This window comes from Campylobacter parajejuni (genome assembly GCF_046764905.1).
Classification (GTDB): Bacteria; Campylobacterota; Campylobacteria; order Campylobacterales; family Campylobacteraceae; genus Campylobacter_D.
Genome location: NZ_JBKORB010000004.1, coordinates 1 through 113274 on the forward strand (window position 1 = coordinate 1; position 113274 = coordinate 113274).

At 34.0% G+C, this 113274-nt stretch carries 118 protein-coding genes, 9 tRNA genes and 1 pseudogene (1 of these 128 only partly in view); 66 read left to right on the forward strand and 62 right to left on the reverse strand.

What is annotated here, in order from left to right; genetic code table 11:
• Positions 1-187 (forward strand): annotated as a pseudogene (locus tag ACLL8X_RS04470) (methyl-accepting chemotaxis protein); the annotation flags it as partial.
• A 41-nt stretch (positions 188-228) separates the two neighbouring features.
• Here the strand turns inward: ACLL8X_RS04470 and ACLL8X_RS04475 are convergent.
• From ACLL8X_RS04475 to ACLL8X_RS04570, 20 genes are all read right to left on the reverse strand, one after another.
• A complete protein-coding gene (locus ACLL8X_RS04475) occupies positions 229-2595 on the reverse strand; it encodes a DUF7494 domain-containing protein (RefSeq protein WP_411989744.1) in 2367 nt (788 codons plus the stop codon).
• Between the two features lie 22 nt (positions 2596-2617).
• Complete coding sequence (locus ACLL8X_RS04480; protein WP_411989745.1) at positions 2618-4009, reverse strand: NADH-quinone oxidoreductase subunit N; 1392 nt, start codon at positions 4007-4009, stop codon at positions 2618-2620.
• Entirely contained in the window at positions 3999-5486 is a 1488-nt protein-coding gene (locus tag ACLL8X_RS04485; RefSeq protein ID WP_411989746.1) for an NADH-quinone oxidoreductase subunit M, read from the reverse strand. The genes ACLL8X_RS04480 and ACLL8X_RS04485 overlap by 11 nt, the downstream gene beginning before the upstream one ends.
• A gap of 1 nt (position 5487) precedes the next feature.
• Positions 5488-7278 carry an NADH-quinone oxidoreductase subunit L gene (gene nuoL, locus ACLL8X_RS04490; protein WP_411989747.1) on the reverse strand — a complete coding sequence of 597 codons (1791 nt, stop codon included), beginning with the start codon at positions 7276-7278 and terminating at the stop codon, positions 5488-5490.
• A 1-nt stretch (position 7279) separates the two neighbouring features.
• A complete protein-coding gene (nuoK, locus tag ACLL8X_RS04495) occupies positions 7280-7576 on the reverse strand; it encodes an NADH-quinone oxidoreductase subunit NuoK (protein ID WP_411989748.1) in 297 nt (98 codons plus the stop codon).
• Positions 7573-8091: an NADH-quinone oxidoreductase subunit J gene (locus ACLL8X_RS04500; protein WP_411989749.1), complete on the reverse strand. Its 519-nt coding sequence runs from the start codon at positions 8089-8091 to the stop codon at positions 7573-7575. The genes nuoK and ACLL8X_RS04500 overlap by 4 nt, the downstream gene beginning before the upstream one ends.
• Positions 8088-8753, reverse strand: a complete 666-nt coding sequence (nuoI, locus tag ACLL8X_RS04505) for an NADH-quinone oxidoreductase subunit NuoI (RefSeq protein ID WP_411989750.1) — start codon at positions 8751-8753, stop codon at positions 8088-8090. Before nuoI ends, ACLL8X_RS04500 begins: the two co-directional genes overlap by 4 nt.
• 8 nt (positions 8754-8761) lie before the next feature.
• A complete protein-coding gene (gene nuoH, locus ACLL8X_RS04510) occupies positions 8762-9760 on the reverse strand; it encodes an NADH-quinone oxidoreductase subunit NuoH (protein WP_411989751.1) in 999 nt (332 codons plus the stop codon).
• Positions 9753-12215: an NADH-quinone oxidoreductase subunit G gene (locus ACLL8X_RS04515; protein WP_411989752.1), complete on the reverse strand. Its 2463-nt coding sequence runs from the start codon at positions 12213-12215 to the stop codon at positions 9753-9755. The genes nuoH and ACLL8X_RS04515 overlap by 8 nt, the downstream gene beginning before the upstream one ends.
• Positions 12212-12904, reverse strand: coding sequence for a hypothetical protein (locus tag ACLL8X_RS04520; protein ID WP_411989753.1), 693 nt, complete (start codon positions 12902-12904; stop codon positions 12212-12214). The genes ACLL8X_RS04515 and ACLL8X_RS04520 overlap by 4 nt, the downstream gene beginning before the upstream one ends.
• Entirely contained in the window at positions 12901-13128 is a 228-nt protein-coding gene (locus ACLL8X_RS04525; RefSeq protein ID WP_411989754.1) for an NADH-ubiquinone oxidoreductase subunit E family protein, read from the reverse strand. The genes ACLL8X_RS04520 and ACLL8X_RS04525 overlap by 4 nt, the downstream gene beginning before the upstream one ends.
• Positions 13125-14351 (reverse strand): NADH dehydrogenase (quinone) subunit D, encoded by a 1227-nt coding sequence (gene nuoD, locus ACLL8X_RS04530; RefSeq protein WP_411989755.1) that lies wholly within the window; start codon positions 14349-14351, stop codon positions 13125-13127. Before nuoD ends, ACLL8X_RS04525 begins: the two co-directional genes overlap by 4 nt.
• Before the next feature lies 1 nt (position 14352).
• Complete coding sequence (locus ACLL8X_RS04535) at positions 14353-15144, reverse strand: NADH-quinone oxidoreductase subunit C (RefSeq protein ID WP_411989756.1); 792 nt, start codon at positions 15142-15144, stop codon at positions 14353-14355.
• Positions 15144-15647 carry a NuoB/complex I 20 kDa subunit family protein gene (locus tag ACLL8X_RS04540; RefSeq protein ID WP_411989757.1) on the reverse strand — a complete coding sequence of 168 codons (504 nt, stop codon included), beginning with the start codon at positions 15645-15647 and terminating at the stop codon, positions 15144-15146. The genes ACLL8X_RS04535 and ACLL8X_RS04540 overlap by 1 nt, the downstream gene beginning before the upstream one ends.
• Positions 15629-16018, reverse strand: a complete 390-nt coding sequence (locus ACLL8X_RS04545; RefSeq protein WP_411989758.1) for an NAD(P)H-quinone oxidoreductase subunit 3 — start codon at positions 16016-16018, stop codon at positions 15629-15631. Before ACLL8X_RS04545 ends, ACLL8X_RS04540 begins: the two co-directional genes overlap by 19 nt.
• Before the next feature lie 102 nt (positions 16019-16120).
• Positions 16121-16786 carry an ATP-binding cassette domain-containing protein gene (locus ACLL8X_RS04550; RefSeq protein WP_411989759.1) on the reverse strand — a complete coding sequence of 222 codons (666 nt, stop codon included), beginning with the start codon at positions 16784-16786 and terminating at the stop codon, positions 16121-16123.
• A complete protein-coding gene (locus ACLL8X_RS04555; RefSeq protein WP_411989760.1) occupies positions 16779-17489 on the reverse strand; it encodes an ATP-binding cassette domain-containing protein in 711 nt (236 codons plus the stop codon). Before ACLL8X_RS04555 ends, ACLL8X_RS04550 begins: the two co-directional genes overlap by 8 nt.
• Positions 17486-18280 (reverse strand): ABC transporter permease, encoded by a 795-nt coding sequence (locus tag ACLL8X_RS04560; RefSeq protein ID WP_411989761.1) that lies wholly within the window; start codon positions 18278-18280, stop codon positions 17486-17488. The genes ACLL8X_RS04555 and ACLL8X_RS04560 overlap by 4 nt, the downstream gene beginning before the upstream one ends.
• Positions 18267-19211, reverse strand: coding sequence for an ABC transporter permease (locus ACLL8X_RS04565; RefSeq protein WP_411989762.1), 945 nt, complete (start codon positions 19209-19211; stop codon positions 18267-18269). The genes ACLL8X_RS04560 and ACLL8X_RS04565 overlap by 14 nt, the downstream gene beginning before the upstream one ends.
• A 3-nt stretch (positions 19212-19214) precedes the next feature.
• Positions 19215-20750 (reverse strand): ABC transporter substrate-binding protein, encoded by a 1536-nt coding sequence (locus ACLL8X_RS04570; protein WP_411989763.1) that lies wholly within the window; start codon positions 20748-20750, stop codon positions 19215-19217.
• Positions 20751-20875: 125 nt separating this feature from the next.
• Between ACLL8X_RS04570 and ACLL8X_RS04575 the strand changes: the two genes are divergently transcribed.
• Entirely contained in the window at positions 20876-22531 is a 1656-nt protein-coding gene (locus ACLL8X_RS04575) for a DUF262 domain-containing protein (RefSeq protein ID WP_411989764.1), read from the forward strand.
• A gap of 114 nt (positions 22532-22645) precedes the next feature.
• Here the strand turns inward: ACLL8X_RS04575 and ACLL8X_RS04580 are convergent, their stop codons facing one another.
• Entirely contained in the window at positions 22646-24277 is a 1632-nt protein-coding gene (locus tag ACLL8X_RS04580; protein WP_411989765.1) for a multidrug ABC transporter permease/ATP-binding protein, read from the reverse strand.
• 210 nt (positions 24278-24487) lie between these two features.
• Here ACLL8X_RS04580 and infA point away from each other — a divergent pair, with 210 nt between their 5' ends.
• The 18 genes from infA (at position 24488) to hisIE (ending at position 37045) form a co-directional block, all read left to right on the forward strand.
• Positions 24488-24706 (forward strand): translation initiation factor IF-1, encoded by a 219-nt coding sequence (gene infA, locus ACLL8X_RS04585; protein WP_002781436.1) that lies wholly within the window; start codon positions 24488-24490, stop codon positions 24704-24706.
• 172 nt (positions 24707-24878) lie between these two features.
• Positions 24879-24992: a 50S ribosomal protein L36 gene (rpmJ, locus tag ACLL8X_RS04590; protein ID WP_002781429.1), complete on the forward strand. Its 114-nt coding sequence runs from the start codon at positions 24879-24881 to the stop codon at positions 24990-24992.
• A 2-nt stretch (positions 24993-24994) separates the two neighbouring features.
• Entirely contained in the window at positions 24995-25360 is a 366-nt protein-coding gene (gene rpsM, locus ACLL8X_RS04595) for a 30S ribosomal protein S13 (RefSeq protein ID WP_411989766.1), read from the forward strand.
• A gap of 9 nt (positions 25361-25369) precedes the next feature.
• Positions 25370-25762 carry a 30S ribosomal protein S11 gene (rpsK, locus tag ACLL8X_RS04600; protein ID WP_002779544.1) on the forward strand — a complete coding sequence of 131 codons (393 nt, stop codon included), beginning with the start codon at positions 25370-25372 and terminating at the stop codon, positions 25760-25762.
• A 23-nt stretch (positions 25763-25785) separates the two neighbouring features.
• Positions 25786-26412 carry a 30S ribosomal protein S4 gene (rpsD, locus tag ACLL8X_RS04605; RefSeq protein WP_411989767.1) on the forward strand — a complete coding sequence of 209 codons (627 nt, stop codon included), beginning with the start codon at positions 25786-25788 and terminating at the stop codon, positions 26410-26412.
• Positions 26413-26424: 12 nt separating this feature from the next.
• Entirely contained in the window at positions 26425-27438 is a 1014-nt protein-coding gene (locus ACLL8X_RS04610; protein WP_411989768.1) for a DNA-directed RNA polymerase subunit alpha, read from the forward strand.
• 3 nt (positions 27439-27441) lie between these two features.
• The gene (rplQ, locus tag ACLL8X_RS04615) at positions 27442-27795 is read left to right on the forward strand and encodes a 50S ribosomal protein L17 (RefSeq protein WP_411989769.1); all 354 of its coding nucleotides are present in this window, start codon (positions 27442-27444) and stop codon (positions 27793-27795) included.
• A 165-nt stretch (positions 27796-27960) separates the two neighbouring features.
• Entirely contained in the window at positions 27961-28860 is a 900-nt protein-coding gene (gene hisG / locus ACLL8X_RS04620) for an ATP phosphoribosyltransferase (RefSeq protein WP_411989770.1), read from the forward strand.
• Positions 28861-28866: 6 nt separating this feature from the next.
• Positions 28867-30153 (forward strand): histidinol dehydrogenase, encoded by a 1287-nt coding sequence (gene hisD / locus ACLL8X_RS04625; protein ID WP_411989771.1) that lies wholly within the window; start codon positions 28867-28869, stop codon positions 30151-30153.
• Positions 30150-31208 (forward strand): bifunctional histidinol-phosphatase/imidazoleglycerol-phosphate dehydratase HisB, encoded by a 1059-nt coding sequence (gene hisB, locus ACLL8X_RS04630; protein WP_411989772.1) that lies wholly within the window; start codon positions 30150-30152, stop codon positions 31206-31208. Before hisD ends, hisB begins: the two co-directional genes overlap by 4 nt.
• A complete protein-coding gene (locus ACLL8X_RS04635; protein ID WP_411989773.1) occupies positions 31205-32008 on the forward strand; it encodes an HpyAIV family type II restriction enzyme in 804 nt (267 codons plus the stop codon). Before hisB ends, ACLL8X_RS04635 begins: the two co-directional genes overlap by 4 nt.
• Entirely contained in the window at positions 32008-33078 is a 1071-nt protein-coding gene (locus ACLL8X_RS04640; protein ID WP_411989774.1) for a DNA-methyltransferase, read from the forward strand. Before ACLL8X_RS04635 ends, ACLL8X_RS04640 begins: the two co-directional genes overlap by 1 nt.
• Positions 33075-33656, forward strand: coding sequence for an imidazole glycerol phosphate synthase subunit HisH (hisH, locus tag ACLL8X_RS04645; RefSeq protein ID WP_411989775.1), 582 nt, complete (start codon positions 33075-33077; stop codon positions 33654-33656). The genes ACLL8X_RS04640 and hisH overlap by 4 nt, the downstream gene beginning before the upstream one ends.
• An 8-nt stretch (positions 33657-33664) precedes the next feature.
• On the forward strand, positions 33665-34399 hold the full coding sequence (hisA, locus tag ACLL8X_RS04650; protein WP_411989776.1) for a 1-(5-phosphoribosyl)-5-[(5-phosphoribosylamino)methylideneamino]imidazole-4-carboxamide isomerase: 735 nt from the start codon (positions 33665-33667) through the stop codon (positions 34397-34399).
• The gene (locus ACLL8X_RS04655) at positions 34384-35343 is read left to right on the forward strand and encodes an HTH domain-containing protein (protein ID WP_411989777.1); all 960 of its coding nucleotides are present in this window, start codon (positions 34384-34386) and stop codon (positions 35341-35343) included. Before hisA ends, ACLL8X_RS04655 begins: the two co-directional genes overlap by 16 nt.
• Positions 35344-36111, forward strand: coding sequence for an imidazole glycerol phosphate synthase subunit HisF (gene hisF / locus ACLL8X_RS04660; protein ID WP_411989778.1), 768 nt, complete (start codon positions 35344-35346; stop codon positions 36109-36111).
• Positions 36111-36410, forward strand: a complete 300-nt coding sequence (locus ACLL8X_RS04665; protein ID WP_411989779.1) for a competence protein TfoX — start codon at positions 36111-36113, stop codon at positions 36408-36410. Before hisF ends, ACLL8X_RS04665 begins: the two co-directional genes overlap by 1 nt.
• Before the next feature lie 11 nt (positions 36411-36421).
• On the forward strand, positions 36422-37045 hold the full coding sequence (gene hisIE / locus ACLL8X_RS04670; protein ID WP_411989780.1) for a bifunctional phosphoribosyl-AMP cyclohydrolase/phosphoribosyl-ATP diphosphatase HisIE: 624 nt from the start codon (positions 36422-36424) through the stop codon (positions 37043-37045).
• Positions 37046-37064: 19 nt separating this feature from the next.
• Here the strand turns inward: hisIE and ACLL8X_RS04675 are convergent, their stop codons facing one another.
• Both ACLL8X_RS04675 and ACLL8X_RS04680 read right to left on the reverse strand, forming a co-directional pair.
• On the reverse strand, positions 37065-38225 hold the full coding sequence (locus tag ACLL8X_RS04675) for a tetrahydrodipicolinate N-succinyltransferase N-terminal domain-containing protein (protein WP_411989781.1): 1161 nt from the start codon (positions 38223-38225) through the stop codon (positions 37065-37067).
• 25 nt (positions 38226-38250) lie between these two features.
• Positions 38251-39357, reverse strand: a complete 1107-nt coding sequence (locus ACLL8X_RS04680; protein WP_411989782.1) for a P-loop NTPase — start codon at positions 39355-39357, stop codon at positions 38251-38253.
• A gap of 117 nt (positions 39358-39474) precedes the next feature.
• Between ACLL8X_RS04680 and ACLL8X_RS04685 the strand changes: the two genes are divergently transcribed.
• The 6 genes from ACLL8X_RS04685 (at position 39475) to prfA (ending at position 44534) form a co-directional block, all read left to right on the forward strand.
• Entirely contained in the window at positions 39475-40590 is a 1116-nt protein-coding gene (locus tag ACLL8X_RS04685) for a bifunctional 2-C-methyl-D-erythritol 4-phosphate cytidylyltransferase/2-C-methyl-D-erythritol 2,4-cyclodiphosphate synthase (protein WP_411989946.1), read from the forward strand.
• Positions 40587-41474, forward strand: a complete 888-nt coding sequence (locus ACLL8X_RS04690) for a DNA-binding transcriptional response regulator (protein ID WP_411989783.1) — start codon at positions 40587-40589, stop codon at positions 41472-41474. The genes ACLL8X_RS04685 and ACLL8X_RS04690 overlap by 4 nt, the downstream gene beginning before the upstream one ends.
• Entirely contained in the window at positions 41452-42606 is a 1155-nt protein-coding gene (locus ACLL8X_RS04695) for a sulfate adenylyltransferase (protein ID WP_411989784.1), read from the forward strand. Before ACLL8X_RS04690 ends, ACLL8X_RS04695 begins: the two co-directional genes overlap by 23 nt.
• Before the next feature lie 3 nt (positions 42607-42609).
• A complete protein-coding gene (locus ACLL8X_RS04700) occupies positions 42610-43110 on the forward strand; it encodes a phosphatidylglycerophosphatase A family protein (protein ID WP_411989785.1) in 501 nt (166 codons plus the stop codon).
• A gap of 78 nt (positions 43111-43188) precedes the next feature.
• Positions 43189-43452, forward strand: a complete 264-nt coding sequence (rpsT, locus tag ACLL8X_RS04705; RefSeq protein WP_411989786.1) for a 30S ribosomal protein S20 — start codon at positions 43189-43191, stop codon at positions 43450-43452.
• A gap of 14 nt (positions 43453-43466) precedes the next feature.
• Positions 43467-44534 (forward strand): peptide chain release factor 1, encoded by a 1068-nt coding sequence (prfA, locus tag ACLL8X_RS04710; RefSeq protein WP_411989787.1) that lies wholly within the window; start codon positions 43467-43469, stop codon positions 44532-44534.
• A 14-nt stretch (positions 44535-44548) separates the two neighbouring features.
• On the opposite strand, the gene ACLL8X_RS04715 is transcribed toward prfA, so the two are convergent.
• Entirely contained in the window at positions 44549-45304 is a 756-nt protein-coding gene (locus tag ACLL8X_RS04715; RefSeq protein WP_411989788.1) for a HugZ family heme oxygenase, read from the reverse strand.
• A gap of 184 nt (positions 45305-45488) precedes the next feature.
• On the opposite strand from ACLL8X_RS04715, the gene ACLL8X_RS04720 reads away from it, so the two are divergent.
• The 4 genes from ACLL8X_RS04720 to ACLL8X_RS04735 are packed head-to-tail and all read left to right on the forward strand — an operon-like array spanning position 45489 to position 50128.
• Complete coding sequence (locus ACLL8X_RS04720; RefSeq protein ID WP_411989789.1) at positions 45489-47594, forward strand: TonB-dependent receptor; 2106 nt, start codon at positions 45489-45491, stop codon at positions 47592-47594.
• Entirely contained in the window at positions 47584-48549 is a 966-nt protein-coding gene (locus ACLL8X_RS04725; protein ID WP_411989790.1) for a FecCD family ABC transporter permease, read from the forward strand. The genes ACLL8X_RS04720 and ACLL8X_RS04725 overlap by 11 nt, the downstream gene beginning before the upstream one ends.
• The gene (locus tag ACLL8X_RS04730; protein ID WP_411989791.1) at positions 48549-49325 is read left to right on the forward strand and encodes an ABC transporter ATP-binding protein; all 777 of its coding nucleotides are present in this window, start codon (positions 48549-48551) and stop codon (positions 49323-49325) included. The genes ACLL8X_RS04725 and ACLL8X_RS04730 overlap by 1 nt, the downstream gene beginning before the upstream one ends.
• Complete coding sequence (locus ACLL8X_RS04735) at positions 49322-50128, forward strand: ABC transporter substrate-binding protein (protein ID WP_411989792.1); 807 nt, start codon at positions 49322-49324, stop codon at positions 50126-50128. The genes ACLL8X_RS04730 and ACLL8X_RS04735 overlap by 4 nt, the downstream gene beginning before the upstream one ends.
• On the opposite strand, the gene ACLL8X_RS04740 is transcribed toward ACLL8X_RS04735, so the two are convergent.
• Together ACLL8X_RS04740 and mutY are read right to left on the reverse strand one after the other, a co-directional pair.
• Positions 50125-50982, reverse strand: coding sequence for a radical SAM/SPASM domain-containing protein (locus tag ACLL8X_RS04740; protein ID WP_411989793.1), 858 nt, complete (start codon positions 50980-50982; stop codon positions 50125-50127). The two genes, ACLL8X_RS04735 and ACLL8X_RS04740, sit on opposite strands and share 4 nt — an antisense overlap.
• A complete protein-coding gene (gene mutY, locus ACLL8X_RS04745; RefSeq protein WP_411989794.1) occupies positions 50972-51997 on the reverse strand; it encodes an A/G-specific adenine glycosylase in 1026 nt (341 codons plus the stop codon). The genes ACLL8X_RS04740 and mutY overlap by 11 nt, the downstream gene beginning before the upstream one ends.
• A 73-nt stretch (positions 51998-52070) precedes the next feature.
• On the opposite strand from mutY, the gene ACLL8X_RS04750 reads away from it, so the two are divergent.
• From ACLL8X_RS04750 to ACLL8X_RS04780, 7 genes are all read left to right on the forward strand, one after another.
• Entirely contained in the window at positions 52071-52832 is a 762-nt protein-coding gene (locus ACLL8X_RS04750; protein ID WP_411989795.1) for a hypothetical protein, read from the forward strand.
• Positions 52833-52905: 73 nt separating this feature from the next.
• Positions 52906-52980 (forward strand) — tRNA-Gly (locus ACLL8X_RS04755).
• A gap of 6 nt (positions 52981-52986) precedes the next feature.
• Positions 52987-53075 (forward strand) — tRNA-Leu (locus tag ACLL8X_RS04760).
• Between the two features lie 18 nt (positions 53076-53093).
• Positions 53094-53167, forward strand: a tRNA-Cys gene (locus tag ACLL8X_RS04765).
• Between the two features lie 15 nt (positions 53168-53182).
• Positions 53183-53270, forward strand: a tRNA-Ser gene (locus tag ACLL8X_RS04770).
• A 165-nt stretch (positions 53271-53435) separates the two neighbouring features.
• Complete coding sequence (ribD, locus tag ACLL8X_RS04775; protein ID WP_411989796.1) at positions 53436-54416, forward strand: bifunctional diaminohydroxyphosphoribosylaminopyrimidine deaminase/5-amino-6-(5-phosphoribosylamino)uracil reductase RibD; 981 nt, start codon at positions 53436-53438, stop codon at positions 54414-54416.
• On the forward strand, positions 54397-54918 hold the full coding sequence (locus ACLL8X_RS04780; RefSeq protein ID WP_411989797.1) for a hypothetical protein: 522 nt from the start codon (positions 54397-54399) through the stop codon (positions 54916-54918). Before ribD ends, ACLL8X_RS04780 begins: the two co-directional genes overlap by 20 nt.
• A 7-nt stretch (positions 54919-54925) precedes the next feature.
• On the opposite strand, the gene ACLL8X_RS04785 is transcribed toward ACLL8X_RS04780, so the two are convergent.
• The 4 genes from ACLL8X_RS04785 to ACLL8X_RS04800 all read right to left on the reverse strand — a co-directional run bounded on the left by ACLL8X_RS04785 (position 54926) and on the right by ACLL8X_RS04800 (position 59020).
• Positions 54926-56290, reverse strand: a complete 1365-nt coding sequence (locus ACLL8X_RS04785) for an L-serine ammonia-lyase (RefSeq protein WP_411989798.1) — start codon at positions 56288-56290, stop codon at positions 54926-54928.
• A gap of 14 nt (positions 56291-56304) precedes the next feature.
• On the reverse strand, positions 56305-57555 hold the full coding sequence (locus ACLL8X_RS04790; protein ID WP_411989799.1) for an SLC5/6 family protein: 1251 nt from the start codon (positions 57553-57555) through the stop codon (positions 56305-56307).
• A 239-nt stretch (positions 57556-57794) separates the two neighbouring features.
• On the reverse strand, positions 57795-58214 hold the full coding sequence (locus ACLL8X_RS04795; RefSeq protein WP_411989800.1) for a PepSY-like domain-containing protein: 420 nt from the start codon (positions 58212-58214) through the stop codon (positions 57795-57797).
• A 62-nt stretch (positions 58215-58276) separates the two neighbouring features.
• On the reverse strand, positions 58277-59020 hold the full coding sequence (locus ACLL8X_RS04800; RefSeq protein WP_411989801.1) for a DUF4261 domain-containing protein: 744 nt from the start codon (positions 59018-59020) through the stop codon (positions 58277-58279).
• A gap of 170 nt (positions 59021-59190) precedes the next feature.
• On the opposite strand from ACLL8X_RS04800, the gene exbB reads away from it, so the two are divergent.
• Genes exbB through ACLL8X_RS04815 form a run of 3 tightly spaced genes read left to right on the forward strand, consistent with a single transcriptional unit; the run spans position 59191 to position 60684 of the window.
• Positions 59191-59616: a TonB-system energizer ExbB gene (gene exbB / locus ACLL8X_RS04805; protein WP_411989802.1), complete on the forward strand. Its 426-nt coding sequence runs from the start codon at positions 59191-59193 to the stop codon at positions 59614-59616.
• Positions 59609-59998 carry a TonB system transport protein ExbD gene (gene exbD, locus ACLL8X_RS04810; protein WP_411989803.1) on the forward strand — a complete coding sequence of 130 codons (390 nt, stop codon included), beginning with the start codon at positions 59609-59611 and terminating at the stop codon, positions 59996-59998. The genes exbB and exbD overlap by 8 nt, the downstream gene beginning before the upstream one ends.
• Positions 59995-60684: an energy transducer TonB gene (locus ACLL8X_RS04815; protein ID WP_411989804.1), complete on the forward strand. Its 690-nt coding sequence runs from the start codon at positions 59995-59997 to the stop codon at positions 60682-60684. The genes exbD and ACLL8X_RS04815 overlap by 4 nt, the downstream gene beginning before the upstream one ends.
• Here the strand turns inward: ACLL8X_RS04815 and ACLL8X_RS04820 are convergent.
• Both ACLL8X_RS04820 and ACLL8X_RS04825 read right to left on the reverse strand, forming a co-directional pair.
• Entirely contained in the window at positions 60676-61626 is a 951-nt protein-coding gene (locus ACLL8X_RS04820) for a hypothetical protein (protein ID WP_411989805.1), read from the reverse strand. The two genes, ACLL8X_RS04815 and ACLL8X_RS04820, sit on opposite strands and share 9 nt — an antisense overlap.
• A gap of 4 nt (positions 61627-61630) precedes the next feature.
• The gene (locus tag ACLL8X_RS04825; protein WP_411989806.1) at positions 61631-62488 is read right to left on the reverse strand and encodes a hypothetical protein; all 858 of its coding nucleotides are present in this window, start codon (positions 62486-62488) and stop codon (positions 61631-61633) included.
• Between the two features lie 114 nt (positions 62489-62602).
• Between ACLL8X_RS04825 and ACLL8X_RS04830 the strand changes: the two genes are divergently transcribed.
• Entirely contained in the window at positions 62603-63586 is a 984-nt protein-coding gene (locus ACLL8X_RS04830) for a 7-cyano-7-deazaguanine synthase (protein ID WP_411989807.1), read from the forward strand.
• A 79-nt stretch (positions 63587-63665) separates the two neighbouring features.
• On the opposite strand, the gene aroC is transcribed toward ACLL8X_RS04830, so the two are convergent.
• Genes aroC through ACLL8X_RS04850 form a run of 4 tightly spaced genes read right to left on the reverse strand, consistent with a single transcriptional unit; the run spans position 63666 to position 66822 of the window.
• Entirely contained in the window at positions 63666-64754 is a 1089-nt protein-coding gene (gene aroC, locus ACLL8X_RS04835; RefSeq protein WP_411989808.1) for a chorismate synthase, read from the reverse strand.
• Positions 64751-65428, reverse strand: a complete 678-nt coding sequence (gene rnc / locus ACLL8X_RS04840; RefSeq protein WP_411989809.1) for a ribonuclease III — start codon at positions 65426-65428, stop codon at positions 64751-64753. Before rnc ends, aroC begins: the two co-directional genes overlap by 4 nt.
• A complete protein-coding gene (rnhA, locus tag ACLL8X_RS04845) occupies positions 65415-65855 on the reverse strand; it encodes a ribonuclease HI (RefSeq protein WP_411989810.1) in 441 nt (146 codons plus the stop codon). Before rnhA ends, rnc begins: the two co-directional genes overlap by 14 nt.
• Entirely contained in the window at positions 65842-66822 is a 981-nt protein-coding gene (locus ACLL8X_RS04850) for a tetratricopeptide repeat protein (RefSeq protein ID WP_411989811.1), read from the reverse strand. Before ACLL8X_RS04850 ends, rnhA begins: the two co-directional genes overlap by 14 nt.
• A 69-nt stretch (positions 66823-66891) precedes the next feature.
• Here ACLL8X_RS04850 and dnaG point away from each other — a divergent pair, with 69 nt between their 5' ends.
• The 13 genes from dnaG to ACLL8X_RS04915 all read left to right on the forward strand — a co-directional run bounded on the left by dnaG (position 66892) and on the right by ACLL8X_RS04915 (position 78901).
• Positions 66892-68703, forward strand: coding sequence for a DNA primase (gene dnaG / locus ACLL8X_RS04855; protein WP_411989812.1), 1812 nt, complete (start codon positions 66892-66894; stop codon positions 68701-68703).
• A gap of 81 nt (positions 68704-68784) precedes the next feature.
• Positions 68785-69057 carry a NifU family protein gene (locus tag ACLL8X_RS04860; protein ID WP_411989813.1) on the forward strand — a complete coding sequence of 91 codons (273 nt, stop codon included), beginning with the start codon at positions 68785-68787 and terminating at the stop codon, positions 69055-69057.
• Positions 69044-69595 carry a histidine kinase gene (locus ACLL8X_RS04865; RefSeq protein WP_411989814.1) on the forward strand — a complete coding sequence of 184 codons (552 nt, stop codon included), beginning with the start codon at positions 69044-69046 and terminating at the stop codon, positions 69593-69595. The genes ACLL8X_RS04860 and ACLL8X_RS04865 overlap by 14 nt, the downstream gene beginning before the upstream one ends.
• Positions 69579-70865, forward strand: coding sequence for a UDP-N-acetylmuramoyl-L-alanyl-D-glutamate--2,6-diaminopimelate ligase (locus ACLL8X_RS04870; RefSeq protein ID WP_411989815.1), 1287 nt, complete (start codon positions 69579-69581; stop codon positions 70863-70865). The genes ACLL8X_RS04865 and ACLL8X_RS04870 overlap by 17 nt, the downstream gene beginning before the upstream one ends.
• Positions 70865-71173: a YbaB/EbfC family nucleoid-associated protein gene (locus tag ACLL8X_RS04875; protein ID WP_411989816.1), complete on the forward strand. Its 309-nt coding sequence runs from the start codon at positions 70865-70867 to the stop codon at positions 71171-71173. The genes ACLL8X_RS04870 and ACLL8X_RS04875 overlap by 1 nt, the downstream gene beginning before the upstream one ends.
• Before the next feature lie 11 nt (positions 71174-71184).
• Complete coding sequence (locus ACLL8X_RS04880; protein WP_411989947.1) at positions 71185-72279, forward strand: PDZ domain-containing protein; 1095 nt, start codon at positions 71185-71187, stop codon at positions 72277-72279.
• Positions 72276-73121, forward strand: a complete 846-nt coding sequence (locus tag ACLL8X_RS04885; protein ID WP_411989817.1) for a polyprenyl synthetase family protein — start codon at positions 72276-72278, stop codon at positions 73119-73121. The genes ACLL8X_RS04880 and ACLL8X_RS04885 overlap by 4 nt, the downstream gene beginning before the upstream one ends.
• Positions 73122-73130: 9 nt before the next feature.
• Entirely contained in the window at positions 73131-75029 is a 1899-nt protein-coding gene (gene tkt / locus ACLL8X_RS04890; RefSeq protein WP_411989818.1) for a transketolase, read from the forward strand.
• Complete coding sequence (locus ACLL8X_RS04895; RefSeq protein ID WP_411989819.1) at positions 75026-76135, forward strand: ABC transporter permease; 1110 nt, start codon at positions 75026-75028, stop codon at positions 76133-76135. The genes tkt and ACLL8X_RS04895 overlap by 4 nt, the downstream gene beginning before the upstream one ends.
• Complete coding sequence (locus ACLL8X_RS04900; RefSeq protein ID WP_411989820.1) at positions 76136-76858, forward strand: ABC transporter ATP-binding protein; 723 nt, start codon at positions 76136-76138, stop codon at positions 76856-76858. It begins immediately after the preceding gene.
• Between the two features lie 2 nt (positions 76859-76860).
• Positions 76861-77754: an MlaD family protein gene (locus ACLL8X_RS04905; protein ID WP_411989821.1), complete on the forward strand. Its 894-nt coding sequence runs from the start codon at positions 76861-76863 to the stop codon at positions 77752-77754.
• Entirely contained in the window at positions 77751-78344 is a 594-nt protein-coding gene (locus tag ACLL8X_RS04910) for an ABC-type transport auxiliary lipoprotein family protein (protein WP_411989822.1), read from the forward strand. The genes ACLL8X_RS04905 and ACLL8X_RS04910 overlap by 4 nt, the downstream gene beginning before the upstream one ends.
• A 56-nt stretch (positions 78345-78400) precedes the next feature.
• Positions 78401-78901, forward strand: coding sequence for a flagellar FLiS export co-chaperone (locus ACLL8X_RS04915; RefSeq protein ID WP_411989823.1), 501 nt, complete (start codon positions 78401-78403; stop codon positions 78899-78901).
• A gap of 346 nt (positions 78902-79247) precedes the next feature.
• On the opposite strand, the gene map is transcribed toward ACLL8X_RS04915, so the two are convergent.
• The 6 genes from map to ACLL8X_RS04945 form a co-directional block, all read right to left on the reverse strand.
• Positions 79248-80006 carry a type I methionyl aminopeptidase gene (gene map, locus ACLL8X_RS04920; RefSeq protein WP_411989824.1) on the reverse strand — a complete coding sequence of 253 codons (759 nt, stop codon included), beginning with the start codon at positions 80004-80006 and terminating at the stop codon, positions 79248-79250.
• 9 nt (positions 80007-80015) lie between these two features.
• On the reverse strand, positions 80016-80759 hold the full coding sequence (murI, locus tag ACLL8X_RS04925; RefSeq protein ID WP_411989825.1) for a glutamate racemase: 744 nt from the start codon (positions 80757-80759) through the stop codon (positions 80016-80018).
• A complete protein-coding gene (locus tag ACLL8X_RS04930) occupies positions 80756-81223 on the reverse strand; it encodes a C40 family peptidase (protein ID WP_411989826.1) in 468 nt (155 codons plus the stop codon). The genes murI and ACLL8X_RS04930 overlap by 4 nt, the downstream gene beginning before the upstream one ends.
• 5 nt (positions 81224-81228) lie before the next feature.
• Positions 81229-82398, reverse strand: coding sequence for a Na+/H+ antiporter NhaA (gene nhaA, locus ACLL8X_RS04935; RefSeq protein ID WP_411989827.1), 1170 nt, complete (start codon positions 82396-82398; stop codon positions 81229-81231).
• A complete protein-coding gene (nhaA, locus tag ACLL8X_RS04940) occupies positions 82395-83576 on the reverse strand; it encodes a Na+/H+ antiporter NhaA (RefSeq protein ID WP_411989828.1) in 1182 nt (393 codons plus the stop codon). Before nhaA (ACLL8X_RS04940) ends, nhaA (ACLL8X_RS04935) begins: the two co-directional genes overlap by 4 nt.
• Before the next feature lie 101 nt (positions 83577-83677).
• Positions 83678-83860, reverse strand: coding sequence for a YjfB family protein (locus ACLL8X_RS04945; protein WP_411989829.1), 183 nt, complete (start codon positions 83858-83860; stop codon positions 83678-83680).
• Positions 83861-84203: 343 nt separating this feature from the next.
• On the opposite strand from ACLL8X_RS04945, the gene ACLL8X_RS04950 reads away from it, so the two are divergent.
• The 8 genes from ACLL8X_RS04950 (at position 84204) to ACLL8X_RS04985 (ending at position 92297) form a co-directional block, all read left to right on the forward strand.
• Positions 84204-86282, forward strand: a complete 2079-nt coding sequence (locus ACLL8X_RS04950; RefSeq protein WP_411989830.1) for an FTR1 family iron permease — start codon at positions 84204-84206, stop codon at positions 86280-86282.
• The gene (locus ACLL8X_RS04955; RefSeq protein WP_411989831.1) at positions 86279-86818 is read left to right on the forward strand and encodes an iron transporter; all 540 of its coding nucleotides are present in this window, start codon (positions 86279-86281) and stop codon (positions 86816-86818) included. The genes ACLL8X_RS04950 and ACLL8X_RS04955 overlap by 4 nt, the downstream gene beginning before the upstream one ends.
• An 83-nt stretch (positions 86819-86901) precedes the next feature.
• Complete coding sequence (locus tag ACLL8X_RS04960) at positions 86902-88305, forward strand: Fe-S-containing protein (RefSeq protein ID WP_411989832.1); 1404 nt, start codon at positions 86902-86904, stop codon at positions 88303-88305.
• Positions 88292-89587: an ABC transporter permease gene (locus tag ACLL8X_RS04965; RefSeq protein WP_411989833.1), complete on the forward strand. Its 1296-nt coding sequence runs from the start codon at positions 88292-88294 to the stop codon at positions 89585-89587. Before ACLL8X_RS04960 ends, ACLL8X_RS04965 begins: the two co-directional genes overlap by 14 nt.
• Positions 89577-90698, forward strand: coding sequence for an ABC transporter permease (locus tag ACLL8X_RS04970; RefSeq protein ID WP_411989834.1), 1122 nt, complete (start codon positions 89577-89579; stop codon positions 90696-90698). The genes ACLL8X_RS04965 and ACLL8X_RS04970 overlap by 11 nt, the downstream gene beginning before the upstream one ends.
• The gene (locus ACLL8X_RS04975) at positions 90695-91348 is read left to right on the forward strand and encodes an ABC transporter ATP-binding protein (RefSeq protein WP_411989948.1); all 654 of its coding nucleotides are present in this window, start codon (positions 90695-90697) and stop codon (positions 91346-91348) included. Before ACLL8X_RS04970 ends, ACLL8X_RS04975 begins: the two co-directional genes overlap by 4 nt.
• Positions 91345-91833, forward strand: coding sequence for a TlpA family protein disulfide reductase (locus tag ACLL8X_RS04980; protein WP_411989835.1), 489 nt, complete (start codon positions 91345-91347; stop codon positions 91831-91833). The genes ACLL8X_RS04975 and ACLL8X_RS04980 overlap by 4 nt, the downstream gene beginning before the upstream one ends.
• Positions 91794-92297: a TlpA family protein disulfide reductase gene (locus ACLL8X_RS04985; protein ID WP_411989836.1), complete on the forward strand. Its 504-nt coding sequence runs from the start codon at positions 91794-91796 to the stop codon at positions 92295-92297. Before ACLL8X_RS04980 ends, ACLL8X_RS04985 begins: the two co-directional genes overlap by 40 nt.
• A 19-nt stretch (positions 92298-92316) precedes the next feature.
• On the opposite strand, the gene ACLL8X_RS04990 is transcribed toward ACLL8X_RS04985, so the two are convergent.
• Complete coding sequence (locus tag ACLL8X_RS04990) at positions 92317-92730, reverse strand: DUF411 domain-containing protein (RefSeq protein ID WP_411989949.1); 414 nt, start codon at positions 92728-92730, stop codon at positions 92317-92319.
• 403 nt (positions 92731-93133) lie between these two features.
• Between ACLL8X_RS04990 and ACLL8X_RS04995 the strand changes: the two genes are divergently transcribed.
• A complete protein-coding gene (locus ACLL8X_RS04995) occupies positions 93134-95491 on the forward strand; it encodes a hypothetical protein (protein WP_411989837.1) in 2358 nt (785 codons plus the stop codon).
• 410 nt (positions 95492-95901) lie between these two features.
• Here ACLL8X_RS04995 and ACLL8X_RS05000 read toward each other — a convergent pair whose 3' ends face one another.
• The 11 genes from ACLL8X_RS05000 to recA form a co-directional block, all read right to left on the reverse strand.
• Complete coding sequence (locus ACLL8X_RS05000) at positions 95902-96051, reverse strand: hypothetical protein (RefSeq protein WP_411989838.1); 150 nt, start codon at positions 96049-96051, stop codon at positions 95902-95904.
• A gap of 460 nt (positions 96052-96511) precedes the next feature.
• Positions 96512-96596, reverse strand: a tRNA-Leu gene (locus tag ACLL8X_RS05005).
• Positions 96597-96601: 5 nt separating this feature from the next.
• A tRNA-Arg gene (locus tag ACLL8X_RS05010) sits at positions 96602-96678 on the reverse strand.
• Between the two features lie 11 nt (positions 96679-96689).
• Positions 96690-96766 (reverse strand) — tRNA-Arg (locus tag ACLL8X_RS05015).
• A gap of 6 nt (positions 96767-96772) precedes the next feature.
• A tRNA-His gene (locus ACLL8X_RS05020) sits at positions 96773-96849 on the reverse strand.
• 24 nt (positions 96850-96873) lie between these two features.
• Positions 96874-96951, reverse strand: a tRNA-Pro gene (locus ACLL8X_RS05025).
• A 42-nt stretch (positions 96952-96993) separates the two neighbouring features.
• Complete coding sequence (locus ACLL8X_RS05030; RefSeq protein ID WP_411989839.1) at positions 96994-97842, reverse strand: DNA ligase; 849 nt, start codon at positions 97840-97842, stop codon at positions 96994-96996.
• Positions 97842-98504, reverse strand: a complete 663-nt coding sequence (gene cgpA / locus ACLL8X_RS05035; RefSeq protein ID WP_411989840.1) for a glycoprotein CgpA — start codon at positions 98502-98504, stop codon at positions 97842-97844. Before cgpA ends, ACLL8X_RS05030 begins: the two co-directional genes overlap by 1 nt.
• Positions 98494-98697: a hypothetical protein gene (locus ACLL8X_RS05040; protein ID WP_411989841.1), complete on the reverse strand. Its 204-nt coding sequence runs from the start codon at positions 98695-98697 to the stop codon at positions 98494-98496. The genes cgpA and ACLL8X_RS05040 overlap by 11 nt, the downstream gene beginning before the upstream one ends.
• A gap of 65 nt (positions 98698-98762) precedes the next feature.
• The gene (eno, locus tag ACLL8X_RS05045; RefSeq protein ID WP_411989842.1) at positions 98763-100007 is read right to left on the reverse strand and encodes a phosphopyruvate hydratase; all 1245 of its coding nucleotides are present in this window, start codon (positions 100005-100007) and stop codon (positions 98763-98765) included.
• Positions 100007-101038 (reverse strand): recombinase RecA, encoded by a 1032-nt coding sequence (recA, locus tag ACLL8X_RS05050; RefSeq protein WP_411989843.1) that lies wholly within the window; start codon positions 101036-101038, stop codon positions 100007-100009. The genes eno and recA overlap by 1 nt, the downstream gene beginning before the upstream one ends.
• A gap of 106 nt (positions 101039-101144) precedes the next feature.
• On the opposite strand from recA, the gene ACLL8X_RS05055 reads away from it, so the two are divergent.
• From ACLL8X_RS05055 to ACLL8X_RS05065, 3 genes are read left to right on the forward strand one after another with little or no spacing between them, the layout of a single operon-like run.
• On the forward strand, positions 101145-102005 hold the full coding sequence (locus tag ACLL8X_RS05055; RefSeq protein ID WP_411989844.1) for a menaquinone biosynthesis family protein: 861 nt from the start codon (positions 101145-101147) through the stop codon (positions 102003-102005).
• A gap of 12 nt (positions 102006-102017) precedes the next feature.
• Positions 102018-102287, forward strand: coding sequence for a flagellar biosynthesis protein FliQ (gene fliQ / locus ACLL8X_RS05060; RefSeq protein ID WP_411989845.1), 270 nt, complete (start codon positions 102018-102020; stop codon positions 102285-102287).
• Entirely contained in the window at positions 102284-103060 is a 777-nt protein-coding gene (locus ACLL8X_RS05065) for a UDP-N-acetylmuramate dehydrogenase (RefSeq protein ID WP_411989846.1), read from the forward strand. Before fliQ ends, ACLL8X_RS05065 begins: the two co-directional genes overlap by 4 nt.
• Before the next feature lie 50 nt (positions 103061-103110).
• Here the strand turns inward: ACLL8X_RS05065 and ACLL8X_RS05070 are convergent, their stop codons facing one another.
• From ACLL8X_RS05070 to ACLL8X_RS05105, 8 genes are all read right to left on the reverse strand, one after another.
• A complete protein-coding gene (locus tag ACLL8X_RS05070; RefSeq protein ID WP_411989950.1) occupies positions 103111-103866 on the reverse strand; it encodes a hypothetical protein in 756 nt (251 codons plus the stop codon).
• A 10-nt stretch (positions 103867-103876) separates the two neighbouring features.
• Complete coding sequence (locus ACLL8X_RS05075) at positions 103877-104641, reverse strand: 3'(2'),5'-bisphosphate nucleotidase CysQ (RefSeq protein ID WP_411989847.1); 765 nt, start codon at positions 104639-104641, stop codon at positions 103877-103879.
• A gap of 57 nt (positions 104642-104698) precedes the next feature.
• A complete protein-coding gene (locus ACLL8X_RS05080; RefSeq protein WP_411989848.1) occupies positions 104699-105967 on the reverse strand; it encodes a citrate synthase in 1269 nt (422 codons plus the stop codon).
• Positions 105968-106070: 103 nt separating this feature from the next.
• Positions 106071-107246 (reverse strand): cation:proton antiporter, encoded by a 1176-nt coding sequence (locus ACLL8X_RS05085; protein ID WP_411989849.1) that lies wholly within the window; start codon positions 107244-107246, stop codon positions 106071-106073.
• Complete coding sequence (locus tag ACLL8X_RS05090; RefSeq protein WP_411989850.1) at positions 107227-108063, reverse strand: biotin synthase; 837 nt, start codon at positions 108061-108063, stop codon at positions 107227-107229. Before ACLL8X_RS05090 ends, ACLL8X_RS05085 begins: the two co-directional genes overlap by 20 nt.
• 1 nt (position 108064) lies before the next feature.
• Entirely contained in the window at positions 108065-110167 is a 2103-nt protein-coding gene (gene topA, locus ACLL8X_RS05095; protein ID WP_411989851.1) for a type I DNA topoisomerase, read from the reverse strand.
• A 171-nt stretch (positions 110168-110338) separates the two neighbouring features.
• Entirely contained in the window at positions 110339-112351 is a 2013-nt protein-coding gene (locus ACLL8X_RS05100) for a CocE/NonD family hydrolase (protein WP_411989852.1), read from the reverse strand.
• Positions 112348-113274, reverse strand: partial view of an MFS transporter gene (locus tag ACLL8X_RS05105; RefSeq protein ID WP_411989853.1) — the 3' portion only. 321 nt of this gene lie beyond the right edge of the window; 927 of the gene's 1248 nt are visible here — the last part of the coding sequence; its start codon lies beyond the right edge, outside the window; it ends in the stop codon at positions 112348-112350. Before ACLL8X_RS05105 ends, ACLL8X_RS05100 begins: the two co-directional genes overlap by 4 nt.

Genomic DNA, 113274 nt, shown 5'->3' on the forward strand with positions numbered 1-113274 from the left:
CAATGATATGGCAGAAAGTATTAAAGAACAAACAGCAGGTATTACTCAAATCAATGAAAGTGTAGCTCAAATAGACCAAACCACTAAGGATAATGTTGAAATTGCTAATGAGAGTGCTGTTATTTCTAATACAGTTAGTGATATAGCAAGTAATATACTTGAAGATGTGAAGAAGAAGAAGTTTTAATAATACTAGCCTAAAAGGCTAGTATTATTGTTTGAAAAATTTCATTGATTTAAAATTTGATTTTTGCTCTCGCATAAATTTTTCCAATTTGAACTCCCTTTGATTTCAAGGCATTGTTTTAAAGTTTCTTTTAGGGCTTGGGTATTTTCCATTCTTTCATAAGTTAAAGCTTGGATATATAAGGCTCTTGCCCTATCGTCGTCTGAGAGCTTAAGTTTTAGCAAATCAGTTAAAACAGCCAAACTTTCTTCATTTTTATCAAGTTTAGCCAAAGTATCCAAATACATAAATTCTAAATTCGGGCTGAAAAGATTGATACCCTTAAAATTTTGATAATCAATAGCCTTAGGGGCGTAAGTGAGTATCGTCGTTTGCATATTATGGTCATTAGCATAAGAAAGCAAGGTATCATAAGCTTCAACCATAGTGAAATTCATAGGAAAACTTTCTAAAATTTGTAAAATTTTGATAGCTTCATTGTATTCATTTAAACGTAATAAAGACAAGAATTGCAAATAATAAGCCCTAAAATTCTCATCTTCGTTTTTTAAAATCCTAGAATTTGCTATTGCTTTAGAAATGTTAATCACTTGGGAGTATTGTTTATTGTCAAAAAGTATGGAAGCTTTTTGAAGACCATAGAATATAGAATCTTCATCATAATTTTTATCTATGTAAGCTAGGGCTTGTTCGACATTCGAAGTTCGCACAAGACAAGCTAACATTTGTTTTTTATTGTCAATTTTTTGACCTATATCATAGGCGTTAAAACGCATAAAAACATTTGCAGCTTCTATGCAATTATCGCTTTTTATGGCATTTTTTAAATCATCTATCGCTGCTTTTTCTAAAAATTGCGTAGCCTTTGGAAGTTTTTTACTCTCTATGCTATCCTTATAGGCTAAAACGGCTGAGAAATTTCCTTCTTTATAATAAAGTGCCACATCCTCTTCTAATGCCCTATTTGCAATGTTTTCATCCTTATTTTCATACTCTTGCATTAAGCTTTTATAGCGTTGATGTAAAAAGCTAGCATTATTATCGCCCACAGCAAAAAAGACCTCATCACTTGCCTTTTTGATTTCATCTAAATATTTACCATCTAAATAATCATCCATATACAAATCCAAATATTTCTTAGCTTCATTAGCCCTTGCAGTATGTGATAAAGTCAAGGCTAAATTTTTCAAAGCTTCTTCGTAATTAGGGTCTAGTTTGGACATTTTGACGAAAGCATCTTCATAAATGCTCGCACTTAGGTTGAATTGTCCTTTTTGTTTAAACAAATTAGCTAACTCCAAAGACCTTGAAATATCTTTTCCAAAATACTCAGGATTAGCCTTTAAGATGATATTAACATATTCTATGGCTTTATCGCTTTGTCCGTTTAAGAGCGAATTTTTTGCTAAACTCATAGCCGCCCTTGCCGCTAGGTCTAAATTTTTGGTATTGAAATAAATATTTTCATAAATATTTACAGCTTTTTCTTTTTCATTTAAATTATAAATATAATCGGCATAATCAAGCTTTGATAATTGAGTAAAATAACTATTTGGCTGTTCATTATCTAAAATCGACATCGCATATTCCACATCCGCACGCTGAGCTAGGGCAATATAAGTTCTTAACATAATATGTAAAACTTCAGCGAAATTTTTATCACTAGTAAAAGTGCGTGTCCAATTCTTCGCATCATCAATCATCTTTTCTAAAATTTGTTGGTTACGCATACTTGGGTCTTGTGTATAGAGTTTATTTTGCGCTCTTAATTTATAGAGTATAAACTCACTAGCAAAAATACTGCCACGATATCTATTGATGGCATTTTGTGCATCGATGGCAACTTGCTCGTAATTAGCCTTATCATACTCTTTTTTAATGCGTAAATAGGTGTTAATATCAGCACTTTGGGGGATAATCACAGGATTGGAATTTAAATCCAAAGCCCCCACATAAGGCAAACTTTCGTGAGGAAAATTAATGTTAAAATCAAGCCCATCATAGTCCCTAACACTTGCTAATTCAGGTGTAAAAATAAAAGTAAAAACCTTGCTTTTATGCGAGCTTGATGAGCTAAGTTCTTTATCGATATAGATATTTTGAGAAGTGTCAAACATTCTAGCTTGCATTTTAGGTAAAATAATCATTTTAATTTTTTGAGCTTCTTGCATAAATTTTAAATCAAAAGCGGCAAAACTTTGGTCTTTTAGCTTGTTATCGACCCTGCCTGCAATATCACATTCAAAATGAACTTTTGCTTCCGTAATAAATTTTTGACATGTAAATTCCAAATCATTGCTTACATGTAAAACCGCAAAAGCTTGATTATTTTCGCGACCCGTATTCAAAACAAGTTCAAAAGCAAAAACCTGCAAAAAGCTTAATAAAACTAAAAATAATATTCTCATAAAAATAATTATAGCAAAACTCTTACAACATTAACAAAACAGCAAAGGTGCTTACACAAACACAAAAAACTAAAATAAAATTTTGCATAAAACTAAATTGGATATTATGATGTATCCTGTCGTTTTTCATAAATAAAGCATGAATGAGAATTTTTAAATAGGCATAAAGCATTATTAGCGAAGCTAAAGCCACAAAAAGGGCTAAATACCAATAGCCGTTAAAAATCGCCGCACTCAAAACCATAAATTTAGCCCAAAAACCACCAAAAGGCGGAATACCCGCTAAAGAAAGCACACTTATAGCCAAACAAAAAGTAAGCAAAGGTTTTTTAAGTAAAAGCCCATTTAAACTTTTATAAGAATGATTTTCATAAGAACTTAAAATCATAAATACCGCATAATTTGCAAAGGCAAACAAAATCCAATATCCAAAAATCCCAAGTAAAATTCCATCAAAATTTTGTTCTTTTAACAAAGGAAGGCAAGCCACTAAAACAAAAGAAGAATGCACAACAGAGCTATAAGCTAACATTTTTTTGATATTGCTTTGAGATAAAGCGGCAAAAGCAGCGGCTAACATAGAAAAAAGGGTTAAAGCTATGATGATAGTTTCAAAACCTGTATGGCTTAAAAAATCAAACAGACGAATAATCACGACTAAAATAGCAACCTTTGGCACTATGGAGATAAAAGCCACTAAATTCGTATGTGCACCGTAATACACATCCTTAAGCCAAAAATGAAAAGGCACTAAAGAAAGCTTAATCGCACAAAGCACAAAAATCATCACTCCCCCACCTAAAAGCAAGGGGTCTTTTTGAAATTCATTTTTCAATGCCAAAGTTGAGCCTAAGTCTAAAGTCCCTGTTTTTAAATAAATCAAAGCCACGCCCACAGCAAAAAATCCAGCCCCCACAGCCGCAACGCTAAAATACTTTATCGCACTAGAAATGGCATTAGCACTGCCACGCATAGCTATTAAAGTATAAAGTGCCAAAGAAGAGCTTTCAAGTCCTATAAAAATAAGCACCAAATTCGAACTTGAAACCATCAAAAGCAAAGAGGCTATCATAAACAAAAATAAGGCATAAAATTCACCCTGCTTTTCTTCTTTTTGCATTAAAAGATACAAAAATGAAAAACACAAAATCACTAAAGAAGCATAAAAAGAGATAATATCATTGTTTAAAGTAGCTAAAAAAGCCTTTGCTTCCAAGCCTTGAGCGTTTGCATTATTTAAAATCAAAAAAGCACTTACGATTAAAGACAAAGAGCTTATACCCACATAAAAAGAAGGGTGAAATTTCCAAAAACCAGAACAAAGCAAAAGAACTATGGCAGCAAGGATTAAAAACAAAAAGGGATAAGATAAGCTTATATTTAAAAGTTCTAAATTTAAAAAATTATTTAACATTTGCTTCTCCTATTTTAGATAAAAAATCCAAAGTATTTTGCTCAACAGCCCTGATATTCATCGTTTTTATAAGATTTTCCACATCTTTTTGAATGGGTTTTAAGAGTATATTGGGTGCAAGTCCTAGATAAAAAATCACAAAGCTTATACACACAAGTGCTACTATTTCTCTTACGCGTAAAGAAAAGCCTTCTATAAGGCTTTGTTTTTGCATAAAAAATATTTTTCTAAATACTGCTAGCATATAAATGGCACTTAAAATAATCACAAGTCCCGCTAAAAGAGCGTAAAATAAATTCATCTTTGCTATACCTAAAAGCACTAAAAACTCGCCCACAAAAGAAAGGGTTAAAGGCAAGGACACACTAGCCAGTAAAAGTATCATAAAAAAAATAGAAAATAAAGGTGCTTTTTTTGCCAAAGAATGATAAAAAACTATATCATAAGTTTGGTATCTTTGATATAGAAGTTCAGCCATTAAAAATAAAGCCCCTGTAACCACGCCGTGTGCGAACATATAAAAAACCGCACCGCTAATACCCAAAGTATTTAAAGAAAAAATTCCCAAAATCATCACACCCAAATGTGAAATGGAACTATAAGCGATTAGTTCTTTGATATTTTCTGCCCTATAAGCAATTAAAGCATTATAGACAATGCTAACTATACACAAAGCTATGATTAAAGGCATAAAATACACACTCGCATCAGGAAAAAGCGGTAAGCAAAAAAGCAAAAAGCCAAAAGGAGCCATTTTAAAAACCACAAGCATCACTGAAACTAACACGGGTGAATTAGCATAAACCTTAGGCGCCCAAGTGTGAAATGGAAAAAGCGGGGCTTTGATAGCAAAGGCTAAGAAAAAAGCTCCAAAAAGCAAAAGCTGCTCTGTGAAATTCACAGCTGATGCATTATTTTTCCAAATTTCTAAGTCAAAGGTAAAGATATTTAAAAGCTGGAAATTTAAATAAGCTTGATAAATAAGAGCCACAAGCATTAAAATCGAACCCGCAAAGGCATAAATGAAAAATTTAATCCCCGCTTTAAAATCCTTACCATAAACCCCCATAATATAAAGCAAAGGCAAAAGAGAAAATTCCCAAAAAACATAAAACAATAAGCCATCTTTAGCACTAAAAAGCCCCATAATAGCAAATTCCAAAAAGAATATACAAGATACAAGAGCCTTTTGCTCCAGCTTTAAAAATAAAAAGCTCAAAAATATCATCAAAGAGCTTAAAAGCATTAAAACAAGGGCTATGCTATCAAGCCCTATATGAAAACTAAAAAATTTCAAAAATTCAAAAGAGAGTTTATAATCAAAGCTTGAGCCTTGTAAAAAATCCGCAAAAATATGCAAATTCAAAGCCAAAATCATAAAACTTACAACAACGCTAAAAACCTTAACGCCTCCACGATTTAAAAGCAAAACCACAAAGGCTCCAACCAAAGGAAAAAATATCAAATAATTTAGCATTTTACACCATCCATACCAAAATAAGCAAAATCACAAAGGCTCCAAGTAAAAATCTAAGCATTAAATTTAAGCCATTTGGCATAATGATTTTTTGCGAAAGGCTTTGAGAATAAAAAGCAATTTTTTCAAGCACTCTATCAAAAATATATCTATCACAATGCTTTAAAACCGCACATAAACTTTCATATTTTGAAAGTATAAAATGATGATAAAAGCTAGGGATAAAATAATCATGGCTTAAAAGTTTGTGAATTTTATTTTCTTCAATGCTCTCTTTAAACCAAGCATTCTTATAAGCTAAAATAGCCAAAACCACACCCAAAACAGCTGCTACGCTTGCACAAATCATTACAAGGCGATTTTGTGCATCGATAAAGACTAATTTTGTGCTTAAATATTCAAAAAAGCTGTGTTCAAAAAAGCCTGCAATTATCGCTAAAATTATCAAAGGACTCATAGCTAAGAGTGCTATTTTGCTCGCTTCGTGTGGATGCTCATTGTGTCTTTTGGGAGTGAAAAACACTAACATTAAAAGCCTAAAGCTGTAAAAGGCTGTTAAAAAAGCTGAAATTAAAAGCACTAAAAAAATTCCGTGATGAAAAGATATAAAAGCATAGCCTAAAATCAAATCCTTAGAGAAAAATCCTGCAAAAGGATAAATTCCTGCCAAAGCCAAAGAGCCTATACACATAAAAATAGCGGTAAATTTCAAGGGTTTAAAAAGTCCGCCCATTTTTTTGATGTCTAAGTTATCATTCATAGCGTGCATTACATTTCCAGCACCTAAGAAAAGCAAGGATTTAAAAAAAGCGTGGGTGGCTAAATGAAATAAGGCTATACTATAAGCTCCAAGCCCAGCAGCTACAAACATATAACCTAGTTGCGATAGGGTAGAATAAGCAATAATGCGTTTTAAATCCCTAGCCACTAAAGCCATAGAAGCGGCAAAAATAGCCACAAAAGCACCCAGCAAGGCTATAAGATAAGAAACTTCAGGCACCAAATCATAAAGTGTGCTAGCACGAATGACTAAATAAACCCCAGCCGTTACCATAGTAGCAGCGTGAATGAGAGCTGATACAGGAGTAGGTCCTGCCATAGCATCGGCTAACCAAGTGTGGAAAGGAAACTGAGCGGATTTTCCCATAGCTCCTATAAATAAACAGCTTGCAATCAAAACCAAAGCATTATGGTCTAAGCTTTGAGCCATAGAAAATACCTCATCATACTTCAAGGTCCCCGCTTGCAAATAAAGCCAAAAAATCCCCAAAAGCATACCTAAATCGGCTATTCTATTCATAATAAAAGCTTCATTGGCTGCAAAAGAATAGCTATTGTTTTTATACCAAAAACCTATAAGTAGCCAAGAACAAAGCCCAACGCCTTCCCAGCCCACAAAAAGACCTAAGAAATTATCACTCATCACCAAAAAGAGCATAGAAAAAACAAAAAGACCTAAATAGGCAAAAAATTTATTAAAACCTTCATCATTTGCCATATAAAAAATACTATAAAAATGCACACAAGTTGCCACAATGCCTACAACACTCATCATAGTAAGTGAAATCGCATCGATATTAAAAGCAAAATTTACTCCAACAAACCATTCAAACAAACTCACATTAAAAGCTTCATTGCAAAAGAGCAAATACAAAGAGCAAAAAGCACTCAAGCCAATAAGCAAAGAACATACAAAGCCCACAAAAAGCTTTTTAGAACTAAGAGCAAAACAAGAAGCAAATAAAAAAGCTACAAAGGGACTAAAAAGCGAAATCAAAGCTAAATTTTGCATACTAAGCCTCCACTTCTTTTAGGCTTTTTAATTCTAAAGTGCCTTTTGCCCTATACCAAAGCACACACAAAGCTATACCAACAGCCACTTCACAAGCTGCCACGCCCATAATAAAAAGGGCAAAAACTTGACCATTTAAGTCATTATGAAGCTTAGAAGCTGCTACTAGAGCTAAATTCGCGCTATTGAGTAAAATTTCACTGGAAATAAAAAGCATAATGAGATTTTGTCTTTTTAAAATTCCCACAAGCCCTATAATAAACATTAAAATAGCTATGAAAAAATACTTTTCTATCATTGTTTTTCCTTTGTAAGCTCTTTGTGTGTAAGCACTATGGCACAAACTAGGGCTATTAAAAGCAAGATGGCTATAAATTCAAAAGCTAAAAGGTATTTTGAAAAAATGGCTAAAGCTAATTGCTTGTTAAAATCAAACAAAGCAGGGTCGCTTAAAGCCAAATCCGTGCTTACGCTTTGATATTTAAAGCCCATAAGCATAGCCAAAAGCAAAATTGCACTTAAAAGCACTAAAGTAAAAAAACTTTTTTTGGCTTTAAGCTTTTCTTTAAATTCCTTAGAGGTATCAAAAAACATCATAGCAAAGCTATAAAGTCCAAGCACAGCCCCGCTATAAACTATGATTTGTATCACGCCCAAAAACTCAGCATCAAGCAAGAAATAAAAGCCTGATAAAAATACCATTCCCCCCGCTAAAGCCGAAAGGGCATAGAGCATATTTTTACTCAAAACCGCAATGCTAAAAAAGCCTAAAACCACCACGCTAAAAAACACAAAGGCTAAATTTTCTATCATTTATCTTCTCCTTGAGAAGTAGAATTTGGCAATGCACATTCTTCTTTAGTGCATAAATTTTTCTCTCTTTCTTGCATAACTTCATAATAATTTGGAGTTTTTTTAACCAGCAAATCCGCATCTTTTCTAAGGCTTCCCGCTCCTTCAAATTCCACTTGATTTTTAAGCTTATCAATAGGGGTTAAAAAATCTTGCTTATAACCAAAATAAGAGCGTTGCTCGGCTGCATTTTCGTATTCATTCCCATGCACGATGGCAAGCTCAGGACAAACCTCAGCACAAAAACCACAATAAATACAACGCCCTAAATTAATACTATAATTGCCTACTTTTTTGCGTCCGTTTTCATCTAAAGAAGTTTCCATTCTAATACAATTGCTAATGCAAATTTTTTCACAAAGCCCACAACCTATACATCTTTCATTTTCACTCTCTATAAAACGCATAAGTCTATGCACGGCACGGTAGCGATTATCAAGCTTAACCTTTTCAAAAGGATATTTAATCGTTGCGCTATTATTCCTCTTAAGCAATTCTCTCATCATCACAAAAAGCCCCACAAAAAGCTCTAGCTTCACACTTCTACGCAAGGCTTGTGAAATTTTTTCCCAAGTGCTAATAGGGGTTTTTCTCTTCTCATCTACTAAATAATAATTTTTCATACCCTCTCCTATAAAAGCACTGCTAAAGCAGTGATTAAAAGATTTAAAACCGCCAAAGGAATTAAAATCAAATAACACATTCTCATCACTTGGTCAGGACGCAACTGCGGAAAAGCCGCCCTAGCCCAAAAATACCAAAAGAAAATAAAACTTGATTTTACTATCATCATAATCCAACCCGGAATAATCCAAAAACTATTAAATCCCCCTAAAAACAAAAGAGTTAGCAAAATAGCCCCCGCTATCATAGAAGCGTATTCGCCTATAAAAAACATACCCCATCTTAAACCTGAATATTCTGTTCCATAACCTGCAACTATCTCAGCGTCATTTTCTGTTAGACAAAGCGGGGTGCGATTGGTCTCTATAAAAAGAGCGATGACAAAAAGCACAAAGGCTAAGGGTTGCTTAAAAATAAGCCAAGAAAAAAGTCCATCGCTTTGGTAATTGTTAATATCCACCAAAGAAAAAGAACCCACAAGCATTACAATAGCAATCAAAGCCAAAGCCCCCACGCTTTCATAAGAAATAATCGCCACTAATCCCCTTGCAGCACCTAAAATAGACCATTTATTATTGCTAGCAAGTCCGCCTAAAAACACCGCATAAAAGCAAAGCCCTGAAGTGCCAATGACAAAGAGCAAGGCTACATTAATGTCCGCCACTATGGGTTGAATAACCCTACCAAATAGAGTAAATTCGGGCAACATCGGTATGGCAGCTAGGGAAACAAAAGCACAAATAGCAGAAATCAAAGGAGCTATGGCGAAAATAAATTTTTGCGAATTGGAAGGGATAATATCTTCTTTAGTAAAAAGCTTTATCATATCAGCCACAAGCTGAATAAGTCCAAAAGGTCCTACCATATCAGGTCCTATGCGTCTTTGAAAATAGGCTAAAACCTTTCTTTCTGCATAGGTTGCAAGACCCGCTAAAGACGCAAATATGGCAATGACAAGGATACATTTAATCAAAGTTTCTAAAACAAAAAAAGCAAAATCACTCATTGTTTGCTCCTATTTTTTCTAATCTTGCTGGGATAAATCTTTCATCAAATAAGCTTAAAGTGTCAAGTTTTTCATCAAAATATGGCAGGAAAGCTCCGTTTTTAATATCCTTATCCACACGCACACTAAGATTTAATTCCTTATCCTTGATATAAATTTTTACCAAGTCCTTATCTTGCAAATTTTTCTCTTTGGCTAAATTTTCACTTACACCTAAAAAAATCGCTTCATTAATGGCACTGGCACGATTAGAAAATCTGCCAAATTGATAGCTAGGATTGGCACTATAAAGCAAAATTTCATTCTCTTTTAAAGCCATAGAATCTAAATTAGGAGCTATGAATTCTTTTCTAGGCTCTTGCTTAAAGCATTCTAAATTCAGCTCATAACCCCTTTTACACTCGCCCCCATTGGTATAAAAATTTTCCAAATTATCAAAGTGCAAAGGAGAAAAGCCTTTATTTATAGGAAGTCTTTTGGTGTAATTTATAGTGTATTCTTCATCAAAGCCCAAAGCATTGGCTAAATCATTTAAAAAATACCCGCCAAATTCTAAAGCCGCATTCGTTGGCACCACTCTTTTATCATAATTTAAAAAAGTGCCTTCTTGCTGATTTAAACTCGCACTAGCTAAATGACTATGCTCTTCATAAGAAAAGCTAAAATCGCCCTTTTCATTATAGCCTAAAGTTTTGCCTTCTTTCATAGCACTAGCTAAATCACAAATCATCACAACGCCTAAGGTATTGGTATGTGTAGGATTTAAAAAGACTTTAAAAGACGTTGTTGTTTGGATTAAAGCAAGTAATTTGGCTAATTTTTTAGCCTTTTTAGAAAAATAAAAATCACTTCCTATAACAAGAGTAAAATTAGTTTTTTTCAGCAATAAATCCTCTAATTTATCTTCATCCACGCCCAAATTTTTGGCAAAAACGGAGCGTTTTACTTCTATGGTTTTTTTCACTTTTTTAGGCACAATTTTTTTCACTTCTTTTTGAATTTCATTGCCTTCTTCGTCTTTTTCTATGACTTGTTCTACAATTTCTTCGTTGATACTTTCTTCTATTTCTTTATTTTCACTCACAAAAAACTCCGCCAAATGGGTTTTAATACCTTCATCTTGGCTGAATTTTTGAAGTAAAAAATATAAAATTTGCTCTTCATCTCCACTTTTATGGCTGTGTGAAATGAAATTTTTAGAATACTTTAAAACCCCGCTATCTTCAATAGGATGAAAATAAAGTCCTGAGCCTTTATTCATAACTAAGGCATTATTGATTTTATAGCTAAGTGTTGGAGCATCGTATCTTAAAAGCGTTCCAGCAACTACCAAAAAATCGCTTTTGATTATATCTTGAGTGTTTGCATTATAAAATTCGCCTGAATTAGTGATAAATTCTTCTAAAAATTCTTTAAATTTCAAAGCTTCTTCGTTAATTAAATGTAAATCAAATTTCTTTTTTAAATTCTGTAAAATCAAAGCTTCTTCGTTGGTAATAAAGCTATTGAATTTAATATTTTTGATTTCATTTTTTTCAAAGAGTTTTACAAGCTCTTCAAAGGCTTTTTCATCCTTTTGTGTTTCATTTTGCGTATCAAAACCAAAGCGTGCGGCTTTATTTAAACTCGCAAAGGCAAAGTCATTACTCACACGATAAATTTTTTCCTTTTGATTGGCGATACCACTTTGTTTAATGTCATAATACATCAGCTCACAATCGCTTGAATGCGGATTTGAAGCGGGAATTCTTTTAAGCTCCCAAATATTTGAAGTGTATTGGAATTTTGAGCCTATTAAAGCTCCTGTTGGACACACACTCGTGCATTCTCCACAAAAAGAGCAATCAAGCGTAGCTCCATTTGCAGGAGCGATTAAGCTTTTTTGAAATTTAGTCCAAATCGCATAAGCGTCTTTTCCCATACTCTCTTTAAAGCTATTATCAACACTATCGCCTCCTCTGGGCGTGGTTTTTAAGGCACTCTCGCCTATTTTATCCTTACACACCGTAATGCAACGCTCACACACTATGCAAAGCGCAGGGTCGTAATTAATCGCTCCCCAATGTTGATGGGGTTTATGCGTATCTTTAATCCAATGCTTTTGGATATTCACACGGCTTTTATGGGTGAAATTTTGCAATTCACATTCGCCTGATTTATCACAAACTCCACATTCTAAGGGATGATTGATACAATAAGCTTGCATAATCTCATTTCTTTCATCCCAAAGATTTTGCAAATCACTCTCTACGACCATACCTTCCTTTGCCTTAGTATTACAGGCATAAACCTTCTTCCCATCAGCCTCAACCATACACATACGGCAAGCCAAAGTCGGGCTACAACCTGAAAGATAACAAATGGCTGGGATAAAAATATCATTTCTTCTTGCTATATTTAAAATATATTCGCCTTCTTCAAAGGCGCAAGTTATACCATTGATTTTAATCGTCATTTTGCTTCCTTTATGCGAATTGGGCTAAAATCAAAGCCCGTATTTTCATAGGCTAAAAATCCTATCGTGCCTTGCAAATGCTCATCTAAACAAAGCTTGGTTGTAAGAGTAAAATCTCTAGCCCAAATTTGCACCTGGCTTTGGTCTTTGCATTTTGCAATTTGCAAAAATTGTTTAGAACAATGCAAATTCTTATCCTGTAATTTTGCCCTAAAAAGCACCAAACCATCATAATTATCAAGCTCTTTTAGGGCATTTAATCTCGCCTTTTTAAAATCACATTCTAATTCATTGCTATCTAAAATTTTAAGCCCGTATTTCAAACTTAAGAAATATAAAAAATATTGGATATTCTCGCTGTCTTTATGAAAAGAGGCGTTTTCATCTATGATTAAATATTGTGCTTCTTTTAAAAAGTCCAAAACCTCCCTTGCTTCTTCTTCGCCAAAGCAAGATTCAGCACTCAAATACCCTTCATCTAAGCTCTCAAAACTCTTCTCATCACTTAACTTACAAAGCAAGGCTAAAACAAAGCTCAAACTCGCAATTTCACATTTATAAAATTGAGCTTTTAAATTTTTATCTTCCAAACAAGAAATATTAATGCTGTTTGCACCTATTTTTTCACATAAATTTTTGTTTTTAAGGCTTGGCATATCCAAAAAGCAAAGAGCCTTGTCATAAATCACACTCTCTCCTTTTTTATCACAATAGTCCAATCGACTTGATTGAATTTCAAAGAATTTAAAAGCTCACAGCCTTGCTCTTTTACAAAAGAAAAACTTTTTTCAACAGGAGAAAAATCGCCAATTTCAAAAAGCACCACCAAAACCTCGCCCACATCGGCTTCTTTAATGATTTGTGCCAAATCTTCAAAAAGCTCCTTGCTCTTTCTTAAATCCACTCTTCTCATCTATCTATCTCGCCTAAGACTATATTGACATTACCCATAATGGCTACAACATCGGCTAAATAAGTGCCTACAAGCATTTCTTCAAAAAAAGCACAATGCCAGTAACTAGGCGTTCTAGCCTTTAAGCGATAGGGTCTTCCTGTGCCATCGCTATGAATAAAAAAGCCAAGCTCGCCTTTTGGGCTTTCCGTTGGCACATAAACTTCGCCTTTAGGGGGTTTTAAACCCTGAGTAATCAAAACAAAATGCTGCATTAAAGAATAATTTTGCGTTAAAATTTGCTCCTTAGAAGCACTGACATACTCAGGATGTGTGGCTAAAATTTCAGGTGGGGTGTCTTTATAGAGCGTGGCACATTGTCTAAGGATTTTTAAGCTTTCACGAAATTCTTGCATATAGACCTTATACCTTGCATAAGAATCCCCTTGTGTCGCATAAGGCACACCAAAATCCACTTCATTATAAAGCAAATAAGGCTCTTCCTTGCGTATATCATACCTTACTCCACTTCCTCTTAACATCACACCCGAACAACCCCAACTCAAAGCTTGTTCCTTGCTTACTACGCCTATATTTTCAGTCCTTAAACGCCAAATTCTATTATCATCTAAAAGGTCTTCATAATCTTTTAAATCGCTTGGAAATTTATCACAAAACGCTAAAACTTCTTTTAAATAATTCTCAGGCAAATCAAGCATCACCCCACCTATTCGCATAGAAGAATGAGTAAGCCTTGCCCCACAATACTTTTCTATCAAGTCCAAAACATACTCTCGTTCTCTAAAGCAGTATAAAAACACGCTCATAGCCCCTATATCTAGGGCGTGAGTAGCAAGCCAAAGCAAATGCGATGCGATGCGATTAAGCTCTAAAAGTATCATACGAATCACAGCAGCACGGCGTGGAATTTCAAGCCCACAAAGTTTTTCAACCGCAGCACAATAAGCATAATTATTCGCCGAGGCAGCGATATAATCCATCCTATCAGTAGTGGGAATAAATTCTTGATAAATCATATTTTCAGCCATTTTTTCCATACCCCTGTGCATATAGCCTATGCAAGGGCGTGCTTTTGTAACTTGCTCTCCATCAAGCTCTAAAACAAGGCGTAAATTCCCGTGAGCGGAAGGGTGCTGAGGACCTAAATTGACAATCATTTTTGAGTCTTCTTGCTCAAAAGCTATATTTTCATAATAAGGTTTTAACTTGCTAGGAATTTGCATTTTAACGCCTTTTGTCTAAAATTTTTGCTTCATCGCGTCTAACCTTTTTCACAAAAGCCACGCCTTCATCTTCTTGGTATTCTTGTTTAAAAGAAAGTTCTTTCTTTTCTCCACCTTTTGGCACTTCGTGATAAAGCCTTGCAAAATTAAGCGTGTCTTTATCATTGGCAAAGCCCGGGTCTCTTTGCTCTTCTTTAACCACTTGCCGATATTCTTTACCAAAAATTTTATCAATCTCATACCATTTAGCAAATTCATCGCCCTTTAAAGGATAAGTTTTTAAAAGCGGGTGTCCAAACCAATCATCAGGCATTAAAATACGCTTTAAATTAGGATGTCCTACTATAAAAATTCCAAACATGTCATAAATTTCTCTCTCGCTCCAATTCGCACCCTTAAAAATATGAGCCACACTTTGCAAACGCTCCTTTACACCCACAAAGCTCTTCACTCTTACCCTAAGCTTTTTTTCTAAATTTAAAAGTTGATAAAACACTTCAAAACCATTTTTATCTGCTACAAAATCAATAGCACTTGCTTCTGTAAAGCTTAAATACCCTAAGGTTTTAAGCATTTGCAAGGTCTTAACATTATCTTCTTTTTTAATTTCTATTACCCAAAAATCAAGCTCTACAAAAGAATTTAAAAGTTCTATTTCAGTTTTTAAAACTTCAAAATCTTCTTTAAATGCACTTTGTTCTACGCCAATTCTTGCTGTATGAGGGGCGTGATAAAATCTATCTTTGTAGTAATTTTGAAGTTGGGCGTTTTTCTTATCGCTATATTTTCTCATTACACCAACCTTTTTGGAGCGATTTTACGACTGGCTTTTTCTTTGCGAATCTTTTTTTGTAAAATCATCAAAGCAAATTGAAAGCTCTCAGGGCGGGGCGCACAGCCGGGCACATAAATATCCACAGGTATGATTCTATCCACACCCTGCACGGTGGAATAGGTATTAAACATACCCCCTGTATTAGCACAGCTTCCCATAGAAATCACCCATTTAGGGTCAGGCATCATATCATAAAGACGGCGCGTAAATTCAGCGTGCTTTTTACATAAAGTTCCTGCGATAATCATCACTTCACTATGACGCGGAGAAGCCCTAAAAATCGTTCCAAATCTATCAAAATCATACCTTGAACCCCCCGCTGCCATCATCTCAATCGCACAGCAAGCCAGTCCATACGATAAAGCCCACAAAGAATTGCTTCTGCCCCATTGAACAAGCTTATCAACACTTGTTAAAACTACGGGCAAACCACTAGCGTAATTTACTTGATGCTCTGCCATACAAACGCTCCTTTTTTATAAGCATATAAAAATCCCACTCCTAAAAGCAAGATAAAAATAAAAACTTCCAAAAGACCAAACCAACCCAAATCTTTAAAAATCAAAGCCCAAGGAAATAAAAACACCACTTCTATGTCTAAAAGTATGAAAATGAGAGCTACGATGAAAAACTGGGAATTGATTTTATTGGCTTGTTTAACAGGGATAGGACCGCATTCATAAATTCCAAGTCCTAGTTTTTTGCGATTTTTTGCAGCAAAATTATTGCCTATTTTTGAAGCTAAAAAGACCAGCCCAAAAAAAATAACACTAGCTAGCACTAGCATTAAAAAAATACCAAAATAAGGATGCGAAGCATCTATATGAGACATTTATTCTCCTTTTTTTAAAGCACTTTAATCACTCCACAACAAAATCAAAATTTACACTTTTATTTATTTTACTCTAAACTTTCTATATTGAAACTTATATTTTTAAAGTTTTATTTTTTTATAATCAAATTTACAAAAAATATCATTTTGATGGCTTATGAAAATATAAGAAATACCGCTTTTTTGTTGATAATCATACAAAAAATTTAAAAGTTCTTTGGAATTTTTTGTATCAAGAGCAGAAGTAATTTCATCTAAAATAAGCAATTTAGGCTTTAAAATCAAAGCACGGATAAGCCCTACACGAGCCGCTTCACCTCCGCTTAATTCATAGGGTTTTTGTTCTAAAATTTGTTTTTTTAAATTAAAAAAATCAAAAAATTCCAAAATGAGCTTCTCATCTTTTTGCAAGGCAAAATTTTCTAAGCCATCTTGTATGAGATTTTTGATTTTTTTATAAGGATTTAAAGCCATTTTTTGGTCTTGAAAACAATACTGAATTTCCCTTCTTAATAGTCTTTGTTTGTTTTTATCAAGCTTGTGCAAGTTAAGATTTTTATACCAAACTTCGCCCTTACTGGGCTTTTCTAAAAAGCAAAGAACTCTAGCTAAAGTGCTTTTACCCGCACCGCTTTTGCCTAAAATCATCAAATTCTCATTTTCTTTCAAAGAAAAATTGACCTTATCAAAAATAATACGCCTTTCTTTTTTCAAATACCAATGCTTTTTAAACTCATAACATTGGGCGAGCTTACAAACCCTAAGCATTGAAATGCCTTAAAAACTCATCTAAGCTATACAAATTTGAACCCTTTTTTTCTAGCATTAAAATTTCATCGCCCAAAGAATGCACTAAATTTAAATCGTGAGTGATACAAACTAAGGCTGTGTTTTTTTTTAATTCTTCTAAAATAGCTATAATCTTAGCCCTATTTTCCTCATCTAAAGAAGCTGTGATTTCATCACAAATTAAAATTTCAGGCTTATTTAGCAAGGCTAAAGCCAAACTCACCCTTCTTGCCATACCCAAACTAAGCTCATTAGCATAAGAATGCCACAAATTATCCCTATCTTCAAAACCTAATTTTTCAAAATAAGAAAAAGCATAGTCTTTTCTTTCTTTTTTATTCAATTTTGTATGGGTTTTTAAAACAAGATGGCATAAATTTCCCACATCTAAATAAGGATAAAGACTAAGCTCGGCATCTTGTAAAACAAGTGCTACTTTAGAGCGAAATTCTCTTAAGGCATCTTTGTCAAAATCAAAAATACAAGTTTTATGAAAACTTAGCTCTTCAAAACTCATTTTAAAGCCAGAATCCAAAAGCCCCACTAAAGCCTTTCCCAACAGGCTTTTTCCTATTCCACTTTCGCCCAGTATCATCAAAGCCTTGCCTGTTTTTATATCTAGATTGATATTTTTAAGCAGGGTATTATTTTTCACACTGATATTTAAATTTCTCACTCTCAAGTTCTTACGCTCCAAATTTTTTGCAAAAAATTACCCAGCCACAAAAGGGGCAAAAAAAGCAAAAGCAAGGTTAAAAGCGGAAAAAATATCATCCACCAAGCTCCTATAAAAACAGCTTTTGAAGAGTCATTAAGCAAAGTTCCTAAGCTTGGAATTTCAAAACCCAGCCCCAGTCCAAAAAAACTTAAAGTCGCCTCTGTGGCGATTGCGTGGATTATATTAAATATAAAAAGTGTAAAAATGAGTGTTTTTAAAGCGGGCAAAAGGTCCTTAAAAAAGGCTCTAAACTCAGTTCTTCCAAGCACGATATTTGCCTTATAAAAGTCTAAATTTTCAAGTCTTTTTAATTCACTTTCCATAATCCTTGCTATAAAACACCAATGAATAATGGCGATTAAAAAAATCATCAAAAAGATATTTGAAGCCACAAAACTTTGGAAAAACATCATAAGTAAAAAAGCGGGCAAGGCTAAAAAAAACTCTAAAATTCGCATCCAAAAAGCATAAAAAAAACACCTAGCCAAAAGCAAATAACAAAGAGCAAAAATTATAGCCAATAAAGAGCTTGAAATGCCTATTATCAAAGAAGTTCTCAAGGCAAAAAGCAAACGCGAAAACAAATCCCTGCCTAAAAAATCCGTTCCTAAAATATAAGTAAAATTAGGAGTTTGGTGCAAACTCTCTAAATGAGTGCTTAAAATATCAAAAGGGGCTAAAAAAGGTGCAAACAAGGCACAAAAAAACAAAATCCCTAAAGGCACAAGGCACAAAATGATTTTAAACAAAATCAAGCCTTCTTAATCTAGGATTTAAAACTCTTGCTAAAATATCGCTTAAAAAGGTAAAAAACGCCGCAAGTAAAACGCTAAAAAATATAAGCGCTAACACAACAGGATAATCCTTAAAAATAATACTTTTAAAAAGCAAACTCCCAAGTCCTTCATAGACAAAAACACTTTCTACCACATAAGTTCCCATCATAAAGCTCAAAGCTGCCCCACCAAAATAAGCTATAATAGGACTTAAAGAATATTTCAAAACCAAAAAATAAATATCCTTATCCCTTAAAGCTCTAGCGTATAAATTTTGGATAAAAATTTGCGAAAAGCTTTCATTGATAGAAGTTCTAGCAATCCTTAAAAATAAAGCCAAATGCGATAAAACAAGCACTAAAACAGGCAAGATTAAATGCTTAAAGCGGTTTAGAATATCTTCTTCAAAACCTATATCGCTTGTCCCCATCACAGGCAAAACCTGCCAAAAAATTCCAAAAAGCAAAACAAAAAATAAAGCCAAAGCAAAAGGCGGCAGGGCAAAAAAATTGAAGGCTAAAAAAGTGATGATTTTGTCTATAAAACTTTCTTTATAATAATGCCCCAAAAGTGCCAAAAAAACGCTGAGTAAAAACAAAAGCATTAAGGCACTCAAACCTAAGATTAAGGTATTAAAAAGCCTTTCTTTAATGAGCTTTGCCACGCTTTCTCCGCTTAAAAAAGAAAGTCCTAAATCGCCTTTTACAGCCTTAAAAAGCCAGAGTTTATACTGCTCTAGCAAGGGTTTATCAAGCCCTAAATTCTGCTCTATTCTTTGGATAAATTCCTTACTTTGCGAATTTACCCCGCTCGCATAAGCTACGCCCCCCTTGCTAAAATGCAATAAAACAAAGCACAAAAAAGTGCTAAAAAACGCTATAAAAATACTAAAAATAAAGCGTTTTAACACAACTTATTTACTCCATTCATAAACATTCCAAGTAAAGCCCACTCCGTGATGTCCTAAATTCCTTGCTTTAACACCCTTAAGCTCTTTATCATAAACCAAAGCAAAATCCAAATAAGCTAGAAAAATAAAAGGCGGATTTTCATATAAGGCGGAGATAAATTCTTTATAATGCTTTTTTCTCTCTTCTAAATTTAGGGTATTTCTTGCCTTTTGCAAGGCAGTATCCACAGCCTTATCGCTATAATGTCCAAAATTCCAGCCTTCATTATTTAAAGCACTATCTTGTGAGCTTTCAAATACTCTAAAGGTATGAAAATCGGGGTCTAAAGGACTTCCCCAGCCTATTAAAAAGCTATCAACCTTAGAATAATCAAAGCTTCCAGAAGGTTTAGCCATCACCTTAGTTTGCACGCCGATTTTTTTAAATTCACTCTGTAAAATCCCTGCTAAACTCACTCTTAAAGGGTCATTACTCATAGCCCAAATTTCAAATTCCAACACCTTGCCATCTTTTTCAAAATTCCCTTCTTTATTTTTTTTAAAGCCCAAACTTAAAAGCAAATCTTGTGCTTTTTTAGGATTATACTCATAGCTTTTAAAATCACTAGGATTTGCCCAAGAATTTTGCAAAGGATGCTGGGCGATAAAACCATAACCATGCAAGAGCTTTTCTACTATACTCTTTCTATCCACAGCGTAATTTAAAGCCTGTCTTACCTTCACATCCTTTAAAAATTCATTATTAAGATTAAACATCAAGGCTCTATAATCAGCCGATTTTTCACGCAAAATCTTAAAATTCGTATCATTTTTAAAAATATTTAGCAAAGAAACATCAATCAAAGCCGCATCAATTTTGCCATTTTTAAGCTCCACACTCGCAATAGAAGGATCAGGAATGTGCTTGATGATAAGCTTTGGGGTTTTAACCTGAGTAAGATAAAAATTCTCATTCGCTTTAAATTCAACATATTCGCCTTTTTTCCATTTTACGAATTTATAAGCACCTGTGCCTATGGGGTTTTGATTAAAAGCAGTGGTGTTTAAATTTTCATTTTCAAGCAAATGCTTAGGCAGCATTCCTATGCTTAAAGCGTCCAATAAGGCAGGAAAAGGCTTAAAAAGCGTGATTTTAAGATGATAAGGATTTAAAATTTCCACACTTTTAATAGCTTCAAAATTCACATAAACTGAAGAATTATTTTTAGGATTTTTAAAGGCTTCAAGGCTAAATTTCACATCTTCAGCACTGAATTTTACCCCATCTTGCCACAAAACATCGTCCCTTAAAAAAATATCATAAACAAGCCCATCCTTGCTAATATCCCAAGATTTTGCTAAATCGGGCTTTAAATTCATATTTTCATCAAAACGCGTAAGCCCTGAAAAAACGAGATTAATCACGGCATCGTGGTCTTCGCTATAAGCGGGATTGATACGCGTAATTTCATTTTCAACTGCGATAATTAAAGTATCTTTAGGGGTTTTAGCCTGTAAATTGATAAACAATAACAAAACAAAAAGTAAAAATCTAAACATAAAAAGCCTTTCTTAAATTTAAAATGAATGAAGATTATAAGATAAAAAAAATCAAGGCACAAGCCTATGGGGGGGGGGGGTATGTTTTTTTTTGATATAATCATTCTTTATTAAAAGGAGAAAATATGAAAATAGAAGCCAGTATAAGCACCTTAGAATACATCTTAGCTGATAATAAAAAATTCTATCAAATACCTGATTATCAAAGACCTTATTCTTGGGATAAAGAAAATTTATCAAATTTGATGGATGATTTATTCAATGCCTTTACGCAAAATAAAGAAGAAGATTATTTTTGCGGTTCTTTGGTTTTAGTGATGAATGAAAAAGATAAAAGATTTGACATCATAGACGGACAACAAAGAATGACCACTTTTATTATTTTAGCTCGTGTTTTAAAGGCTTTATATATAGAAGAAATAGGGCAAAAAGCTAAAGATTTTATCGAAGCTTCCATACAAGATAGATACGAAGAAACAAAGAGAAAATTAAGATTTTTAACTAGTGAGCAAAATCAACTTAGCTTTGAGCAAGATGTTTTAAAAGAATTAAAATTTAAAAAACTAAATGAAAATAAAATAGAAGATGAATTTAAAGATAATAAATATCTTCAAAACGCTCATTATTTTAAAAATATTTTATCAAGTGCAGAATGGGCTGAGATAAATAAGAATGATTTTATAGTTTGGATGTATGAAAAAATAGTGCTAACGCTTGTTATTTGCCCATCACAAGATAGTGCTATAAAAATATTTGGCGTTTTAAACGATAGGGGTATGCCTTTAAATGCGGTTGATATTTTAAAAGCATCTCTCATGCGTGATTTAAGCGATGAGGATAAAAAAGCTTTCATAGCCACTTGGAATGAGCTTGATAAAAGAATGCAAGATAATCATTTAAGCCTGTATTCGCTATTTGAAGCGTATTTGTATTTTAGTATCGCCGAAAATCCCAAACAAAGACTGGATAAGGAGTTATTAAATTATTTTAAAGAGCATAATAAAAAAGCCTTAGAAATCATCCACGAAATAGCTAATTTTTCAAAATCCTATATTGAAGTGCTAAAAATGAAAGATAAGTATATCTACTGCTTAAAATACCTAAAACACAGCATTTATTACACTAGCATACTCACAGCGGCTAAATTTATAAAATATAAGCATTTTGATGGACTTAAACAAATGCTTTTGTCTTATTATTATAAAAATTGGATTGCTGGAAATACTGCTGCAACCATAAAATCAACCAGTTTTAAAATTTTAAAAAAGGTAAAAAATCACTCAGAATTGGGCGAAATAAAACAAATCATACAAGAAAATATGTACAAAAAGAATGTAGAAGAATATTTTATATCAAATTTAGAATATAGTTTTGTTTATGGCAAACACTGGCTTAAGCCTATTTTGCTTATGCTTGAATATTTTGCAAGTGATGATAAACACCACGCTTTTATACCTCTAAACGATGATACGCAAATTGAGCATATACTGCCTAAGGAATATAAAGCTTACAAATGGGATGAAATTTTTACAGAAGAGCAAAGAAAAGAATGGACTAATTCTTTAGCCAATTTAACCCTATTGCGTCAAAGAAAAAATGCGCAAAGCTTAAACTATGATTTTAAGAAAAAGAAAGAAATTTACACGAATAAAGAAGAGCTTAAAACTTGCTATCATATCACTATGGACCTTGCTTATAATTATGATGAGTGGAATGTGGCTGCTCTTGAAAAAAGAAAAGAATGGCTAAGGGATAAAATTTCAAAGATTTTAAGTATTTAACTGGGCTTTAAATTTCCTTGCTTTTGCCTAAAAATACATAAATCATTAAATAAAATTTTTAATGCTTTTTATCAAAAAATCATAGAACAAGAAAAAGCAAAATGATGGCGAATTTTAATCGAATTTTTCTACCAAATTTTTTGCTTTTTCCTTGATGTTTTCACCCTTTAATTCGCTGATATTGCCATTTTGAGCTAAGAAAATTCTATCCGCACTATCAAAATAAGCATCATCGTGAGTTATAGCAAAAATCGTTTTGCCCTGCTCTTTTAACAAAGGTAAAAGTTTTTTATAAAAAAACCTTCGAAAAACAGGGTCTTGGTCAGCCGCCCACTCATCAAGCACCAAAACATCCCTTTCTTCAAGCAAGGCTATAAGCATAGCCAAACGCTTTTTTTGTCCGGTAGAAAGCTCGGTTAAGCTAAGTTCATTATCCCTAACGCTAGTCTTATCTTTAAGTTCTAAAAATTCAAGCCAAAAGGCGATTTTTTCTTCACTTGCAAAATTTTCCTTGCTTAAGGTTTGAGTAAAAAGATGAAAATCACTAAACACAGCTGAAATCAGTGAGCGATATTCATTTAAATTCTTATCATCTATAAGCTTATCATCGACATAAATTCCGCCTCCACTTGGCTTAAAAAGCCCCGTTAAAAGCATACAAAAGGTAGATTTTCCACTCCCATTTTTGCCGATTAAAAAAACAAGCTCACCCTTTTTAAGCTCTATATTTACAGGGTTTAAATGAAAATTTTCTTCATAAGCAAATTCTGTATCCTTAAAAGAAATTTTCTCCCATTTGCTTATATAGCGTTCATTTTCAAAGCCTTGTATATAGGCGTCTAATTCTAATTTTGCGATTTTATCTAGGGCAATTTTTGCCAAAAGCAAGGTAGGAAATGAGCCTATCATCGATACCAAAGGCGTGCGTAAAAATAAAATAGAAAGAGCTATGGTCGTAGCATCAGCCACACTAGCCCATTTAAATTCCAAGGCTAAATAAAACTCCACTCCCACTAAGGCTAGAAGGCTTACATTAGTCCAGTTGTTTGAAAGGTTGTTAAAAAGATTGCCTAGGGTGCTATTTTTCTTTTTCAATCTTGCATTACTCTCAAATTCACTCTCATAATAAAGCTTGGCTCTAGTTCGGTTAATCAAAAGCTCCTTGTGTCCATCAAGTATATTTTGGTAATTATTTTGCAAAGCATCATCATTCTCCCTTGCCTTGCGAAAATACCGATATACCTTCATCATCAAAAAATTATTACTAAGAAAAACCACTATAATCCACAGCGAACAAAGTGTGAAAATAGGAGGGGAAAGATAGCACAAATAAGCACTGGTGCAAAGGATAAGAATGCTTGATTGTAAAAAATCAGGCAGTCTTAAAAGCCCAAAAGATATATTTCTTACATCACTTCCTAAAGAAGCTAAAATCCTTGCCTTGCCTACCTTAGCCACTCTTAACAAGGGCGTATCTAAAATTTGCTTTACCACACGCCTTTGCATAGCAAAAATAAAATTTTGCCCAAAAATACTTAGGGCTAATTCCACCATAGTCGAGCTTATAAAAAACAACACAAGCAAGGCTAGGAAGTAAAAAATAGGGATATTTTGGGCATTTTTAAGCAAATAATCGTTAATAAAAACAAGGATTAAAACCCCAAAAATACTTGTTATAAAAGAAAAAAGTAAAAAAGAAATGAATTTAAATTTATTTTGCTTAAGCAATTCTACTATAAAAGACATTTATAAACTCCAAAAAAATAATAAAGACAAAATTATAACCTTAAATGAATGATTTTCAGCCAAAAAAATTTTTTCCCATCTTGTAAATGCCTCTAGGCTAAAATAAATCATTCTTGCTTGAATTTAGAATGGCAAAAAGCTTAATTAAGTAAAAATTTCAATAATTTTTGCTAAAATACCCGCTTTTAAATTCAGTGAAAGGAGAGAATTTTGGCAAAAGATGATGTGATTGAAATTGACGGCACAGTGCTTGAAGCCTTACCTAATGCAAATTTCAAGGTCGAACTTGATAATAAGCATGTGATTTTATGTCATATTGCAGGAAAAATGCGTATGCACTATATAAGGATTATGCCCGGAGATAAGGTCAAAGTAGAGCTAACGCCTTATAGCCTTGATAAGGGGCGTATAACTTTTAGATATAAATAATCTAAGTTATTTAAAAGCTAATTTTAGATAAAATTAGAGTTTTTGCGACAAATTACATCGAACTAGTATGAAGAAGTATTTTTAAAATCCACCACTTATTTTGAAAATAGTTGGTTATTCATAAAACCTGATGTAGTCGTAAATCAAGTGGAATTTACTCAAGGAGACGCTCATGAAAGTGAGACCATCGGTTAAAAAGATGTGCGACAAGTGCAAAGTAGTTCGCCGCAAAGGCGTGGTTCGCATTATTTGCGAAAACCCAAAACATAAACAAAGACAAGGATAAATATGGCTCGTATTGCAGGTGTGGATTTACCAAAGAAAAAAAGAGTTGAGTATGGACTTACCTATATCTATGGCATAGGGCTTTTTACTTCAAGAAAAATTCTAGATAAAGTAAGAATTTCTTATGATAAAAGAGTTCATGAGTTAAGCGAAGATGAAGCAGCAGCTATCCGCAAAGAAATTCAAGAAAATTATAGGGTTGAAGGGGATTTGAGAAAACAAGTTGCTATGGATATTAAAGCACTTATGGATTTAGGAAGCTTTAGGGGCTTAAGACACAGAAAAGGCTTACCTGTTCGCGGACAAAAAACAAAAACAAATGCAAGAACTAGAAAAGGTAAGAGAAAAACTGTGGGTGCAAAATCATAAGGATAAATCATGGCAAAAAGAAAAATTGTAAAGAAAAAAGTAGTTAAAAAAAATATAGCAAAAGGTATTGTTTATATCAGTGCAACTTTTAACAATACTATGGTTACAGTAACAGATGAAATGGGAAATGCGATTGCTTGGAGTAGTGCAGGGGGATTGGGATTTAAAGGTTCTAAAAAATCAACTCCTTATGCAGCACAACAAGCAGTAGAAGACGCTTTAAATAAAGCAAAAGAACACGGAATCAAAGAAGTAGGCATTAAAGTGCAAGGACCAGGAAGCGGTAGAGAAACTGCTGTTAAGAGTGTAGGTGCTATGGAAGGAATTAAAGTAACTTTCTTAAAAGATATTACTCCCTTAGCCCACAATGGTTGCAGACCGCCTAAGCGTCGTCGTGTCTAAGATAAAAAATTTAGGAGAATATTATGGCAAGATATAGAGGACCAGTAGAAAAATTAGAAAGACGCTTTGGTGTTAGCTTAGCCTTAAAAGGAGAAAGAAGACTAAGCGGCAAAAGCGCACTAGATAAACGCCCTTATGCACCCGGACAGCACGGAGCAAGAAAGGGTAAAATCAGCGAATATGGACTTCAATTAAGAGAAAAACAAAAAGCTAAATTTATGTATGGAGTAAGTGAAAAGCAATTCCGCCGTTTATTTGCTGAAGCAGCAAGAAGGGAAGGCAATACGGGGGTATTACTTATCCAACTTTTAGAGCAAAGATTAGACAATGTAGTATATAGAATGGGTTTTGCCTCAACACGCCGTTTTGCAAGACAGCTTGTAACTCACGGGCATATTTTGGTAAATGGTAAAAGAGTGGATATTCCTAGCTTTAGAGTAGAAGCGGGTGCTAAAATCGAAATCATCGAAAAAAGCAAAAACAATCCACAAATAACAAGAGCTATCGAACTTACAGCACAAACTGGAATCGTTGCTTGGGTTGATGTTGAAAAAGACAAGAGATTTGGAATTTTCACAAGAAAACCTGAAAGAGAAGAAGTTGTCATTCCGGTTGAGGAAAGATTTATCGTTGAGCTTTACTCTAAGTAATAGGGGCTAAATATGAGAAATATCACAACATCTGCTTATACGCCAACAGAATTTACCATAGAAAATATTAGTGATACTGTGGCTAAAATCAGTGCTTGGCCTTTTGAGATTGGCTATGGGATTACCCTAGCCCATCCTTTACGCCGTTTGCTTTATACTAGCACCATAGGCTACGCTCCAACTGCTATTCATATTGATGGAGTCGCTCACGAATTTGATAGTATGCATGGTATGCTTGAAGATATAGCCCTTTTTATCATCCATCTTAAAAAATTGCGTTTTAGACTCAAAGGGGATTCTAATAAAGAAGTCGTGGAATTTAGCTTTAAAGGCTCAAAAGAAATTTACGGCAAAGATTTAAATAATGAGCTTGTAGAAGTGGTTAATAAAGACGCCTATTTAGCAACCATTAACGAAGATGCTGAACTCAAATTTACCCTAATCGTTGAAAAAGGTATAGGCTATGTTCCAAGCGAGGAAATTAAAGAACTTTTAAACGACTCTAAATTTATAGCCTTAGATGCTTTCTTTACGCCTGTAAGAGAAGCGACCTATGATATAGAAAAGGTTTTATTTGAAGATAATCCTGATTATGAAAAAGTGGTTTTAACCATAACAACTGATGGACAAATCACCCCAAATGAAGCTTTTCAAAATGCTTTAGAAGCTATGTATAAACAATTATCAGTCTTTGATAAAATTACCAATGTTAGAAGCGTGATTAAAAGCCAAGCAACAAGCAATGAATTAGAAAATACTAAATTATTGCAAAACATTACAGATTTAAATTTAAGTGCTAGAAGCTACAATTGTCTTGAAAAAGCAGGAGTGGTTTATATAGGTGAGCTTGCTTTAATGAGTGTAAATGAACTTGCAGGACTTAAAAATTTAGGTAAAAAATCCCTTGATGAAATTAAAAGCATCATGGAAAGCATAGGTTTTCCAGTAGGAACTTCTAAGCTTAGCGATAATAAAGAAATACTCAAAAATAAAATCGCAGAATTAAAAGCACAAAACGAAGGATAAAAAATGAGACATAAACACGGATATAGAAAACTTGGCAGAACTTCATCACATCGTGCTGCCCTACTTAAAAATTTAACTATAGCTTTAGTCAATAGTGGAAAAATCGAAACCACCCTACCCAAAGCCAAAGAATTAAGAGGCTATGTAGAAAGATTGATTACTAGAGCAAGACTTGGAGATTTTAACGCTCATAGAGCTGTTTTTGCTTCCTTGCAAGATAAAAATGCTACGAATAAATTAGTAACACAAATTGCTCCAAAATTCAAAGAACGCAGTGGGGGCTATACTAGAATCATCAAGACAAGAATCCGCCGTGGCGATGCGGCTGAAATGGCTTTCATCGAATTTGTAGCCTAATCAAATCCTAGCTTTTGCTAGGATTAATACTTCAATATTCTAAAAATAAAAAAATTTTAAATAATTATTTTAAATAAAATTAAATTCATTTTTCAAAACCCTTGCTAAAAATTCAAGTTCTTTATGCTAGTATAAGCTTTTAATTTTTAATTTCAAGGATCTCTTATGCAAGAAAACACTCGCTTACGCATTGCGATACAAAAATCAGGCAGACTTTCAAAAGAATCCCTAGAGCTTCTTTTAAGATGCGGTGTTAAAATGCATATCCATGAACAAAGTCTCATCGCCTTTTCTACAAATTTACCCTTAGATATTTTACGCGTTAGAGATGATGATATTCCCGGGCTTATTTTTGATGGAGTTGTGGATTTGGGTATAGTAGGCAAAAATGTCTTAGAAGAAAACGAGCTTGAAAGAAAATCCTTAGGAGAAAAGCCCGATTTTAAGCTTTTGAAAGAACTTGATTTTGGATATTGTAGGCTCTCACTTGCCCTGCCTCAAGATAGAGAATTTAAAGATTTAAAAGATTTTGAAGGCTTAAGAATAGCCACTTCTTACCCCCAACTTTTAAAACGATTTATGAAAGAAAAGGGTATTAATTATAAAAATTGCATGCTTACAGGTTCTGTTGAAGTAGCACCAAGAGCGAATTTAGCCGATGCGATTTGCGACCTTGTTTCAAGCGGAGCAACCTTACAAGCTAATGCCCTTAAAGAAGTAAAAACCGTCTATCAATCCCACGCTTGTTTGATTCAAAAAACTGCCCCTTTAAATCAGCAAAATCAAGCCTTGATAGATAAAATCTTGCTTCGTATCATAGGAGTGATGCAAGCAAGAGAATCCAAATACATTATGCTCCACGCCCCAAAAGAAAAACTTGATAAAATAAAATCCTTGCTTCCGGGTGTTGAAAAACCGACTATTTTACCTTTAGCACACGATGAAAAAAATGTAGCCTTACATATGGTAAGCAAGGAAAATCTTTTTTGGGAGACTATGGAGGCTTTAAAAGAACAAGGTGCAAGCTCGATTTTGGTCTTGCCTATTGAAAAAATGTTAAAGTGAGTAAAAATGCAAATTTTAATTTATGATAATTTAAATGAAAATGAAAAAAAAGAAGTTTTAAAAAGACCGGCTATAAAGGCAAAAGACGAAATCGCAAAAATAGTAAGCTCCATCATCAAAGAAGTGCAAGAAAAAGGCGATGAAGCTTTGATAGAACAGGCTTTGAAATTTGACAAGAGTGAAATTTCACATATTAAAATCACTCAAGAAGAAATCACTAGGGCAAGCAATCGTTTAACCAAAGATTTGCAAGAAGCCATTTTAGTCGCTTATGAAAATATCAAAAAATTCCACCAAGCCCAAATTCCTAAGACAATCGCACTTGAAACCACAAAGGGAGTTAAATGTGAAGTTTTAACCCGCCCCATAGAAAGGGTTGGACTTTATATCCCGGGGGGATTAGCCCCCTTATTTTCAACAAGCCTGATGTTAGCTATCCCAGCAAAAATTGCAGGTTGTGAAAAAATAGTCCTTGCAAGTCCAGCAAAAATCCACGATGCCGTGCTTTTTTGTGCTAGGCTTTGTGGGGTAGATGAAGTCTATCAAATGGGCGGTGCAGGTGCTGTGGCGGCTTTTGCCTATGGCACACAAAGCGTTTTAAAGGTGGATAAAATTTTTGGACCCGGAAATGCTTTTGTAACCGAAGCAAAACGCCAAGTAAGTGCCGATATAAACGGAGCTGCCATTGATATGCAAGCAGGTCCTAGTGAAGTTTTAGTGATAGCTGATGATTTAGCTGATGAAGAATTTGTAGCCAGCGATTTGCTTTCTCAAGCAGAACACGGAGCGGATTCTCAAGTGATTTTGGTGTGTTTGAGTGAAAATTTTGCTAAAAAAGTAAGCGAGGCTGTGCAAAAACAGCTTGAACTTTTGCCACGCAAAGAGCTTGCAAGTAAAAGCCTTAGCCATTCGCGTATTATCATAGCTAAAGATTTAAATCAAGCCTTAGAAATTTCAAATGCTTATGCCCCTGAGCATTTAATCATACAAACTCAAAATCCAAGAGCCTTATTAGAAGGAGTAAAACACGCAGGTTCTGTGTTTTTAGGAGAATACTCGCCTGAATCTATGGGCGATTATGCAAGTGGGACTAACCATGTTTTACCTACTTATGGGCTTACAAAAACTCATTCGAGCTTGGGTTTGGCAGATTTTAGTAAAAGAATGAGTGTGCAAGAACTAAGCAAAGAAGGCTTTCTAGCTTTAGGCAAAAGCGTTGAAATTCTAGCCGCAGCAGAGTGCTTAGACGCACACAAAAACGCTGTAAGTTTGCGTCTAAAGAGTTTAAAATGAGTCAAAAAATACTTTTTATAGATAGAGATGGAACGCTTATAGAAGAACCAAAAAGCGATTTTCAAATCGATAGCCTTGAAAAATTGCGTTTTGAAAAAGGTGCCATTCCTGCTCTTTTAAGGCTTAAAAATTTCGGTTTTAGCTTTGTGATGGTGAGTAATCAAGATGGTCTTGGAACCCAAAGTTTTCCAAAAGAAAGCTTTGAAATCGCTCATAAAAAAATGCTTGATATTTTAAATAGCTGCCAAATTGAATTTAAAGATATTTTTATTTGTCCGCATTTTGAAAACGAAAATTGTGCTTGTAGAAAGCCAAAAACCGCTATGCTAGAAGAATACATCAAACACGAACTTTACGATAAAGAGCAAAGTTTTGTCATAGGCGATAGATTTAGCGATATGGCTTTGGCTGCAAATTTAGGCGTGCGGGGTTTAAAATACGGCGAACTTACTTGGAAAGAAATAGAAAATGAAATTTTAAGCTCTTTTAGAAGTGCGAGTTATCAAAGAACGACCAAAGAAACAGATATAAAAATAAAAGTATGCTTAAATGGGGGCAAAATAGACCTTGACACAGGCATTGAATTTTTCAATCATATGCTAGAGCAAATCGCCGTGCATGCAGGTATAGGACTTGAAATTTCTTGCAAAGGGGATTTAGAAATCGATGAGCATCATAGCGTTGAAGATGTAGCCTTGGCACTTGGAGCTTGTATCAAAAAAGCCTTAGGGGATAAAATCGGCATTGCTAGATATGGCTTTAGTTTGCCTATGGATGAGTGTTTGGCAAGTTGTGCGATGGACTTTTGCAACCGCCCCCACTTGGTCTATAAAGCTAAATTTAAAAAAGCTCATCTAGGGACCTTAAGCACGGAAATGATTGAGCATTTTTTTTACTCCTTAAGCTATGCTATGGGCGTGAGTTTGCATTTAAAGGTTAAGGGTAAAAACGACCATCATAAAGCCGAAGGGCTTTTTAAAGCTTTCGCAAGGGCTTTAAAAATGGCAGTGAAAATAGAAAGTGAAAATTTAGCCAGTTCTAAGGGCGTGATATGACTTATGATAAATTTAAAAATAGGCTTAATGAAAGGATTTTTGGAGAAGATTTAAATTATGAAATTTTACTTACCGTGCTTAAAAATCCTAAACGCTATATAGGTTTATTTAGAATCACTAATGCCAAAACAAAACTCATACAAAATCTAACTCAAAGCTGTGAGATTAAATTTGGTGATTTTATAGAAGATATTTTAAGCGAATATATTGATGAAATGGGATATGAAGCCCTAGATAAAAACATAGGATTTGATGAAGAAAATAATAAACTTAATGCAGACCAAATTTTTAAAGATAAGCACACTCTTTATCTTATAGAACAAAAAATTAGAGATGACCACGATAGCACAAAAAAACGAGGACAATATGCCAATTTAATCAAAAAAATCAAAATTTTAAAGCAAAATTTTCCGAACTTTTCCATTATAGCTTGTATGTGGTTTAGCGATGATAGTCTAAAGAAAAATAAAAAATTCTATGAAGAGCAAAGTTATAATAATACAGACGATAGGGTTGATATTTTTGTCTTCTATGGGAAAGAATTATTTGAAAAGCTTTTTAATAGAAGGGATATATTTGATGAGCTAATTTCTCACTTGCGTAAAAATAAAGAAGAAAGAAGTAAAGATATTTTAAGTGTTCCTGATTTTGATACGAGTGAGGAAATAAAAAATACGCTTTTAAAAATCAAAAAAAATTATCCAAAATTGATAAAAAATTTACTTTCTAACAAAAACGAATTTATCGAACTTAGAAAAGAACTTTTCCCTACGGGTGAAAATTTAAAGGATTTATCCTAGTGAAAAAAGATGTGATTTTGCGGGGGAATTGTTTGGAACTTTTGAAAACTATCCCTGATAGAAGTGTGGATTTAATCTTTGCAGACCCACCTTATTTTATGCAAACAGATGGGGAGCTTTTAAGGGCAAATGGGGAAATTTTTAGCGGTGTAAATGACGCGTGGGATAAATTTGAATCTCTGCAAGCATATGATGAGTTTTGTAAAATTTGGCTTAGTGAATGTAAGAGAATCTTAAAAGATGATGCGAGTATTTGGGTCATAGGTTCTTTTCAAAATATTTTTAGATTGGGCTATATAATGCAAGATTTAGGCTTTTGGATTTTAAACGATGTGATTTGGAGTAAGCCAAATCCTGTTCCAAATTTCAAAGGGACAAGATTTTGCAATGCACACGAAACTTTGATTTGGTGTTCTAAAAACAAAAATGCAAAATTTACTTTTAATTACAAAACGATGAAATTTTTAAATGATAACAAGCAAGAAAAATCAGTGTGGAACATAGGCATTTGCATAGGCAATGAAAGATTAAAAGGAGTAGATGGAAAAAAAGCTCATTCGACCCAAAAACCCGAAGCTTTACTTGAAAAAATTATTCTTTCAAGCACAAAAAAAGGATATTTAATCTTAGACCCCTTTTTTGGCACGGGAACAACTGGGGCTGTGGCTAAAAGGCTAGGAAGACATTATTTGGGCATAGAACAAAACGAAAACTATGTCCAAATAGCCAAAGAAAGAATTGCTAAGGTAAAAGTAGTGGATAATGAGTTAAGCCGAAATGAATTCGAAATTAAACCCCCAAAAGTAAGCTTAGAAGAGCTTTTAAACGCTGGATTTTTGAATCAAAATGAGAAATTTTATGATAAAAATGAAAATTATATTTGCCAACTTGACAAAAGCAATAAAGTAAGCGATGGGGTTGAAATTTTAAGCATACATAAAATGGCTGCTAAATATCTGGGTAAAGCAAATCACAATGGCTGGAGCTATTTTTATATTTTGAAAGATGAAAAGTTAATTAGCATTGATGCGTTAAGATATGAGTATGAAAACAACAAAGGCACATTATGAAACTAGTCATCATTGATACAGCTTGTGCGAATTTAGCTTCTTTGAAATTTAGCCTTGAAAGATTGGGCTATAAAGCAGAGCTTTCAAGAGATTTAAAAGTGCTTGAAAGTGCGGATAAGCTTTTTTTGCCCGGTGTTGGCACAGCAGCAAAAGCTATGAAGAATTTAGAGCATTTTAAGCTGATAGAATTTATCCAAAGGACTAAAAAACCGCTTTTAGGAATTTGTTTGGGGATGCAAATTTTAGGCACATTTAGCGAGGAGCTGTCTCAAAAAACGCTTGGTATTATGCCTTTTAAGACCCTGAAATTTGAAGAGAATGAAAACTTTACTTTGCCTCATATGGGTTGGAATAATGTCAAAAGCGAAGATGAGCTTTTTAAGGGTTTAAATGGGGCGTATTTTTACTTCGTGCATAGTTATTGTGTGGGGTTAAATGACTATACTATCGCTACTTGTGAGTATTGCAAGAGCTTTAGTGCGGCTGTAAAAAAGGATAATTTTTACGGGGTGCAATTTCATCCTGAAAGAAGTAGCGAAGCGGGGGAGCTTTTGCTTAGGAATTTTATTTTATTATAGGAGAGAGAATGAAAAGTGAGCTTATACCCGCACTTGATTTGATTGATGGACAAGTGGTGCGTCTTGTAAAGGGCGATTATGAGCAAAAAAAGCTTTATAAATACGAGCCTTTGGCTAAATTTAAAGAATACGAAAAAGCGGGGGCTTCTTGGCTTCATTTGGTGGATTTAACAGGAGCAAAAGAACCTAGCAAAAGACAACTTATTTTGATAGAAAAACTGGCTAAAGAACTCAATGTAAATTTACAAGTAGGAGGAGGCATACGCACTAAAGATGAAATTAAAGCCTTGCTAGATTGTGGAGTAAAACGCGTAATCATAGGCTCCATAGCCATTAAAAACCCTGAGCTTTGCTTAGAAATCTTAAAGGAATTTGGCAATGAAAATATAGTTTTAGCCCTAGATACGATTTTAAAAGAAGATTATGTCGTAGCTCTTAATGCTTGGCAGGAGACAAGCGATAAAAAGCTTATGGAAGTTTTGGACTTTTATAGTCTTAGAGGTCTAAAACACATACTTTGCACGGATATTTCAAAGGATGGTACCCTGCAAGGAGTAAATATAAAGCTTTATAAGCTTATCCATGAAATTTTTCCTCATATTTGCATACAAGCTAGTGGTGGGGTAGCGAGTTTAAAAGACCTTGAAAACTTAAAAGGAATTTGCAGTGGGGTTATCATAGGAAAAGCTTTACTTGATGGGGTTTTTAGCGTAGAAGAAGGGATAAGATGTCTAGCAAATTAACTTATAAAGAATTAATTATAGAAATTTTAAAACAAACTAAAAAGCCTTTAAGCGGGGGTGAAATTTGGCAAAAAGCTTGTGAAATGGGCTTGGATAAAAGGTTGCGTAGTGTAGGACAAACTCCTATTGCCTCTTTAGTGTCTTTTATCAGTGTGAATATCAAAGAAAAGCGTGAGCATTCTATATTTATCAGGGTTTCTCAAAAACCCACGACCTTTTGGCTAAGAGCAAGAGAAAAAGAACTTTTAAAGCTTGAGAATAAAAATGAAATTATCAACGAAAAACAAGAAAAAACTAAATTCAGCGAAAGAGATTTACACCCCTTACTTGTGAAATTTCTTTATGAAAATCCTGATTTTCGTTTAAACTGCAAGAGCATTTATCACGAAAAAAGCAAAAAAAGTGAGAGCGGTAAGGATAAGTGGAATTATCCTGATATTGTGGGAGTTTATTTTCCTTATGAAGATTATGAAAAAGAAACTTTAGGACTTTTAGAAAGCCTTAAACTCAATAGCTATAAAATCTTTTCCTTTGAGCTTAAAATTAGCATTAATTTTTCAAATTTAAAAGAATATTATTTTCAAGCCGTAAGCAATTCTAGCTGGGCAAATGAAGGCTATTTGGTCGTTTTAAAAGAACTTGATAGCGAAATTTTAAGTGAGCTAAGACGCTTAAATCAAAGCTTTGGCATAGGAGTGATACAGCTTAATGGCAGTGAAATTTCAAATTCTAAAATCATTTTAAGTGCGAAAGAAAAAGCTTTAGATATGCAAACTATCGATATGCTAGTTAGTAAAAATGTAAATTTTAAAGAATTTATTGAAGATATTAACAAACAAATTAAAATCGGCGAAGAAGCAAAAATTCAAGCCAATTTTGATAGGGTCAAAAACGGTGATGAAATGCAAAAATATCTTAAAGAAAAATGTATTTTGGAGAAATAAATGCTTACAAAACGCATAATTGCTTGTTTAGATGTCAAAGATGGCAGGGTGGTAAAAGGAACGCAGTTTAAAAACCATAAAGATATGGGAGATATTATAGAACTTGCTAGGTATTATTCTCAAAATGGCATTGATGAGCTTGTTTTTTACGATATTGCTGCAAGTGCTAGAAAAGAACGCATTTGCAGGAAATGGGTAAGTGAAGTAGCAAAACATATCAATATTCCTTTTTGCGTAGCAGGGGGCATTAAAAGCGAAGAAGATGCGGCTGAACTTTTGGCTAACGGGGCGGATAAAATTTCAATCAACTCCCCTGCTTTAAATAATCCGGTCCTAATCACACGCCTTGCTAAAAGCTTTGGCGTGCAATGTGTGGTAGTGGGGATTGATAGTTTCAAAGATGAAAAGGGGAATTTAAAAGTATTTCAATACACAGGCGATGAAAAAACAAGCAAACATAGTGGAAAAAACACGCTTGAATGGGTTAAAGAAGTGCAGGATTTGGGTGCGGGTGAAGTGGTGCTAAATATGATGAATCAAGACGGCGTTAAAAAGGGTTATGACTTAAGACAGTTACAAAGGGTAAAAGAGCTTTGCAAAATACCTCTAATCGCTAGTGGGGGAGCGGGAAAAATGGAGCATTTTTTAGAAGCTTTTAAACTGGGCATAGATGGGGCTTTAGCCGCTTCTGTTTTTCATCAAAAACTTATAGATATTAAAGATTTAAAAAATTTTTTAAAAGAAAATGGTGTGAGTGTGAGACTATAATGGCAACAAGCGAAGATTTTAAAAATTTTGTTTTAGAATGTCTTAACAACACGAATTTGGGGTTTAAATTTAGTGCAAGAAAAATGTTTGGAGATTACTGCATTTATGTGCATTTGGGTGCGGAAAAGAAGCCTTTGTTTTTGTTATGCGATGAAAGACTTTTCATAAAATGCCACGATACGCTTAATACAATTTTAAGTCAAAAGGATAAGCCATATGAAAAGGCAAAAGAATGGTATATTGTGGATTTTGAAAATTTATCTTTACTAGAAGAAATTTTGAAAAAAGTGCTAAGATAAAAGGATAGAAAATGAAAAAATTTGAAGATTTAACAAAAAAGCTTGACTGGGAAAAGGTAGATGGCTTAGTGCCTGTCATCATTCAAGATGCAAAAACTTGCGAAGTTTTAATGCTGGGCTTTATGAATGAAAAAGCTTTAGAAAAAAGCTTAGAAAGTGGCAAAGTGGTCTTTTTTTCACGCACTAAAAATAGACTTTGGATGAAGGGCGAAGAAAGTGGGAATTTCTTAAATATCGTGGATTTAAGCTTAGATTGCGATAAGGACACGCTTTTGATTTTGGTTAATCCTGTGGGAGCTACTTGCCATACAGGCGATATTTCCTGCTTTGAAGAACTTTCTAAAAATGCGGATTTTGTTTTTCTAGCCAGACTTGAAAAACTTATCCATTCACGCAAAAATGCCGATGAAAACACTTCTTATACAGCAAAACTTTTCAAAAGTGGCACTAAACGCATAGCACAAAAAGTCGGCGAAGAAGGTGTAGAAACGGCTTTAGCAGCGACAGCAAAAGATAAAGAAGAGCTTATTTGTGAAGCAGCGGATTTAATGTATCATTTGGGTGTTTTACTTGCAGATGCAAATCTTAGTTTTTCGGCTGTGATTTCTAAATTAAAAGAAAGACATAAAGCTTAAAGCTTTATGTTGGTAACTTTCAATGTAAAGCTTCGTTAAGTTTGATTGCTTTTTTATTTAAAGCCACTATCATCGCGCCGCTAATGGAGTCTTGGCGGAAATGAAGTCCATTTAGACCTTTGAGCTCTAAACCTTTATAAATTTCTTTGCTAAAATCAAAATTTGGATTAAGCTTGGCAAGTTTTTGGGCATCTTTTAGTAAAAATTTCGTTCCTTCTAGCACCGCAATTCCTGCATCAACTATACAATTATCCCCCAAAGGAATGCCTGTAACCGAATTGGCTCCTAAAAGACAAGCCTTGCCTACACTAATAGCATTGCCACTTGTTCCACTTAAAACACCCAAAATCGAAGCCCCACCACCTATATCAGAGCCTTCGCCCACAATAGCACTTGAACTAATACGCCCTTCAACCATACAAGCTCCTGTCGTGCCTGCATTAAAATTCACATAGGAGGCTCCGGGCATTATAGTCGTCCCAGCGGCTAATACCGCACCCATACGAACCTTTGAGCTTTCTAAAATTCGCGTATTGTCTTCAGGAATGATGTGAGCCAAAAATCTTGGGAATTTATCGACAAAATCAATCTTTGGATATTGTCCGCTCATTTTTAAACGCATTTCATTTGCCCTTAAATAATCAAGCTCAATAGGCTTATCATCACTCCAAGCCACATTATGCAAAAGCCCAAAAGCTCCGTTTAGATTAAGACTTCTTAAAGGCACTTTTTTAGAAGAGAGCAAATAAAGCTTTAGATAAACACTCTCCACACTCGAAGGCTCTTTATCTTCAAAAAGACAAACAAAAGCAAATTCATCATCCTTAAATTTATCCTTGATAAGCTTTATAAGCTCGATATTTTGATGTCCTTCTTCTTCCAAAAAGGGTTTAAAACAAGAAAGCGCAAAATCAATATCTTCTAATTTCACGCTTTGCACAAATTCACTCGCATCAAAATCAAGCTCCACACCCCTTCGCATAAAGGCTTCAAGCATTATGGCTGCTGAAGCATAATTTTGCTCATAATTAATCAAAGCAAAACTGGCTTGTAAAATTTTATTTTTATTGAGCTGACCCCTATCAAGCCTTGCTATGCCAAAAGCCTTAGGTTTTTTATAGCCACTTTTTTGCTCGATTTGTTTGATTAAAAGCAAAAAATCTTCTTTGGTATTAATCATTTTCTTTTCCTTATCCACTTCATTTTTAATGCGAACACGCACTTTTTCCATTCATCACAGGTTGTATGGCTGAATTATCCGCTCCGCCTTCATTATTGATTTTCTCTATGAAATCCCAAATTTTTTCAGCCGCCATTAAATAACGCTTCGCACTCACGCTATCAGGATGATAAAAGCTCACAGGCTTACCCTCATCACCACCTTCTCTTATTGTCATTTCAATAGGAATTTGTGCTAAAACTTCACTTTTGTAAATCTTAGCCATCTCTAAAGCCGTGCCTTTGCCAAAAATATCGTATTCTTTGCCATTATCAGGGCATAAAAATCCACTCATATTTTCAATCACACCGGCTATGGGAATATGAAGTTTATTAAACATATCCAAAGCTCTTTTGCTATCGTCTAAAGATACGATTTGAGGGGTGCTAACGCAAACTCCTGCGGTAATAGGAATGCTTTGGGCTGAAGTAATTTGTGCATCGCCTGTTCCGGGAGGCATATCTAAAAATAACACATCAAGTTCAGGCCAAATCACATCGGCAAGTAATTGCTCAATCGCTTTCATAATCATAGCCCCACGCCACATTAAACCCTGCCCTTCTTCGATTAAAACCCCCATACTCATCATATAAATTCCATGACTTAAAATAGGCTTTAATCTCTGTCCTACAACTTCAGGCTGGGTTTTGGTTTCGCCTAACATTCTTGGGATATTAGGTCCATAAATGTCCGCATCTAAAATCCCTACTCTTTTTCCCATCTTAGCCATAGAAATTGCTAAATTTACAGCTGTGGTGCTTTTGCCTACTCCACCCTTTCCGCTTGAAACCATAATGAAATTTTTCACTTGCGGGGCGATATTTTTACCGCTTTTTGAATTGCTTTTTTCTTCAGGGATTTTTGGAGTGATGATATTTAGCTCTATATTTTTTAGCTTTAAAGCCGCTAAGAGCTTTTGGGAATTTTGGCGAAGTTCATCGGCTATTTGGGGGTTAGATGAAGGAATTTCTATGTCAATTCTTACGCTATCATCTTGGATTTTAATATCTTTGACAAAATTAAAACTCACTATATCCTTTTCAAAACCGGGATATTTGACCCCTTTTAATTGCTCTAAAATTTGTTCTTTCATAATTTTTCCTTAGCTTTAAAAAAGCAATTTTACTAATAAAATAATAAAATTTAGCTTTTTATAAGTGTATAATATGGTAACATTATGAAATCAACAATACAAACAAGAGAGATAAAAGTGAATGAGATTAGCCTTATAATGCTAGCAGCTGGGAATTCTACTCGTTTTAATATGGGTGTAAAAAAGCAATTTTTACGACTTGGAAACGACCCTCTTTGGCTTTATGCGACAAAAAATTTAAGCTCTTTTTATCCTTTTAAAAAAATAATTGTTACTTCCAGTAATATTTCTTATATGAAAAAATTCGCTAAAAATTATGAATTTGTTGAGGGTGGTAACACTAGGGCAGAATCTTTAAAAAAAGCCTTAGAATTAGTAGAGAGTGAATTTGTAATGGTAAGTGATGTCGCAAGGGTGTTGGTGAGCAAAAATTTATTTGAGCGTTTGATTGAAAATTTGGCTAAGGCAGATTGCATCACTCCTGCTTTAAAGGTTGCCGATACAACACTTTTTGACAATGAAGCCTTACAAAGAGAAAAAATCAAACTCATTCAAACCCCCCAACTCTCACGCACAGCTTTACTTAAAAAAGCCTTGAGTCAAAATTTAGAATTTAGCGATGATAGCACAGCCATTGCTTCTTTGGGTGGGAAAATTTGTTTTGTAGAAGGTGAAGAAAATGCAAGAAAACTTACCTTCAAAGAAGACCTTAAAAAACTTGATTTGCCTAAACCTAGCTCTGAAATTTTTTGTGGAAATGGCTTTGATGTGCATGAATTTGGAGAGTGTCGTCCTTTGCTTTTAGCAGGAGTGCCAATTCATCATACTATGGGACTTAAAGCCCATAGCGATGGGGATGTTTTAGCCCACTCTTTAACCGATGCGATTTTAGGAGCTGCTGGGCTTGGCGATATAGGTGAGCTTTATCCTGATACGGATATGAAATTTAAAAATGCTGATTCTATGGAGCTTTTAAAACAAGCTTATGAAAGGGTTAAGGAAGTGGGCTTTGAACTTATCAATATAGACCTTTGCGTCATAGCTCAAACTCCTAAATTACAAGGCTTTAAAGAAGCTATTGCTTTAAATATTGCCCGTGTTTTAGATATAGATGAATTTAGAGTTAATGTCAAAGCCACCACCACAGAAAAACTAGGATTTATCGGAAGAAAAGAGGGTATGGCTGTGCTTAGTAGCGTGAATTTAAAATATTTTGATTGGACAAGATTATGAAGGTTTTAATTATCGAAAATGAAATTTATTTAGCCCAAAGTATAAGCATTAAACTCAGCGATGTGGGGTATAATTGCGAGATTATCAATTCTTTTGATGAATATAATGATAAAAAATACTATGATATAGTCCTACTCTCTACAAATACGAGTAATTTTTTAAAGGCTGTGGCGGAATTTAAGCACAGCATTATTATTTTACTCATCTCTTATATCAGCACAGATACCATCTCAAATCCTTTAAAACTAGGAGCGAGTGATTATATACAAAAGCCTTTTATGATAGAAGAGCTGATTAGAAAAATCAAGCATTATCAAGACTTTAGAAAGCTTTCCATACTTAACAAAGCCTATCAAAATTATATCAAATCAAGGCTTGAAACCATTCAAATTCCTGAGTATAATTACAAAAAACTCAAACTCCCCCTTGTTCTAAAATCCAACAAGCAAAGCAGTGCGGATGCCTTTGTATTTAACTATATCCATGAACGGGATATAACCCTTTCTTTTATCGATTTAACAACGACAAATGCGGTTGAAAGAGCGATGAAACTTCCCACAGAAAATAATCTTTTATTTTTAAGCAATTTTCAAGCCTTAAAAACAGCCGAAAAGGAAAAGCTTTTAGAATTTATACAAAATAAAATGGTTATTTTACACAGCAATTCAAGCACTGATGATTTAAAACTAAACTGCATTAATCTAAATGATAATGAAAAAAACATCAATAGCAATGAAATTTTAACCATAGATGAGTATGTAAAATATGTCATCATCAATTATCAAAATATTTTCCCCGACACTGACCTTTCAAAGAAACTAGGCATTTCACGCAAGTCTTTATGGGAAAAAAGGAAAAAATATGAAATCAGCAAGAAAAGATAAAAGCATTATCATAGATCAAAATGAACTGGGAATTTTATCCCTTATCAAAGAAGGTTTGCTCGGCACTTGTACGCATTTAATGAATGAAAAAGAAAGCAATGAAATCATCAAAACAGGCAAATTTAAAGGCGAAAGCTTTCCTTACCCTTTAAGTTTCGCGCCCAAAAATGCGAATTTAACAGGTATTCAAAATGGGGAAAAAATCGAACTCATACTAGATGAGAAAATAGTAGGACACATAGACTTTAAAAGCCAATTTAAAAACAATAAAAATTTTTCTGATATTTTCAGTCCCAATACTTGCTCCTTAGAAGATATGGGAACAACTTGCATAAGTGGAAAAATAGAAATTTATGACTCTCAAATCAAAAAAATAAAAGAAAATTTTCATCAAATCAAATCCAAGCTCAACGCTCAAAAAATCACAGCCATAGTTTCAAGCTTTGACCCCTTACACAGAGCACACGAAAGAATGTTCCGCTGGACCATAGACAAAGCCGATTTGGTTGTAGCTTTTCTTGTGGAATCCTTTGATAGTAAGGGTTTTGAGTTTGAACTTAAAGAAGCTTATTTAAAAAAATTTATCCAAAATTATTTACCGCCTGAACGCATTTTTATTTTTCCCTTAAAAAATATTGATATTTTTCACGCTCATTTAAATCCTGCACTCGAAAGCATTATTGCTAAAAGCTTAGGCTGCACTAAGCTTGTGGTGTGGCAAAACCACGCAGGACTTGGGATGTTTTACGATGCTAATCAGCCTAAAACCATACTAGATGATTTTTCTAAGGATTATGGTATAGAAGTCATTGTTTTGCCTGAATTTGTATTTTGCGATAAATGTCGTATGATAGTTAGCACCCGCTCTTGTCCGCACGGCAACCATCATCATTTGCATTATGATTCGCACTCACTCAAAGATTTATTAAGAGCAGGCATTATCCCACCAGCAATTTTTATGCGTAAGGAAGTCTCAAGTATGATTTTAACTTCTCTCTTTCCAAATCGTTTAAAAAACCTGCAAAAAATTTATAACGAGCTTTTTCCAACAGATGGAATTTTAGAATACAAAAATGATGAAGAGTTCTATCAAAAACTCTTAGAAATTCATCAAATTTCTTATATGGTGTGAATAATGCAAAAATTATTTTTAACTTTTTTTTATTCAGGTTCTATAAAAAAAGCAAGTGGAACCTTTGGTACTATGGCTGCTTTAATCCCTGCTTTTTTTATACTCAAATATCTTGAAATTAGCACTTTGTTTTTACTGAGTATTTTGATTTTTGTTGCAAGTATTCGTGTAATAGATGATTATGAGAAAAAAACAGGAATTCACGATGATAAACACATAGTCATTGATGAAGTTGCAGGGGTTTTTCTTGCGCTTGCTATCGCAGCAAGTGCGGCAAATTCATTATTTAATTTTTTCCTAGCCTTTGTGTTTTTTAGAATTTTTGACATCACAAAGCCTTCCATCATAGGCAAGATAGATAAAAAAGTCAAAGGCGGCTTAGGCGTAATGCTTGATGATATGCTAGCAGGATTGTTTGCTGGACTTTTAAGTGTTGTGATTTATGGATTTTTGCTTCAATTTAACCTAGTTTTTTGGGACATAAATTTAAAAGATTTATTTTGAAATTTTGCTTAAATTAATTAAATTTTAAATTTTCTTCTTATATAATTTAGTCTTTAATTTCAAAAAAGGAAAATATAAATGGCAAACCATAAATCTGCTGAAAAAAGAGCAAGACAAACCATAAAAAAAACAGAAAGAAATAGATTTTACAGAACAAGACTTAAAAACATCACAAAAGCTGTAAGAGAAGCTGCGGCAAATGGAGATAAAAATGCGGCAAATGAAGCTTTGAAAATAGCTAATAAAAGCATTCACGCTATGGTAAGTCGTGGTTTTATTAAAAAACAAAGTGCTTCTCGCCGTGTAAGCCGCCTAGCCCTTTTAGTCAATAAAATCGCATAAGCTAATAAATCTTAATGTTAGCTGATAAACTCCAACCCTTTTTAAAACGCTTTGAAGAGTTAAATTCTCTTCTTAGCAATGCTGATATTGTAAGTGATATTGGCAAAATGACTACACTCTCTAAAGAACAAAAAAATTTAGAACCTATAATTTTAAAAGCTAAAGAGTATTTAAAAACTTTAGAAAATATAGAAGAAAACAAGGCTTTACTCAATGACTGCGAACTTGGAGAACTTGCAAAAGAAGAACTAAAAAGCCTTGAAGAGTTAAAACCCAAGCTTGAAGAAGAGATTAAAATTTTACTCCTTCCAAAAGACCCCAATGATGAAAGGAATATTTTTCTTGAAATTCGTGCAGGCACAGGTGGTGATGAGGCGTCTTTATTTGTAGGAGACCTTGTAAAAGCTTACGCAAGATATGCTGAAAATCGTGGCTATAAGCTTGAAATTGTAAGCTCTAGCGAAGGAAGCGTGGGGGGATTTAAAGAAATCATTATGCTTGTTAAAGGCGTAGGGGCTTACTCAAGACTGAAATATGAAGGTGGAACCCATCGCGTCCAACGCGTCCCCCAAACAGAATCCCAAGGCAGAGTGCATACCTCAGCCATTACCCTAGCTGTAATGCCAGAAGTAGATGATATAGAAATACAAATCAATCCCAATGACCTTAAAATCGATGTGATGCGTTCTTCCGGACACGGAGGACAAAGTGTCAATACCACAGATTCAGCCGTTCGTATCACTCATATCCCTACAGGTATAGTCGTGGTAAATCAAGATGGAAAAAGTCAGCATAAAAACAAAGAAAGCGCTATGAAGGTTTTAAAAGCAAGGCTTTATGAAATGCAAGAAAGTAGGAGACTTGCAAAAGAAAGCGAAGCAAGAAAATCACAAGTGGGAAGTGGAGATAGAAGCGAACGCATTCGCACTTATAATTTTCCGCAAAATCGCATTAGCGACCACCGCATCAACCTTACCTTATACCGCTTAGATGCCATTATGCAAGATGGACTTTTTGACGAGCTTATAGAACCTTTAATCACCCATCATCAAGCCCAAGCCTTGCAAGAGCAAAATTTATAAAATTTTTCTATAAATTAATGCTTATGTGGGAATTTATGTGGATTTGAACTAGCACCTACTTGCGTGATATTTCCATTTTCTATATCATAAGCTTGACCAAAACCCTTGACAAAGCGACCCTTACCAAAATCAAGTTTTACTAGATGAAAATCAAGCATTTTGCGTATGGTTTTAATGCCCCCTTCGCCCCCCGTTTGTTTTTCAAATTCATCATAAACAAGCTCAAATTGCTCGCCACGCTCTAAAAAACTAGCCTTAACTCTATAACGCAATCTTTTACGAAGTATCACTGAAGCTGCCTTGCTTTCATCTTCTAAAAACATAATTTCTATATTATTAGGATTTTCTTTGATATTGGCAAAATGCTCACTTACTTCACTGATATAAATATAATTTCCCCACTGCGTGCTTACAAAAGGAGCGTATGAGCAAACCACTTCGCCCTTAGCACTTAAACTTGCTAAAGACACGGAGTTAAAACTTAGCATAAAGTCTTTTAATTCTTTTTCCACGCCACTTAAATTTTGCTCACTCTTAGCACCCATGCAAAGTGCTATTATAGTGTCTTTTATAGTGCTTTCATCAGCTTTTTTAGGAAATTCTACGCGTAAATTTTCATTCTCATTATAAACAATATCCAAACCATTAAAATCAACGCTTTTTAAAAAAGCATCCCCTACTTCTTGCACTCCGCCAAATTTTTTACACAAATCGACTAAATTAGCCTTGTGATGGTCATTCATATGAGAAATTATACTTTCAAAATTCATTTTTATCCTTTATTTAAAATAAGATAAAAAATGGTAGCAATTATCAAATTAAAAAGGACTTAAAAATATATAACTTAGCTATTTTTACAAAAATTTATACTAAATTAAGTGAATAAAGGATAAATTTCCTTCTTAATTTTTATGATATACATTATCATTATTTATTTTAATTAAGGAGTAAAATTTGCACTCAAAGCTTTTAAATTTATCTTTACTCATCTTAACCTTAACCCAATTAAAGGCACAAGATGAGCGTATCAACTTAGAAAAAGTTATCGTCAGTGCGACAGGTTTTAAGCAAGATGCGGACTCAAATTTACGCAATGTCATCAGCATAGAAGGCAAGGATTTGCAAGATAAAGGCTACACTTCCTTAGAACAAGCTTTAGAGAGAATTTCAGGCATTAGTTTTGTAAATTTTGGACTAGGACGCAATATAGACATGCGAGGACAAGGAAACAAAGCTAATATAGCCGTAAAAGTTATGATAGATGGGCGTGCTATCAATGTGCTGGATAATTCTCACGGCGTAACCCCGCTAGAAAGTATCAATTTAGACAATATAGAACGCATAGAAATCATACCCGGTGGAGGCTCTGTGCTTTATGGCAATGGCACGCGTGGGGGTGTGATTAACATCATCACTAAGGAGCAAAAATCAGACTCTTTTGCCCTAAATTTAAAAGGCGGAGCCTATGACTTGGGAAGAACGGGTGGAAATTTAGGAGTAAGCGGTGCGAAAAAAATCAATGAAAATTTAGCCTTTAGCTTCGATATACAGGGCTTTAATCGCTATGGTTATCAAAAAGGCTATAACGAAAAGGGTTATTTTATCAACACAAAAAGCTATGTGGATATAGATGATGATAGTAACTTAATTTTGGCTTATAATTATTATAAAAGCAAGGATACCAGCAGTGGCTATCTTAGCAAGGCACAAATAGAAGCTAATCCCACCCAAAAAGGCAGCGGCGAAAACATCACTTCCATCAATCGCCCCGAAATTACTTTGGATTATCATCATTATTTAAACGATGTGTGGGAATTAAGCCTAAGCACTTTTTGGCAAAATCAAAAGCTAAGGTATTTAAAAGATATTTCTACAATGACTACAAGGGGTATGACCCTTCCTGTTTATCAGGATGGAAGCGGCTTTGAAGATACCTTTGCTGGACTGAATTTAAAAAACAAGCTAAACTACGCCCATAATTCTTATTTCATTTTTGGTTATGAATTTTCAAAGCACGATGCAAAAAGAACCAACATAGTCCATTATGATGTTAATTCTAATAATTTTCAAATGAGCCACACTATGACTACCCTTATGGATATGAATAAACAAAGCCACTCCATCTTTGCCCTAGACTCACACGAATTTAACGATATTTTCTCTATTTCAGGGGGTGCAAGATACGAATATAGCCTTTATGATACAAACCGCAATTACACTAGCAATATGATAATGGGAGCAAATCCAATTAACAAAACCGAGCTTTTTTCCACCGATGATACCAGTAAAAATTTAGCCTTTGAAATCACTCCAAATTTCAAATACTCAGACACAGGAAAGCTCTATATCAAATACGAAAGGGGCTTTGTTTCTCCAAGTCCAGCACAATTTGTCAATAAAGACCAAGCGACTCAAAAATACTATAATGCGAATTTAGACCCCGAAATTTTTGATACCTTTGAACTAGGAATGAATGATTTTTGGTGGGATTTTTATGGTTTTAATTTAAGCTTATTTTATACTCTAAGCAAGGATGAAATTTCTTATCTTGGAGACCCTCACTCAAGCAGCGGAGCCTTTTGGCAATACTACAACATAGACCAAACCCGCCGCTTAGGAGCGGAGCTTAGTTTAAATCAGACTTTTTTAAATGATGATTTGATTTTGAAAGAAAGCTTAAGCTATCTGGATGCTAAAATTTCCAAAGGGGTTAATGATGGAATGAGAATTCCTTATGTCTCTAAAATCAAAGCCACAGCAGGAGTAGAATACGCCCTAAATAAAAAATTCTCAAGCTTTATAGATTTAACTTATTTTTCCAGAGCAAAAGATGGTGGAGTTATTAACGCAGCAAGTGGAAAAATGTCTAAGAATGCTTGGATAAAAGATTATTTTTTAACTGACATCGGTATGAATTATCATCATAAAAACTTGCAAATTTTAGCAGGCATTCGCAATCTTTTTGACAAAAAATACTACGCGTATCAAGATAGCGTAAATGATAAATACATGCTTGCAAATGGCAGAAATTACTATGTAGAGTTTAAATATGCTTTCTAAAAATTTGACATTTATAAGCCTAGCTTATATAGTCTTTGCTTTCATAGCGCTTTGTTTGGGCGATGAGTTTTTAAGCCCTAGCAAGCTTTATGATTATCTCTTTGGCACAGATGAAATCACGCGTCAAATCATACTTGATGGGCGTTTGCCACGCATTATAATGGCGATTTTAATCGGTATGCTTTTAGCCAGTAGCGGGGCTATCACTCAAAATGTATTTTCAAACCCCATAGCCGACCCTTATATCATAGGTATAGCTTCTGCGGCAACCTTTGGGGCGGTTTTGGCGTATTTGCTAAAACTAGATGATTATTATTATGGAATTTTAGGCTTTGTTTGCTCTGCTTTTTTTGCCTTAGGGGTTTTTAAAATTTCTTCTAAGGCTTCCATAGCCACCTTACTCATCATAGGTATAGCCGCTTCATCTTTTTTAGGTGCTTTTACTTCTTTTTTTACCTATCTTATAGGCGAAGATTCTTTTAAAATAGTCGCTTGGCTTATGGGAAATATAGGCTCAGCTTCTTGGTTTCGTGTGGGAATTTTGCTTTTGCCTTTGATTTTTTGCTTGTTTTATTTTTATGCTCATAAAAATGAGCTTAATATACTTTTAAGCGGGGATGATGAAGCTAGAAATCTAGGGGTCAATGCTCAAAAATTAAAGATAAATTTACTGATTGTCTCATCCTTAGCCGTATCTTTTGCGGTTGCTTTTACGGGGCTTATAGCCTTTGTAGGACTTATAGTGCCACATACCACAAGGCTTTTGCTAAAAAATTACGATAATGCCTTAGTTATTCCCTTATGCACGGCACTTGGGGGATTATTTTTACTCATTTGCGATACCCTAGCAAGAACTCTTTTAGCCCCTGTGCAAATTCCCATAGGGATTTTAACAGCCTTTTTTGGAGCGCCTATTTTTTTATATCTAGCCTTAAATGCTAGAAGGTTTTTATAATGCTAAAAATACAAAATTTAAGCTTTTCCTATCACAAAAAAGAGCTTTTAAAAAATATCAATCTAGAGCTTGAAAACCAAGCTTTCATAGGCATTTTAGGTCCAAATGGCTCGGGCAAAAGCACCCTTTTAAAACTTATACTCAAAAATTTAGAGCAAAATGAAGGGGAAATAAGCCTTTTTGACACAAATATCAAGGAATTTTCTCTTAAAGAATTTGCCAAAATTTGTGGCTTTGTCCCCCAAAATTCAGGCTTAAACACAGCTTTAAAAGTCATCGATGTGCTTTTGATGAGTAAATATGCGAATTTAAAGAACACTTTTAGTTCTTATTCTAAGGAAGATATTTTAGAAGTTAAAGAATTGGCTAAGGATTTAAGGCTTGAAAATTTTTTAGAAAGAAGTGTGCTTTCTTTGAGCGGGGGAGAATTCCAAAGAGTGCTTTTGGCAAGAGCCTTGCTTAAAAGGGCTAAAATTCTTTTTTTAGATGAGCCTACTTCAGCCCTTGATTTAAACTATGCCATAGAGCTTTTAAGCCTTTGTGAGTGGCTGATTGAGAAACAAAAAATAAGCGTAGTTGCCGTGCTTCACGATTTAAATTTAGCTTCTTTATTCTGTCAAAAAATCGTTTTCTTAAAAGAAGGGGAGCTAAGGTATTTTGGCACAAGCAAAGAGCTTTTTACAAAAGAAATTTTAAAAGAAATTTATGATTTAAACTGCGAAATTATTTATAAAAATTCTAAACCTTACATCTTAGCTTTAAAGGAGAAAAAATGAAAAAAATTCTAATGATTATGGCTTTATTTTTAATAAGCCTAAATGCAAAAGAACGCCTTGTAGTGCTTGACCCTGCTAGTATTGAGACGCTTTTTATGTTAAATGCTGAAGAGCAAATTGTAGGGATTGCCAGCTTACAACACTCTCAAATTTACCCTGAAGATAAAACTTCAAAACTTACAAGTGTAGGCACTTTTTCAAATCCTTCACTTGAAAAAATCGTAGCATTAAGACCCACTTTAGTGATTTTAAGTTCTTATTCTTTAAATTTGGAAGAGGGGCTTAAAAATTTTGGTATCAAAAGCATTTATTTAAAAGCCGAGCGTTTAGAAGATATAACAAAAAATATCACAAGCTTAGGTCAAATTACCCAAAAAGAAAAAGAAGCAGAACTTTTAAAGCAAGAATTAAGGCAAAATTTAAAAAAACTAAGCGATAAGCCCCTAAATAAAAGTGCGATTTATCTTTATTCTAGCAATCCTTTAATGGCATTTAATGATAATTCTTTAATAGCTGATATTTTAAGACTTATAGGACTTAAAAATTTAAGCCCACAAAGTCCCGTTTCAAGACCTGTTATATCAGCAGAATACATACTTAAACAAAATCCTGATTTTTTGATACTAGGCATTAATGCAGGAGAAAATTTACTCAGCACAAACACTCTATTAAAAAACACTAAGGCTGCTAAAACAGGTCAAATTTATATCAACAAAGACACGCACACACTCTTACGCCTTAGCCCTAAGATAGTAGATAGAATTGAAGAATTTAAATCAAAGCTAGAGAAAAACAATTTTTAATCACTCAATCTTGCTTTGAAAAATTCGCAAGTTTGACAAAGTTTTTCTATGCGTTTATCTTCTTCAAAAGCCTTTTGCATAGCTTTTAGACGGGGTGCTTCTAAGAGCTTTTGGAACTTATTTTCAAAAACATTTCCTAAATTCACAGCCCCTTTAGCATCCAAACAACAAGGAACTAAACTCCCATCACTTAAAATTCCCATTTGTTCTTTTAAAGCGTGGCATTTGCCCTTTTTATAAAGGGCTTTTTGCTCTAAAGAAGGCCATTTAAAAAGCTTGTTTTGATGGAGTAAAATATGTCTTGCAAGGCGGTTTTTGGCTAAAGTTATATCAATTTTAATCTCAAATTCCCTTGCTAAAAGCGTGTAAAATTGAAAATTTTCTCTAGGGGCTTTAAAATTGGAGTTTAAATTCCAAAGTCTAAGATTGATAAAAGAAAGGCTTTTTTGCTCTAAATGCCTTTTACAAAGCTCTAAAATAGGCTTAAAATACTGCTCTAAAGAAAGTTTGTTTTGGCTTAAAAAAGACATTAAAGAAATATTGATTTGATGGATATTGTCATATTCTAATAACAATTGGCGGTTTTTGGGACTAAGATAAAAGCCACTTGTAGTGATTTCAAGCTTCATAGCCTGATTTTTTGCGATTTTTAGATAATTCTCTAAATTAGGTAAAAGCAAAGGGTCGCCTAAAAGATGAAAGGTGAAAAGCTCAGCCACTTTGCAAATTTGCGGAGCTAGTTTTGCAAATTTTTCTTCGCTCATCACCCCACGCACACCCTTTTGCGAAGGACAAAAATCACATTTTAATCCGCAAGTATCGCTTAATTCTACATAAAGTTTTTTAAATTTCATTTTTAAATATCTTTAAAGCCTTTAAAGAAAGGGCTGAAATAGCGGTATTTTCTAATTCTTTTAGGCTTTTAAATTCATAATTTTTATTCTCATTTGTAAGAAGCTGATGATAAACCTTAATGCTTAGTTTATATTTGGTATAGCTGTGTTTAAACGCCCCTAAAAATTGCATATCTTTAGAAAGTTTATATTCGCCTTCTTTAAAAAAAGGAAAATTATACATACCCTTATAAAGCTTGTTTTGGCTCTTTTGTAGGGCAAATTTTTTATTAAATTCAAGCAAAAAAAGCTTTAAATTCACACTCTCATAAAGCGTCTTTTTAGCTCTTGGATAAAGCTCTGTGTTAAATTTACCTTGACAAAAATCATACAAGGGACAAACCCCGCATTTTGCATTTTTACTCACACAAACCAAAGCTCCTATATCAAGCAGGGCTTGATTATGGTCAAAAGCATTTTTGAAATTTAAAATTTGCTCCGCCTTTTTCTCAAGCTCTTTTATGTTTGGATTTTCTAAAGCAAAAAGACGGCAAAGCACACGGCGTATATTGCCATCTATAAAAGAAACGCTTTTATCATAAGCAAAACAAGCAATAGCCCCGGCTGTATAAGCTCCTATGCCGCTTAATTTTTTTAAGTTCTCAACTTCTTTGGGTAATTTAGCTTCAAATTTATCCACACATTCTAAGGCTGCCTTTTTTAAATTTCTAGCACGAGTATAGTATCCAAGCCCTTGCCAAGCCTTTAAAAGCTCATCTTCATTAGCATAAGCCAAGCTTTGCAAAGTGGGAAATTTTTGCAAAAATGGGAAATAAAAGCTTTGTAAAACGGATTTAACTTGAGTTTGCTGGAGCATAATTTCACTGATATAAACCCCATAAGCTCTATCAATATGCCTTAAATTCTTAGGGCAGTTTTTGCTTTGTAAATTCCGCCAAGGTAAATCTTTGCGTCCATTTTTTTCATACCAAAGAAGTAAATTTTCTTGCAGTTTTTCAAGCTCTTTTTTTTGCATAAACTAGAGTATAGCAAAAAATTTTAAAATTTTTTTGCTAAAATTAGCTCAAATTAAATTATTAAGGATAAAAATGTTAGCTTTTTTTAAAGGTTTAGGTATAGGTTTTTTGTGTTTGTTACTTTTTGTTGCGGGTGTGGTTTTTAATGTGGAATTTTTAAACAAAAAAGAGCTTAAGCACGATTTATATTTTTCAAGGGATATAGAAGTAAGCAACACGCTAAAACCTGATATTTTATATGCAAATATTAATTTTTGGGCAAATGAAAATTTAAGTTCAAAAATAACGCTAGATAATGAAGAGAAGGTCCAAATCGCAAATACTTTCAATCAAATTTTAGAACGCTCTAAAAAAGAAAATTTTTGCAGTGGTGGAAGCTTTTCTTTAGAACCTAATTTTTCCTATAAAGACGGCGTACAAACCCCAAAAGGTCAAAGGCTTAATGCAAATTTAGAATGCGAATTTAAAGAAAATGAGCTTGCAGCTTTTAATGGGCTTTTAAATGATATTAATGCCATCATAGCCAAAAACAACTTCATCAGCGTTTCAACACCAGCCCTACAAGCAAGATTTTCAAAAGACATACTTAGCGACAATAAAGAAAAACTCTATAACAAACTTCTACAAACATCTTATCAGTATGAAAAAACCTATTCTTCGGATTTTAACAGAACTTGTATATTAAAAAATTTAGAAACAAGCTCTATGCCTAGCACCCCTAGAATGCTAAGTGTAAAAGCCACAAAAGTAGGTAATGACATAGAACTTTCATCTCCACTCATCAATAAAAAAGAACAAAGCTTGAATGCAAAAGCTTTGTTCATTTGCAAATAGCTTAAAGCAAAATAAACTCCTTTTAAGTTTATTTTGCTACAATTTTACCTTTAATTCTTTATAGACAATTTATGCGGGAATAGCTCAGGGGTAGAGCACAACCTTGCCAAGGTTGGGGTCGCGAGTTCGAATCTCGTTTCCCGCTCCAACACCTGCCCGGGTGGTGGAATTGGTAGACACAAGGGACTTAAAATCCCTCGGAATTTTTCTTCCGTGCCGGTTCAAGTCCGGCCTCGGGCACCACTTTTTTAATATTATCAGGGCGACATAGCCAAGCGGTAAGGCATGGGCCTGCAAAGCCTTGATCTCCGGTTCGAATCCGGATGTCGCCTCCAAAAGGCAAAATTTATCGGGAGATGGCTGAGTGGTCGAAAGCGGCGGTCTTGAAAACCGTTGAGGGTAACACCTCCAGGGGTTCGAATCCCTTTCTCCCGGCCACAAAAAGCTTTCTTTAAAAACTTCCATTATAATTTTATCAAGGATAAGGCGGAGAATAGTAGGTGTAAAACTATAAAAACAAGGGCAAAATTTTTAGCTATTTTAAAACTAAGTCTTATGCTTGATATAAAAATTTAAAAATACACACTATTTTAAAGGCGAAAAATGAAAGAATTTTATATGAATTTAGCCTTAAACGAGGCTTGGAAATATCAATTTTTAAGCTATCCAAATCCTGCTGTGGGCTGTGTAATCTTGGATAAAAATGGTAAAATTTTAGCCATCAAAGCTCACGAAAAGGCTGGTTTTGCTCATGCAGAACTCAATGCCCTAGCTCAGGCTTTTAAAGAGCTTAAACCTGAAATTACTTTACCTAAAGAAGCCAATGCTTTGCACGAATTTATTTGTAAAAATCACAGAAATATTTTTAAAGATAGCATAGCCTTTGTTACGCTTGAGCCTTGTTTTCATCAAGGCAAAACCCCACCTTGTGCGAGACTTTTTGGTGAGCTTGGTTTTAAAAAAATTTTTATCAGTGTCAAAGATGAAAATAAAATCGCAAGGGGCGGGGCTGAATTTTTAAAAAAACAAGGCATAGAAGTGGAATTTGGAGTGCTTGAAAAAGAAGGTAAAAAGCTCTTAAAGCCTTTTTTAAAATGGCAAAAAGGACAATTTAAGCTTTTTAAATTAGCCCTTTCTATGAATGGTTCGCCCTTTGGTAAAATCGTAAGCTGTGAGCTAAGTCGCACCTATGCACATAAAATCAGAGCGGTCATTGACTTGCTTGTAGTAGGTGGAGAAACCATAAGAAAAGACCGCCCCATACTTGATGCTAGGCTTTGTAAGGCAAAAGCCCCTAATCTTTGCATTTTAAGCCGTCAAAATTTAGAAAATTTTGATAAAAATATCCCCTTATTTAAAGTGTCAAATCGCCAAATTTACACTCAAATTCCAAGTGAGACTAAATTTTTAATGTATGAAGGTGGGGAGAAATTTCTTAAAATTTTTAAAGGTGAAATGGATATGTTTTTGATTTTCCAAAGTTCAAGTTTAAATGATGAAAAAAATGTTACAATGCCTTTAAATTTCAAGCCACTTTACAGGAATTTTTTAGGGAGTGATACTTATGGCATTTATGAACTTTAGTGGATTTTTTTATGCAAGAAATGATTTAAGATTATTTAAAATAGAAAAGCAGAAGGAATTAAAATCCTTTTTTTATAAAGACTACACCCTAGCAAGCCACAAAGATGATTTAAATTTAAACAATGAAATCTTTTTTTATCAAAGTTTGAAAGAAGGTTTATTTAAAGAAAATGATGAACTTTTAGTTTCAAATTTAGGTAAAAAAATCATACTTTTTAGAAATTTCACTCAAAATTGCGATAATTTTAACGAAGCTAAACTCAAGCAAATATTGCTTTTGCTTTTTTTATTATTAGCGAGTGTATTTTTTGCGAGTTTAGCTACAATCAACGAGTTTGGTGCTATAGACCTTGTTTTTTTGATGATTTGTTTATTGCTTTTAGTGATGGGCATTATCAATCTTGGTTTGCTTTTTAAGCAAATTCGCATTCTTAAAAGCTTTTCTAAAGAAGAAATGAAAGAATTTTTAAGCCAAAGAATGAAAAAATACACTAAAGTGTAAAAACACTTTAGCATACTGTTTTTAAATTTGTAGCAAGACCCCCTAAAGAAGTTTCTTTGTATTTATAGTTCATATCCTTGCCTGTTTCATACATAGTTTCTATGACCTCGTCAAGACTTACCCTAGGAGTAGATTTACGCGTCATAGCCATTCTAGCGGCACTTATGGCTTTAATAGCCCCAAAGGCATTTCTTTCTATGCAAGGAATTTGAACAAGCCCACCCACAGGATCACAAGTTAGACCTAAGTGATGTTCCATTGCCATTTCAGCGGCATTGCACGCCTTAAAAGCATTGGCTCCTAAAACTGTTGCCATAGCCGCAGCCGCCATAGAACTCGCACTGCCAATTTCAGCTTGACAACCCGCTTCTGCTCCGCTAATACTTGCATTTTTCTTATAGAAAGAGCCTATGAGCATAGCCACGAGCAAAAACTCCACTGCCTTATCGTCATTAAAGCCTATGGTATGGTTTTTAAGATAAAGCATTACAGCAGGTATGACCGCACAAGCACCATTAGTTGGAGCTGTTACGACCTTAGCCCCACTAGCATTTTCTTCAGCAATGGCAATAGCATATAAAGAAATAAAATCGATAATACCCATAGGATCAGCCGTCATCGCTACTCTTTCTTTGAGTCCTTTGGCTCTACGCTTTAAATGAAGCTTTCCGGGCAAATACTCTTCATTTGAATGAGTGCCATTATAATACACTTCTTGCATCACTTCCCAAATTTCAAGACAATAAGCACGAATTTCATCTTTGGTATGAAATTGTAATTCATAATGATAAGAAAGCTCTGCTAAATCCCAAGCTCTTTTATCGCAAAGCTCTAGGGCAACTTTAGCATTATTAAGCTCTATATCTAGTTTTTTCTTTTTGTTTTGCTTGGAATTTTTACCCTTTTTTTCTAACTCAGCAGCACTCAAAACAAAACCCCCACCCACAGAATAATAAGTTTCTTCATCCACCAAAGCACCCTTAGCGTCATAAGCCTTAATTTTCATACCATTTTCATGCAAAGGTAAAAATTCTTTAGAAAATATCAAATCTTTTTCATAATCAAAACTAAGTTTTTTCTCGCCACAAAAATTAATTTGAGCATTTTCAATAGCATTTTTATTTATTTCATCTTGTATTGGTGTGCTTAAATTTTTAGCTTCTAAACCATTTAGCCCCCAAATTACAGCCTTATCACTCAAGTGTCCCTTACCTGTCAGTGACAAAGAACCATAAAGAGTAACTTCAACCCTATTAATTTCATCAAGCTTTTTAGCGACTTTTTTACAAAATAACTTTCCAGCAAGTAAGGGTCCTAAAGTATGAGAAGAAGAAGGACCAACACCTATTTTAAAAATGCTTAAATTGCTCATTTTTTATCCTTAATTTATAAAAGATTATGAATTGCAGCAGAAATTGCAACTATCCCCATTACCAAAATAAAAAAATCTAAAAATTTATTACGAAATCTCGCCAAAATATCAAAACGATAAATACAATAAAGTGGCATTAAGAAAAGTAAAATAGCCAAAACAGGACCACCAATAGCCTCAACAATCCCTATAACACTTGGATTTTTATATGCAACAAACCAAGCAATAGCAAAAGTAATAATTGCTGTTAGGGTTTGAGCTAATTTACCTTGAATTTTACCATTACTTGCTTTATATAAAATACCATTTAAGCCTTCTTGAGAACCAAGATAATGGCCTAAGAAACTTTTACTAATAGCCACAAGTGCAACAATAGGTCCAACATAAGCCAGTAAAGAAACTTCAGGAAATTTATTTGCTATAAAAGTAAGAATATTGATATTTTGTTCTTTTGCTAATGCAAAATCTTCTGGTGTAAAAGTTAAAGCACAAGAAAAAACAAAAAACATTACAACAAAAACCATAAGAACGATTGCTAAAGAAATAATTTTTCTAGCACGAGATTCAGCATAATCACCATATTCTTTTTTACAATAACAAGCAAGCGAAGAAATAATAGGAGAATGATTAAAGCTAAAAACCATCACAGGAATAACAAGCCATAAAGTAACCCAAAAATTACTTGTTGAGATTACGGAAAAATCGACATTTGTAAATAATGATGAATTCCATTGCGGAATTAAAAGCAATGAAAAAATAAATAAAAATATAATGAAAGGAAAAACAAGAAAACTCATTGCTTTTGTTACAACATTTTCACCAAGAATAGAAATCAAAACTAAAATTCCAACAATTAAAAAACTCACCCACCAACGAGCAGCATGAGTAAGTTCTGCATTAAAATGGAATTGATTGATTAAGAACTCAAGCAAAGTTGTTGTAAGATTAGCACTATATACTAGTAAAATAGGCAAAATAGCAAAAAAATACAAAAGTGTAATTAAAAATCCCCCCCCCCTGCCGAAATAACTTTCTGCAACAAAGGTAATATCATCTTTTGGATTAGAACTTGAAAGCACAAAGCGACACAAATTTCTATGAGCCAAATAAGTCATAGGAAAAGCTAAAACAAGTATAACCAGCAAAGGTATTAATCCACCAAGCCCAGCACTAATAGGTAGCAAAAGCACACCAGCTCCAATAGCTGTTCCAAAAAGAGATAAAACCCACCTTGTATCGTGGCTCGTCCATTTAGGAGTATTCATTATTCTTCCTTAAATTTAAGATTACGTCTCTTTCATTTTAGCAAAATATTTATAAATAATTATTTATTTAAAAAAATATTTTAAATTTTATGTAATATTTTGTAAATTTAATTTTTATAAAAAAATAATATTTTGTATTAATAAGGTAGTATTTTAAGGATAAATATATTTTAAATTTATAAATCAAAGATAGAATTTGGAAGTGTTTTAACTCCCAAATTCATATTTGTTTTTCAAGATTAATCATCTAACTTTTGACCTAGCACATTACCCTGCATATCGGTATAAACTTGCATATTATTGTTAAATTTAAATTTATAACCATTTATTTCTTTGCTGACTTCAAGAATTTGAGCATTAGCTTGAGTCATACTTGCTTTTTTCATAATATCAGGCAAAATGCTATCTGGCAAAGCTTTATACTTCCCATCAATCTCTTTCCACTCTCCATTAATCATAAAATCAATTTCAGTTCCATCATTTAAGGTTACATCATAAGAATCCACATCTTTTTTTACCAAACCAATTTGGGCGGCTTTGAAATTCTTAGAAATAAACTCTTTAGCATTATTTGGAAGTTCGTTAGCAGGAACTACCATATCCTTAGCCAAAAGCACCGTAGCACTCAACAAAGTAAGCAAGCTTAATTTTGCTTTCATATTTTCTCCTTTTATCTTGGTTAGCGAAAGTTTAACTTAAAATTGTGAAGCGAATGTGAATACTAAAAAATAATCTTTAAACTTTCATTTTCAATGCTTACGCCCTGACTTTTTATAAATTTCAACTCCTTCCCATCTTCAAACTTTAAAACATCTTTATCTTTTAAGGTTATATCATAAGTTAAAATATGTAAGATAATATCATAAATACAAAAGAAAAGCTCTTTTTCCCTTACATTTGCATTGCAAACTTCAAGCTCCAATTTATCGAAATTTCTAAGTCCGTAAGTATAAGCACTCACCCCATTTTCGCTAGGATAAACACTCACATATACCCAGTTGTAAATAGGCAAGCGATTATCATCTAACATTTTTGCATTTTCTATATAAAAACGGGGTTCTAAAACAACTGCACCTGTGTAAAAACCTAGTGCGTGTTCATTTTCCAAACACAAAGCGGCAATTTTTGTAAAAAATTTAGCTTGTTCTATCTTACTCTCATTTTGACTTAATACCGCTACAAGAAGATGGGCTTTATGTTTTTTGGTTTGTTCTAGGGCATCTTTCCACATAAAATTAAATTTTGCATAATACTCTGCTTCGTGATTGGGTATGGGATTTGTAATCAAATTTAAGGTAATCAAGCGATTTTCATAAGAAAAAATCCCACCTTCTTCAGTGAAATTTTCATCGGCTATTTTTATACCAAGCTCATCTTCTAAAATATTTTTTAACTTTAAAAAATCAAAATCAACTTCGTCAAGAAGGACAAAAGAAGTAAGATTGTGATTTAAATCTATGGTCATTTCACTGCCTTTCAATAATTTTTTCAAAAATATCTTAAAATTATAACCTAATCTAAAGAAATAAAAACCACAAACAAAAATTAGCTAAATTATGATAATTGATATTAATTATAAATTTATTTTCATTATTATATAATCGCCATTAAATTTTAGAATTTTGGAGCTAATTTATGGAATTTTTAAAAAATTATATTGATTTAATTATTTTTATAATTCTTGGAATTATGGCATTCATAGCCTTTTGGTGCGTGGTGGAGAGGATGCTATTTTTTAGAAAAATCGATTTTAGAAATTATGAGAATCAAGAGCAATTTGATGACGCAATCAGCGAGAATTTAACTACTATTTATATTATTTATTCCAATGCTCCTTATATAGGGCTTTTAGGCACGGTAGTAGGCATTATGATAACCTTTTATGAAATGGGTTTAGCAGGCAATATCGATGTAAAATCCATAGTAGTGGGCTTGTCTTTAGCACTCAAAGCCACAGCTTTGGGGCTTTTAGTTGCCATTCCTGCCTTAATGGCGTATAATGCCTTGCTCCGTAAGGTTTCACTTCTAAGCAATGCTTATAAGGTTAGTAAAAATGCTTAAACTCCCTAAAAATGAAGGTTTAAACATAGTCCCTTTTATTGACATTATGCTAGTATTATTAGCCATTATACTTAGCATTTCAACCTTCATAGCCCACGGCAAAATCAAGGTCAATCTCCCCCCAAGTCAAAACGCACTTAGCATAGACGATAAAGAAAAAAAGCTACTCATTACCATAGATGAAAACAATGTCTTTTATGTGGATGATAAGGTAGCGGATTTAAACGCACTTAGCCAAGCTATTTCCTTGCTGGATAAAAAAACCATAGTGGAGCTAAAAAGCGATAAAAACGCTAAATTCGAAAGTTTCGTGCAAGTTATTGATTTGCTTAAAGCTAAAGAGCATGAAAATTTCCAAATCACAACGGAGAAAAATAGATGAAAAGTTTGCTTTTAAACCACAAATCCCAAGCTTCTTATATATCGTTTTTAGCCTTTTTGCCTGTGTTTTTTTTGATTTTTTCTTCGGCTAATTTTTTTAAAATAGAATTTAAAAGCGAGGATAGCTTTACTTTGGCTATGAAACAGTTTACCCAAACAAGCCCACAAAGCACCCCTCCAGCTTTTCAAACCCCACAACCCATAGAAGAGGTTCTACAAGAGCCACAAATTCCACCTAAAATAGTAAAAAAAATGAAGAAAAAAGGCGAAAGAAAGGATAAAATAAGAGCAAAAAATCCGCCTTTACAAGAGCCTATGCAAGTTATAAAAGAGCCTATGCAAACTAATCCCACTTTAACCCCAGCCAAATCAGCCAACACTCAAGCAGTTACGAGATTGGTTCAGGGTAAGGATGAGCATCCTTTTTTAAAAGAAATCGCAAGGGCTATCAAAGAAGCACAAATCTATCCTAGACAGGCAAGAAAAATGCGTATGCAAGGCGTGGTTAGGGTGGAATTTTTATGGAGAGAAAATAAAACTTTAGCAGATTTAAACATCATAGAAAGCTCAGGGCATCATCTGCTTGATAATAGTGCCTTAGAAAGCATTCGCAAGGCAGCACTACATTTTCCTCATTATCCTAATGATTTAAGGATAGTTTTACCCATAGCCTACAATCTAAACTAATTTATCTATGATTTTTAGGCTTTGGTATTGGCTTAACAAATCTTGGCTTAAATTTTGACTTAGATTTTGCAAATCCTTTTGCTTTAAATTTTCGTATTCATCAGGGTATTTTTCCTTAAGCTTTAAAAGCTCTTGCATATTTAAAGCACTTAGACCCTGCTCTAAAGCTTTTTCTTTGATATTAACGCTATCATTTTCGCTTTGGGCTTCATCATTAGCGTTCTCTACTTCTTTAGCCCTTCTTTTTAATTTTTCTAAAATTTCTTGACTTATAGAACTTGAAGTGTCAAACAAAAGCTCAGCCTTAGCTAGAATTTGCTCCTTAGAACCTTCAAGCTCTAAAATGCTTATCCTGCCATCGGTATTTTTGTCAAAACTAAGCACAGCATTTAAGGCGGATTCTAAGTCCCTTTCTTGCTCATCATCCACTGGACTTTTGCTTCCGCCGCCCCTTAGATAAATTTGTCTTACAAGCTCATTAGGACCGCCTTTAGAATTATCAGGGGTATAGCTTATATCATCATAAAGATACAGCTTTTCATTTTCCTTTCCTTGTATGAGACCATTTTTATCCGCATCGGCTTTGAGATAATTTAAATCATAAGCTATATTTTTAAACCACCCTGCTACGAAATTTTGCGCCTGTGCGTTTAATCTAATAGTCCCATCTTCTCTTAAAAAATAATTATCCACTTGATTAAAATGCTTTAAAATCCTTGTGAAATTAGTCTTTGATAAATTTAAGCTCACAAAATTAGAGCTTTGCTCGTCTTGGAAAATCACCCTAATGCCTTCATTAGAACTTAAAATATTTAAAAAATCTTCAGCTTTAAGTTGCTCTTCTTTTAAGCTTTGCAAATCCTTAGAAGCTATGTTAGCCCTTTTAGAATAAAGAAAAGTATCATTTAAGCCTATAAGCTGGGCATCTTTGGCAATTTTCATAGCTTCACACTCTTTTATCCACAAATAAAGCCTCGCCCGCTTCAAGCTGGGTTTGTAAATCCTTGCTTAAATTTTGACTTAAATCTTCTAAAGATTTATCTTGCAATTTCTCAAATTCCTGTGGATTACTCGCTTCTAGTCTTGCCCTTTCATCTGCACTTAAGGCACTTAGACCCTTTTCTTTAGCTTTTTTAAGCAAATCTTCATCTTCTTCAGTTTTCATCAACTCTTCATAGACATTCCCCACGCTTACATCAGTTTCATTCTCATCCGTATCATCTTCACTTAAAGAACGTAAAAGCTCTTCCATAGTAGGCTCTTTAACATCTTTTTTATCGACATCTCCGTCTTGATTAATATCTTTATCTAAGGCGAAATTCAGTTTTTCTTGCAAATTCGCATTCTCTTCTAAGCCACTCTTCTCACTTTTTACGCCCTGCATAAGTTTTAAATTTTCCAAGCCTTTAGTGTTACCAAATTTCACACTTATAGTTTTGCTTTCTTCATTATCGCTAAGGGTGTTAAAATTTAAAAAGCCATTGCTTGCCTTTTCAAACCAATTAGCGATAAATTCATTAGCTTCGCCATTAAGCCTTATACTTTTATCATTCCTAGCGATGTAATTTGTATAAGAACCAAAATGTTCTTGTAAATTTTTATAGTTTTCATCACTGATTCTAAGAGCCATCAATTCGCCTTTTTTATTTTCAAAAACCACTTTAATGCCTGAAATTCTGTCATTTGAAACATCATTGACCTTGACCTTATTTTTCTCTTCAGCCTTTAATTCTAAGATTTCTTTACGATTTGTAACACCGCTTGAACTGGCTAAAGGGACAGTTGTCGTTATGAGTTTATCCATAATTACTCCTTATTTAAAACACTCAACTTAAAAATTTTTGATACAATTACAAATTCATAATCGGCAAAAAATCTTATTTCTTTATAGTTAAAAAAATTTTAAAAAGGAAAATAAATGAAAGCATTAGCTCTTTTTAGTGGTGGGCTTGATAGTATGCTTGCGATGAAACTCATCACAAGTCAAGGCATAGAAGTAAAAGCTCTTAATATCAATATAGGCTTTGGAAGCACAAGCGATAAAAGCGAAATTATGAAAAAGCGTGCAGCTAGTGTAGGGGCGGATTTTGAGATGGTGGATGTAAGAAATTCCTATCTTCAAAAAGTGCTTTTTAATCCCCTATATGGCTATGGAAAGCATTTTAATCCCTGCATAGACTGCCACGCTTTTATGTTTAAAACCGCTCTAGCTATGCTAGAAAAGGAAAAAGCCCACTTCATCATCACAGGAGAAGTTTTAGGGCAAAGACCTATGAGTCAAAGAAGCGATGCTATGGCAAAGGTCAAAAAACTTGCTCTTGATGAAGAGGATTTGATATTGCGTCCTATGTGTGCGAAAAATTTACCTCTAACCAAGCCTGAAAGAGAAGGCTGGGTCGATAGAGAGAAGCTTGAAGGCATTAGTGGAAGAAGTCGAAAAAGACAGCTTGAACTGGCTGAAATTTTTGGCTTAGAAGATTTTGAAAGTCCGGGTGGGGGCTGTTTGCTAACCCTTGATAGCTTTGCTAAAAAAATCCGTGATTTTATAGAATTTGATAAGGATATGCAAGTTAATGACGCCCAACTTTTAAAATACGGACGGCATTTAAGATTGCCAGAGGGTGCAAAGATGATTATAGGACGCAATGAATTAGAAAATACACTCTTAAAGGGTTTAAAAACCCCAAAATACGAAAGCATAGAATTAGGGGATTTAATAGGGGCGTATTCTTTAGTGGATGAAAAAATTTCAGCCAAAGACCTAGAACTTGCCCTAAAAATCGCTCTTAGCTACACTAAGCACGAAGAAGGCAAAAGCTATGAGCTTGGCTTTAAGGACAAGAGCTACACTAGCACAGCCTTTGAAGATAAAACAAAAATCAGTGAATTTTTTATAAGCTAAAGTATTTTAAAAAAGAGACGATATAGCATTTGAATCTTTTCAAAATATTGCAAGTAAAGCCCATGAAAATGGGCTTTTTTTATTTTAATCCATAAGCCTTTTTTAAATTATCCAACTTCGCACTCGCATTTAAAAGCAAACAATCAGCCAAAACCAAACGTACCATAGCAGTTGCCACCACACTTCCTCTAATGCCCACACAAGGATCGTGTCTGCCCCTAAGCTCAAATTCCACATTCTTGCCTGATTTATCCATACTTTTTTGTCTGGCAAATATAGAAGGAGTAGGTTTGAAATAAGTTTTTAAAAGCAAATTTTCCCCATTTGAAATCCCGCCTAAAATACCCCCGCTATGATTGCTTAAAAATTTACCATCGCTTAAAGCGTCATTGTATTCTAAACCACGCATTTGACTGGAATTTATACCTTCGCCTATTTCAACTGCTTTTACAGCATTTATCCCCATCAATGCACTGGCTAATTTAGAATCTAATTTATCATAAAGCACTTCTCCAAGCCCCACAAGCATACCACTAACCCTAGTAAAAACAGCAGCACCTACGCTATCCTTAGCATTTCTAGCCTTTAAAATTTCATTTTTAAAATCATCTTCTAAAGCCTTATCAAGACAAAAAATTTCACTTTGCTTAGCCCACTCAAAATCTAGCTCCTGCTCTTTAAGCTGAGAAACAAAGCCACCCACTCCAAAAACCCCACTCTCAACACTCATGCCAAATTCACGCAAAAGCATAGCCCCAACCGCACCACCGGCTACCCTAGCCACGCTTTCACGCGCACTTGCCCTACCCCCACCTCTATAATCTCTTATGCCAAATTTATGAAAATAAGTAAAATCCGCGTGCGATGGACGAAACAAGTCCTTTACATTATCATAATCCTTAGAATGAGCATTTTCATTAGGCACAAGCAAGGCTATGGGATGACCTGTGGTATAGCCTTCAAAAACTCCGCTTAAAATTTGAACCCTATCGCTTTCCTTTCTTGCAGTGGCAAATTTACCTCCGCCCCTGCGTTTATCAAGTTCGCTTTGCAAAAACTCTTCATCAAATTTAAGCCCTGCTGGCATTCCATCTATAACACACCCCACCGCTACGCCGTGAGATTCGCCAAAACTTGTAAATTTTAATCTTGTGCCAAAAGTATTCATTCTAAAGCTCCTAATTTTTCAAGTGCAATCTTTGCCGCCATTTGCTGTGCTTCTTTTTTACTCCCCCCAATAGCACGGGCAAGTTCTTTTCCTTCCAAATTTAAAGCAATTTCAAATTGCTTTAAATGGTCAGGTCCAAAGGCACGCAAGGTTTCGTATTGTGGGGTTTGACCCTTATTTGCTTGAGTGAGTTCTTGTAATTTTGTTTTATAATCCTTGATGAGAATTTTCGCATCAATTTGAGGGAAATTTTTTTCTACAAGTCTTAAGGCAATAGTCTTTGCAAACTCAAATCCAGCTTCTAAATGTATAGCACCTATAATGGCTTCTAGGGCATCAGAGAGTATAGAAGGCTTTTGTTTGCCCCCATTATTTTCTTCAGCTACGCTCATAAAGATAAAAGCTCCTAAATTTAAACTATTTGCGATTTTTGCAAAGGATTTTTCATTAACCAAAGCGGCTCTGAGCTTGGATAAATCGCCTTCAGCGTCTTTGGAAAATTTATGAAAAAGATACTCACCCACGACTAAATCCAGCACCGCATCGCCTAGAAATTCCAAGCGTTCGTTATTATAAGATTTTTTACAACTTTTATGGGTTAAAGCCTGAATGAGTAGGCTTTTGTCTTTAAATTCATAGGCTAAATCCTTTTGTAATTTTTCAAGATTTTTCATCATTTTCCTTTGCGATTTTTAAAGCTGCCTTGCGTGCTAGGGTATCACATCTTTCATTTTGGGGGTGGTTATTGTGAGCTTTTATCCAAAAAGCCTTAATCTTATGAGTCTTTGCCACTTCAATATACTCCTTCCATAAATCCACATTTTTTTTACCCTTAAAATCCTTTTTCACCCAGCCTTCTAGCCACTCATTAATGCTTTTAACCATTAGATTTGAATCCGTAAAAAGAGAAATTTCACAAGGCTCTTTAAGAACTTTTAAAGCTTCGATGATTGCCATTAATTCCATTCTATTATTGGTAGTATGTGCCTTAGCCCCAAAGCCTTCTTTTTCATACTCTTTATAACGCACAATATAAGCCCAACCCCCAAAGCCCGGGTTATTAAGACAAGAACCATCGGTGTAAATTTCAATGCGTTTCATTATTTTTCACTTCGTAAATAATTTTACAGGTATTAAACTCATAACAAACAGGACAATGGTAAAAAAATAAAGGCATCACACTTTTACACTCACAACAACGATAAGAAAATTCAAGCCCTGCATTAAAAGAATTATCCTTTAAAATTTTTAACATTTTAAAATGGGAATTTTTAAAAACAAAATCAGCCTTTTGCTTTGAAATTCTACCTAAGGCATAAAAAAATTCTAAAAAATCTTGATTTTCTAAGTTAAATCCTTCATTTTCTTTATAAAGCAAATCACAAATATCCCAAAAATCCTGCCCCAAAAACAAATGATATTTTTCAAAAATCAAACGCCCTAGCATTGCATTGCCAGCTATTTTTAATTCCAAAAGTTTTTGCTTTTTTTCTTCATCGTCTATATTCAAAGCACAAAGCTCTAAAGCCTTGATAAAATCATATTCGTTTTGCACTTCTTCATTGAGCTCAAAAAGACATTCTAAGAGTTCTAAATTTTCTTTATAAGAGCGAAGCTTTAAATAGATGATTTTTAAAAGTTTTAAAGCCTGTATGTTTCTTGGACGCAGTTTTAAGGCTTGTAATAACACTTCTTTTGCCCGTTCTAAAAATCCCGCCTTGAAATAAACCTTAGCCAAAGAAATAAAAATAAATTCTCTCTCTTGCTTGTCTTTGCATTTTTCAAGAGCGATTAAATAAATTTGCGTTGCCTTTTCAAATTCTCCGCTTTTAGTGAAAATTTCAGCTAAAAAGCTCAAATTTCCAAAGCTTAGAGTGCTATTTCTTAATAATTCTTTATGAGCACTATCCATTTCAAATTTTTTTATAAATTTTTCAAGCTTTTGTTCTTCGTCCTTGTTAGCAAATATTTTCCAAATATAATTAGCCACAGCCACAACAAAAACTAAAATAGTTAAAATGATAAGCCCCACTAAAGGGTCTCTGTATTCTACAAAGAAAAAATCCATAGTCTCGCTCTAAAAATTTTATGCCAAATTATAGCCAAATCTTTGTATAATTTTGACAAGGTTTATAAAATGATAACTAAAGAAAGTATTGAGAGTTTATCGGCACGGCTTAATATTGTTGATATTATAGAAAATTATATTGAAGTAAGGAAACAAGGCTCTAGCTTTGTTTGTATCTGTCCTTTTCACGCGGATAAAAATCCTTCTATGCACATCAATGCTACTAAGGGCTTTTATCATTGTTTTGCGTGTAAAGCCGGTGGGGATGCTTTTAAATTCGTAATGGACTATGAAAAACTAAGCTTTGGCGAAGCGGTCGAAAAGGTCGCAAGTCTTAGCAATTTTGCCCTAAGCTACACAAAAGAAAAACAAGAAAACAAAAAAGAACTCAAATCCATACTCCCCGCTCTTAATGCGTATTTTAAAGACAAACTCAAACACCACAAAGAAGCTTTAAGCTATCTTTATCAAAGAGCTTTAAATGATAAAGATATTGCTAAATTTGAACTGGGTTTTGCAGGAGCAAGTGAAGATAGTATAAGATTGCTACAAAATGAAAAAATCTCTTTAGAAGATGCCTTAAGCGTTGGGGCTTTAAAAAAAGATGAAAATAATGAATTTTATGCCAGTTTTATATGGCGTATTACCTTTCCTATTTATAACCACAAAGATTTGCTAGTAGGCTTTGGAGGACGCACCTTAAATCCTAATGTGGCGGCAAAATATGTCAATTCTCCCCAAAATGTGCTTTTTGATAAGAGCAGAATCTTTTATGCTTTTAATATCGCTAAAGAAAATATAGCCAAAAAAAAAGAAATGATAATATGCGAAGGCTATATGGATGCCATAGCCTTTCATAAAGCCGGATTTAACAATGCCGTAGCCGTGCTTGGAACAGCATTGACCGAGCACCACCTGCCTTTAATCCGCCGTTATGAAGCAAAAGTGATTTTATGTTTTGATAATGATGAAGCCGGCTTAAAAGCTGCTACGCGTTCAGCCTTTTTGTTAAGCACAAATAAAATCGATGGCAAAGTAGCTCTTTTGCAGGACGGAAAAGACCCTGCCGAACTTGTAGCAAGGAATGAAAGTGCAAAACTTCACGGTATTTTAAGCAAGGGTATGGAGCTTGGCGAATTTTATATCAGACGCTTATTATCAACTTATGCTTTAAATTCCGCTCTTGACAAACAAAAAGCCTTAGAAAGCATACAAAAATACACCTTTAACCTTGATTCTTTGGTGGCAAATTCTTATACCGCTCTAGTTTCAAATTTATTAAAAGTAGATGAAAAATTTATCATTCTATCACGCAATTTGAAAAAAGCCGCCCCGCTTCCTTCAAATTCTCAAAACAATTTGTATAAAGAAAAAATTCACATCGCAGAATTAGAACTTATAGCTTTTTTAAAGCAAAACCCTAATGCTTGTGATATTTTTAAACAAATTAGCGATAGCCTTTGTTTTAAGCATAAAATTTTACTCACAAAAATTTTAGAAAAAAAAGGCTATGAAGATAGCGATATTAGAGAATTTGAAAGCAAAAATATTCGTTCAAATTTAACTTATAGCGACTTTTTGCTAGGAATTTGTAAGGTCAATTTAGCCTTTTTAAACCATATCAAAATCCCTAATCCCGCTTTGGGTTTAAAAAAACAACTTTTTACACTGATTGATAAAAATTTAAACTCCTTAACTAAAAATTTAAATACCGAAGAATTAAATCATTTTTTAAAAGAATATTTAAGCTTCTTAAAACGGGAAAAAAACGAAGAACTTTTACAACAATCATTTAAAAATTTAAGTGGAATTTTTAATAAAAAAATTTTTACAGCTTGTGATTTAGGATTTGATATACAAGATAATGACGAACCTTTTTAATTTATTTAAGTTTCAAGCCTTAATTTACCTTTTTTTAAACACAAACTCGCTAAAGTATATAAAAATTTTTAAGGATAAATTATGATGCCTTTTAGCGATGAAGAGCTTATAAATCCTGTAAAAGCGAGTTTGGAAAAAAGTATGCCTATGCTTGAACGCGATGGGGGTGGGCTTGAATTTTTGGGGATTAAAAAAGGCGTGGTTTATGTGCATTTAATAGGAGCTTGCAAGGGCTGTGCATCAAGTGGAACAACACTAAAATATGGACTTGAAAGACAACTTAAAATCGACATTCATCCAGAAATTACCATAATCAATTTAAACGGCGGAGCGGAAGAATTTGCAAAATTATAAAAAACTAGGCATTGAACATTTTTATAAACAAGATTTTAAAACTGCAAAAATGTATTTTTCTATGGCTTATGAAAAGCGTAAAAATAAAAGGTTGCTAAATTTCATCTGCCTTTGTGAGCTTGCCTTAAGCTCTCCAAAAGAAGCTATTTTGCTGTTTGATTTTTATATGGAGCATTATAAAATTTCTAATATTGACAAGGATTTAGAAGAGCTTTTAAACGCTATTGAATTTAAAAAGCAAGATAACAAGCAAGAAAATGAATTTGAAGATGGCTATGCCTTAAATTATCAAGATTTTTTAAAGAGCGAAGAAGAATTGGGCTTTCAAAAAAGCTTTGAAAATGTCATTCATAGCACGAAATTAGTCATTGATAAACGAGATGATTTTTTGGATTTTTTGGAAAAATTGTTAGCTAATGGCTATAAGGACATCACTCTTAATTACATAGAAAACGCTATGCCTTATTTTTGGGCTAATGAAAGATTTATCAAACTTCAAGAAAAACTCATAGGATTTAAAAGTGAAATTAAAACTTGAAAATTCCTTTATTACAGACAGTAGCCTAGAATGTGAAAAAGAATGCTTTTTCTTACAAACCACGCAAAATGCTAAATTTCACACTCAAGCCTTAGAAAAAGGTGCAAAAATCATTGGCGTAAGGGAATGTAAAAAACTTTTAAAAATCGATGAAAAAATTAAAATCATAGGAATCACAGGAACCAATGGCAAAACCACAACCGCAGCAGCGATTTACTCTATCTTGCTTGATTTAGGTTATAAGTGCGGACTTTGCGGAACTAGAGGAGCCTTTATCAACGATGAGCAAATCGATGAAAAATCCCTAACCACTTCACCCCTTCTTAAAACCCTAGAATATTTACAAAGTGCCACTGACAAAAAATGTGATTTTTTCATTATGGAAGTAAGCTCACACGCTCTTGTTCAAAATCGTATCGAAGGCTTAGAATTCGCCGCTAAAATTTTTACCAATATCACTCAAGATCATTTAGATTTTCACGGAAATTTTGAAAATTATAAAGAAGCCAAAGAGCTTTTTTTTACCGATGAGAGTTTAAAATTCATAAACAAAGACGCCTTAGCTATTGAGTTTAATGTCCGTAATGCCTTTAGCTATGGTATTGAAAATCCTGCTTTGTATCAAATCAAGGCTTATTCTTTAGAAGATGGCATTAATGCTATTGTGATGAAAAAAGACCAAAGTTTTCATATAGACTCGCCCTTACTAGGACTTTTTAATCTTTATAATCTTCTAGCCGCTAGTGCTTGTGTGAATGAACTTGTAAAGCCTGATTTAAAGAATTTAGAAAAAGCTATCAGTGGATTTGGCGGGGTTTGTGGTAGGGTAGAACAAGTTGCAAAAGGCGTGATTGTGGATTTTGCCCATACGCCTGATGGCATTGAAAAGGTGCTTAATTCCCTTAAAAATAAAAAACTCATTGTTGTTTTTGGAGCAGGTGGAGATAGGGACAAAACCAAACGCCCCTTAATGGGAAAAATTGCCGAGCATTTTGCAAAAATTGCTATCATTACAAGCGATAATCCACGCAGCGAAGAGCCTAAAAGCATAATGGAAGAAATTTTATCAGGCTTTAAAAAGCCAAGCAAAGCTTTGATGATAGAAGATAGAAAAGAAGCTATAAAAAGGGCTTTAGAACTCAAAGAAAAAGACGATTTAGTGGTTATTTTAGGCAAGGGCGATGAAACGACTCAAGAAATCAAAGGAGTAAAATACCCTTTTAATGACAAAATTGTCGTTAATGAACTTTTAAAAATCAAGGATGAGTAATGTTTGAAAATATGGATTTTTCCAAAATGGGCGAACTTTTAAATCAGGTTCAAGAAAAAGCGAAAAATATAGAGTTAGAGTTGGCAAACCTTGAATTTAGTGCCAAAAGTGGAGCAGGACTTGTGAAAGTAAGTGCCAATGGCAAGGGTGAAATTATCGATGTAAGCATTGATGATTCTTTACTTGAAGATAAGACGACTTTGCAGCTTTTGCTCATTTCAGCTATCAATGATGTTTTAGCTATGGTTGCTAAAAATCGTTCCAGTGTGGCAAATGATGTTTTAGGTGGTTTAGGGGGTATGAAATGAGATATAAAATGATGGGCTTATTTTTAGTTTTTTGTATGCTTTTTACTTACACTTTTGCCATAGAAAGACCTAAATTTGAAGACTTTGCCGCAGGTTATGAAAGAAATAAAGCCAGTATGTTAAATTACGAAGGAATGCCAGCCTTTGCACTGAGTGAAAATTTACTTGCTGTTTTAAAACAGCCTAATACTAAGCTTAATAAATATGTCAAATACGACCCTTTTTTAAATTTATATCTTGTAAGGACTGATTTTAGCTTAATCCCTACTCCTATGGGCGATGAAGAAAAACTTACGCGTAATGATTGGGTGGGAATTTGGGACCCTAATAAGGCTTATATAGGGCATATTAAATATTTAGCTCAAAATATTGATGAAAAAGACCAGCTTGATTTTAATTCCAAAATAGGACTGCTAGGCACGGCGTGTTGTGAGATGATGGGTATAGCCTTAAACAATAGCTCTTTTATAGGCAATCGCTACTTAAAACATTTTATGAAATATAATGATGTTTATTGGGGCGATATTGGAGTGGATTTTGTAGTGCGTGAAAATAAAATTTATGTTAATAATGTTCGAAAAAATCCACAATTTTTAGTTAATGACCAAGTTGTAAGCGTTGATGGCGGGGATGCAAATGATTTAAGAAAACTCAATGAAAAAATTCTTTTTGCAGACCGCGGAAGCACACTTTATTTTGAAGTATTACGCGATAATGTGGATTTAAATATTTCTACCGAAGTTTTTGCAAAAGATTTAAGCCGCTTTAATCTTCCAGACTCCAAGCCTAAGCCTATAAATCCTAATTTTAGAAGCAATTTGGGCTTAACCATAAATCCAGCCCTTGTAGTCAGTGCCGTAGAAGCAAATTCCAAAGCCGCAGCTGCGGGATTTATGCTAGGGGATAAAATTTTACGCGTTAATAATACCATAGTGGGAAATTCCAAACAGCTCCAAGAGCTTTTTGCAACGGGAAATGATTTTAATGTCTTAATCGAACGCAAAAGCACGAATTTACCCCTATCGACTTTCAATAACGATTTAATTGGAAATGCTAACTCAGGCGGCGATGGCAAATTTCAGTTTTTCATAAGGCTTACTAAGTGAATTTAAAAGAACTTTTTATCCATCACTTGGAAAAAAATCTGCCTAAGGTTGAGAGTTTTCATCCTTTTTTTAACGAAGCTTTAGCCCTTATGTTAAAAGCTGGAGGAAAGCATTTTCGCGCACAATTACTTTTAAGCGTAGTTCAAAGCCATAAACCCGAACTTATCAATCAAGCCCTTGATGTAGCCTTAGCCTTAGAATTTATCCATACCTACTCACTCATTCACGATGATTTGCCTGCTATGGATAATGCGGACTTTAGACGAGGAATTCCAACCTTGCATAAAAGCTATGATGAAAGCACTGCTATTTTAGTGGGCGATGCTTTAAATACTGAAGCTTTTTTCGTTTTAAGTCGTGCTAATTTAAAAGATGAGCTTAAAATCAAACTCATCAAAACTCTTAGCTTTAATGCAGGGCTTAATGGAATGGTTATAGGACAAGCCTTGGATTGTTTTTTTGAGGATAAAAAATTAAATCTTAAGGAGCTTGAATTTTTACACACACACAAAACCGCAAGATTAATCGCTGCGGCTTTAAAAATGGGCTGTGAGCTTTGTCAAATGAGCGAAAAAGAAAGTGAAGAAATTTATCAAATCGGTCTTAAGCTAGGACTAATTTTTCAAATCAATGATGATATTATCGATACAACTACAAGTCAAGAACAAAGTGGAAAGCCTACTCACAACGATATTCACAAAAATTCCTTTGTCAATTTGCTCGGACTAAAACAGGCTATAAAAACAAAAGAAAATCTTCTTAGCGAATGCGAACAAGACTTGGAAAAACTGGACGATAAACTCGCACAAATGATACAAAATTTAATTATTCAATACTTATAAAGGCAAAAAATGGATATAAAAATTTTACAAGAACAAGCCAATACTCTAAGATTTTTAAGTGCGGATATGGTGCAAAAAGCAAACTCAGGACACCCCGGAGCGCCTTTGGGAATGGCTGATATTTTAAGTGTTTTAAGCTATCATCTTTCACACAATCCTAAAAACCCCCATTGGCTAAACCGCGATAGACTTGTATTTTCAGGGGGGCATGCTAGTGCTTTGCTTTATAGTTTTTTACATTTAAGTGGCTATGATTTAAGCTTAGAAGAACTTAAAAATTTCCGCCAACTTCATTCTAAAACACCCGGACATCCTGAAATTACAACCCTTGGAGTAGAAATTGCTACAGGTCCTTTAGGACAAGGAGTTGCTAATGCTGTGGGCTTTGCTATGGCAGCAAAAAAAGCACAAAATTTACTGGGCAAAGAGCTTATAAATCACAAAATTTATTGTCTTTGTGGTGATGGGGATTTGCAAGAAGGCATTTCTTATGAAGCTTGTTCCTTAGCAGGACTTCATAAGCTTGATAATTTCATACTTATTTATGATAGCAACGCAATTTCCATAGAAGGCGATGTGGCTCTAGCTTTTAACGAAGATGTAAAAATGCGTTTTGAAGCACAGGGTTTTGAAGTTTTAAATATAAATGGACACGATTATGAAGAAATCGATAAAGCTTTAAAGCAGGCGAAAAAAGCTACAAAACCTTGTCTTATTATCGCAAAAACAACCATAGCAAAGGGTGCAGGAGAACTTGAAGGCAGTCATAAGAGCCACGGCGCACCTTTGGGCGAAGAAGTAATTAAAAAAGCTAAAGAAAGGGCGGGCTTTAATCCAAATTTAAGCTTTGAAGTGCCAGAACTTGTAAAAATTCGCTTTGAAAGTGCCTTAGAACTTGGGGACTTAGAAGAAGCAAAATGGAAAGATAAACTTGAAAAAAGTGGCAAAAAAGAATTTTTAGAAAAACTTTTAAATCCGGACTTTAGTAAAATATCTTATCCCGATTTTAAAGGCAAGGACCTTGCCACAAGAGATAGCAATGGCGAAATTTTAAATGTTTTAGCTGCAAATTTAGAAGGATTTTTAGGTGGAAGTGCGGATTTGGGACCTTCAAACAAAACAGAGCTTTATGATAGGGGGGATTTTGTAGAAGGTAAAAATATCCATTTTGGCATTAGAGAACACGCTATGGCAGCGATTAACAATGCCTTTGCAAGATATGGAATTTTCTTGCCTTTTTCGGCAACTTTTTTCATTTTTAGTGAGTATTTAAAACCTGCTGCAAGAATAGCGGCTCTGATGAAAATCAAACATTTTTTTATCTTTACACACGATAGTATAGGCGTTGGCGAAGATGGACCTACGCATCAGCCTATCGAACAGCTTAGCACCTTTAGGGCTATGCCAAATTTTTTAACCTTCAGAGTGGCTGATGGGGTAGAAAATGTCAAGGCTTGGAAAATCGCTTTAGAAGCTGATATTCCAAGTGCTTTTGTGCTTTCACGCCAAAAACTAAGAGCCTTAAGTGAGCCTATTTTTGGCGATGTGGAAAACGGAGCGTATTTGCTAAGAGAAGATAAGGACGCTAAATTCACACTTTTAGCCAGTGGGAGCGAAGTTTGGCTTTGCTTAGAAGTGGCTAAGGAGTTGCAGTTGCGAAATTTTGCTTGTAATGTCATCTCTATGCCTTGTTTTGAGCTTTTTGAAAAACAAGAAAAAGCTTATCAAGCTAGGCTTTTAAAAGGTGAAGTTATAGGCGTTGAAGCAGCACATTCTAATGAACTTTATAAATTTTGCCATAAAGTGTATGGCATAGAAAGTTTCGGAGAAAGCGGCAAGGATAAAGATGTCTTTGAACACTTTGGCTTTAGCGTTTCAAAGCTTTTAGCCTTTATACTTGAGTCATGAATGCGAATTTTGAATTTAAAAACAATAGCTTTTTTATCTTTGGAATTTGGGATAAAACAAGTATAACAAAGCTAAAAATGAAAGATTTCTTAGCTTTGATTAAAACAAAGGAAATTATTTTTGATTTTAAGGCTTTAAAAGAGATTGATACTGCGGGGGTGAGATTTTTCCTTGCTTTAGAAAATGATTTGAAAAATAACGAGATTAAAGTTAGCAAACAGGGTTTAAATCCAAAATTCCAAACACTCTTTGAACTTTGCGCGAAAAATTATCAAAGACTTGATAAAGAGCCTTTGTTAAGAAAAAATTTTAAAGAATATATGAGCGATTTGGGCGAATTTAGCCTTGAACTTTTAAAAATTTTAAAAAAATTCATCTCTTTCACAGGGGCTTTTTTTACCACACTTTTTTTGTGCCTAAAAAATCCTAAAAATTTTCGCTTTATTGCTTTTTTATATCATATAGAAAATTCCGCTTTTAAAGCCTTACCCATAGTGATTTTGACCGCTCTTTTAGTGGGAGTGGTTTTAGCCTATCAGGCTGCTTATCAGCTTGCGCAATTTGGAGCGAATATTTTTATCGTTGATTTGATGGGAATTTCAGCTACTAGAGAACTTGCACCCTTAATAGCCGCCATAGTGATTGCTGGACGCAGTGCTAGCTCTTATACCGCACAAATTGGAGTGATGAAAATCACTGATGAGATTGCTGCGATGAATACTATGGGTTTTGGCTCTTTTGAATTTATCATATTGCCTCGTGTGATGGCTTTGGTTATTGCTATGCCTTTAATTGTAGCTCTTAGCGATGCGATTAGCATTATAGGTGGAATGATGGTCGCAAAATTAAATCTTGATATCTCCTTTGCGGAATTTTTAAGACGCTTCAGGGAAGCTGTGGATATAAAACATATCTTTATAGGGTTAGCTAAGGCTCCAGTTTTTGGTCTTTTAATAGGGCTTATTGCTTGTTTTCGTGGTTTTGAAGTGAAAAACACTACGCAAAGCATAGGAATTTACACCACAAAAAGCGTTGTAAATGCTATTTTTTGGGTCATAGCCTTTGATGCTTTATTTTCTGTTATTTTAACTTCTGCAGGAATTTAAATGCTTATCAAAGCACAAAATATCATCACAAAATTTGGAGAAAAAATCATCCATGATGGCGTAAGTTTTGAAATCAAAAAAAATGAAATTTTTGGTATTTTAGGGGGGAGCGGAAGTGGAAAATCCGTGCTTTTAAAACAAATGCTTATGCTTGAACATTTTGATGGTGGAGAATATGAAATTTTGGGTTTAAAACTTAAAAATATCAGCGAACAAAACGCTCTTATTTTGCGTAAAAAATGGGGCGTGGTTTTTCAGTTTGCTGCTCTTTTTAGCTTTTTTAGTGTTTATGAAAATATCGCTATTCCCTTAAAGGAATACACAAAGCTAGATGAAAATTCTATCCAAGAGCTTGTTTTGATGAAGCTAAAAATGGTAGGCTTAAATGAAAGCGTTTTAAAGCAATTTCCAAGCGAACTAAGTGGCGGTATGCAAAAAAGAGTAGCCATTGCTAGAGCCTTAGCACTAGATAGCAAATTGCTTTTTTTAGATGAACCTACTTCAGGACTTGACCCTTATAGTAGCCGTGAATTTGACGGTTTGCTTTTGGAGTTAAAAAAAAGTTTTGATTTAAATATCATTTTGGTTACACATGATAAAGAAAGTATGAAAAATTTACTCGATCGCTTTATCATTTTAGAGGATAAAAAAGTTGGATTTTGTGGCACTTATGAAGAATTACGCGTTCAAAATGAAAGACTTTTTAAAAGATTTATGGAGTAAAAGTGGAAAATAGAGCTAATTATTTTTTTGTGGGACTTTTTGTTTTTGGGGTATTTTTTGCTTCTATTGCTTTCATACTTTGGCTGGGTGGATACTCTAAAGAAGAAAGTTTTAAGTATTATGAAATTCACACCCAAGAATCCGTAGCAGGCTTAGGTATAAAAGCACCCGTAAGACTTTTGGGTGTGGAAGTAGGTAGTGTGGAAGAAATTAGCATTGAAAATAGCAAAAGATTAGGCGTAAGATTGCTTATCAAGGTTAAAAAAGACACGCCTATCAAAGAAGACACCCTTGCGACCTTGCAAATTCAAGGCATTACAGGGCTTAAATTCGTCCAACTCCTTCAAGGCGAAAATGAAGAAAGTAAGGATTTATCAGCCACTCAAGGCGAAATTCCCACCATACCTTACAAAGAAAGCTTTTTAGCCACCCTAGATAAACAAAGTGAGAAAATTTTTTCCCTAGTTAAAAGGACTGATGATAAATCCAAAGAACTTTTAAGTGAAAAAAATCTTAAAAATTTAGAGCTTTTGTTACAGAATTTAGCAGAGCTGAGTGCGAATTTGAACGCTAATTCACAAAATTTAAGTCTTAATCTTTCAAATGCGAGTTTAAAAATAGGAAAAATGGCTGATGATATAAGTTTGAGTGCGAGAAATTTTAATTCCACTCTTAAAGACCTTAAAGAAGGCGTGGTTCTTTTAAAAACTCTCATCAAAAAAACCGACACCAAACTAGACAGCTACGATGATATAAAAATATCTTTAGGGCAGAATTTAGAGCTTTTGCAAAGGCTTTTAATCCAAAGCACAAGCTTGATAGAAAATTTACAAAGCAGCCCTGCGGATTTGATTTTTAAAGAAACCAAACCTAAGCCGGGACCGGGAGAAAAATGATGAAAAAAATATTTTATGCCTTAATTTTTATGCTAATGCTTCATGGCTGCGCTTTAAGACACGAAAGCATTGATAAGAGTGAAAATCTTATCCTAAAAGATGATGGAAATTTGAAGGGCGATTTTAAAAAAACGGATAAAATCCTTAAAATTCGCAAAGCCGACACGCCCTTGTATCTTAACTCAAGAGCTATTATTTATATAGATAGGGGCTTTAGCAATCAATACGCCTATCATTTTTGGGCGGATTTACCAAGCAATCTTTATACTTCTTTGCTTTTAGCTAAATTTGAAAAGAGTGAGATTTTTACCACCTTGCTTTCACAAAATAGCTCTTTGGGGGCAAATTTCGTGCTTGAAAGCCGTATTAATTCTTTTGAACAAATTCTTAATAAAGATGAAAATTACGCTTATATTTCTATAAGTGTGAATTTAATAGAGCTTGAAAAAAATCAAATCATCGCCCATAAAATTTTTAGCGTCCAAGAAAAAATAGAAAAAAATAATATGCCTTCTCTTTATAATGCCTTTAACAAGGCTCTAAATCAGCTTAGCAAAAGCATAGTTTTTTGGGTGAATGCTCATTTGTAAAAATGGGAACACTTTTTGCTTTTTAAATATTTAGCAATATTTTTGAAAGGTAAAAAATGAAAAATGATTTAGCTGTATTTAAAAAACATTTAGGAGAAGTTGCGGGTGTGAATGAATTTAAAGCCAGTCAAATTTGCTCACAAATCAACGATGCAAACGACTTCATAGGGGCTTTGCAAGTGCTTGATATGGCTTTGAAAAAGATAGAAAAAAGCATTTTAGAAAGAAGGGATGAAAATTTAGATGATATGCAAAAAAGAACCCTAGATGCTATGACTTCCCAGCTTATACAAAACTGCTCTTTTATGGGAACGGCTCTTTTTGGAAATATTTTTAAGGTCTATGTAGGACAAAAACTTTTTGAATTTGAAATTGCTAATCCGCTTTTAATCCTTCAAACAAGCGATTATGAAGGAGTTTTAGCCTATATCCAAGATAAAAGGGCTGAGATAAAAGGCATTTTATCTCAATTAGCTAGTGCTATCACTATGGGTGAAACCATTAATAACTCTGACATTTACAATTCTACAGGGGATTTTAAAAATTTATTTAAATAAGCATAATAATCGTTTGTTTTCTTTAAGCAAATATAATAATTTTAGCTTAAAGAGATTTTCTAAACCCTTAAAAGAGTTAGGCTACGCATAAAAAGGGGGAGGGAAATAGCCTAACCCGAATGAGATCTTAAAAGATCTCTTTAAACTAAAATAAACATTTGGATAATTTAACAATCTTTTTGAATTATCTAAATTATAATTTACGTTTTAGTCTAGAAGCGGATATTTTATTCAAAAAACACTTAAATCATAATAAAAATATCATTTAGTAACTTAAATTACCAAAGAATATTTATAAGATAAATTATAAAAATTTTTAAAAATTAAAATGTTATTTCTTGTAATTTCATACCACAGAAAGAATTTCGGCACACCCATTAATCACAGCAACACAATGTTCATAATGAGCTGTATTAAGTCCGTCTGCACTTCCAGCATCCCATTTTCCGTTATAATGTTTTGGAGTTCCATCTTTTTGGCATATCATAGGCTCTATGCAAAACACCATTCCATTTTTAATTTTAGGGCCACTTTTTGCACTGGAACCTTGCTCTAAATAATTTAAAATTTCGGGCTCTCCGTGCGGTTTGCGACCTATGCCGTGTCCACAATATCCACGAAGTGGGACAAAACCTCTTGCATGAATAAATTCACCTAAAGCAGCTGAAAGCTCCTTAAAACGCATTCCATCACGAATAATATCTATAGCATAATACAAAGCATCTTTAGCACAAGCAATTAAAGCTTGGTCTGTGGATGAAATTTCGCCTATAGCAAGAGTTCTTGCTGCATCGCCATAATACCCTTCTAGCATAGTACCTACATCAAGCCCTAAAATATCTCCGGGTTTAATCACTTTATCATCGGGAATTCCGTGAATGCAAACCTGATTTAAAGAAGTGCAAATCGCACCGCTAAAGCCATAAAGTCCTTTAAATGATGGTTTGGCACCAAAGCTTAAAATATAATCTTCTGCCATTTTATCAATCTGCTTTAAGCTCATTCCCGCTTTAACTTCACTCTCTAAAAAATCTAAAGTTTTTGCTACGATTTGATTAGCTTTTCTTAATTTTTCTATTTCATCGGGTTTTTTTAATTCTATCATTTTATTTCCTTATAAATTGAGCCAAATTTTAGCAGTATTTTTTAAAGATTCAACATCGCTTGAAGCGTAAAAATGTAATTTTGTTTTGTAATTTTTAGAGCTTAAATCCTCTCTTTTTTTAAGAAATTCCACTATGGCATCACCTGAATGAATAAGCTTTGTTTTAGTCCCAAAATACTCACTTAAAGCCTTGCTTAATAAAGGAAAGTGCGTGCAAGCCAGTATCAGGGCATCAGGGGCTGTAATACCCTTAAAATAATACTCCATAGCACTTCGCAAGAATTCCCCTTCGAAAATACCTTCTTCCACCATAGGCACGAAAAGTCCCGTAGCTAAAGCATTTATATTTGTATATCCTTGAGATAACAAACGCTTTTGATATTCTTTGGATTTAATGGTTGCTTTTGTAGCAATGACTAAAATTTCTTTGTTTTTATCGGGCGAAGCCTTTATCGTTGCCTCAACTCCTGCGTCAATTACACCATATATTGGAAAATGTGCCTTTACTCTTAAAACATCTAAAGCATAAGCACTAGCGGTATTGCATGCAATGATGAGCATATCGATTTGAAATTGTTCAAAAAATTCCAACGCCTCAAGACAAAACTTTATAATCGTATCTTTATCTTTTACTCCATAAGGAACGCGTGCCGTATCTCCATAATAAATAAGCTCATCAAAAAGCCTTGCTTCATAAAGAGATTTTAAAACACTAAGGCCCCCAACCCCGCTATCAAATACACCTATTTTCAATACCTTCTTGCTCCAATGTAACGGGCTTTCCAATAAGAATTATTAAGCTCTACTTCTTTTACACCGCCCTTGGTGGATAAATGGATAAATTTACCTTTACTTGTATAAATACCTACGTGCATACCATTTGGTCCCCTGCCCGTTTTAAAAAAAACAAGATCTCCTGTTTTTAATTTTGACTTAGAAACCTTCACCCCTGAACCCATTTGAGTTTTAGTCGTGCGGGGTATGCGTATATTAAGCTGGGCTAATGCACTCTGCGTAAATCCCGAGCAATCCGCACCCTTTTTAGTCGTTCCACCTAAGACATAAGGGGTTCTTTTCCACTCATTTGCAATAACCCTAAGCTTACTTTCTTTACTTGTATCATTATAACTTGGACGCGTATAGTTTAAATTCTGGTAAAAGCTACAACCACTTATAAAAAACACAATAGCAATTGCAAAACAAACAAGCTTCATCATTCTCCTTAAGTTCGTGTAGCAAAAAATTTAAGATAAATAAAACCCCAAATTCCAGAACAAAAAGAAGCTATGAGAATGGCTAAATTATCTGCGTAATTAAAAATATCACTCACTTCATAAGCCAAACCATCGATAAACAAACTCATCGTAAAGCCTATGCCTGTAAGTATGCAAACCCCATAAAGTTGTTTTAAATTTGAACCTTGTGGCAGGGTTGCAAATTTAAGCTTAATCGCCAAATAAGAAAATAAAAATACACCCACTTGCTTACCCACAAAAAGACCCAAGAAAATACCTACACTCACACCCGAAAAAACCGCTCCAACATCAATATTGGATAAATTAACTCCAGCGTTTGCAAAAGCAAATAAAGGCAAAATAACAAAGGCGAGCCAAAATTTTAAACTTTCATAAATTTCTTCTAAAAAAGGTTCTCCACTTTTGGTTTGCATCGGTATAAAAAACGCTGTTATAATCCCCGCTAAAGTTGCATGCACTCCGCTTTTTAAGACACTAATCCAAAGAATGACCGAGCAAATAAAATAAAAAGATTTTCGTGCTATCCCAAAAAGATTTAAAAAAAACATCACCAAAATAGCAACTCCTGCCACTATAAAAGCTACTATGGATAATTTTGTTGTGTAAAAAATAGCTATAATCAAAATAGCACCCACATCATCAAAAATAGCCAAAGAAAGTAAGAAAATTTTTAAACTTGATGGAATGTGCTTTCCACACATCATTAATATAGCCAAAGCAAAAGCCGTATCCGTAGCTGTAGGGATAGCCCAACCTTTTAAGGTATAGGCATCTCCTATATTTACCAAAGCAAACAATACCGCGGGCACAATTATACCACCTAAGGCAGCCATAAAAGGCAAAACAATATTTTTAGGATTTTTAAAATCCCCATGTAAAAATTCTTTCTTAAGCTCAAGTCCTATGGCAAAGAAAAAAATCGATATGAGACCATCATTAATCCAAAGCAAAAAGGGTTTATTGAGTTCAAATCCACCGATACTAAATCCTACTTTTAAATTTAAAAATTCTCGGTAGTGCATACTAAAAGAACCATTTTGCACAAGCAAAGCAAGCAGAGTGCAAAATATAAGCAAAATACCACCAAAAGCCTCATTCAAAACCAAAGCTTTTAATTTAACGACTATATTATTCATTTAACAATCTTAAGATAAATAAAACCAATAATGGCACTTAAAAAACTAGCTATCAAAATAGCAAGTTTATCCGCATGTTCGAAAATATCACTATTTTTATACGCCAAACCATCAATAAATAGACTCATAGTAAAACCAATACCCGTCAAAATACAAATACCATAAAATTTTCCATATCTAACATTTTCAGGCAACTTAGCAAGCTTAAGCTTGATGGCGATAAAACAAAAGACAAAGACGCCTAATTGTTTTCCTAAGAATAATCCCAATATAATCCCAAGACTCACAGGTGAAATGATAGAGCCAAGATGCATATCTCTAATATCAATCCCCGCATTAGCAAAAGCAAATAAAGGCAAAATAAAATAAATTACCCAAGGATTTAAATCCTTAAGAACTTCGTGCAAATAAGGTTTTTTGCTTTTGGTATCAAGGGGTATAAACAAAGAAATAATCACGCCAGCCAAAGTCGCATGCACCCCACTTTTAAGCATAGCTATCCACAGCACAACGCCCACTAATATATACAAAGAAAGATGGGTGATATGATAATAATTTAATAAAAGCAAGGCAAAAATACAAAACAAACAAACGATAATGGCCAAAGTCGAAAGTTGGTCTGTATAAAATAAAGCAATGATAATAATAGCACCTAAATCATCAAAAATAGCCAAAGAAAGCAAAAAAAGCTTTAAACTTGTGGGAATTTTATTTCCTAAAAGCATTAAAATTCCCACAGCAAAAGCTATATCTGTGGCCGTAGGGATAGCCCAGCCTTTCATAGCAAAATCGTGAGAGTAATTGATAGCAACAAAAATTAAAGCCGGAGTAATCATACCCCCTAAAGCCCCAAATATAGGCAAAGATACAGCTTTTATGTTTTTAAGTTGTCCGCGTAAAATTTCATATTTTAACTCAAGGCCTATGCAAAGAAAAAATATAGCTATCAAGCCATCATTTATCCATAAATCTAAAGACTTTGAAATTTGAAAATGGTCAAACCCTATCGTAAAGTTAGCGTGAAAAAAATCTGTATAAATAACACTCAAAGAAGAATTTTTACACAATAAGGCCAAAAAGGTAAAAAATATAAGTAAAATACCCGGAAAAGTTTCACTCAAAACGATTTTTTTTATCATTTGCCTTCTTGCTCCTAAAAATGTTGTAAAAAATTCCATAATTAACGGACAAGATTATAACGAACAAATACTAAAAAAATAATTATTTAAAAAATAAGCCTAAAATATTAAAACAATATCTTAAGCTTATATAAAGATATTTAAGCGTAAATATCTAAACCACCGGAGCTAGAAGCTTGTGGAGCGGAGGCTTGAGAGACACCTTCCATACCTTCGATGAGCTCATTCATCAATGCTTCATTCGTATCCATAGACTTTTTCAAAACTGAAGTGTTAATAGCAGTCATTAAATTAGCACTACTCATAGAAACATCTGAAACCATATTGCCCTCCTTTTTACATTGTAAGTCTTAAGACTTAGATTAAATCGGATAATAATTTTAAAACTTAATATTTTTCCCTAAACTTTTAATAAAATTAATAAAATCATTACCGAATACAAAAAATAATGGGGTAATAAATTTACAATTCGATAGAAATTATAAAAACATAAATATTTAAATATTTGTTAAAACATATCTTAAAATATAATTAATAAAAAATATTATTGATACAAAAACTTATTTTTTAGTTCTATTTAAGATTTTTAATATTATACTAGCCGATTATTTATTTTGATAATAAATATTATTTTTTATTTTTATCAAAAATCAAGGATTAACGATAATGAAATTTTTAAAAATTATATTTTTTACAATGAGCATTTTTTTAACCAGTTCCGCTTTTGCTAGGGTTGATGATTATATCAACGAAGCAAATCTTATAAAAGATATGTTAAAACAAAGCCTACAAACCTATGAAAAAGGTGATAATCTAGGAGCTAAAAAACTTAGCGAAGATGCGTATTTTCAACATTTTGAAAATATGGAAGGTCCCATAGGAAGAAACATAGGAAGAAAAGCTATTACTATGGAGAGAAAATTTGTCAATTTGCGTCGTATGTATAAAGAAAACGCACCCTTAACACAAATTAATGCTTTGATTGATAGTCTTTGTTATGACCTTGATGAAGTAGCACCTGTTTTGCAAAATGGCTACCGCTTAAAAGCTGAAGCAAGTGATACAAATTACGATAAGGCTGAAGCTGAAAAATCAAGCTTGGAAGCCAATGCCAAACGCGAAGCCGATGCAGAAGCTTTAATCGCACAAATGATGGGTGTGGATAAAAAAGACTTAGCCCAAAGCCCTTCAAACAATCAAATTCTTAACACACCCACAAACCGCACAGATGATAATGCAAGTGCTGACTTGCAAGCCGCAGCAGCGATGGATGCGAGATTGCAATTCATACTTGATAACGTATCGACCAAATTTTCTCAAGCAGCCAATGCCTTTAAGGAAAAGAACTATCAAGCTAGCAAGGATTTTTTAAATGACGCTTTATTTAATGATTATCGCAATACCAAAGTCGAAATTCTAGTTAATAAATTCACCAAAGCAGGAAATGACCAAAAAATTCAACAGGCCGTTCGCACTCTCATACGTCAAATCAACGATGCAAGTATCGACGAAAAAGGCTTAAGAGACGCACTTGATAACATAGAAGAGCAAATTTTTGATGTCTTTTTACAAATTCCCGATTCAGAACTTTCTAGCTTACAAATTTCAGGTTTTAATGATGAAACAAAGGGTAAGGACTATGCTAAAGTTTCTAATGATATCAAACTTGCCCTAGATGGAATTTTGAAAAATTATGATGGTTTTAGTGCTTCTATAGTTGATGATTTACAAGGGATTTATTTAGATATTTTTGAAGCAAGCGGAATGGAGAATAAAATCGGCGCAGTGGATAGTGGCTTAAAGCTTAAAATAGAAAGTTTATTTTCCAAAGGCGTTGCTTTGATTAAAGCAAGTGCCGACAAAAAAGAACTTGAAACTACTTTTAATGACTTAGAGCAACTTATAGCAAGTAGCGTGGATAAAATTCAAGATTCTTCACCTTATTCGCTCTTTATATGGGCATTAGGAATTATTTTGCGTGAAGGCTTAGAAGCTTTGATTATAGTTGTGGCTATTGTTTCTTATCTTATTCAAAGTGGTAATAAAAATCGCCTAAATATCGCCTATAACGCTCTTTTTACAGGAGTGATTTTAAGCTTTATTACTGCTTTTGGAGTTTCTTGGCTTTTTAAAGAAAATGCGGGACAAAGCAGGGAACTCATAGAAGGCGTTACAATGTTAATAGCCGTAGTTTTACTCTTTTATGTAGGTTTTTGGCTTCTTTCAAATGCCCAAAATAAAAAATGGGCAAACTTCATTAAACAAGGTGCCATAGATGCCATATCAAATAATAGTGCAAAAACCCTTTGGATAACCGTGTTTTTGGCTGTTTATAGGGAAGGGGCTGAAACCGTTCTTTTTTATCAAGCCTTACTTTTTGATGCCAAGACAAGCACTGATTTTAGTGCTGTTTTTAGCGGTCTTGGACTTGGAATTTTAATACTGATTGTTTTATATTTTCTTTTAAAAGCAGGAGCTATCCGCATTCCTGTGAAACAATTTTTTTATATCACATCCTATATTATTTTTTATATGGTTTTTGTCTTTACGGGTAAGGGTATAGCCGAACTCATAGAAGGCAAAGTTATCATTCCTAGTCTTATACCTATAAATTTCGAACCGATTTTATGGCTTGGAATTTACCCTTATTATGAGACTTTAATCCCACAATTTATAGTTTTAATCTTGCTAATTATTGGCATTTTAATAACAAAGCAAATTTCTAAAAAAGGAGTGAAGTTATGATAAAAAAATTTTTATCAGTAGTTGCTGCAAGTGCAGTTATTAGCACAAGTGTGTTTGCGGGCGAAGTGCCAATTGGCGACCCAAAAGAATTAAATGGCATGGAAATAGCGGCGGTTTATTTACAGCCTATAGAAATGGAACCAAGAGGTATTGATTTAGCAGCTTCTTTAGCAGATATTCATTTAGAAGCTGATATTCACGCACTTAAAAATAACCCAAATGGCTTTCCTGAAGGTTTTTGGATGCCTTATTTAACCATAGCTTATGAGCTTAAAAATACCGATACAGGGGCGATTAAACGCGGAACCTTAATGCCTATGGTGGCCGATGATGGTCCTCACTACGGCGCAAATATCGCTATGGAAAAGGATAAAAAAGGGGGTTTTGGCGTAGGAAACTATGAACTTACTTTTTACATTTCAAACCCTGAAAAACAAGGATTTGGACGCCATGTTGATGAAGAAACAGGCGTAGGCAAGTGGTTTGAACCTTTTAAAGTAGATTATAAATTCAAATACACAGGCACACCAAAATGATTTTACACTCGGATTTTCCGAGTGTATTTAAGTATTTTTATTTTCATTTTAAAATTAAAATAACAATATTTAAAGAGTAAATGATGAGTATATATTTTGTGCATTTTCTTATCAATGTTCTACCACTGAGTGTTTTAATGGCTTTCATTACACCTGATAAAAAATATATTGTTAAAAGTTTTTTAGCGATTTTTTTAGGATTTTTATTTGGATATTTTGCCTTTTTCATCGCAGCTCAATTTTTAAAGACTGAAAATTTAATCTTTAATTTTGATTTTATTTTTATAAGCTGTTTGCTCATAGCCTTTGTATTTTATTTTTGGAAAAAAATTGAAATTTTAAATTTTATTTTATTGGGAATTTTAAGTTTTTGCATAGCCTTGCATTATTATTTTTTAAGTCAAGATTTTCCTATTTTTGCTGGTTCTTTAATCGATAGCGAAGGCATAGCATCTTTAGGTTTTATTATCTTAGCCTTGATGATTTGTATTTTAAATTTCTTTTTTTTAAAATGGCAAAAAAACTTTAATCCCAAAACAAGTTTTATGCTTTTTTTATTTCTTGTTTTAATAGAAAGCGATAAAGCCTTAGCCAACATTTTACTCACTCTAATGCGAAATTCCATCATAGACACTCACACTTTTTTGGTAAGTTTTGTAGGAAAAAGTAATTATTTTGGTTTTTTTGGAATTTATGTTTATTTATTTTTTATAACACTTTTAGCTTTTCTAAGTCTTACAAAGCGTCAAAAAAACATACAAAAAAATAAAATTTTAGATATAAATTTCCGCAAAAATGAAGCTAGAACAAGCCTTATCAATCGCTATTTTTCCAGTGTTTTTATCTCTTGTGTTGTAAGCTTTTGTATTATTTTATACTTTTTTATGGTAAGTTCTAAACCTTTAACCCTAGATGAACCTAAGGAAATTTTACCCGATAATAATGGTAAATTTATTTTCGATATAGCCCTTTTAAGAGACAATAAGCTCCACCGCTTTGCTTATATCAGTGCAGAAGGAAAGGTAATAAGATTTTTTCTTATCAACAAAAGAGAAGATAAAGACTCGCCTGTGGCTGTTTTTGATGCCTGTATGATTTGTGGAGATATGGGTTATATAAAAAAAGATGGCGAACTCATTTGTATCTCTTGTAATGTGCGTATTTTTTTACCTAGCGTAGGGAAAAGCGGGGGTTGTAATCCCATTCCACTTAAATACGAATACGATGGCAAAAAAATCAGTATAGATGTAAAAGATGTTATAGCGGGGTCTAATTATTTTAATCAAATTAAAGAAATTGAAGTTGAAGACCCTGTTTCAAAAAGCAAGGTTATCAACACTCAAGCACCTTTTTCTTACAGCTACAAAGGTATAACTTATTATTTTTCTAATGAGAAAAATTACGAAGAATTTAAAAAAGACCCTATGAAATATGTAGAAGAAAATGAAGCGCAGTTTTTGATTCAAAGGAGGAATGATGTTAGCTAAAATGATTTTAGGCTCTATATTTAAAAATAAAATTCAAAAATTCTTAGCCTTCCTTACTTGTTTTTTAGCTACACTTTTGCTTTCTACTATGCTAAATATTACCCTAAGTATAGCAGATGAAGTTACCAAGCAACTTAAAAGCTATGGCTCGAATATACTTGTTTTACCCAAAGGCTCAAGCCTTAGCATAGAAATAGGTAATGAACTTTACGAACCTTTAAAAAACAAAAACTACCTAGAAGAAAAAAATTTATATATGATTAAAGACATTTATTGGCGTAATAACATCACCGCACTCGCTCCTTTTTTAGAAGGAAAAATTGGAATTGATGATGAAAATTTCAAGCAAAATGCACTTATTTATGGCACTTATTTTCAAAAAGCTATCAAAATTAAAGATGATGATTTTGTTACGGGCATAAAAAGTCTTTATCCTTATTTAGAAGTGGAAGGAGAATGGGCAAAAGATGATGGCAACGAAATTATGCTAGGAGAAAATTTAGCTAAAAATAGCAAACTAAAAATAGGAACTTATGTTAAATTAATAGGAGAAAATAATCAAAGCAAAGAAGTCAAAATTGCAGGAATTTTACTTCATACCAATCCCAAAATGACTAATAAAATCATCGCTCCTTTAAATTTAACCCAAGAATTACTCGACAAACAAGGACTTTACTCAAGTGCAGAAGTCAGGGCTTTTACCATACCTGAGTCGGCTCTTTCTGAAAAAGTGCGTCGCATAGGAGAAGAAAAATTAGACCAATTAGAATACGACAAATGGTATTGCTCAGCCTATGTGGGTTCGATTGCTAGTCAAATTAGTGATGGTTTGCCCGGAGCTGATGCAAAAGTCTTAAATGCCATAAGTGATGCGCAAAATTTAGTGGTTAAAAAAATTCAAGCCTTAATGAGTGTTACTTGCATTATATGTATCATCATAGCAAGTATAGCTATTTCAAGTCTTATGAGTTCTGAAATTCATCGTAGAAAAAAAGAAATAGGACTTTTAAAGGTGCTTGGAGCCAATACTTTTCAAATTTATTTACTTTTTGCTAGTGAAAATTTAATCGTAGCCCTTTTTGCCGCTTTGTTTGGTTTTGCTTTTGGTGTAGCACTTTCGCAAATCATTAGCCTTAGTATTTTTGGATATTTTATTGACATTGCTTTTATAGCCCTGCCTTTAAGTTTGATTTTTGCAGGATTTATTGCTATACTTGGTTGTTTGCTTCCCATAAAAAACATTACCCAACTTTCCCCAGCAGGAGTGTTATATGGTAGATAAGTTTTTCCTTAATGAGCTTTTTAAAAGCATTAGCTTTTCTTATCAAAGGCTTTTTATCATTATATTGAGCGTTTTTATAGGAGCGCTTACTTGCTCAGCTTTTTTAAATATTTATTTTGACATCGACACTAAGCTCTCTAAAGAACTAAAAGCTTATGGGGCAAATGTAATGATAAGCCCTAAAAATACAGATGAAAATTTCATATCCAATGGAGAATATGAAAAAATGAAAGAAAATTTAAAAGCTAGGGCTTTAACTCCTTTTTTGTATGAATTTTTAAATTTAGGTAGCACAAGTGGAGTGGTTTTAGGTACTGATTTTAGAGCCTTAAAAATCACAAAGCCTTTTTTGGAGCTTAAAGAAGGAAGTTTTTCCTTAAATGATTTTGATGAAAATTCTGCTTTTTTGGGTATTAATTTAGCCAAGCAATTAGGTCTCAAAGCAGGTAATGAACTCCAAATTTATAATCCCAACAATGGAAAAAGTGTAAAGCTCATCATAAAAGGGATATTATCAAGCAATGATGAATTTGACAGCTTGGCCTTAGCTCCTTTAAGTGTGGTGCAAAATTTAAGCGATAGAACAGGCATTAACTATGCCAATGCTGTGGTTTATGGCAATTTTGACGAAGTTAAGGCTAAAACAAAAGCAATAAGCAATGAAATAATCGAAGCAAAACCTATATCCTCTGTGTCTTTAAGCGAAGGCTTAGTGCTTGGAAAAATCAAAGCTTTAATGTTTTTAATCATACTTGTAGTATTAATCATAGTTACCACTAGCGTGAATACGACCTTAAGCTCCATTATATTTTCACGCAAAAAAGAAATCGCATTACGCTTAGCTTTGGGTGCTAAAAAAAGCGAAATTTTCAAGCTTTTTGCTAGCGAATGCTTTGTTATAAGCCTTTTTGCTAGTTTTATCGGGGCTTTTTGTGGGATATTTTTAGCCAATATCTTTGGCTATTTAATTTTTGATTCCAGCATTGATTTTAGATTTGTGGCTGTTTTTATCGCTTTAATCGTTTCTTTAGGCTTTGCCTTTTTGGCCGCATTTTTTCCCATAAAAAAAGCATTAAAAATCAATGTCTGTGAAAATTTGAAAGGTGAATAATGAAAAAAGAACTTATCAAAATAACTCATTTGAATAAAGAATTTGGAAAAGTTAAAGCTTTAAATAATATCAATTTAAGCATCTATGAAGGAGAATGGCTTGCTATTATGGGTCCATCAGGTAGCGGCAAATCAACGCTTTTAAATATACTATCTCTCATGGATAGTCCAAGTAGCGGTCAATTTGTCTTAGATAATGAAAATTTAGAACAAATAGATGAAGAGCGAAAAATCACCTTGCGTCGTGAAAAAATAGGATTAGTATTCCAACAATTCCATCTTATTCCTTATCTTAACGCTTTAGAAAACGTTATGCTTTCGCAATATTATCACTCAAGCGTAGATGAAGAAGATGCAAAAATAATGCTTGAAAAAGTGGGGCTTTCACATCGTTTGACTCATTTACCTAGTCAGTTAAGCGGTGGCGAACAACAAAGGGTTTGCATAGCAAGAGCTTTAATCAACAACCCAGAGCTTTTACTTGCAGATGAACCCACAGGAAATTTAGATGAAGCTAATGAAAAAATAGTTCTTCAAACCTTACAAAAGCTAAAAAATGAAGGTAAAACCATTGTTTTAATCACACACAATCCTGATTTGGCTAAATTTGCAGACCGCACGCTCATCTTACAGCACGGGGTATTAAAATGAAAAAAACCTTTTTAATCTTAAGTGTTTTATTTTTACTCAATGCTTGTTCTTTTGAAAATTCAAAAGACACTGGAAAAGTTGGAGAAAAAAGTGCTGAAATTTCAGCTAAAGATACTTCAGGAAAAGCCGTAAAACTTGCCGATGATAATACAAGCTTAAAGGTCTTAGTCTTTTTTCAAAATGGCTGTCCTTCTTGCTTAAAAGAACTCCCTTCTTTAGACGAATTCGCACAAAATCATCCTAATAAAATCAGCATTTATGCTATAAATTCTATTGATAATGCCAATGTGGTTAAAGTTTTAGCCGAACAATTTGATTTTAAAAATATCAAAATTTTAAAAGACAATCTTAAAATCACCAATGACCGCTACGCCGTATTTGCAACCCCTACTACTATCATCATCAAAGATGGTCTAATACAGGATAGAATTTTAGGAGAAAAACCATGGGAACTTTTCGAATCCAAACTTATTTCTTTGCTTTAATTGTAGTTTTGTTTTTTATAGCTTGTGATAGTGGAGAAAATTTTAAAGCTTTAAATAGTGATAAAACCTATAATTTTGCTTACAATGGCTTTAAAAAAACCTTGAAACTAGATGATAAAACGCAAAATTTTGCCCTAGTATTTTTTACTAAAGATTGTGGGGTTTGCAAAGAGCAGATTCCTATTTTGCAAAATTTAGCTAAAAATTATAATTTTGATATTTTTGTAGTTTTAGGCGATGCAAATAGTATTAATGACGCAAAAACTTGGGCTGATGAAAAAGGTTTATCAAATCTAATAATGTTTTATGAGAAAAAAGCTGCAAAATACCTTTCAAGTGCTATTGGAGAGATATATGGAGTTCCTGTACTTAGCTTTTTCAAAGAGGGTAAAATGGACGAAAAATTCATAGGCCTTACTCCATATAGCACACTAGAAAAAGAAATCAGAAAGGTAAAAAGCTAATGTCTTTTTACCTAAAAAATTAAAGCTTTTTCTCTCCTATAAAATACCCATAAAGCTCATAACTTCCATCTTTTTTCATTAAAATTACAGGATATTTTTCACTATATCCTTGTTCCATTCCCGGGCTTCCCTGTGGCATTCCGGGTGCTGAAATTCCTATTACATCCTTAGGTTTATTTTCAAACAACCAAGCCACAGCACTTTGGGGAACATGCCCCTCAATAGCATAACCATCAATAAGCCCCGTATGACAACTTTGATACTCATCTTTTATACCCATTTTTTCTTTAATCTTAAGAAAATCATTGGTTTTATGGATACTAACCTTATAACCCTTAGCTTTCATATAATCAGCCCAAAAATCACAACAGCCACAAGTAGGACTTTCATAAATTTGTATTTCCTTAGCCTGCACCATACCCACTAAGAACATTATCGAAATTATTATGCTTTTTTTCATCAACACCATCCTAAAAAAAATATGTAATGATACTTTGACAAAGTTAATAAAGTTACAATTTTAAAATTTACAAAGAAAGATTAAAATATGGTGCGGATAGGAGACATGTGAAGTTTTTAGAAGGATTAAAAAATAAAATTAATTCCAAATATAATAAAATTAAGATATAATAAGCCCTAAAAAATTCACTACAAAAGGAGAAATATGTGGTCTTTTATTGGTTTTAATATACTGTTTATTGGTGTATCTTTTGGGATACTACATCTTATTGCAAATAAAGTAGGGGTTAGTGTTGTCGGGCAAGTATGTAAAGTATTTGGGATTATAACAATAGCTGTATTATGGTGGGGGGGGGGGTCTTGGAAGCATAGAAAATATGGATTGGATATTTGCATCTATTGCCACTATTATATGTTATTTTACAACAAAATTAAATATCTCAAAAAATAAAGCATATTTTTTTAATGATGAGGATAAAAAAAGGGTAAATAGAAGCTTATTATTATCTTTTGCTTTTTGTTTGACGATTTTATTATCTTGCTTAGCAATTAATTTCCTTGATGTAAAAAACGCAGATGGAATTTTTTGGGTTTTTATTATCTTAATTACTTTAGCTCTTATGGTTCGCAGTAATGCTAAAAAATATTTTTTGGTTTTTAATGCTGCATTGGAATTGATAGAAGATAAAAAAGAAATTGGATATTTTACTATAGATGACATGTATTATAAGCTAAACGATACAAAAAAACAAACAAAAGAAAAACAAGAAGAGGCTTTTAAAAAATTTTTAGAAGAGCAAGCTAAACTGAGTGAGAGAATTTTAGATGGATTAGCAAATACAAATGATATTGTTGTATTAAATTTAAATGGCGTGCGGTCATACTTTTTTTATGAAAAATATAACGAATTGGTAGATAAAATAACAGATATTACGACTAAAGAGATTCTACCAGATAAACAAAATCTCATTAATAAACTTAAAAAAATAGCGTCTTTAAGCAATGAAATGTTTTCAGATTTAATTATGCTACAAGATATAGAAACAAAGCTTTATAACTATAATGAAGTTTTAATTCATCCCATAAACATAGACGAGATAAGATATTGCTCATCTTGTGGAAAAGTTGTCTTAGCAGATGATGCAGATGATGATGGTGAGTGGTTTTGTTCTGACACCTGCAGTCAAACAGAATATGAATGTATAGAAATAGCAAAAGAGATACACAATAGTCAAGATTTTGGTAAAACACAAGAGTCAGTGAGTAAAAGTGTGGCAGTGGCTTTTTCAGCAATTGCTAGTTCAGAAGCTTGGAATACAAATTTTAGACCGATACAGACAAGCGAAAATTTCCTAAATCATACAAAGGGTGTTGGAACAAATGCAAAAGGTCAAATTATAGATGCAAATAACAATGTGATTGTTTCAACAGGTCATGGAGATGCAGCTGAGATAATGAACACAAAGTTGGATAACATTAGCGGTAAAAGTGCTACGCTCGTGGGTGGAGATAATGTTAAAAATGGAGCTGATAGAATAGTAGATGGTATTAAGATACAATCAAAATACTGCAAAACCCCTTCTGCTAGTGTTAATTCAGCTTTTGATGGTCCTAGCGGAAACTATCGCTATATGGATAACAACGGCAAACCAATGCAGCTAGAAGTTCCAAAAGACCAATATGACAAAGCTGTGGAAATAATGGCTAATAAAATCAAAAAAGGGCAAGTCCCTGGCGTTTCGGATCCAAGCGAGGCAAAAAACATTATAAGAAAAGGAAATGTGACTTTAGCAGAAGCAAAGAACTATGCTAAATTTTGTTCTAAAGAGAGTTTAAAATTTGATGCAATGAATGGTGCGGTTGTGGCTGTTGGTGCTTTTGGTGTATCTTTGGTTGTTAATACTTCAATTTTATACTTCAAAAACAAAGATATTAAACAAGCATTACAACAAGCAAGTATATCTAGTATGAAAGCTGGTGGGCAAACTTTTGTTACATATATAGCCACATCTCAAATTCAAAGAATCCCGCAGGTAAATTCATTTTTACAATCAGCTATAAATTTTAGATTTGATAGTCAAATAGGAAAGGCTTTTGCCGGCACAATAAGCAAACCTGGTAATATTTCAGCTACCACAGCTGCGAATAATGCACTAAGAAGCACAGTTGTTGTTGCTGGTGTCACAATGGCAATTACATCAAGTGTAGAAATTTTCCAAATGATGAAAGGGCAGATTAGTGGTATGCAGTGTTTAAAAAATATAGCACAAAACGCCGGAGGTATAGCTGGAGGGGCGGCTGGAGCTCTAGTTGGAGCTGCTGCGTTGTCTTTTATTCCTGGTGTTGGAACTGTTGTTGGAGGTATAGCTGGAGGATTGATAGGGGGTTTTGGCGGTGGAACTTTAGTTAAAAAAATTATGGACAACTTTATAGAAGATGATAGTATTAAAAAACAAAAAGTTTTCTTTTTTCAAATGATGTATTTGGCTATGACATTTAAGTTGTCTGGAGATGAAGCTCAAGAATTTAAAGCTAAGGTAGATAAAATTATTATGTCCAGCAAAGACTTCTTTGGTTCTGATTTTAGCCTAGATTTAATGCAACCTTATTCAAATTCTATCTTAAAACCAATTATAGTATCAATTGTAGCAATGCGACCTATAGTGCCAAATGAAGCATTCAAAGAGCAAATAATAGAGGCTGTTGTTATAGATGAGATTATCCATAGTACATAAAAACAACAAGAAACAAAACAGATGCTTAACTCCAATTTAAGCGACTGTTTGTTCTGTATATCTATAATTTTAATTATGTTTAGTTTGTCTTGTTTATACTTTCTTAACTTTCCTTTATTAATCTGCTTTAAAATTAATACATAGTGTATTTACTATCCAATGCCTACATGATTGATTCATCTTTATGCAAATAAGAAAACATTTATTTTTTAGTGTTTGGTCTTGTATTTTTACCCAATCCGCTGTTTTATACTCTTTTAAATTGCAATTATGCAAACCTTTCTTTGGCTCAATAATTTAGACCATTCCACACTTCTTTGTCTATCAAATAGATGCTCTTGCATTGTGTTAAGTGTGATGTAAGTATTTATTACACTTTTTTATAAGTCTTTTACATTCTTCGTTTTCTTTTAAAAGCTCATTTTCAAAGGCGGGTATGTATAACCATTTATGGTTAATTTCTCTTCCTTCTCAGTCTTTACCTTTACGCTTTTTACTTTAGCTATAGCTTTAATAATTTTTACAAAATCATCACTTACATTTTCTAAAATCAAGTTCATATCAAATTCTTTTAAATACTTTATTTCCCTTCAATTGCATTTTATTATAGTCTAAAGTATTTTACTTAAAGATAATTCTAAACCTTGTATTTAATCTTATTCTTGCACCTTTTAAATGCGTTACTTTTCCTATGGGTATATTATAATCTCTTCTATCAATCGCCATTTTAACCTTATTATTTTTGTTGCATTATAGCGTATTTCAAAGCCTTATAAACTTAATAAATTACCTTAGGTTACCTTTGCTTTAAGGTTAGAGCTTATTTTTACCTTTTTTACCGCTAAACTTAAACGGATAAAAAGGACTATTTTATAACTATCCTTTCATTCAGTTGCTATTAGAAGTTACCTGCTAAAAGGTTACCTTTTTGAAATAATCCAAAATGATATAATAGGACTTCAAAGGCTTCAGTATGATTTAAGCAAAATCTCTAAAAGTATGGTAAAATGGTGTTTAAAGTGGTGCGGATGAAAGGACTTGAACCTTCACGCATTGCTGCACCAGATCCTAAGTCTGGCGTGTCTGCCAATTTCACCACATCCGCAAAAGTGGTACGCCCAAGAGGATTCGAACCTCTGACCTACGGCTTAGAAGGCCGTTGCTCTATCCAGCTGAGCTATGAACGCATATGATTTGGTGGTGCGCCCGATAGGAATCGAACCCATAACCTACAGATCCGAAGTCTGTCGCTCTATCCAGTTGAGCTACGAGCGCTCTGAATGGGGTGAGTGATGGGAATTGAACCCACGACCCTCAGGACCACAATCTGATGCTCTAACCGACTGAGCTACACTCACCATTTTGTATAAATTTATAGAAAATGGTCGGGGTGAAAAGATTCGAACTTTCGGCCCCTTGGTCCCAAACCAAGTGCGCTAACCAGACTGCGCTACACCCCGAATAAATAAAAGCAAACATTTTATCACAAAATAATTTTAAAGTCAAGGATTCTCATCTCTTATCCTTAAGAAAACAGGGAAACGGGGTAAAGAATTTTTGGTAAATCCATTGAATTTATAGCTTATAATACTGCCAATTTTTGGTGGATTTTTCCTATCTTCGTCTTTTAAACCGCTACCTATTTTGATAATTTTTCCATTTGGCATTTCACAAAGCAAAGCACCAACTTGACCTTTAAATTTGCCCCTACCCTTGCTAAAGCCTATTACCCTACACTCTGCATCATCGTAAGGTTTTAATTTCATAGCGTTTTTACTTCTGCCTTTTTCATAAGGACTTAAATTTTTGCGTATAACAACACCTTCGCCTTGATTTTTAATGATATTTTCGTAAAATTGATTTAAATTGTTTTGATTTTCAACTGGAATTTGAGGAATAATTTTTATATAAACCTTAGGATATTTTTGCAAATACTCTTCTAAAACAGCCAAACGATTTTCAAGGCTGCAAATAGAAATTTGAAATTCTTCACAAGCATTTGGCACATCAAATACATTATAGCTAACGCTCTTCCATAAACTTGCATTACTATTACCACTGCGAATTAAAGCCGAAATTTCATCAAATTTATTTCTCGCTATCCAAAGTTCGCCATCAAGCATAAAAGGAGGAAAATTTTTTGTGAAAAACTCAGGAGCTTTTATTTCATAATCTTGGCGTGTTTTTAAGCGTCTTCCATCCCAAATTCCACGCACTCCATCAAGCTTTTCACTCATCAAGTAAGCATTAAAATCTTTAGAGCTAAAATCTTGCTTGTTAAATTGGCTAAGAAGTAGGATATCACTAGCATAAACAAAACAAGAAAAACATACAAGAAAAACAAATCTCATCAAAGCAAATTAATCATATATCCGCTCGCATCTTTTTGGATATTGTAACTATAAGTTCCATCAAGATAAATTACAAGGCGGTAGTATCCTTTGTGCGACCCAAAATCTATACGCTTAAAAATAGAATTACTAAGGCGTATATTTTTTGTAGGACTTATCAAACCAGACTTAAAATCCACCACGATTTTACTTGGATTTCCCACCGAAAAATCTGTAATCATTTCATCATTTGTATTTAATTTTATTTTATTTTTATAAACCGCATAAGAAATAAAATCATAAATTTTTGCAACTTGCAAAGGTATTTCGACATTAGCTGTGGAATTTAACTCTTGCTTAGAGTTGTTTCTCTCAGGTATAGTAACTGAAACATCAAGCACCTTTGAAGGGTCAGGGCTTTTAAGTCTTGATATAGTATAAGTATCGTGCCAATCTATGCTTTTATTGACATCTAAATCAATCTTATCTTCACTTCCATCTAAATTAATATAGTTAAAAGTAATGCTTTTTAAAATTCTTGCACTAGAATTAAACTTAACTTCCTCTTTTTGAAATTCAGGTGGAGCCATTAAACTCAAATTTTGGTCTGTTTTGAAAGGATTTTCATCCGCATACAACAAAGAAGTGAAAATAAAAAATAGGCTTAAAATTTTAGTTTTCATTTGGGTATAATCCTTTTAATTCAAAATAATCTTTTTGTGCCTTAGCATTTTGTTCTTTAAGCAAAATAATCTTTTTATTAAGCTCTTCTTTGGTGCTTTCTAAAGAAAGTAAGGTATCTAAAGAATACTGCCCAAAAAACATATTGCCAAAATAAATCGCTCCAATGACAACAAGAAAAACCCAAAAAATCATTTTTACAATATGTGTATAAAAACTCTTTTTTCTCGTGCTCTCATCATACTCTTTAAGTAAATCGCTCAGAGTTTCTCTCCTAAATATTCATCACTTTCAAGCTCAATCTCAAGTAAGCGGTTATATTTAGCTGTTCTATCAGCCCTAGCAGGCGCTCCTGTTTTGATTTGTCCCGTATTTAAAGCTACGGCAAAATCTGCTATAAAGCTATCTTCACTCTCTCCACTTCTATGACTCATCACGCATTTATAATTATTTCTTTGTGCCAAACGCACAGCTCTCATAGTTTGGGTAATAGTGCCGATTTGATTGGGCTTAATCAAAATAGCATTTGCCATTTTTTTAGCGATACCCTCTCTTAAAATTTCTTCATTGGTTACAAACAAATCATCGCCTACAAGCTGAATTTTATTGCCTAATTTTTCTGTAAGTTTAATCCAGCCTTCAAAGTCATTTTCAGCCAAACCATCTTCTATACTACAAATAGGATATTTCGCACAAAGCTCTTCATAGCGTTCAATTAAATCTTGGCTTGAAAAAGCTTTGCCTTCCATATGGTATTTACCTTCTTTAAAAAATTCTGTGCTAGCCACATCAAGAGCTATTTTTATACGATTTTCATAACCTGCTTTTTTAATACAAGTCATTAAAATATCGATAGGTTCTGTATTATTAGCCAAATTTGGAGCAAAACCACCTTCATCGCCTAAAGCAGTAGAATGTCCTAAATTTGCGAGTTCTTTTTTTAACATCGCATAAATTTCACAAACCGAACGCAAAGCTTCTTTAAAGCTTGTAAAACCAAAGGGCATTATCATAAATTCTTGAAAATCTACATTATTATTAGCATGAGCACCGCCATTTATGATATTACACATTGGCACGGGCAAAATACTTGCATTTGCACCCCCTAAGTAGCGGTATAAAGGCATCCCCAAAGCAGTAGCAGCCGCACGAGCTGTTGCCATAGATACACCCAAAGTCGCATTTGCACCTAAATTTGAATAGTTCTTTGTCCCATCAAGCTCACGCAAAGTATCATCAAGTGCGGTTTGATTAAAAGCATCAAGACCTAAAATTTCATCTGCGATATTTTCATTGATATTTGCAACAGCTTTTAAAACACCTTTTCCACCAAATCTCTCATCCTTATCACGCAATTCTAAAGCTTCTTTTGAGCCTGTGCTTGCACCGCTTGGAACTATGGCTGCGCCCACACTTCCATCGCTTAGCGTAACCTCAGCTTTTATAGTTGGATTTCCTCTACTATCAAGCACTTCATAAGCTCTAAGCTCTTCAATAACTAGCATTATTCTTCTCCTTCTTCATCTTCACTACCACCCATCATACCTTCTATACCCATAGAATTTTGAATCGCCTTCGTGATTTCATCTGCAATCTCAGGGTTTTCTTTTAGGAAAGCCTTTGAATTTTCTCTACCTTGTCCCAATTTTTTATCCTTATAGGAAAACCAAGCCCCGCTCTTATCTATAATATCAAGCTTAACCCCATAGTCAATAAGCTCGCCTTCACGGCTCAAACCCTCTCCAAACATCACATCAAATTCAGCCACCCTAAAAGGAGGAGCGACCTTGTTTTTAACTACCTTAACCTTAACACGATTTCCAATAGGCTCGTCATTTTGCTTTAGCGTAGCGGTTTTTCTCACATCCAAACGCACAGAAGCATAAAATTTCAAAGCATTTCCGCCCGTTGTGGTTTCAGGAGTGCCATAGCCCATAGCACCGATTTTCATACGAATTTGATTGATAAAAATCACCGTGGTGTTCATTTTATGCACTATACCCGTAAGCTTTCTTAAAGCTTGAGACATTAATCTTGCTTGAAGTCCTACATGCTGGTCCCCCATATCGCCTTCAATCTCAGCTTTTGGAGTTAAGGCTGCTACGCTATCTACTACAATCAAATCCACCGCACCACTTCTAGCTATGGTTTCAACTATCTCTAAAGCCTGCTCGCCAAAATCAGGCTGAGAAACATACAAATCATCTGTATTTACACCTAAATTTTTAGCGTATTTTACATCCAAAGCGTGTTCTGCATCGATAAAGGCACAAACACCGCCTGATTTTTGGCACTCAGCGATAATATGTAGGGTTAGAGTGGTTTTACCTGAGCTTTCAGGTCCGTAAATTTCAATAATCCTTCCTTTTGGAATACCCCCTATACCCAGAGCTAAATCCAGTCCCACAGAACCTGTGCCTATGCTGTCAATTTGCTCAACTTCTTTATCCCCTAATCTTAAAATAGTGCCTTTTCCAAAAGTTTTATCTAAACTTTTTAAAGCAGCGTCTAGAGATTTTCTTTTATTATCATCCATAACTTTCCTTAGAAATTCTAAATTTTTAGTTAGAATTCTAACAAAATAAAATTAAATAAGAGTTTATTTTTGCTAGAATTAAGGCAAAGTTTTAAAGGAAGTGTTGATGAAAAAAATTACTATCGCGCATTCTCCTGATGCGGATGATATTTTTATGTATATGGCGATTAAATTGGGGTGGGTAGGAAATGATTTTATTTACGAAAATACAGCTTTGGATATACAAACTTTAAATGAATTGGCTTTAAAAAACGAATTTGATGTCTCGGCTATTTCTTTTGGGCTTTATCCTCTTATAGCTAAAGAATACGCTCTTGTCCGCACGGCAGTAAGTTTTGGTGAGGGTTATGGACCCAAACTCATCAAGAAAAAAGGCACACAGCTAAAACGCAATTTCAAAGTCGCTTTAAGTGGAGCCAATACCACTAATGCTTTAATTTTTCGTATGAAATACCCTGAAGCTAGGATTGTTTATAAGAATTTTTTAGATATTGAAAAGGCGGTTTTAAGTGGGGAAGTAGATGCGGGGGTTTTAATCCACGAAAGCATTTTAGAATTTGATAATAATCTTTGCGTAGAAGCTGAACTTTGGGATATATGGCTAGAACTCGCAAAAGAAAAATTACCCCTGCCATTAGGAGGAATGGCTTTACGCCGTTCTTTGCCTTTAAGCGATGCAATTAAGATTGAAAAGGATTTAACCAAGGCTGTAAAAATCGCCGATGCAAACCGCAAAATTTTAGCCCCTATGCTTATGGAAAGAAAACTTATCCGCGTAAATGAAGAAAAACTTGAACTTTATCTTAATTTATATGCAAATAAAAATTCCATTCACTTAGACCAAACACAATTGCTTGGGGTGGATATGCTATTTAAACTGGGCTATGATTATAAATTTTATGATAAAATCTTAAGTGCAAAAGATTATCTTATTCCTAGTGAATATGAAGAATTTAGAAATTCTTAAAAAAGGATAAAAATGGATGAAAGCACCCTAGTTGCACTTGGAGTTCAAACCTTTAAAATCACGCTTTTACTTTCCTTACCTATGCTCTTAGCAGGGCTTATTGCAGGGCTTATCATCAGTATCTTCCAAGCCACAACGCAAATTAACGAAATGACTCTTTCTTTTGTTCCTAAAATCATCTTAGTAGTGATTGTTTTAATCTTCTTAATGCCTTGGATGACTACGACTATGATAGATTTTACTCAAAATATCATCAATCAAATTCCAACCTTTATCAAATGATTATTGATTTTAAAAAATACTCTTCTGTGCGTATAGGCGATGAATTTGAAGTGCAAGTTTTAGAACAAGTGGGAGCTTTTGAAGGCTTTTTAATAGGGGGTGCAAACAACCTTTTAATCAGTCCTAAGCCCAAAAATATAGGGATTTTAGGAGATAATTTTGATTTTATACAAATTTTAGAGCAAAATAAAGATTTTATGTATCTTCGCATAGGCTGTAAAACTAAGTCAAATAAAATATATCGCTTTGCTAAGGAAAATAATCTTAATGGTTTTGAGTATCTTAGCAAAATTCCCGGCACCCTAGGCGGACTTTTGAAAATGAATGCGGGGCTTAAAAATGAATGTATCAGTCAAAATTTAGTCAAAATCCTTAGTTCAAAAGGCGAAATTTTAAGAGAAAACATCAATTTTGCTTATCGTTTTTGTCCTTTAAATGCACCTTTTTTCTGGGCTGAATTTAAACTAGGATTTGGTTTTGATACGCTTAAGGATGAAGCTTTAAAAAAAGCAAGGAGCAATCAACCCAGCGGGGCTAGCTTTGGCTCTATTTTTAAAAATCCAAAGGGGGACTTTGCGGGGCGTTTGATTGAAGCTGTGGGACTTAAAGGCTTTAGCAAAGGAGACGCTATGCTAAGTGATAAACACGCTAATTTTTTAATCAATAAAAAAAACGCAAGTTTTGAAGATGCGTTTTTTCTTATAGAACTGGCTAGAAAAAAGGTCTTTGAAGAATTTGGCATAAGCTTAGAAAATGAAGTGCTTATCATCTAGCGTTATCACTTTATCTAAATTTTCATAATAACTTTTTGCTAACTTGATTTTTAATTAGCACTCAATTTTAATTTTCTTAGCTCATTGTTTATAACGCCTGCTAACATTTTTGGCATTTGTTCTTGAATAGCTTGGTAATTTTGTTTCGCATTTTGAGACTTTAAGGCTAGGGTAAGTTTAGCGTTTTTTGCTACAAGAATTTGTCCGTTGCTTGTGGAAATTATCTTAAAATTAACGCTAGCCACAGCCTCTTTCGTGCTTGTAATCAGGTAATTTGTGATACTCACATAAAAATCTTGCAAATTGATTATTACAACGCAATCAGTAAATTTAGCATAAGCCTTAGCCTTATCCTTTTCTTGCTTTAAAAAAGGGCTTACATTAATCATTCTTGCATCTTTAGGACTAAAACGGGATAAGGTTTGAGGGCTTTGATAAATGGCATTGGCGGTAGAATTTACCCAATTAAGCTTCAAATCCCCAATCAAACCCTTAGCAAATAAAGTAGAAAATTCCTTAGCATTAACCCTAAACCCTTCCAAAAAATAGCCAAAATTTTCCCTAAAACTTAAAACTATGGCAAAATCAATATCCTTATCCCTACTCATTTGTGGTTTTTTCTCAATCAAAGTAGAACTATCAAACAAGGCTTCTTGTTGATTTAAATTTGAAACATTTTGATTTAAATCTATAAGCTCAAAACTATCCGTATTTTTATCCATTTTAATGAGCTTTTTTTGAGAAAAATCATTTGCCAAAATAGAGCTTAAAAATAAAGCTAAGAATAAAAAATATCGCATCTTAATCCTTGTAAATTTATAAAAAATCGTCTAAAAAATGCTTAGAAGAAACGCAAATAAAAGGTGTGGCTCTATGATTTAAAGGGTGATATAAAATATACTTCTTAGAAAAATCCCCCATAAATCCCCCATTTTGATTAATGAGAAAATCGCCTGCGACTATATCCCAGATATTAAGCTTCTCAAATCTTTTATAAACCCCTGCCCTAGCTTCTAATATGGCACAAAATTTAAGACCAGAGCCTATATTTACAGCCTCAAGTTTATATTCTTTAGCAAATTTTTCATCTTCTTTGCTAAGATGGCTTACGCTAAGTAGGGCTTTGTATTTATTTTTTTCGTATTCTTCTTTGTCAATTTGTAAGATTTTGTCATTTTTATAAACTTTGGTTTTTGTATGGGCATAAAAAATATCGCCTTGAGATGGATTTTGTATCAGGGATAAAACAGGACGGTTATTATGAACTAAACTTATCATCACACAAAATTCATCACTGCCTTTTAAAAATCCACTTGTGCCATCAAGAGGGTCAATAAGCCAAAAAGTTTTTAGCTCTTTGCACTCTTCTTCATTAAGTAATTTTTCTTCTGATAAAATTTTAATATCCGTAGAACCCAAAATATCACTTAAAATTTGATTAGAAGCAAGGTCTGCTGATGTTAAAGGGCTTTTATCATCTTTTTCCCAAGTTTTAAAATTTTCTCGCTCCTTCAAAATAGCTTTGCAAGCTTTGTTAGAAGCATTGATTGCAATTTGTAAGAACTTATCTAAATCAAGCATAGTAAAACTTTCTATTAGAGAATTTTTTGTGGAAATTAAAATTCCACAAAATTTGAATTAAATTTTATTTGTTTGCCCTAAATAAAGCTGTCTTGGACGCACTATTTTAAGACTATCTTGCTCTTTTTGCTCTATCCATTGTGCTATCCATCCGGGTGTGCGACCTATGACAAAAAGCGTAGCAAACATTTCATTTGGAATGCCTAAGGCTTTTAGGATAAGTCCGCTATGAAAATCCACATTAGGATACAATCCTCTTTGAACAAAATAATCATCACTTAAAGCAATCTCTTCTATACGCGTTGCTACTTTGATTAAATTAGTATCAATACCCAATTCATCAATGAGTTGGTCGCGAAGTTTTTTCAGCACCTTCGCACGAGGGTCAAAGCTTTTATAAACCCTATGTCCAAAGCCCATTAATCTAAAGGGGTCGTTTTTATCTTTGGCTCTTTTAATAAATTCATCCACTCTATCAACGCTACCTATATGCTCAAGCATTCTAATCACACCTTCATTCGCACCCCCGTGTGCGTGTCCCCAAAGCGCACCAATGCCAGCACTAATACAAGCATAAGGATGTGCGTGGGTTGAACCCACAGCACGCACGGTTGAAGTTGAAGCATTTTGCTCATGGTCAGCGTGAAGCATAAAAACCGTGTCAAGTGCCTTTACTTCTATGGGTTTAAGCTCCACATGGTCATAAGGATAGGTGCGAAGCATATATAAGAAATTCTCTGTAAAACCGCGGTCTAAATTAGGATAAGCCATAGGAAAACCGTGCTTATATCTATAAGCGGTGGCTACTATGGTAGGAATTTTAGCTACTATTCTAGCTGCCATTTCCATATATTCTTCTTTGACATTCATATTTAAATGGTCTGGATAAAAAGCACTTAGCGATGAAACGGCACCTTGTAAAACCGCCATAGGATGGGCATTATCAGGAAAGGCATCAAAAAGACGATGCATACCTTCGTGAATAAAGGAACGCTTTTTTATTTCATAACGAAATGCTTCAAGACGCTTAGCATCTGGAAGTTCTTTATAAAGCAAAAGATGCACCACATCCAAATAAAGCTTATTTTCAGCAAGCCACTCTATAGGATAACCGCGGTGCAATAAAATTCCATTTTCTCCATCGATATAAGTGATTTTTGACTTACAAGTAGCCGTAGAAGTCAAACCCTCATCATAAGAAAACATTCCTGTTTGTTTATAAAAACTTGACATATCTACAACGCTTGGACCAGTCGTGCCATCATATATGGAAAATTCATAGCTTTTTCCATTTCTATTATCTGTTATGGTAATAGAATTTGACATTTTCACTCCTTATTATTCTTACTTTTATTAATTCTAACAAAATAAACTTTTTCATTATTGAATTTTTAAGATTTTATTGGCTTTTTTGGGTAAAAAAGTAACTTTATTTTTTAGAATTAGAAAGAAATTTAATCGCACTCATAACAATAATAGCTTCAAATAAAGCCGTTAAAATAAGTGCTGAGTAAAGCTTCTCATCAATCACCTTGCCAGAATACCCTAGCGTAGCCGTTGCGATGAGTAAGGTTAAAGGCATAGAATGGCTAAGTCCAAATAAGACCATATTTTTAAAACCAATTTTTTTCAAGAAAACACTTGCACATAAAATTCTCAAAGCTATCATCACAAACATAAGCAAAAATGCTTGTAAAACAATTTTATAATCTAAAATCATTTTAAGATCAAAGGTTGAGCCTATATGGATAAAGAAAATAGGGATTAAAAAGCCGTGTCCAAAAGTAGAAAGTTTATGTTCAAGATCTTTTTTATGGTCAAAAAAAGTCGCTATAAAAGAACCCGCTATGAAAGAACCTAGCACAATTTCAAGCTTAGTGATTATCATAGCGACTATGATGAGAATAAAAATAGCCATACAAAATCTTATATCTTTCTCATTTTTATCTTCCCAAGGCATTAACACCACTTTAAGCTGAGGATACCACCAAAAAAGCACACCCAAAAGCTTAAAACCTAGCAAACAAAGTGCTAAAAAGATATTAAGATAGATTATACTTTGTGCAACATCAATGATACTCGTCTCTTCGCGTAAAAAAGCTCCTGCTATGGTTAAAAGAACAATAGAAATTACCTCAGCTAAAGTGGCTACTATCATAGCTATATTTAACCAGTAACACTCTTTTCCAAAATCCTTAAAAAGCAAAGACAAAAGTCCTACACTCATCACAGGTATAATGATAACAAAGACCAAAGAAAGCCCAAAAACCCATACTATAAAAGAAGAAAAGGCATAAAGTAAAAAAATATAAAAAAAGCTTTTTTTGGCAATTTCTTTATCCATATTAAAAAAAGCTCTTAAATTCACTTCCATACCCGCTATAAACATAAGATAATAAAAACCTACATTTGCCAAAAGTGCAAAATTTTCACTCTGTCCTATGAAGCCAAAGAAGGCTATTATGGCTCCTAAGATGATTTCAGTAGCCGAAAGAGGCAAACGAAAAATTCTTGCAAGATGTGGAGAAAAAAGCAAACACAAGGCTATGACTATGAGAATTTTTAAGTCTATTAGTCCTTGAGTATCAATGACATTGTGATGCAAAAGTAAATCCCATTTCTCTAAGCTTGGCTATATCACGGCTTGGCTCTTCGCCCTTAGTGGTTAAATAATCGCCCACCACAACAGCCCCCGCTCCTGCTTCAAAAATCTCATACTGCCTTTCTTTTAGCACCACTTCACGCCCCCCTGCGACCATTATCACGGAATTTGGCAGGGCTTTTTTACTCTCTTTAATAATGCCTAAAGCCTCATCCACACTAAGCATCGATGCTTTCAAAGTTAAATTCTCATTAGCAATAAAAAAATTAATAGGGCTTGAAAAAGGCTCTAATTCCTGCAAAGACTTTCTAAGACTTATCCTATCTTCTTCACTCTCACCCATACCATAAATCCCCCCACAACAAAGCATAAGTCCTGCTTCTTTCGCATTTAAATTGGTTTGAAACCTACTTTCCCAAGTATGCGTAGTGCAAATTTGAGGGAAAAATTCCCTAGAAGCTTCAAGATTGTGATTATAAGAAAAAATCCCCGCTTTTTTAAGCTCTTTAAGCTGCTCCACACTTGCCATACCATTACAAGCTATTAAAAGCAAATTAGGCTCTTCTTTTTGCACGGCATAAGCTGCCTTGCAGACATACTCGAGCTTTTCATCATCCAGTCCTAACCCTGCAGTAACCAAACAAAAGCCCAAAGCTTCATTTTTTTTTGCCATTTTTGCTTCTAAAACGATTTGTGAAATTTCCTTACGGCGGTATTTTTGAATATCTGTTTTTACATGAGCGCTTTGAGTGCAGTATTTGCAGTCTTCAGAGCAATTTCCACTGGCTATATTTGAAATGGCACAAAGCATTATTTGCATTTTAATCCTTCATTTCTTTTTTGATTTTACATTTTAAGCACTCTAAAAAAGTGCCTTTTTTAAGTTCTTTTATGACTAAATTTTCGCCACATTCTTCGCATTTTTCTTCACTGGGTTTGTATTTGCTTATAAAATTACACTTTGGATAGGCACTACAACCATAAAATTTACCCCTTTTTGAAAAGCGTTCTACGATTTCACCCTTTTGACAACTAGGACAAGTCATACCTATACCCTTTGCTTTGGTTTTTAGGGCTGTATTTTCGGCTTCGTTTTTGTTTTCATTTTTTAAATTTCTTGAGTATTTGCATTTTGGAAAAGCCAAACAAGCAATAAATTCCCCGTATCTGCCCTTGCGTATGGCAAGTTCTCCTCCACACTGAGGGCAGCTTTCGTCTATTTTGGTGAAGGTTTTTTGACTAGCAATTTTAGTTTTTCCCTCTTCAATTTTTCTCATAAAAGGATAATAAAATTCTTTTAAAGTTTCTTGCCAATTTGCCTTATCTTCAGCGATTTCATCTAAGGTATTTTCAAGATTTGAAGTGAATTTGCTATCAACTATATCGCTAAAATTTTTCTCAAGCACTTCAGTTACACTAAAGGCAATTTCACTAGGAATGAGTTGTTTTTTGTCTATTTTTACATAATCACGGCTTGTAAGTATAGAAATAGTCGGTGCATAAGTAGAAGGGCGACCTATACCCAAACTCTCAAGCTTTTTAACAAGTCCGGCTTCAGAATACCTTGAAGGCGGCTCAGTAAAATGCGAATTCATTTCTAAGCTCTGCACTTTTAGCTTTTGGCTTATTTTGAGATTGGGTAAAATTTTATCCTTATCCTTATCGCCATAAACTTTATAATACCCATCAAAAAGGATTTTTCTACCGCTTATCTTAAACACGGCTCTATCATTTTTTACAAAAACGCTTTGAGCTTGAGAAATAGCAGGATTCATTTGACAGGCTAAAAAACGATTATAAATAAGAGCATAGAGTTTTAACTCATCTTTATCTAAAAATTTAGCTGCAAGTTCTGGAGTGAAGCTTAAATTTGTAGGGCGTATAGCTTCGTGGGCTTCTTGAGCGCCTTTAGTCTTTGTAGTATAGACATTAGCCTTAGTAGGCAAATAGGCTTTGCCAAATTTTTCTTCTATGAAGGCTCTGGCACTTTGCACAGCTTCTTTGGCTAAATTTAAGCTATCTGTTCTCATATAAGTAATCACTCCCATCACACCTTCGTGGGTATTTACCCCTTCATAGAGTTTTTGGGCTATCATCATAGTTTTTTTAGGATTAAAGCCAAGTCTGTTGTTAGCACTTTGTTGTAAGGTTGAAGTCATAAAAGGAGGAGGCGGGGCGATTTTTCTTTCTTTACTTTCAATGTCGGCTATACTATAAGCTTCATTTTTACAAGCTTCTAGTATAAATTTAGCGCGGTCTTTATTTGTAATAGTGAGTTTTTCTATCTTGGCTTTATCAAATTCAACAAGCTCTGCATCCAAATCTTTTTGAAAAATCATATCTATGCTAAAGTATTCTAGCGGCACAAAGGCACGAATTTCTTTTTCCCTATCCACTATGATTTTCAAAGCCGCACTTTGAACCCGTCCAGCACTTAGCCCTCTTTGAATTTTTTGTCCTAACAAGGGGCTGAGTTTGTATCCTACTATGCGGTCTAATAAGCGTCTAGTTTGCTGGGCATTAACCGAGTGCATATTAAGCTTTCTTGGATTTTTTAAAGCGTTTTCAATGGCACTTTTGGTAATTTCGTGAAAAACTATACGAGGCAAAGCATTTTCATCCTTGCCTATGGCTTTGGCTATATGATAAGCTATGGCTTCGCCTTCCCTATCCTCATCGGTTGCAAGATAAATTACACTCGCTTCCTTAGCCTTAGCCTTTAATTCCTTAACAAGGGCGGAATGGTCGTTTGAAATGCGATATTCAGGCACGAAAGCATCCTCTTCTATCTTAATCCCAAAACTTGACTTTGGCAAATCCCTAATATGCCCCTTTGAAGCGATAACTTCATAATTTTTACCCAAAAAATTAGCTATGGTTCTTGCTTTAGCTGGAGATTCTACTATGATTAAATTTTTCTTCATTTTACAACCCTTGTTAAATAAAAAGCTGATTTTAGCTAAAAATATTTGAAATTTCGCTATAAAATTTTATTTTTTATACAAAAATCACTGCAAAAAGCATAGGATAAATTTCAAAAAGAGCTTGACAATGAAAAGCGGACAAAGCTCTTTTATCAAGCTTAAAGCCACCTTTTATAAACTTACTCTTTTGCTTTTGTGCTTATACTGCTTAGAAAAAACAAGCGTATCATTTTCCTTAACAAGAAGTTCTCCTTCTATATAAAAATACTCCTTATCGCTTGTTTGAGTAAGCACTATATCAGCCTCCATCATCTCAGCTTCGCGTCCTATTTTCATCTTTTGGGTTATGGTGTATTTGGCACTGAGTGGATTTTCATTTTGCAAGCTTAATTCTCTTTTAAGATTATGCTCCACTAGCACATCAATCTCATCAAAGCGATAAATTCCCTCGCCAAATACCCCACCTACCCCATCAGTGATACAAGTCCAAGTATCGCTTAAAATATCATAGCTTATACTCCTATCTACCCTGCCTTGCTTAAGCAAAGTAAGCGGAGTTAAAGCCGCACTTTGTGGGTTTAAATCAATGCCATCACTATCCTTTCCGTTAAAAATAGGCAAGGCAAATTCACACTGGCTTAAATCTAAAGTTAAAATAGCATTTTCAGGCATAGGCCAAAACATAGGCCAAAAAGTAGTGGCTAAAGAAAGCCTTATCCTAGAACCTTTAGCAAAGCGGTGTCCTAAACAATCAAGCCTAAGCTCTCTTTGTATGAATTCATCTTTTTTCAAGGGCTTAAATTCACTCCTATCTTCATTTAAGGCTAAATTTAAAACCCCATAGCTTACCCTTTGGACAAAACCATCATCTCTTAGCTCACTTAGCTGTGCAAAAAGCATAGCCTTAGGCTTATCGCTACTCAGTCTTATTTTAAGCAAGGGATAGCCTAAAATATCTACATTTTCGCTTAAAATTTCACTTTCAAACACCACAGCCAAACCATCATCAAGCCTTTGGTCGCTCGGACTTTCTCCTAGCACACCCGCTCCCATCCACTCTCCTGCTAAGAGTCCGTGATTTTGCAAGGTGCTGATTTTGATAAAATCCTTAGCCCTAACAGAACCTAATTTATAAGGCTGTAAAAAATACGAAGTATAGCCAATATCCTTACTAGGATAGCCCTCTAAAGCCACAAAACGACCCTTTACTTCAGAGATTTTAGAACTAGGTTTTTGTCCTTCTTCTATATAAGCTTGTATCATAGGGCATTTAAGCACATCATTATCCTCATCTTTTAGCCACTTATCCCACCATTTTAAAGCTTCGCCTAAGAAATTCATAGCAGGTTCTGGAAAGCCATCATGAGGATAAAGATGCGCCCAAGGTCCTATGATAGCCTTTCTTGGCACTTTTAGACCCTGCATTAGCGTAAAAACGGGATTAGTATAAGAATCCGCCCAACCATCTAAAGCAAAAACAGGCACCTCAATATCCTCATAATTTTCGCCCACAGAGCCGTGTCTCCAATAGCTGTCTTTTAAAGGATGCTCAAGCCAAAGAGCAGGAAAAAGGGGCATATTCTCAAGTCTTCTAAGCCATTTTTGCCTTCCTTTGGGGTCAATCTTACTATCAACAAAACGCGACTGATAAGCTAACATAATATTGCCCCACCAAAAATTATCATTTAACAAACACCCGCCCTTATAATGAATATCCTCATTAAATCTATCATCTGTAAAACCCACCACAATGATGGCTTTTAAATGCTTAGGTCTTCTTGCGGCAACTTGCAAGGAATTAAAGCCACCCCAAGATTTACCCATCATACCCACCCTGCCATTGCACCATTTTTGCGTGGCTATCCATTCTATGACCTCTAGGGCGTCATCTTGTTCTTGCTTTAAATACTCATCTTTTAACAAACCATCGCTCTCTCCGCTACCTCTCATATCCACACGCACCACAACATAGCCATTGCCTGCAAAAAAGCCGTGCATAGGCTCATCTCTTGTCCTTGTGCCATCATTTTTTCGGTAAGGAATGTATTCTAAAATAGCAGGAAGCTTCTCTTCACTCTTAGGCAACCAAATCCTAGCACTTAATCTTGTCCCATCGCTAAGGCTTATCCACTCATTTTCTATAACCCTTACCTTAAATTTAAAATCTTTAATTATCTTTTTCATTCTTTAATCCTTGTAAATTTTTTCATCCAAATCAGGCAAAAAATTGCCCCTAAAATCGCCATAATTATCATTACGCTAAAATAAATTTGATAGCCTTTCACTCCTTCATAATTATCAAGCAAAACTCCTGCTAGAAGCGGAGCAAAAATCTCAGGCAAATAGCCAAAGGTAGAAACTATACCTATTGCCATACCCGCTAAATGCAAAGGCACCCCGCCCTCACTTAGCAAAGAATAATAAATACCAAAATTCGAATACATCGCCACATAAACCACCACACAAGCACTGCTTAAAAGGGCTAATTGCCAAAAGCCTGATAAATTCGCACTTAGCATAATAAACACTACACCCACACCCATAGCGACAAAACCATAAAGCATTATTCTAGCCTTGCCAAAACCATCGGCTAAAAAACCTCCAGCAGTCGAAGAAATAGGGCGTATGTATTGGGCTAAAACGGTTAAAATAGCCGCAAAAACGGCTGAAGTGCCGATGATATTGCTAGCATAGGGGGTAAAATAATAAAAACTCATATTAAAAAAATAAGTGCAAAAGGTAATGCAAACAACAAGCCAAAGAGCAGGCATTTTCACAAGGACTAAAAAATCCTTCATACTCAATTTCTCACTTTGCTCACCCCTTTTATCCTCTAGCAAGAAAAAGAGTAAAAAGGCTGATAAAATAGGGGCTAAAGAGTAAAAAACTATGACCATTTCTATGCCCTTACCCGCTAAGGCTTGGGTTTGAAAATAACCAAAAATCGCCGTAGCTATGGCTAAATGCAAGGCACTGACCACACCCCTACCGCCTTCAAAAAGCCCATAAGCTCTAGCTTGCTCTGTATCAGTGGCTAGGGTGCGGATGATTTTCATCAAAGAGGGCCAAAAGGTCAGTAAAGAAGTAATACCCCAAATTCCATAAAT

What these genes read in the sequence shown, in the direction of transcription:
- ACLL8X_RS04575 (WP_411989764.1), top strand. Translation starts at nt 20,876, where the DNA reads ATGAAAATAGAAGCCAGTATAAGCACCTTAGAATACATCTTAGCTGAT.
- topA (WP_411989851.1), bottom strand. Translation starts at nt 110,167, where the DNA reads ATGAAGAAAAATTTAATCATAGTAGAATCTCCAGCTAAAGCAAGAACC.
- ACLL8X_RS04680 (WP_411989782.1), bottom strand. Translation starts at nt 39,357, where the DNA reads ATGAAAGAACAAATTTTAGAGCAATTAAAAGGGGTCAAATATCCCGGT.
- ACLL8X_RS04850 (WP_411989811.1), bottom strand. Translation starts at nt 66,822, where the DNA reads ATGGATTTTTTCTTTGTAGAATACAGAGACCCTTTAGTGGGGCTTATC.
- ACLL8X_RS04780 (WP_411989797.1), top strand. Translation starts at nt 54,397, where the DNA reads ATGGCATTTATGAACTTTAGTGGATTTTTTTATGCAAGAAATGATTTA.
- ACLL8X_RS04945 (WP_411989829.1), bottom strand. Translation starts at nt 83,860, where the DNA reads ATGGTTTCAGATGTTTCTATGAGTAGTGCTAATTTAATGACTGCTATT.
- ACLL8X_RS04930 (WP_411989826.1), bottom strand. Translation starts at nt 81,223, where the DNA reads ATGATGAAGCTTGTTTGTTTTGCAATTGCTATTGTGTTTTTTATAAGT.
- ACLL8X_RS04700 (WP_411989785.1), top strand. Translation starts at nt 42,610, where the DNA reads ATGCAAAAATTATTTTTAACTTTTTTTTATTCAGGTTCTATAAAAAAA.
- nuoI (WP_411989750.1), bottom strand. Translation starts at nt 8,753, where the DNA reads ATGAAAAATTATTATTTAGTAGATGAGAAGAGAAAAACCCCTATTAGC.
- cgpA (WP_411989840.1), bottom strand. Translation starts at nt 98,504, where the DNA reads ATGAAAACTAAAATTTTAAGCCTATTTTTTATTTTCACTTCTTTGTTG.
- ACLL8X_RS04525 (WP_411989754.1), bottom strand. Translation starts at nt 13,128, where the DNA reads ATGAGAAGAGTGGATTTAAGAAAGAGCAAGGAGCTTTTTGAAGATTTG.
- ACLL8X_RS04675 (WP_411989781.1), bottom strand. Translation starts at nt 38,225, where the DNA reads ATGATTAATACCAAAGAAGATTTTTTGCTTTTAATCAAACAAATCGAG.
- tkt (WP_411989818.1), top strand. Translation starts at nt 73,131, where the DNA reads ATGGATATAAAAATTTTACAAGAACAAGCCAATACTCTAAGATTTTTA.
- ACLL8X_RS04830 (WP_411989807.1), top strand. Translation starts at nt 62,603, where the DNA reads ATGAAAGCATTAGCTCTTTTTAGTGGTGGGCTTGATAGTATGCTTGCG.
- rpsT (WP_411989786.1), top strand. Translation starts at nt 43,189, where the DNA reads ATGGCAAACCATAAATCTGCTGAAAAAAGAGCAAGACAAACCATAAAA.
- ACLL8X_RS04995 (WP_411989837.1), top strand. Translation starts at nt 93,134, where the DNA reads ATGGATTGGATATTTGCATCTATTGCCACTATTATATGTTATTTTACA.
- hisH (WP_411989775.1), top strand. Translation starts at nt 33,075, where the DNA reads ATGAAACTAGTCATCATTGATACAGCTTGTGCGAATTTAGCTTCTTTG.
- exbB (WP_411989802.1), top strand. Translation starts at nt 59,191, where the DNA reads ATGGAATTTTTAAAAAATTATATTGATTTAATTATTTTTATAATTCTT.
- ACLL8X_RS05040 (WP_411989841.1), bottom strand. Translation starts at nt 98,697, where the DNA reads ATGATTTTTTGGGTTTTTCTTGTTGTCATTGGAGCGATTTATTTTGGC.
- ACLL8X_RS04860 (WP_411989813.1), top strand. Translation starts at nt 68,785, where the DNA reads ATGATGCCTTTTAGCGATGAAGAGCTTATAAATCCTGTAAAAGCGAGT.
- ACLL8X_RS04990 (WP_411989949.1), bottom strand. Translation starts at nt 92,730, where the DNA reads ATGTTCTTAGTGGGTATGGTGCAGGCTAAGGAAATACAAATTTATGAA.
- ACLL8X_RS04545 (WP_411989758.1), bottom strand. Translation starts at nt 16,018, where the DNA reads ATGTCTCATATAGATGCTTCGCATCCTTATTTTGGTATTTTTTTAATG.
- ACLL8X_RS04790 (WP_411989799.1), bottom strand. Translation starts at nt 57,555, where the DNA reads ATGAATACTCCTAAATGGACGAGCCACGATACAAGGTGGGTTTTATCT.
- ACLL8X_RS04635 (WP_411989773.1), top strand. Translation starts at nt 31,205, where the DNA reads ATGACTTATGATAAATTTAAAAATAGGCTTAATGAAAGGATTTTTGGA.
- ACLL8X_RS05030 (WP_411989839.1), bottom strand. Translation starts at nt 97,842, where the DNA reads ATGAGATTTGTTTTTCTTGTATGTTTTTCTTGTTTTGTTTATGCTAGT.
- ACLL8X_RS04875 (WP_411989816.1), top strand. Translation starts at nt 70,865, where the DNA reads ATGTTTGAAAATATGGATTTTTCCAAAATGGGCGAACTTTTAAATCAG.
- ACLL8X_RS04730 (WP_411989791.1), top strand. Translation starts at nt 48,549, where the DNA reads ATGCTAAAAATACAAAATTTAAGCTTTTCCTATCACAAAAAAGAGCTT.
- ACLL8X_RS04985 (WP_411989836.1), top strand. Translation starts at nt 91,794, where the DNA reads ATGGGAACTTTTCGAATCCAAACTTATTTCTTTGCTTTAATTGTAGTT.
- rpsK (WP_002779544.1), top strand. Translation starts at nt 25,370, where the DNA reads ATGGCAAAAAGAAAAATTGTAAAGAAAAAAGTAGTTAAAAAAAATATA.
- ACLL8X_RS04725 (WP_411989790.1), top strand. Translation starts at nt 47,584, where the DNA reads ATGCTTTCTAAAAATTTGACATTTATAAGCCTAGCTTATATAGTCTTT.
- ACLL8X_RS04880 (WP_411989947.1), top strand. Translation starts at nt 71,185, where the DNA reads ATGGGCTTATTTTTAGTTTTTTGTATGCTTTTTACTTACACTTTTGCC.
- ACLL8X_RS05080 (WP_411989848.1), bottom strand. Translation starts at nt 105,967, where the DNA reads ATGTCAAATTCTATTACCATAACAGATAATAGAAATGGAAAAAGCTAT.
- prfA (WP_411989787.1), top strand. Translation starts at nt 43,467, where the DNA reads ATGTTAGCTGATAAACTCCAACCCTTTTTAAAACGCTTTGAAGAGTTA.
- ACLL8X_RS04665 (WP_411989779.1), top strand. Translation starts at nt 36,111, where the DNA reads ATGGCAACAAGCGAAGATTTTAAAAATTTTGTTTTAGAATGTCTTAAC.
- ACLL8X_RS05065 (WP_411989846.1), top strand. Translation starts at nt 102,284, where the DNA reads ATGATTATTGATTTTAAAAAATACTCTTCTGTGCGTATAGGCGATGAA.
- ACLL8X_RS04695 (WP_411989784.1), top strand. Translation starts at nt 41,452, where the DNA reads ATGAAATCAGCAAGAAAAGATAAAAGCATTATCATAGATCAAAATGAA.
- ACLL8X_RS04960 (WP_411989832.1), top strand. Translation starts at nt 86,902, where the DNA reads ATGAGTATATATTTTGTGCATTTTCTTATCAATGTTCTACCACTGAGT.
- exbD (WP_411989803.1), top strand. Translation starts at nt 59,609, where the DNA reads ATGCTTAAACTCCCTAAAAATGAAGGTTTAAACATAGTCCCTTTTATT.
- nuoL (WP_411989747.1), bottom strand. Translation starts at nt 7,278, where the DNA reads ATGCAAAATTTAGCTTTGATTTCGCTTTTTAGTCCCTTTGTAGCTTTT.
- ACLL8X_RS04485 (WP_411989746.1), bottom strand. Translation starts at nt 5,486, where the DNA reads ATGCTAAATTATTTGATATTTTTTCCTTTGGTTGGAGCCTTTGTGGTT.
- ACLL8X_RS04895 (WP_411989819.1), top strand. Translation starts at nt 75,026, where the DNA reads ATGAATGCGAATTTTGAATTTAAAAACAATAGCTTTTTTATCTTTGGA.
- hisB (WP_411989772.1), top strand. Translation starts at nt 30,150, where the DNA reads ATGAGTCAAAAAATACTTTTTATAGATAGAGATGGAACGCTTATAGAA.
- ACLL8X_RS05000 (WP_411989838.1), bottom strand. Translation starts at nt 96,051, where the DNA reads ATGAACTTGATTTTAGAAAATGTAAGTGATGATTTTGTAAAAATTATT.
- ACLL8X_RS04715 (WP_411989788.1), bottom strand. Translation starts at nt 45,304, where the DNA reads ATGAATTTTGAAAGTATAATTTCTCATATGAATGACCATCACAAGGCT.
- ACLL8X_RS04970 (WP_411989834.1), top strand. Translation starts at nt 89,577, where the DNA reads ATGGTAGATAAGTTTTTCCTTAATGAGCTTTTTAAAAGCATTAGCTTT.
- hisF (WP_411989778.1), top strand. Translation starts at nt 35,344, where the DNA reads ATGCTTACAAAACGCATAATTGCTTGTTTAGATGTCAAAGATGGCAGG.
- rpsD (WP_411989767.1), top strand. Translation starts at nt 25,786, where the DNA reads ATGGCAAGATATAGAGGACCAGTAGAAAAATTAGAAAGACGCTTTGGT.
- ACLL8X_RS04750 (WP_411989795.1), top strand. Translation starts at nt 52,071, where the DNA reads ATGTTAGCTTTTTTTAAAGGTTTAGGTATAGGTTTTTTGTGTTTGTTA.
- aroC (WP_411989808.1), bottom strand. Translation starts at nt 64,754, where the DNA reads ATGAATACTTTTGGCACAAGATTAAAATTTACAAGTTTTGGCGAATCT.
- ACLL8X_RS04475 (WP_411989744.1), bottom strand. Translation starts at nt 2,595, where the DNA reads ATGAGAATATTATTTTTAGTTTTATTAAGCTTTTTGCAGGTTTTTGCT.
- ACLL8X_RS04950 (WP_411989830.1), top strand. Translation starts at nt 84,204, where the DNA reads ATGAAATTTTTAAAAATTATATTTTTTACAATGAGCATTTTTTTAACC.
- nhaA (WP_411989828.1), bottom strand. Translation starts at nt 83,576, where the DNA reads ATGGAATTTTTTACAACATTTTTAGGAGCAAGAAGGCAAATGATAAAA.
- hisA (WP_411989776.1), top strand. Translation starts at nt 33,665, where the DNA reads ATGAAAAGTGAGCTTATACCCGCACTTGATTTGATTGATGGACAAGTG.
- ACLL8X_RS04815 (WP_411989804.1), top strand. Translation starts at nt 59,995, where the DNA reads ATGAAAAGTTTGCTTTTAAACCACAAATCCCAAGCTTCTTATATATCG.
- rplQ (WP_411989769.1), top strand. Translation starts at nt 27,442, where the DNA reads ATGAGACATAAACACGGATATAGAAAACTTGGCAGAACTTCATCACAT.
- fliQ (WP_411989845.1), top strand. Translation starts at nt 102,018, where the DNA reads ATGGATGAAAGCACCCTAGTTGCACTTGGAGTTCAAACCTTTAAAATC.
- ACLL8X_RS04500 (WP_411989749.1), bottom strand. Translation starts at nt 8,091, where the DNA reads ATGATAGAAAATTTAGCCTTTGTGTTTTTTAGCGTGGTGGTTTTAGGC.
- nuoH (WP_411989751.1), bottom strand. Translation starts at nt 9,760, where the DNA reads ATGAGTGATTTTGCTTTTTTTGTTTTAGAAACTTTGATTAAATGTATC.
- map (WP_411989824.1), bottom strand. Translation starts at nt 80,006, where the DNA reads ATGATAGAATTAAAAAAACCCGATGAAATAGAAAAATTAAGAAAAGCT.
- hisIE (WP_411989780.1), top strand. Translation starts at nt 36,422, where the DNA reads ATGAAAAAATTTGAAGATTTAACAAAAAAGCTTGACTGGGAAAAGGTA.
- rpmJ (WP_002781429.1), top strand. Translation starts at nt 24,879, where the DNA reads ATGAAAGTGAGACCATCGGTTAAAAAGATGTGCGACAAGTGCAAAGTA.
- mutY (WP_411989794.1), bottom strand. Translation starts at nt 51,997, where the DNA reads ATGCAAAAAAAAGAGCTTGAAAAACTGCAAGAAAATTTACTTCTTTGG.
- ACLL8X_RS04785 (WP_411989798.1), bottom strand. Translation starts at nt 56,290, where the DNA reads ATGAGCAATTTAAGCATTTTTAAAATAGGTGTTGGTCCTTCTTCTTCT.
- ACLL8X_RS04955 (WP_411989831.1), top strand. Translation starts at nt 86,279, where the DNA reads ATGATAAAAAAATTTTTATCAGTAGTTGCTGCAAGTGCAGTTATTAGC.
- ACLL8X_RS04900 (WP_411989820.1), top strand. Translation starts at nt 76,136, where the DNA reads ATGCTTATCAAAGCACAAAATATCATCACAAAATTTGGAGAAAAAATC.
- ACLL8X_RS04820 (WP_411989805.1), bottom strand. Translation starts at nt 61,626, where the DNA reads ATGAAAATTGCCAAAGATGCCCAGCTTATAGGCTTAAATGATACTTTT.
- ACLL8X_RS04610 (WP_411989768.1), top strand. Translation starts at nt 26,425, where the DNA reads ATGAGAAATATCACAACATCTGCTTATACGCCAACAGAATTTACCATA.
- eno (WP_411989842.1), bottom strand. Translation starts at nt 100,007, where the DNA reads ATGCTAGTTATTGAAGAGCTTAGAGCTTATGAAGTGCTTGATAGTAGA.
- ACLL8X_RS04910 (WP_411989822.1), top strand. Translation starts at nt 77,751, where the DNA reads ATGATGAAAAAAATATTTTATGCCTTAATTTTTATGCTAATGCTTCAT.
- rpsM (WP_411989766.1), top strand. Translation starts at nt 24,995, where the DNA reads ATGGCTCGTATTGCAGGTGTGGATTTACCAAAGAAAAAAAGAGTTGAG.
- ACLL8X_RS04550 (WP_411989759.1), bottom strand. Translation starts at nt 16,786, where the DNA reads ATGCTTAGGGTTTGTAAGCTCGCCCAATGTTATGAGTTTAAAAAGCAT.
- ribD (WP_411989796.1), top strand. Translation starts at nt 53,436, where the DNA reads ATGAAAGAATTTTATATGAATTTAGCCTTAAACGAGGCTTGGAAATAT.
- ACLL8X_RS04540 (WP_411989757.1), bottom strand. Translation starts at nt 15,647, where the DNA reads ATGGCAGAGCATCAAGTAAATTACGCTAGTGGTTTGCCCGTAGTTTTA.
- ACLL8X_RS04535 (WP_411989756.1), bottom strand. Translation starts at nt 15,144, where the DNA reads ATGAGAAAATATAGCGATAAGAAAAACGCCCAACTTCAAAATTACTAC.
- ACLL8X_RS04915 (WP_411989823.1), top strand. Translation starts at nt 78,401, where the DNA reads ATGAAAAATGATTTAGCTGTATTTAAAAAACATTTAGGAGAAGTTGCG.
- ACLL8X_RS04740 (WP_411989793.1), bottom strand. Translation starts at nt 50,982, where the DNA reads ATGAAATTTAAAAAACTTTATGTAGAATTAAGCGATACTTGCGGATTA.
- recA (WP_411989843.1), bottom strand. Translation starts at nt 101,038, where the DNA reads ATGGATGATAATAAAAGAAAATCTCTAGACGCTGCTTTAAAAAGTTTA.
- ACLL8X_RS04515 (WP_411989752.1), bottom strand. Translation starts at nt 12,215, where the DNA reads ATGACGATTAAAATCAATGGTATAACTTGCGCCTTTGAAGAAGGCGAA.
- ACLL8X_RS04795 (WP_411989800.1), bottom strand. Translation starts at nt 58,214, where the DNA reads ATGAAAGCAAAATTAAGCTTGCTTACTTTGTTGAGTGCTACGGTGCTT.
- ACLL8X_RS04655 (WP_411989777.1), top strand. Translation starts at nt 34,384, where the DNA reads ATGTCTAGCAAATTAACTTATAAAGAATTAATTATAGAAATTTTAAAA.
- ACLL8X_RS05090 (WP_411989850.1), bottom strand. Translation starts at nt 108,063, where the DNA reads ATGCAAATAATGCTTTGTGCCATTTCAAATATAGCCAGTGGAAATTGC.
- ACLL8X_RS04735 (WP_411989792.1), top strand. Translation starts at nt 49,322, where the DNA reads ATGAAAAAAATTCTAATGATTATGGCTTTATTTTTAATAAGCCTAAAT.
- ACLL8X_RS05100 (WP_411989852.1), bottom strand. Translation starts at nt 112,351, where the DNA reads ATGAAAAAGATAATTAAAGATTTTAAATTTAAGGTAAGGGTTATAGAA.
- ACLL8X_RS04825 (WP_411989806.1), bottom strand. Translation starts at nt 62,488, where the DNA reads ATGGATAAACTCATAACGACAACTGTCCCTTTAGCCAGTTCAAGCGGT.
- nhaA (WP_411989827.1), bottom strand. Translation starts at nt 82,398, where the DNA reads ATGAATAATATAGTCGTTAAATTAAAAGCTTTGGTTTTGAATGAGGCT.
- nuoD (WP_411989755.1), bottom strand. Translation starts at nt 14,351, where the DNA reads ATGCAAATTCCTAGCAAGTTAAAACCTTATTATGAAAATATAGCTTTT.
- ACLL8X_RS04580 (WP_411989765.1), bottom strand. Translation starts at nt 24,277, where the DNA reads ATGTCTTTTATAGTAGAATTGCTTAAGCAAAATAAATTTAAATTCATT.
- ACLL8X_RS05075 (WP_411989847.1), bottom strand. Translation starts at nt 104,641, where the DNA reads ATGCTTGATTTAGATAAGTTCTTACAAATTGCAATCAATGCTTCTAAC.
- dnaG (WP_411989812.1), top strand. Translation starts at nt 66,892, where the DNA reads ATGATAACTAAAGAAAGTATTGAGAGTTTATCGGCACGGCTTAATATT.
- ACLL8X_RS05055 (WP_411989844.1), top strand. Translation starts at nt 101,145, where the DNA reads ATGAAAAAAATTACTATCGCGCATTCTCCTGATGCGGATGATATTTTT.
- nuoK (WP_411989748.1), bottom strand. Translation starts at nt 7,576, where the DNA reads ATGATAGAAAAGTATTTTTTCATAGCTATTTTAATGTTTATTATAGGG.
- ACLL8X_RS04570 (WP_411989763.1), bottom strand. Translation starts at nt 20,750, where the DNA reads ATGTTTAGATTTTTACTTTTTGTTTTGTTATTGTTTATCAATTTACAG.
- ACLL8X_RS04980 (WP_411989835.1), top strand. Translation starts at nt 91,345, where the DNA reads ATGAAAAAAACCTTTTTAATCTTAAGTGTTTTATTTTTACTCAATGCT.
- rnc (WP_411989809.1), bottom strand. Translation starts at nt 65,428, where the DNA reads ATGAAAAATCTTGAAAAATTACAAAAGGATTTAGCCTATGAATTTAAA.
- hisG (WP_411989770.1), top strand. Translation starts at nt 27,961, where the DNA reads ATGCAAGAAAACACTCGCTTACGCATTGCGATACAAAAATCAGGCAGA.
- rnhA (WP_411989810.1), bottom strand. Translation starts at nt 65,855, where the DNA reads ATGAAACGCATTGAAATTTACACCGATGGTTCTTGTCTTAATAACCCG.
- ACLL8X_RS04965 (WP_411989833.1), top strand. Translation starts at nt 88,292, where the DNA reads ATGATGTTAGCTAAAATGATTTTAGGCTCTATATTTAAAAATAAAATT.
- hisD (WP_411989771.1), top strand. Translation starts at nt 28,867, where the DNA reads ATGCAAATTTTAATTTATGATAATTTAAATGAAAATGAAAAAAAAGAA.
- ACLL8X_RS04480 (WP_411989745.1), bottom strand. Translation starts at nt 4,009, where the DNA reads ATGTTAAATAATTTTTTAAATTTAGAACTTTTAAATATAAGCTTATCT.
- ACLL8X_RS04690 (WP_411989783.1), top strand. Translation starts at nt 40,587, where the DNA reads ATGAAGGTTTTAATTATCGAAAATGAAATTTATTTAGCCCAAAGTATA.
- ACLL8X_RS04800 (WP_411989801.1), bottom strand. Translation starts at nt 59,020, where the DNA reads ATGACCATAGATTTAAATCACAATCTTACTTCTTTTGTCCTTCTTGAC.